The 115,343-nt window shown below is 64.7% G+C and carries 81 protein-coding genes (2 of these 81 running past the window's edge); 19 read left to right on the forward strand and 62 right to left on the reverse strand.

Annotated elements, in window-relative coordinates; genetic code table 11:
• Both ACQP2U_RS42660 and ACQP2U_RS42665 read right to left on the reverse strand, forming a co-directional pair.
• Nucleotides 1–867, reverse strand: the 5' portion of a protein-coding gene (locus ACQP2U_RS42660; RefSeq protein WP_433717087.1) for a hypothetical protein. It extends 66 nt beyond the left edge of the window; 867 of the gene's 933 nt are visible here — the first part of the coding sequence; the start codon lies at nucleotides 865–867; its stop codon lies beyond the left edge, outside the window.
• A gap of 264 nt (nucleotides 868–1,131) precedes the next feature.
• A complete protein-coding gene (locus tag ACQP2U_RS42665; RefSeq protein WP_433717089.1) occupies nucleotides 1,132–1,563 on the reverse strand; it encodes a hypothetical protein in 432 nt (143 codons plus the stop codon).
• 321 nt (nucleotides 1,564–1,884) lie between these two features.
• On the opposite strand from ACQP2U_RS42665, the gene ACQP2U_RS42670 reads away from it, so the two are divergent.
• Complete coding sequence (locus ACQP2U_RS42670) at nucleotides 1,885–2,463, forward strand: hypothetical protein (RefSeq protein ID WP_433717091.1); 579 nt, start codon at nucleotides 1,885–1,887, stop codon at nucleotides 2,461–2,463.
• A gap of 884 nt (nucleotides 2,464–3,347) precedes the next feature.
• On the opposite strand, the gene ACQP2U_RS42675 is transcribed toward ACQP2U_RS42670, so the two are convergent.
• From ACQP2U_RS42675 to ACQP2U_RS42725, 11 genes are all read right to left on the reverse strand, one after another.
• Nucleotides 3,348–3,809, reverse strand: a complete 462-nt coding sequence (locus tag ACQP2U_RS42675) for a hypothetical protein (protein ID WP_433717094.1) — start codon at nucleotides 3,807–3,809, stop codon at nucleotides 3,348–3,350.
• Between the two features lie 215 nt (nucleotides 3,810–4,024).
• The gene (locus tag ACQP2U_RS42680; protein ID WP_433717096.1) at nucleotides 4,025–5,923 is read right to left on the reverse strand and encodes a DNA cytosine methyltransferase; all 1,899 of its coding nucleotides are present in this window, start codon (nucleotides 5,921–5,923) and stop codon (nucleotides 4,025–4,027) included.
• A gap of 892 nt (nucleotides 5,924–6,815) precedes the next feature.
• Nucleotides 6,816–7,895 carry a helix-turn-helix transcriptional regulator gene (locus tag ACQP2U_RS42685; RefSeq protein ID WP_433717098.1) on the reverse strand — a complete coding sequence of 360 codons (1,080 nt, stop codon included), beginning with the start codon at nucleotides 7,893–7,895 and terminating at the stop codon, nucleotides 6,816–6,818.
• Nucleotides 7,896–7,927: 32 nt separating this feature from the next.
• Nucleotides 7,928–9,025, reverse strand: coding sequence for a glycosyltransferase family 4 protein (locus tag ACQP2U_RS42690; RefSeq protein ID WP_433717100.1), 1,098 nt, complete (start codon nucleotides 9,023–9,025; stop codon nucleotides 7,928–7,930).
• Nucleotides 9,018–9,971 carry a DNA-3-methyladenine glycosylase family protein gene (locus tag ACQP2U_RS42695; RefSeq protein ID WP_433717102.1) on the reverse strand — a complete coding sequence of 318 codons (954 nt, stop codon included), beginning with the start codon at nucleotides 9,969–9,971 and terminating at the stop codon, nucleotides 9,018–9,020. Before ACQP2U_RS42695 ends, ACQP2U_RS42690 begins: the two co-directional genes overlap by 8 nt.
• Nucleotides 9,968–10,909 carry a S66 peptidase family protein gene (locus ACQP2U_RS42700; RefSeq protein ID WP_433717104.1) on the reverse strand — a complete coding sequence of 314 codons (942 nt, stop codon included), beginning with the start codon at nucleotides 10,907–10,909 and terminating at the stop codon, nucleotides 9,968–9,970. The genes ACQP2U_RS42695 and ACQP2U_RS42700 overlap by 4 nt, the downstream gene beginning before the upstream one ends.
• The gene (locus ACQP2U_RS42705; RefSeq protein WP_433717106.1) at nucleotides 10,906–13,314 is read right to left on the reverse strand and encodes an SUMF1/EgtB/PvdO family nonheme iron enzyme; all 2,409 of its coding nucleotides are present in this window, start codon (nucleotides 13,312–13,314) and stop codon (nucleotides 10,906–10,908) included. Before ACQP2U_RS42705 ends, ACQP2U_RS42700 begins: the two co-directional genes overlap by 4 nt.
• Nucleotides 13,311–14,048 carry an SDR family NAD(P)-dependent oxidoreductase gene (locus tag ACQP2U_RS42710; RefSeq protein ID WP_433717108.1) on the reverse strand — a complete coding sequence of 246 codons (738 nt, stop codon included), beginning with the start codon at nucleotides 14,046–14,048 and terminating at the stop codon, nucleotides 13,311–13,313. The genes ACQP2U_RS42705 and ACQP2U_RS42710 overlap by 4 nt, the downstream gene beginning before the upstream one ends.
• Nucleotides 14,045–14,569, reverse strand: coding sequence for a hypothetical protein (locus ACQP2U_RS42715; protein WP_433717110.1), 525 nt, complete (start codon nucleotides 14,567–14,569; stop codon nucleotides 14,045–14,047). Before ACQP2U_RS42715 ends, ACQP2U_RS42710 begins: the two co-directional genes overlap by 4 nt.
• Nucleotides 14,570–14,574: 5 nt before the next feature.
• Complete coding sequence (locus ACQP2U_RS42720) at nucleotides 14,575–15,930, reverse strand: B12-binding domain-containing radical SAM protein (protein WP_433717112.1); 1,356 nt, start codon at nucleotides 15,928–15,930, stop codon at nucleotides 14,575–14,577.
• Nucleotides 15,927–17,009 (reverse strand): radical SAM protein, encoded by a 1,083-nt coding sequence (locus ACQP2U_RS42725; RefSeq protein ID WP_433717114.1) that lies wholly within the window; start codon nucleotides 17,007–17,009, stop codon nucleotides 15,927–15,929. Before ACQP2U_RS42725 ends, ACQP2U_RS42720 begins: the two co-directional genes overlap by 4 nt.
• 140 nt (nucleotides 17,010–17,149) lie before the next feature.
• On the opposite strand from ACQP2U_RS42725, the gene ACQP2U_RS42730 reads away from it, so the two are divergent.
• The gene (locus ACQP2U_RS42730; RefSeq protein WP_433717116.1) at nucleotides 17,150–17,542 is read left to right on the forward strand and encodes a hypothetical protein; all 393 of its coding nucleotides are present in this window, start codon (nucleotides 17,150–17,152) and stop codon (nucleotides 17,540–17,542) included.
• Between the two features lie 612 nt (nucleotides 17,543–18,154).
• On the opposite strand, the gene ACQP2U_RS42735 is transcribed toward ACQP2U_RS42730, so the two are convergent.
• The 23 genes from ACQP2U_RS42735 to ACQP2U_RS42845 form a co-directional block, all read right to left on the reverse strand.
• Nucleotides 18,155–18,694 carry a hypothetical protein gene (locus ACQP2U_RS42735; RefSeq protein ID WP_433717118.1) on the reverse strand — a complete coding sequence of 180 codons (540 nt, stop codon included), beginning with the start codon at nucleotides 18,692–18,694 and terminating at the stop codon, nucleotides 18,155–18,157.
• 201 nt (nucleotides 18,695–18,895) lie between these two features.
• A complete protein-coding gene (locus ACQP2U_RS42740; protein ID WP_433717120.1) occupies nucleotides 18,896–19,975 on the reverse strand; it encodes an alpha/beta hydrolase in 1,080 nt (359 codons plus the stop codon).
• A gap of 1 nt (nucleotide 19,976) precedes the next feature.
• Nucleotides 19,977–20,186, reverse strand: coding sequence for a hypothetical protein (locus ACQP2U_RS42745; RefSeq protein WP_433717122.1), 210 nt, complete (start codon nucleotides 20,184–20,186; stop codon nucleotides 19,977–19,979).
• 412 nt (nucleotides 20,187–20,598) lie between these two features.
• Entirely contained in the window at nucleotides 20,599–20,781 is a 183-nt protein-coding gene (locus ACQP2U_RS42750; RefSeq protein ID WP_433717124.1) for a hypothetical protein, read from the reverse strand.
• Nucleotides 20,778–21,032, reverse strand: coding sequence for a hypothetical protein (locus ACQP2U_RS42755; RefSeq protein WP_433717126.1), 255 nt, complete (start codon nucleotides 21,030–21,032; stop codon nucleotides 20,778–20,780). Before ACQP2U_RS42755 ends, ACQP2U_RS42750 begins: the two co-directional genes overlap by 4 nt.
• Nucleotides 21,032–21,604, reverse strand: coding sequence for a hypothetical protein (locus ACQP2U_RS42760; protein ID WP_433717128.1), 573 nt, complete (start codon nucleotides 21,602–21,604; stop codon nucleotides 21,032–21,034). The genes ACQP2U_RS42755 and ACQP2U_RS42760 overlap by 1 nt, the downstream gene beginning before the upstream one ends.
• 160 nt (nucleotides 21,605–21,764) lie before the next feature.
• The gene (locus ACQP2U_RS42765; protein ID WP_433717130.1) at nucleotides 21,765–23,579 is read right to left on the reverse strand and encodes an acyl-CoA dehydrogenase family protein; all 1,815 of its coding nucleotides are present in this window, start codon (nucleotides 23,577–23,579) and stop codon (nucleotides 21,765–21,767) included.
• 152 nt (nucleotides 23,580–23,731) lie between these two features.
• Entirely contained in the window at nucleotides 23,732–24,241 is a 510-nt protein-coding gene (locus ACQP2U_RS42770; RefSeq protein ID WP_433717132.1) for a hypothetical protein, read from the reverse strand.
• A complete protein-coding gene (locus ACQP2U_RS42775) occupies nucleotides 24,238–25,512 on the reverse strand; it encodes a cytochrome P450 (protein ID WP_433717415.1) in 1,275 nt (424 codons plus the stop codon). The genes ACQP2U_RS42770 and ACQP2U_RS42775 overlap by 4 nt, the downstream gene beginning before the upstream one ends.
• A gap of 15 nt (nucleotides 25,513–25,527) precedes the next feature.
• On the reverse strand, nucleotides 25,528–26,802 hold the full coding sequence (locus ACQP2U_RS42780) for a cytochrome P450 (RefSeq protein WP_433717134.1): 1,275 nt from the start codon (nucleotides 26,800–26,802) through the stop codon (nucleotides 25,528–25,530).
• Between the two features lie 146 nt (nucleotides 26,803–26,948).
• Nucleotides 26,949–27,413 carry a hypothetical protein gene (locus ACQP2U_RS42785; RefSeq protein WP_433717136.1) on the reverse strand — a complete coding sequence of 155 codons (465 nt, stop codon included), beginning with the start codon at nucleotides 27,411–27,413 and terminating at the stop codon, nucleotides 26,949–26,951.
• Nucleotides 27,410–27,796 (reverse strand): hypothetical protein, encoded by a 387-nt coding sequence (locus tag ACQP2U_RS42790; RefSeq protein WP_433717138.1) that lies wholly within the window; start codon nucleotides 27,794–27,796, stop codon nucleotides 27,410–27,412. The genes ACQP2U_RS42785 and ACQP2U_RS42790 overlap by 4 nt, the downstream gene beginning before the upstream one ends.
• Nucleotides 27,797–28,087: 291 nt before the next feature.
• Nucleotides 28,088–28,981 (reverse strand): phosphotransferase enzyme family protein, encoded by an 894-nt coding sequence (locus ACQP2U_RS42795; RefSeq protein ID WP_433717140.1) that lies wholly within the window; start codon nucleotides 28,979–28,981, stop codon nucleotides 28,088–28,090.
• On the reverse strand, nucleotides 28,978–30,204 hold the full coding sequence (locus ACQP2U_RS42800; protein WP_433717142.1) for a helix-turn-helix domain-containing protein: 1,227 nt from the start codon (nucleotides 30,202–30,204) through the stop codon (nucleotides 28,978–28,980). Before ACQP2U_RS42800 ends, ACQP2U_RS42795 begins: the two co-directional genes overlap by 4 nt.
• 207 nt (nucleotides 30,205–30,411) lie before the next feature.
• Nucleotides 30,412–30,630, reverse strand: coding sequence for a cold-shock protein (locus tag ACQP2U_RS42805; RefSeq protein ID WP_433717144.1), 219 nt, complete (start codon nucleotides 30,628–30,630; stop codon nucleotides 30,412–30,414).
• Nucleotides 30,631–30,725: 95 nt separating this feature from the next.
• Nucleotides 30,726–31,520, reverse strand: a complete 795-nt coding sequence (locus tag ACQP2U_RS42810) for a hypothetical protein (RefSeq protein ID WP_433717146.1) — start codon at nucleotides 31,518–31,520, stop codon at nucleotides 30,726–30,728.
• A 184-nt stretch (nucleotides 31,521–31,704) separates the two neighbouring features.
• Nucleotides 31,705–32,508: an SAM-dependent methyltransferase gene (locus tag ACQP2U_RS42815; RefSeq protein ID WP_433717148.1), complete on the reverse strand. Its 804-nt coding sequence runs from the start codon at nucleotides 32,506–32,508 to the stop codon at nucleotides 31,705–31,707.
• Between the two features lie 5 nt (nucleotides 32,509–32,513).
• The gene (locus tag ACQP2U_RS42820) at nucleotides 32,514–33,041 is read right to left on the reverse strand and encodes a hypothetical protein (RefSeq protein ID WP_433717150.1); all 528 of its coding nucleotides are present in this window, start codon (nucleotides 33,039–33,041) and stop codon (nucleotides 32,514–32,516) included.
• Between the two features lie 46 nt (nucleotides 33,042–33,087).
• A complete protein-coding gene (locus ACQP2U_RS42825; RefSeq protein ID WP_433717151.1) occupies nucleotides 33,088–33,642 on the reverse strand; it encodes a DNA-directed RNA polymerase subunit beta in 555 nt (184 codons plus the stop codon).
• Nucleotides 33,639–33,824: a hypothetical protein gene (locus ACQP2U_RS42830; protein WP_433717153.1), complete on the reverse strand. Its 186-nt coding sequence runs from the start codon at nucleotides 33,822–33,824 to the stop codon at nucleotides 33,639–33,641. Before ACQP2U_RS42830 ends, ACQP2U_RS42825 begins: the two co-directional genes overlap by 4 nt.
• Nucleotides 33,825–33,912: 88 nt before the next feature.
• Nucleotides 33,913–34,458 (reverse strand): hypothetical protein, encoded by a 546-nt coding sequence (locus ACQP2U_RS42835; protein WP_433717155.1) that lies wholly within the window; start codon nucleotides 34,456–34,458, stop codon nucleotides 33,913–33,915.
• A complete protein-coding gene (locus ACQP2U_RS42840) occupies nucleotides 34,455–34,643 on the reverse strand; it encodes a hypothetical protein (RefSeq protein ID WP_433717157.1) in 189 nt (62 codons plus the stop codon). Before ACQP2U_RS42840 ends, ACQP2U_RS42835 begins: the two co-directional genes overlap by 4 nt.
• A 122-nt stretch (nucleotides 34,644–34,765) precedes the next feature.
• Nucleotides 34,766–35,020 carry a hypothetical protein gene (locus tag ACQP2U_RS42845; RefSeq protein ID WP_433717159.1) on the reverse strand — a complete coding sequence of 85 codons (255 nt, stop codon included), beginning with the start codon at nucleotides 35,018–35,020 and terminating at the stop codon, nucleotides 34,766–34,768.
• Between the two features lie 300 nt (nucleotides 35,021–35,320).
• On the opposite strand from ACQP2U_RS42845, the gene ACQP2U_RS42850 reads away from it, so the two are divergent.
• From ACQP2U_RS42850 to ACQP2U_RS42875, 6 genes are all read left to right on the forward strand, one after another.
• The gene (locus ACQP2U_RS42850) at nucleotides 35,321–36,181 is read left to right on the forward strand and encodes a helix-turn-helix domain-containing protein (protein WP_433717161.1); all 861 of its coding nucleotides are present in this window, start codon (nucleotides 35,321–35,323) and stop codon (nucleotides 36,179–36,181) included.
• Nucleotides 36,178–36,540 carry a DUF397 domain-containing protein gene (locus tag ACQP2U_RS42855; protein ID WP_433717163.1) on the forward strand — a complete coding sequence of 121 codons (363 nt, stop codon included), beginning with the start codon at nucleotides 36,178–36,180 and terminating at the stop codon, nucleotides 36,538–36,540. The genes ACQP2U_RS42850 and ACQP2U_RS42855 overlap by 4 nt, the downstream gene beginning before the upstream one ends.
• A 56-nt stretch (nucleotides 36,541–36,596) precedes the next feature.
• Nucleotides 36,597–36,704 (forward strand): DUF397 domain-containing protein, encoded by a 108-nt coding sequence (locus ACQP2U_RS42860; RefSeq protein ID WP_433717165.1) that lies wholly within the window; start codon nucleotides 36,597–36,599, stop codon nucleotides 36,702–36,704.
• A gap of 663 nt (nucleotides 36,705–37,367) precedes the next feature.
• Nucleotides 37,368–37,859 carry a hypothetical protein gene (locus tag ACQP2U_RS42865; protein ID WP_433717167.1) on the forward strand — a complete coding sequence of 164 codons (492 nt, stop codon included), beginning with the start codon at nucleotides 37,368–37,370 and terminating at the stop codon, nucleotides 37,857–37,859.
• Nucleotides 37,860–38,240: 381 nt separating this feature from the next.
• A complete protein-coding gene (locus ACQP2U_RS42870) occupies nucleotides 38,241–41,069 on the forward strand; it encodes an NACHT domain-containing protein (protein WP_433717169.1) in 2,829 nt (942 codons plus the stop codon).
• A gap of 415 nt (nucleotides 41,070–41,484) precedes the next feature.
• The gene (locus ACQP2U_RS42875; protein ID WP_433717171.1) at nucleotides 41,485–42,369 is read left to right on the forward strand and encodes a hypothetical protein; all 885 of its coding nucleotides are present in this window, start codon (nucleotides 41,485–41,487) and stop codon (nucleotides 42,367–42,369) included.
• A gap of 218 nt (nucleotides 42,370–42,587) precedes the next feature.
• On the opposite strand, the gene ACQP2U_RS42880 is transcribed toward ACQP2U_RS42875, so the two are convergent.
• A complete protein-coding gene (locus ACQP2U_RS42880; protein ID WP_433717173.1) occupies nucleotides 42,588–43,556 on the reverse strand; it encodes an ATP-dependent DNA ligase in 969 nt (322 codons plus the stop codon).
• A gap of 459 nt (nucleotides 43,557–44,015) precedes the next feature.
• On the opposite strand from ACQP2U_RS42880, the gene ACQP2U_RS42885 reads away from it, so the two are divergent.
• A complete protein-coding gene (locus ACQP2U_RS42885; protein WP_433717175.1) occupies nucleotides 44,016–46,499 on the forward strand; it encodes a zinc dependent phospholipase C family protein in 2,484 nt (827 codons plus the stop codon).
• Nucleotides 46,460–47,737 carry a hypothetical protein gene (locus tag ACQP2U_RS42890; RefSeq protein ID WP_433717177.1) on the forward strand — a complete coding sequence of 426 codons (1,278 nt, stop codon included), beginning with the start codon at nucleotides 46,460–46,462 and terminating at the stop codon, nucleotides 47,735–47,737. The genes ACQP2U_RS42885 and ACQP2U_RS42890 overlap by 40 nt, the downstream gene beginning before the upstream one ends.
• Nucleotides 47,738–48,176: 439 nt before the next feature.
• Here the strand turns inward: ACQP2U_RS42890 and ACQP2U_RS42895 are convergent, their stop codons facing one another.
• The 6 genes from ACQP2U_RS42895 to ACQP2U_RS42920 form a co-directional block, all read right to left on the reverse strand.
• Entirely contained in the window at nucleotides 48,177–50,051 is a 1,875-nt protein-coding gene (locus ACQP2U_RS42895; protein WP_433717179.1) for a caspase, EACC1-associated type, read from the reverse strand.
• Nucleotides 50,035–50,472 (reverse strand): effector-associated constant component EACC1, encoded by a 438-nt coding sequence (locus ACQP2U_RS42900; RefSeq protein WP_433717181.1) that lies wholly within the window; start codon nucleotides 50,470–50,472, stop codon nucleotides 50,035–50,037. The genes ACQP2U_RS42895 and ACQP2U_RS42900 overlap by 17 nt, the downstream gene beginning before the upstream one ends.
• 869 nt (nucleotides 50,473–51,341) lie before the next feature.
• Nucleotides 51,342–51,983, reverse strand: coding sequence for a TetR/AcrR family transcriptional regulator (locus ACQP2U_RS42905; RefSeq protein ID WP_433717183.1), 642 nt, complete (start codon nucleotides 51,981–51,983; stop codon nucleotides 51,342–51,344).
• A gap of 223 nt (nucleotides 51,984–52,206) precedes the next feature.
• The gene (locus ACQP2U_RS42910) at nucleotides 52,207–53,163 is read right to left on the reverse strand and encodes an AEC family transporter (RefSeq protein WP_433717185.1); all 957 of its coding nucleotides are present in this window, start codon (nucleotides 53,161–53,163) and stop codon (nucleotides 52,207–52,209) included.
• 34 nt (nucleotides 53,164–53,197) lie between these two features.
• A complete protein-coding gene (gene asnB / locus ACQP2U_RS42915; RefSeq protein ID WP_433717187.1) occupies nucleotides 53,198–55,003 on the reverse strand; it encodes an asparagine synthase (glutamine-hydrolyzing) in 1,806 nt (601 codons plus the stop codon).
• 2 nt (nucleotides 55,004–55,005) lie between these two features.
• Nucleotides 55,006–55,920 (reverse strand): hypothetical protein, encoded by a 915-nt coding sequence (locus ACQP2U_RS42920; RefSeq protein ID WP_433717189.1) that lies wholly within the window; start codon nucleotides 55,918–55,920, stop codon nucleotides 55,006–55,008.
• Between the two features lie 3 nt (nucleotides 55,921–55,923).
• Here ACQP2U_RS42920 and ACQP2U_RS42925 point away from each other — a divergent pair, with 3 nt between their 5' ends.
• Entirely contained in the window at nucleotides 55,924–56,088 is a 165-nt protein-coding gene (locus ACQP2U_RS42925; RefSeq protein ID WP_433717191.1) for a hypothetical protein, read from the forward strand.
• A gap of 107 nt (nucleotides 56,089–56,195) precedes the next feature.
• A complete protein-coding gene (locus ACQP2U_RS42930; protein ID WP_433717193.1) occupies nucleotides 56,196–57,659 on the forward strand; it encodes a hypothetical protein in 1,464 nt (487 codons plus the stop codon).
• A gap of 45 nt (nucleotides 57,660–57,704) precedes the next feature.
• Here the strand turns inward: ACQP2U_RS42930 and ACQP2U_RS42935 are convergent, their stop codons facing one another.
• The 17 genes from ACQP2U_RS42935 to ACQP2U_RS43015 form a co-directional block, all read right to left on the reverse strand.
• Entirely contained in the window at nucleotides 57,705–60,308 is a 2,604-nt protein-coding gene (locus ACQP2U_RS42935; RefSeq protein ID WP_433717195.1) for a glycosyl hydrolase family 28-related protein, read from the reverse strand.
• A gap of 733 nt (nucleotides 60,309–61,041) precedes the next feature.
• A complete protein-coding gene (locus ACQP2U_RS42940; protein ID WP_433717197.1) occupies nucleotides 61,042–61,401 on the reverse strand; it encodes a hypothetical protein in 360 nt (119 codons plus the stop codon).
• A gap of 3 nt (nucleotides 61,402–61,404) precedes the next feature.
• On the reverse strand, nucleotides 61,405–61,944 hold the full coding sequence (locus ACQP2U_RS42945) for a hypothetical protein (RefSeq protein WP_433717199.1): 540 nt from the start codon (nucleotides 61,942–61,944) through the stop codon (nucleotides 61,405–61,407).
• A gap of 404 nt (nucleotides 61,945–62,348) precedes the next feature.
• On the reverse strand, nucleotides 62,349–63,512 hold the full coding sequence (gene ispG, locus ACQP2U_RS42950) for a flavodoxin-dependent (E)-4-hydroxy-3-methylbut-2-enyl-diphosphate synthase (protein ID WP_433717201.1): 1,164 nt from the start codon (nucleotides 63,510–63,512) through the stop codon (nucleotides 62,349–62,351).
• Nucleotides 63,509–65,365, reverse strand: coding sequence for a 1-deoxy-D-xylulose-5-phosphate synthase (locus ACQP2U_RS42955; protein WP_433717203.1), 1,857 nt, complete (start codon nucleotides 65,363–65,365; stop codon nucleotides 63,509–63,511). The genes ispG and ACQP2U_RS42955 overlap by 4 nt, the downstream gene beginning before the upstream one ends.
• Before the next feature lie 49 nt (nucleotides 65,366–65,414).
• Entirely contained in the window at nucleotides 65,415–66,383 is a 969-nt protein-coding gene (ispH, locus tag ACQP2U_RS42960; protein WP_433717205.1) for a 4-hydroxy-3-methylbut-2-enyl diphosphate reductase, read from the reverse strand.
• Complete coding sequence (locus tag ACQP2U_RS42965) at nucleotides 66,383–67,486, reverse strand: terpene synthase family protein (protein WP_433717207.1); 1,104 nt, start codon at nucleotides 67,484–67,486, stop codon at nucleotides 66,383–66,385. The genes ispH and ACQP2U_RS42965 overlap by 1 nt, the downstream gene beginning before the upstream one ends.
• A 29-nt stretch (nucleotides 67,487–67,515) precedes the next feature.
• Nucleotides 67,516–68,586, reverse strand: coding sequence for a polyprenyl synthetase family protein (locus ACQP2U_RS42970; protein ID WP_433717209.1), 1,071 nt, complete (start codon nucleotides 68,584–68,586; stop codon nucleotides 67,516–67,518).
• Nucleotides 68,583–69,911 carry an oxygenase MpaB family protein gene (locus ACQP2U_RS42975; protein WP_433717211.1) on the reverse strand — a complete coding sequence of 443 codons (1,329 nt, stop codon included), beginning with the start codon at nucleotides 69,909–69,911 and terminating at the stop codon, nucleotides 68,583–68,585. The genes ACQP2U_RS42970 and ACQP2U_RS42975 overlap by 4 nt, the downstream gene beginning before the upstream one ends.
• 15 nt (nucleotides 69,912–69,926) lie before the next feature.
• Nucleotides 69,927–71,414 carry an NAD(P)/FAD-dependent oxidoreductase gene (locus ACQP2U_RS42980; RefSeq protein ID WP_433717213.1) on the reverse strand — a complete coding sequence of 496 codons (1,488 nt, stop codon included), beginning with the start codon at nucleotides 71,412–71,414 and terminating at the stop codon, nucleotides 69,927–69,929.
• Nucleotides 71,415–71,434: 20 nt separating this feature from the next.
• Nucleotides 71,435–73,168, reverse strand: coding sequence for an enoyl-CoA hydratase-related protein (locus ACQP2U_RS42985; protein WP_433717215.1), 1,734 nt, complete (start codon nucleotides 73,166–73,168; stop codon nucleotides 71,435–71,437).
• Nucleotide 73,169: 1 nt separating this feature from the next.
• Nucleotides 73,170–73,457, reverse strand: coding sequence for a hypothetical protein (locus tag ACQP2U_RS42990; protein WP_433717217.1), 288 nt, complete (start codon nucleotides 73,455–73,457; stop codon nucleotides 73,170–73,172).
• A 287-nt stretch (nucleotides 73,458–73,744) separates the two neighbouring features.
• Nucleotides 73,745–73,984, reverse strand: a complete 240-nt coding sequence (locus tag ACQP2U_RS42995) for a hypothetical protein (RefSeq protein WP_433717219.1) — start codon at nucleotides 73,982–73,984, stop codon at nucleotides 73,745–73,747.
• 19 nt (nucleotides 73,985–74,003) lie between these two features.
• Nucleotides 74,004–74,468 carry a hypothetical protein gene (locus tag ACQP2U_RS43000; protein ID WP_433717221.1) on the reverse strand — a complete coding sequence of 155 codons (465 nt, stop codon included), beginning with the start codon at nucleotides 74,466–74,468 and terminating at the stop codon, nucleotides 74,004–74,006.
• Complete coding sequence (locus ACQP2U_RS43005) at nucleotides 74,465–75,877, reverse strand: MFS transporter (RefSeq protein ID WP_433717223.1); 1,413 nt, start codon at nucleotides 75,875–75,877, stop codon at nucleotides 74,465–74,467. Before ACQP2U_RS43005 ends, ACQP2U_RS43000 begins: the two co-directional genes overlap by 4 nt.
• Nucleotides 75,877–77,019: a nitric oxide synthase oxygenase gene (locus tag ACQP2U_RS43010; protein ID WP_433717225.1), complete on the reverse strand. Its 1,143-nt coding sequence runs from the start codon at nucleotides 77,017–77,019 to the stop codon at nucleotides 75,877–75,879. Before ACQP2U_RS43010 ends, ACQP2U_RS43005 begins: the two co-directional genes overlap by 1 nt.
• Nucleotides 77,006–77,245, reverse strand: a complete 240-nt coding sequence (locus tag ACQP2U_RS43015) for a hypothetical protein (RefSeq protein ID WP_433717227.1) — start codon at nucleotides 77,243–77,245, stop codon at nucleotides 77,006–77,008. The genes ACQP2U_RS43010 and ACQP2U_RS43015 overlap by 14 nt, the downstream gene beginning before the upstream one ends.
• Before the next feature lie 746 nt (nucleotides 77,246–77,991).
• Between ACQP2U_RS43015 and ACQP2U_RS43020 the strand changes: the two genes are divergently transcribed.
• From ACQP2U_RS43020 to ACQP2U_RS43050, 7 genes are all read left to right on the forward strand, one after another.
• Nucleotides 77,992–78,636 carry an MspA family porin gene (locus ACQP2U_RS43020; protein WP_433717229.1) on the forward strand — a complete coding sequence of 215 codons (645 nt, stop codon included), beginning with the start codon at nucleotides 77,992–77,994 and terminating at the stop codon, nucleotides 78,634–78,636.
• Between the two features lie 17 nt (nucleotides 78,637–78,653).
• Complete coding sequence (locus ACQP2U_RS43025) at nucleotides 78,654–79,040, forward strand: hypothetical protein (protein ID WP_433717231.1); 387 nt, start codon at nucleotides 78,654–78,656, stop codon at nucleotides 79,038–79,040.
• 94 nt (nucleotides 79,041–79,134) lie between these two features.
• Complete coding sequence (gene mycP, locus ACQP2U_RS43030; protein ID WP_433717233.1) at nucleotides 79,135–80,589, forward strand: type VII secretion-associated serine protease mycosin; 1,455 nt, start codon at nucleotides 79,135–79,137, stop codon at nucleotides 80,587–80,589.
• Nucleotides 80,590–81,038: 449 nt separating this feature from the next.
• Complete coding sequence (locus tag ACQP2U_RS43035; RefSeq protein ID WP_433717234.1) at nucleotides 81,039–81,806, forward strand: helix-turn-helix domain-containing protein; 768 nt, start codon at nucleotides 81,039–81,041, stop codon at nucleotides 81,804–81,806.
• A 393-nt stretch (nucleotides 81,807–82,199) separates the two neighbouring features.
• The gene (locus tag ACQP2U_RS43040) at nucleotides 82,200–82,952 is read left to right on the forward strand and encodes an HD domain-containing protein (protein WP_433717236.1); all 753 of its coding nucleotides are present in this window, start codon (nucleotides 82,200–82,202) and stop codon (nucleotides 82,950–82,952) included.
• A gap of 442 nt (nucleotides 82,953–83,394) precedes the next feature.
• Nucleotides 83,395–84,093 carry an HD domain-containing protein gene (locus ACQP2U_RS43045; protein ID WP_433717238.1) on the forward strand — a complete coding sequence of 233 codons (699 nt, stop codon included), beginning with the start codon at nucleotides 83,395–83,397 and terminating at the stop codon, nucleotides 84,091–84,093.
• Nucleotides 84,094–84,500: 407 nt separating this feature from the next.
• Nucleotides 84,501–85,226, forward strand: coding sequence for a helix-turn-helix domain-containing protein (locus ACQP2U_RS43050; RefSeq protein WP_433717240.1), 726 nt, complete (start codon nucleotides 84,501–84,503; stop codon nucleotides 85,224–85,226).
• A gap of 63 nt (nucleotides 85,227–85,289) precedes the next feature.
• Here the strand turns inward: ACQP2U_RS43050 and ACQP2U_RS43055 are convergent, their stop codons facing one another.
• Both ACQP2U_RS43055 and ACQP2U_RS43060 read right to left on the reverse strand, forming a co-directional pair.
• Nucleotides 85,290–88,058 carry a hypothetical protein gene (locus ACQP2U_RS43055; protein WP_433717242.1) on the reverse strand — a complete coding sequence of 923 codons (2,769 nt, stop codon included), beginning with the start codon at nucleotides 88,056–88,058 and terminating at the stop codon, nucleotides 85,290–85,292.
• A gap of 146 nt (nucleotides 88,059–88,204) precedes the next feature.
• Nucleotides 88,205–115,343 carry the 3' portion of a DEAD/DEAH box helicase family protein gene (locus ACQP2U_RS43060; protein WP_433717244.1) on the reverse strand. Its footprint extends 3,554 nt past the window's final position, so only the last 27,139 of its 30,693 coding nucleotides appear in the window; the start codon falls outside the window, past its right edge — the gene reads right to left on this strand; its stop codon occupies nucleotides 88,205–88,207.

The following is a 115,343-nucleotide window of genomic DNA, read 5'->3' on the forward strand; positions in this document are numbered from 1 at the left end:
GTCGTCGGCGTCGCGGTGCACGGGCGCGTCGCCGATCGCGGCGAGCAAAGCGTGCAGTCGCGGGTAGGGTGCGTCGCGGACGCGTTCGACGATGCCCGGTTTGCGCCACCACTCCAACGCCGCGGAGACGAGATTGATCCCGCCGCCGCGGAATCGCTGTGCAATGTCGGAGGCGATGGCGTGTGCGCCGGTGATGATCACCTCGGAGCCCTCGATGACGGTGTAGTCCAGCGTCAGTTCCTCACGGGGCACGGCCATGTGGATGCCCGGGGTGAGCCTGCCCTCGGCCAGGGCCGACCTCGAAGCGGCGCTGCCGCCGACCGAGCCCGCCATACGCCCTACCACGGGCAACGGCATCGATGCGCGGACCTCCGGGTACTGCATCACGGTGGCGTCGATCCAGCGTCCGGAGCCGGGCAGCCAGAGAACGCAGTGCCCGTTGAAGCTGTCGCCGTCCCAGGATGCGCCACCGCCGCCGTAGCGGGTCAGCTCGCCCCGGGTCCGGTGGGAGATGATCAGCTCGACCGCGGTAGGCCGAGCCTGGATTCCGATCAACTCGTAGGCGTTGGCCAATGTGAGCGCGGCCGAGACGCACATGTTGGCCTGGACGCCGGCGGAGTGATGCAGCCACAGCATCGGCGGCAGCATCTCCACCAGTTGATCCGGCGGAGCGGCGGCGAGCATATTCGCGATGAGCTGTGGTGGGATTCCCAACTGGCCCGGGTCGTACCCGTTGCGGCCAAGGCTCGGCTTTTTGACCGCCCGGCTGGCGGGTTTCGGTTTGCGCCCTTTCGATTTCGGCATCGGCGAATCGACCCCCTTCATCATTTGATCGGCTTCGACCAGTATCGCCGTGGCCACCGACACCGGCGGCTCAATCGTCGTCGCGGGCACCGCGATCGCGCAGATGCGGGCCTAAGACCCCGGCTACACAAGACGCCAACGGTTCGTCAAGAGTAGGGCGCTGACCGGCGGAGACTGTCTTGCCGACGGTAGTGGTAAGCCCTGTGGGTGCGCTTGAGAATGTCAGTGGTGGCAAGCCAGTACCGACATTTCTGCGACGTTTTGGGGGCATCGCGCGTCAGTCGCTAGACGGAACTCTTCACGCGATCGAACCCGCGCGGTTCAGAATCAGAAGCCCCACGGGCCGAGCGCGTCGAGGTCTACGTGAGTCCGGGGTGGTGGTCCGCCGGTGGGTCGAAGCCAGCGGACCGGGATCCGCAGCGGTCGCAGTTCTGGAAGCGCGACAGGCCAATCCGTATCGTCGACGATCTGGCCGCGCACGCGATACCGGCCGTAGGGCAGCCCCAGCGCGGCGACTTGCTCATCGGTGAGCTCTATCTCGGCCCGCGAACTCTCGGTAACTCGCAGCCCCTCGACCATCGGTGTATCGCCAGCGGTGTCGAGCGCGGTCACAGTCAGTCGGAACCGGCAGCCCGTCATCCACCACCACGACCACTCCGGCGTGCCAGGCTGGGCACGGTTCGGGTAGCGGCTCGTCGGCAGCCGGTACGGCACGAACACGAGGTACGTGCCCCCGATCTCTATATCGCGGACCCGCATACGCCCAGCATGTCCACCACCCTGGCACCCGCACAAGAGATACCGAGCCTCTGGTACACGGGTGGTCGATCAAGTGCTCGATGGGGGGTTCATTGGCATCAGCTTCGGCGGCCTCTATTTTCGCTGTGGACGACGGCCAGGCCGACACCGACACCGCGGCAGGAAGGGCTTCTTCTGACTTTCTGACGGCAAGCCACAGCTGAGATGTCGGTGGTGCGGCTCCGCCCGACAGAGCGCTGAACTGGGGTTTCGCGCCGAATCCTCTCCACCCGGAGTCGAATTCTTCGCTGGCCCTGCGGATTCGGGGATACGCTGCTGGTCATGGGGAATTTCGACGAATCGATCGACCGTGAGCGCGAGCGCGTGAGGCGAAGTGATCAGGCGGCTAGTTCGGCCCGCGCCGCTGAGGCCGAGGCGGACAGGCAAGCGGCAGCTCTGGTTCGTGAGGCTACCGAGAAGTTCTCAGGCCTGGCCGGTGGCCTGAGGCTGGTGGTGGTGCGACCGCGCAAGCTGTTCGATCGCGGTACGCGCATCATCGGCGAGGGCGACAATGCTGGGATCTATGTCGCTATCGACGAAATGCGCTGCTGGGCACTGCCCAGCACTCGCAAATACAGTCGGGTCGTGCTCACCGAGCGCGGCCAGCTGTTCACGGTGGGCGTGACGACCCGCATCCGCACTCGCACTCACACCGACGTTGTCGTTTCCGAAACCGATCTTCGCCCCACCGACATCCGGCACGAGTTCAAGAACTCCAGTGATATGTCCGGCCGCGCTGATACGTACGTCGCGGGTATGAACCATGCCCTGGCCCAGGCCTTCGTGGAATACGAACGTGCCGCTGAGCGCGGGACCGCGGGGCTGGCGCATGCATTCTCCGGACGACACGAAAACTGGTAGGTCGCGCGGCCTAGCCGTGTCCGGAAGTAGCGAGTGCCAGCAAGCCGCCTCTTGAGGAGTTCGCTGGCCTCGGACGAGTACGCAGACCGCAGGTTCGGGTGTGTTCGGTTCCCAGTTGCGAACTTCCCTGGAAGACTGCGCCTGCCGCGGTCTTCGACACCCGCCGATGCCAGCAGCGTTTCATCCTGGAGTTGCCGCTAGCCGAGTTTGTGCAGCATCCGGAAGTCGGTGTGCTGCCCAGGATTTCATTTGGTTCGTGAAAGCTGTTTGGCCACTGTCTATTCCAGGTTTCAGGATGCTTGCCCGCACACTGTTCCCAATGTGAAATGCTGACTGTCAACACTTTTGGGATCAGCGGGAGGACGACATGGTGCGTGTGGGTGAAACCCAGTGCCCACAATCAGATCCGGTATTCACTGTGGGCCGGTTTGTGGCGTTGGCAGCCCGGATCACAGCAGACCATCAACGGAGGGTGGGGCCGAGCGCGGCGGCGCGAACGTTGGTCGAGTGGCTCAGTATTGCGGCGGTTTCGGGTGCTGAAATCGCGCAGTTCCACCGCCAGCTCGATGCCGACTTGGCGGCGATCGTCGACTGTGGCCGAAGTGCGACCGCGGCCAGCTATCGGCGGATCCTGGACGAGATCACTGCGGCGCTGCCAGGGCGAGCGATCGATGTTTCCGCGCCCACAGCCCGCCAGCAGTGGCGACAGGGGCTTGCGTGGCAGCGATCTACCCTTCCCCAGCTCGCATGATCGGAGATTGAGACACCCAACACGGCCATCATCGAATTCGCCTGCCGGAAACCGCAATTCCCGCTGTAGATGCCGGTCGCGGCGAGCCCATCGCAACACCGATCGTCAATCTCATCGGCCGGTGGGTGACCAGTCAGGTCTGGTCCTGTGAGGTTCGGCGCCGGTCCCGGCGGGGGTCGAGGGCGACTCCGCCGCCACGGCGGCTGTTGAGTACGTCGACGACGTCGCGGGTGCGGTAGGTGCGCCGATTTGTCCCGCGGTCTTCGTGCTCACATCGCTCGTCCAACAGGTCGCGGTACTGTCGAACGGTTTTGCCGTCGACGCCGAGGCATTTCGCGATGGCGCCGAGGGTACGGAAACTGTCGGGATCATCCGGCATGGGGTGTGGCGCCGGCCGATGCTCGGCATCCCACCGGGAAGCGAACGCATCGAGTTCGTCCTCGTCGAATAGGTCGAACGGTGTGCCGGCCCCAACGCGTTCCTGGGCGTCCTTGGGTGTCGGGAACCCGGGCCGCGGCACCCAGAACCGACGCACCGACGCCGCGTTGCGTTGATTCTTCTCAGCCCATTCCGGCAGCGTTACCAGCTCGCCCACGGGCCCTATTCTTACCGATCCGCGGACGTCGCCTGCGACTTCGCCGGGTCGAATGGTTTTCGCTCGCTTCAATGAGGCGTTTTTCACTACGCTATCGATGGCCTTGCTCCTATCACGGGCGGGCTTGGGCGGCCGGTATGTCCGGCCGTCGCGCCCCTGCAGGCGCGACGGTGTACCGGCCGCCCGTCTATTGCTGTTGCGGGTCCAGCTCCCCGCTACACCGCTGCCGGGGAGGTTTCCGGGTAGGGGCATCCGATCGGCCAGCGCTCCAACTCGGTTCCGCTGATCGCTTCGACCAGCGCGTTGAGGATGACCTCGGCGGCCGGTGGGGTTACAGCGTTGCCGTACTGGCGGACCCGAACCTTATTGTTCTTGCCGAGCACCTCATATCCGGGCAGGAAGGCCATCGCGGTAGCGATCTCCTCCGGCTTGAGCATCCGGAACAAGACATCGAGGATATCGATGTCACTGGCGGACTGAACCAGCCCGTAGCGGTCGTGGGTGGGGATCGCGCCGACCGGCTGGCTTGCCGGGCGCGCGGTGCCATTGCCGTAGTAGGGCGTCAGCAAGGCCCTGAGCATCGCGTCCAGCAGTTCTGGGCCCGCCCCAGGCGGGAGGGTAACTCCGTGGTGATTGCCGCTGGCGGTGACCGTGGCCAACGACTCGGTAATGGCGCGGGCATCGCTTGCCCCGCCACGAAGCTCGGTCACGAACGGAGCAAATGCCAGTCCGGTCTCCTGGCGGGTCGTTTGCGTGCGCAGAGGCGCGCGCACCGGCACTGCGTCCTTTCCTTCGCGACCCTCCATAGGGATTACCAGCGGTGGTATGACCAGGCCGTGGTTGCTGCCATCGGCGACGATTGTCGCCAAGGGGTTGTGCATGCCGATCGTGCGCGCCCGGTCCGAGCGCAGCAGCGCCAAGAACGGAGCGGGAACGGGAACAGCGAGACCATCGCTCTCCCGCGTAGTACGCGTGGGCATCGGCGTCATGATGCGGCTGGCGGAGTCCCGCCACGTCCCGCCGGTCGGCGTGATCATCGGCTCGCCGATGGGCATCGCGTACCGCTGCAGCCCCGCCTCGATCCGCGCCATTGTTTTAGGCGCGAGTCCAGGCTGGCCCTTGTAGGTGCGCTCTCCGAGCGGTGTGCCCAGGTCGGTCCAGTCGATGCAGGCGGCGGCCGGGACCACTGGCGGCTCGACGACGGTGTTGCCGCAGTCGGTCTTCGGGCACACGTAGTAGTACTGGGCGCGGTAGCGGCCCATATCGTTGCCGGGCCGTTTGAAGACCTGGACCGCTTGGATCCGGCCGTGGGCGGGGCAGTACGCGACCGGACGCAGCCATTTGTCGAAGTCGGGATCGCGGGCCAGGGACTTGTGCCAATAGGCCACATACAGCCGGTCGCGTGACTGGGGGGCATGCGGAGTCAGCGCTGGTTGAGCATGTGCGGAGTTCAGCGCGATCACTTTGGTCTTGTAGCCGAGGTTGTGGAATCGTCTGAGCCAGCGATCCCATTGGTCCCATGCTCGGACGTTGATGACGTTTTCAACGACTCCGGCCAAAACGAGCTTGCCGCGTGCGATGACGCCCTCGAGGTAGGCCGGTACCTCGTCCATCAGGGCGCGGCTGCGTTGCTCGGCGTCGCGCTTTTCTTTCTCGGTTTCGTTATCGGCGAGTGGGTCGAACAGCTCGCCTTGAAGGCTGTGCTGGTAGGTGGCCTTCTTCCCCTTTGCGTTGCTCCAGTTAGGGCATTCTGGCGAGGCCCAGAAAATGGTGCAGATCGGCCATTTGTCGACCGGTGCGTCGCAGATGTCGCCGCGCCAGTGATCGGTCTCGGGGAAATTAAATTGATGGGTGTTGATGGCCTGTTTCCAGTGGTTCGCGGCACGATCCAGCCGAATCCCGGGCACCGCGTGCGCCCCTTGACTGCTGCCCCCCGCCCCGCAGAACCAGTCCATCAAGGTCAGTTCCTCATGCAACCCGATCCGGTTCTGGATCATGATCTTGAGGAATTCGAGGTCGACGAGTGTCTGAGCAGGCGCGTGAACGGACGCGAGCCGCGCCATCCGGTTCAGGTGGCTGACAGCGTCTGCCGGTTTGTAAGCAAATGAAGGCATGGGCAGTGACCCTTTCGATCTATCACGGGCGGAGGCAGTGAAGATGTCGGGTGTCCGGCCCAACCATCTTCTACACGATAGTCTACCCGCTTCTATCGGATAGTTCACCCTCTTTCCGTTGCGTGAACTGATCGCAACCGTCCCGCGCCTACGGGCAGATGCCATTGGCGGACAGGGCTTCTCGCAGTCAGTTGAGCCTCGAAGAGGAGACTGCTAGATGCCAGAATGTCCTGATAGGTGACCAAGACAGAATGCATGACGGCGTTACAACCCGTCCAGCTGTTCAACGTCGTTCGACGCCGGGGATCACGACGCCCTCGCACATTTGGCGTCAGGACCGGGAATCCTGGTCTCCCGGTCGCGCGTGCGGCCAAGCGCTCTGGTACCCATTCGCCCCAGGAAGATCCGCATCACGTGTGGCTGGATCCTGCACTGGCTGGTCATTGCTGTCATCGCGCGTGCGCGGCTTCATCGCGAAGGCCGAAAGGGCCAGCAGGACAACAACGACTATGACCGCGATGAGTCCACCGACAACCACTGACACACTCCCCATGATTCCGGCGGCCCTGGCCGCTCCCCGATTGAGCGCTCCAATACCGGATAACCCACTGGCACAAATCTTTTCATGCCTATGCCGCCTGAATCCAGTGGCATAGCCCACATAGTCGCACTCCCGCGAGATCAGCCGGAGTGTGCTGCGACACAGCCGTGACCGCACTGAACATCGAGATACCTAAAACGCCTGTACCGCAGCGGGTTTCAGCATCGATGCTAAGAACCATCCGCCGACGTTGGCTATGTCTGGACTGGCAAACGAGGCAGCGGCGCAGCGCTCGACCGGCTCTCAGCTCCGCCAGTGCCTCGGCGAGCGCCTTGCGACCGGCCAATGACTTCATGTCTTAGTTTCGCCGATGCCGTCAGGGGTCCGGCCGCGTGTCGCGCGGAGTCGTGAGTCGTCGTTGCGGAAGTCCGATCGGAATTGGGTCGGTGGGCTTGTGTGATCGTCATAGGCTTTGACGGCGTCAGCATGGTGGGTGCGGACGGCATTGCGCAGTTCAGCTGGTTCTTCGATGACAACGTCGCTGCCGAAACTGGCGACGAGAGGGATCAGCCAGTGCCATCGGTCGACATAGAGCACGATGCGGGTGGTGCCGTCGGGGTTGTGGTGGACTTCCGAGTCGGGTTTGAGTCCGAGACGCAGCATTTCCTCGCGGCTTCCTGGCATTACGTGGATTACCACCCGGTTTGGGCCGCGACCGAAGTCGTCAAGTGCCTGTCGCCACCATTTCTGTAGGTGGAATGTGTCTTCGGGGTAGGAGAATTTGAGATCTGTGGTGGTCAGCCGGTCGACGTTGTTCAGTTGGTAGCGCTGTGGTTCTTGGCGGGGTGGCGCGGCCACGAGCCACCATTCCCCGCCTTTCCACACCATGCCGTAGGGCTTGACGACCAGTTGCTGTCGTTCGTCGGTGTATTTGGCGCGCAAGGTGATCTGGATGGCGGTGCCGGTCAGCAGCGCGTCTCGTAGGGTCGCGAGGTGTCCGGAGCCCTCGTCGCGCCAGTACCAATCGATGGTGTCGAAGTAGATGCGTTGACTCAGGCGATGCAGAAACTTCGCGCGCGATGCGGTGACGTTGGATGTCGATGGTTCCTTGCCGTCGGTGGACTCGTCGTCGACGAGCGCGAGAGCCTGTGGGCTGCGTTCGAGCAGGCCGAGGATGTAGAGGCGCAATGCGTCGTCGCTGTCGACGATGAGCGAGTCCAGCGGCTGGTCGCTGCTGAGCCGGAAGCCTCCGTTGCGTCCAGTGACCGATTCGATAGGGATGCCGTGGGAGATCAGTTCTTCGATGTCGCGGTAGATGGTGCGAACGGTGACATTGAACCGGTTGGCCAGTGAGGTCGCCGAAACCCACTGGCGTGAGCGAAGTTGGTGCACGATCGCGGTGTGCCGAGCGTGACGGGAGTTCGGCGGCATGCGCTTCCTACGGAGGTCTGTGCGGTTGTTGGTCAGACCGAGTGGAGCGCGGCGCGGTGGTAGACGTCAAGCAGTCGTGCGCCGACCGGCGCAGCGCTGTAGCGGCGCAGCAGTGCTTGCACGGCGGCGGGGTCCGGCCGCGGAGTGTCGCATACCTCGACTATGCCTTTGGCCATGGCGTCCTCATCGTGGGGATCGGCGAATACGGCCAGGTCTGCGGTGACTTCTCTCAGCACGGGTAGGTCTGAGCACAGCAGTCGGCATCCTGCGGCGAGGGATTCTTGTGCTGGGATGCCGAATCCCTCGAACAAAGTTGGGAAGACGAACGCGCTCGCCGCAGTGTAGAGCGCGGCGAGTTGGTCATCGTCGATGTGGCCGAGCACGGTGATCTCAGGGTCCTGTGGTGAGGGCAGACCGCGTTCCCAGCCGCGGCGCCCGGCCAGCAACAGCCGCGGCGGGACGAGGTCGGGTGCCGCGGCCCGCGCGAGCCGGTAAGCCCGAGTGAGCCGGGGAATGTTCTTGCTGGGCATGTACACCCCGACACCGAATAAGAACGGTGTGTTCGGTGCGAGCTCGTGGGCCGGGCTGCGGAGTCGGTAGGCGAAGTCCCGGCAGACGAAATTGGGGACCACCTCGAGCGGTGTGTGGTCGAAGGTTCCGAGCGCGCCGATAATGTCGCTGCGGGATGTTTCCGAGACGGTGATCACCGCCCTGAGCATGGGGTCGTCGACCATGTGAAGCAGCCGAGGGTTCTGCACGTCGCGTACTTCACGGACCATCTGCTCGGGGAACAGGTACCGGCCGGCGTCGTGCAGGGTGAACACAGAAGGCCGATGGAGTCGGGCGGGCAAAGAGAACGGGTAGTGCACCAGGTCAGCGTCGAAATTGTCCACAACCCGGTGGAGGTGGTGTTCGCGGCGGTCCGGCACGGTCAGGACTCGCACGTCCCGCTCGGTGTTGGCGGCGGTGTAGGCGGGCGCATGGTTCTCGGTCAGCACGACAGCGAGATCGACTGAGGTCGGGGTGGCGGCGAGCGCTTCGGTGAGCAGGTGCATGTAGCGTTCGACGCCGGTTTGGATTGTGGCGCGCCAGTATCGGGCGTCGATGGCGACGCGCAGCGGCTCAGGCACGGGCCCCGGATTTCACCCCGACCTGGGTGCCGAGTTCGGCGACCCAGGTGTCGGTGTCGGTGGTGAGGTAGTCGAGGACTGTTTCGCCGAGCTCGCCCCACCGTTGGTCGATGAATTCGGCGACTCGTTCGGGTGCGGGGTTGGGGTTGTCGAGGTAGAGGCGACCAATGACATCGATGACGTAGGTGTCGACGTGGGCGGCGCCGCCGGTGCCAAATGACAGGTTGACCGCGAGGTTGGCGGTGTAGGGGCCGACGCCCTTGATGGTGAGCAGTTCGGGGATGACCTCGGCTGGGCCTCGGTCGCGCCACTCGTGCCAGCTGTATCCGGCCTCGGCGAGGGTGGAAGCGACCGCAGCCAAGCCCTTGGCACGGTAGCCGACCTTGCACTCACGCAACTGCTCGTCGCTGGCTGCGGCCAGCCGGGTGGGGGTCGGGAAGGCGTAAATGGTTGTGTCGTCGACGGTTTCGCTGGTCGGCTCGCCGAATGCCGTTCCGAGGTTGCGCATCATCGCGTAGATCCGGTTGAAGTTCGATTTCTGCGCGCATACCACTCCGCACAGCGCCTCGAAGATGTCGGGGTAGAGCTTGCCCCGTCCCAGACCTCGGTGGGCGACGGCCGCGGCGAGAACGGGGTCATCTTGGGTGAGAGCTTCAACCGCGTCGTAGGGATAGTCCAGTTGCAGGCAACGGGACAGCATCGTGCGGACGTCCGCAATGGTCTCGGCGGTCAAGTCTTGCCCGGTGAGGGTGGCGCGCAAAGTGGTTGGGCCGCTCTGGCGGATGCGGGTGGTGGTGATGGTGGCGTCGCCGGGCCCGGTGCGCATCGGGCGCACCAACTCGTCGCCGTCACGCACCCATGGATAGATCATGTAGGTTTGCAGAGCGTGAGCGAAGTCGACGTGCCGGTCGAGATCGAGGTCGATCGCGGTGGTTTCAGGGCTCATGTGGTCACCAGGTTCTCGAGGTAGCGCAGCACCGGCTGGGGGCTTGTGAGGTCGAGCTGGGCGGCCATGCCCAGCGGCAGCGGGAATTTTGTTGAGGTGTGGCCGAATTCGGCGTTGGTGACGACGGGGAAACTGCCTCCGACGCAGCGTAGGATCAGCTCGTCGTAGGAGGTGTCGGGGGCGTCCTCGCGGTCGCTGTCGACCGGGACGGCGACCAGCAGGCCCGCGATTCGGTCGAACACCCCCGCAAGACGCAGATGGGTCAGGGCCACGTCCACTTGGACCCAGGGCACGAACACCTCTTCCAGGATCAGCAGCGCCCCAGTGGTATCCGGCATCCATGGTGTGCCAACCAGCGCACGGATTGTGCCCAGGTGGCCCCCGACCACCGGCCCATCGAGGCAGACCCCTGATCCTCGTGCGACTCGCCAGCCGACACCGGGCACCTCGACGTCTTTGACCGGCCCGGACACGATGCGCCAGAACGCCTCCGCGGTGGCCTGGTTGATCGTGGGGCGGGAGAAATCGAACCCGGTCGGGCCGTGCAGGGTGGCCAGCCCGGTGCGGGCTGTGATTGCGTTGGCCAGAACCACGGGATCGGACAGGGCGGTGAACACCTTCGGGTGTACGGCGATGGTGTCGTAGTCGAGCAGGTCCAGCAGCTGCGCGGCGCCTTTGCCTCCGGTGGCCGGCACGATCAGTCCGATGCTCGGATCGGCGAACGCTGCCATGAGGTCGGCGGCGCGGTTGGCGGGATGTCCGGCGAGGTAGCCGGTGGCCGCCCGTGCGTGCGGGGCGACGGTGACCGGGTGGCCGCGGTCGGTGAAGTAGGCCACGACACGGTCCAGCTCGTCGGCGGGGATCGGTGAGGAGGTGGAGACGATCGCGACGCCGGTTTCGGGCGTTACCGCTGGGGGTCTGATCACGGGGCGGGTCATCGGTGGTTGTCTCCTGCTCGTGTCGTTGTGTCGTGATCGGTGATGTCGCGTACCACGCGCACGCCCACCAGGTGCCCGCACTTCTCGGCGGGCTCCATCGGTCGCACGGTGGTGCGCAGGAAATACGTATTGCAGGCCACGTCTCCACCCCGGTAGACCGGGTGGCCGCGGTAGGTGTCTGAACACCACTGCCACACATGCCCGGTCAGATCGTGCAGGCCGAACGGTGATGGCCCGTCATCTCCGTCGTCGATCGTAGACAGGGCGGAACCGCGCTCTAAGCATCGCGGCGGCCCCGGCAACGCTGGCCCCCAGGGGAACCAGCGTCCGTCGCCTCCGCGGGCGGCGTACTCCCATTCCGCCTCGCTCGGCAGCCGGCCACCGGCCCAGCTCGCATAGTGTTGCGCCCACTCGAACGGCAGCACAACCGGTTCGTCGGCCCGCTCATCGCAAGACACCCCGAAGCCGTTGTGGACGGTGAATCCGCCGCCCGCAGCAAGCGATCCGGCGCGGGCAGCGTCAACATCGAGATCAGTAAGGAGCAAGGCGAATTGGCGGCGGGTGGCCGGGGCGACGCTGATCCACAGCGGCGCGATATCGACGGCGCAGTGTCCGCGCTCCCCGACGGGCTCGATCCCGAAAATCGCCCGCACCACATCAGCGTCCTGATCGGGCAAACCGGGGGTGAAGCGGGCGCCAGGCACCCGAACCTCCCACGCGCCGTCGCGGTCGCGGCGTCGTCGAACAAGCGTCTCTGTCGATCTGCAGGCGATCGGGCGGGCGGCGAGATAGTTCGTCAAGACGGTGAGTAGGTCAGCCGGCGCGATCCCGTCGCGGGTGGCGGTCGGCCCGGTGAACCATGCCGTCTCACCGTCTGCGCCGTGTGACTCGGCCCACCCGATGTCGGCGAACCACTTTGCGAAGGCGTCATTTCGGCCGTTGGGCCGGTAGAAGGCGGTCATCCGCTCCACGCCGCGCCGGTGCGCCGCGTCGCGGACCAGGTCCAGCATTCGCTGGTGCGTACCGGCCCACAGCAGCCGACAGCTGGCCAGGAAGGAGTCGAGACACGCGCGGCCGTCGGTGTAGGCGAGTTCCGCTGCCCCGACGATCTCTGGCGCGAGCGCGGTCCCGTGGTAGCGCACCTCGAAGGCCAGCACGCTCCAGTCCGGTTTCATAGCTAACGCGAGCAGGTCCGCGGCGCTGCGGCGAGGACTGGTCATATTGAATTGGTTGCTGCGCTGATGCAGCTGGGCCAAGCGAGCAAGCACCTGCGGATCGTGGGGATCGGTCAGGCACACCACTTCCGGAATCAGTTCACCGGCGGCCTTGGCCGTGTAGAACACGGTCCGCGCGGCGTCCGACGCTGTCACCGGGCCAACTCCGCGGGGCGGCAGCTGGGCGAGCAGGTCACCAATCAACAGCGGCGGCCCGGCCACTGCGGGCACCCGCACATCCGGCCAGGCAGTGCGCACGCGCTCCTGCTGGGCCGGGTCGTCATCCACGAACACCGCTGTGTCCGCGCCGATTCCGTCGAAGAATGTCAGAATCTCCGGCACGCTGGCGGCCTTGTCGACATCGGGCGCAGCCCACAACCCGGCGAACCCGACGCCTGCTGCGTGCTGGTCCAGTGCCGCCTGCGCCGCCTCGAAGTCGTTGCGCGACAGGCCCGCTACCAGAATCCCGTCCGCGCGCCGCGCCGCGAGGACTCCGCGCCACACCTGGTGCGCCTTGGCGAGTAGCGGGTTGCCGCCGTCGAGGCCAGCCGAGCCATCCTCGGCGAGGGTGCCTGGCCACACCACACCATCCAGATCAGTGACTATGGCCTTCGGACCGGGAAACGCGCAGGCGGCGATCGCGTGCCAGTGCATCCACGCGAGATCCACTACCCGAGCCCACAACGCCACCGCCCGGGTATCGCGGCCGACTCCGCGCAGCGACCGAGCCACCCCTGGATAGTCTTCGGCGGCGATCAACGCATCCAGTGAGGCCACCCGATGCACCGCAATCACCCGCACCGGCGCTCCTGTCGTGGCGATGTTCTGGATGCTGGTGTTCGCTTTCTCGATCACCGCGTCGATCCGCTCGTCACCGCAGTACGGCAGCGTCTGCACCAGCAGGTCCGGATTCGAGGAAGCCACACCACCAATCGCGTCCAGCAGCGACGCGACCTCGCCCTCGTTCCCGGCATAGACCGCGGCGGCCTCGGGCAGCGCGGCAGTGACTAGCACGCTCGCCGAAATTCCTTCGTGTCCTGGCGGGGCGAGGCGATCGGCGATATCGGCTAGAAGTCGCTGCAGCGCAGTCAATTCCACGGATGCGGGCACGATCCGCAGCCGCATCCTCGCCTCGGATTCGGTAGGACCGGCCTCGATCGCGGCGAGCCATTCCAGATAGGTGGTCGTCATCGTTTTCCCCTCTGCGGGATGTCGGCGGCCAAACGCACGATCTGTCCGGAGGCGTACTGCCATGCCGCATCGCAAACGACATTTACTGCGGCCTCGGCGACCTCGTCCACGCCCAGGGCACGCCCCCAGGGCAGGCCACGGTAATAGCTCTCGGCATCGTGTTCGCCTTTGAGTGCGAGCACGCGCTCGGCCTGCGGTGAGGCGATCAACGACGGAGACAGGACATTTACCCGCACGCCGTGTTCGGCTTCCTCCTTGGCTAGAGTCAACGCGAACGCCTCCAACGCCGCCTTCGACGCGCTGTAGGGGCCGTTGCGCGGAGTGCATGTTGCGGCCGCCTGGGAGCTGATCACCAGCACCCTGGCCTTGCCCGCCCGCGCCGCCGGGCACACCGCCCGCCACACGGCGAGCAGCCCCACCGCGTTGATCGTGAACAGTTCCGCGCTCTCTGCAAGCGGTGTCTCGGCCAGTCGAGCTTTGCTCGACGATGCCCCGGCCGCATATACGAGCACATTCAGTGGCTGACCGAACGAATCGATTGCCCGCGCAAGCGATGTGGCGTCGCCGTCGCGGGCATCGAAACGCACCAACTCCATTCCCGCCGTCGTGCTGCGGTCAACGGGGGTAGTGGATGTGACCACCACGGAGTGCCCCCGGTCGCGCAGCAACAAGGCGATCTCAGCACCCAGCACGCCGCTGCCACCGACGACCAGGGCCGAACCCGGCGCGGTCATGATCCGCGCTCCAGATTCGCAGTATCAGAACTGGACACGGCCGATAGTGCCGTGTCGCCGCGTCGGTCGTCGACCACGGCCTCCCCCGACGTGCGGTTAGGAGCTGGGCTGTGACCGCTCGGCGCACCGTCTAGCATCGGTTCTGCTTCGGAGTCGGGGTGGTCGATGGTGAACATCTCCTGAAAGCGCATCTGCCGATCGGGGATTCCATACAGTGCGCCAACGCGACGTGCTGTATCGGCGGCGGCCTCGTCGCCCCGTGGAATTTGTATGACGCACCGCGGGAAGATCACGATCATCATCCTCTCGTCGACCAGGTGCGCGTAGAAGCCTTGCGGCAGAAGCACACTGGCCAACCGGAACGCGACATCGCTGGCCCGGTAGCTCGTTACCTGGAGTTCGAGCACGTTCACCGGGATGCGCCGATCGAGTAGGTGCGGATACCGACGCACGACGATCGCTGGCAACTCAAGCGGCAGGTTGTGGCCGGGCAGGCTTTCACGAAGGACGATTCCGCGCATCCCGCTCACCTGCCCGCGCCAGGAGCTTTGACCAGGCGGGTGTACGCACGGGCCCGCGCTACCATTTCCGTGCCGGTCCATGGCGTCTGGGAGTCGTAGTAGTCGAAGTTCGCCCAGGCCTCCAAGGTGGTGGGTGCGGCGAACCCGCGCTCGAGGGCCTGATCGAACAGTGGCGTGCCGGGGAATGGCCCGAACAGATGCACCCGGGTCTCCGGGCGCGGATCCAGGGCGCTGATCTGCTCGATCAGACTGTAGGTCTGCTCGATCTCATCGTCGGTTTCGTCCGGGAACCCGACGATGAACGTGTAGGCGCCCAGAATTCCGTGTGCGGCGATATCGGAGGCCACATCCAGCGCCTGCGCGCTGCTGATGTCCTTGCGCACCACCTCCCGCAACACTCGGTCGGAGCCGGACTCGATGCCCATCAATAGTCGGCGACACCCGCTGTCGGCGATCGCGGGCAACAGGTCGAGTTTCTGTTTCCGCGAGCGGAGTATGTCGTTCGGATTGATCGACGCAGCCCACGCCAGAGCTATGTTCCTTTCGGCTTTGAGGCGGCAGAACTCGGTGGCGCGGCCGATCTTGACGAACCAGTCCGCGTCGTAGAACTTCACCCCGCTGATGTCGTAGCGGTCCGCGAGATCGGCGAGGTCGTCGAGCATGGCACCGGCCTCCATCGCACTGTATTTGCGCTGGTAGGTCAGCTCGTAGCAGAACTGGCACTTGTACACGCAGCCTTGGGAGCTCACGTAGTTGAGGGTGCGCGGCGCGACGGTGGGATCGTCGCGGATGTAGTCGGCGACGGTGAGTAAGTGCCAGGGGTATCCGCCCAGGTTCCCTGTCTTCGGTGGGTTGGCGGGCCCTCGGATCGTGCGCGGCCCGTCGATCGCGAGCAGGCCAGGCACCGTCTCCCAACTCCGACCGTTCACCTCGGCATCGACGAACGCGGGCATCGAGGCCTGTCCCGGACCGATGAGCACCGCGTCGACCAGTTCGTGGCGGGCGGTCTGCTCGGCCAGCACGTTCACATGCGGGCCGCCGAACACCAGTGGCGGACAACCAGGGCGCTCCTGGGCCACGGCCGCCATGTCCAGGGCGTGGCGGATCTGCGCTCCGCCGGTCATGATGCTGATCCCGATGCAGCAAGCCCGGTCCAGGTGTTCGTCCAGGAATCCCGGCCACTCCTGGGCGGGTCGCTGGTTCCCGTCGAAGATCACCACATCGGCCAGTCCGTCGTCCAGCAACGGCTTAGCCAGGGTGAGCAGGGAAAACGGCATCCAGTGATACAGGTAGTCCTTCTCGTGCTCCACCTGCGGGTAGACCAGGATCACCAGCGGGCGCGAGCGAAGCAGCGCGGTCACGACGTCACCGCCACTACGGGAAGGGATCGGACGGGCCGGGCAGGTTCGGTCCCGGGTACGGCCGGGCGGAACTGCGCGGTCGCGTAAGTGTCCAGCGCCCGAGACAGCACGCTGTCCAACTGCTGGGGGTCGCAGAGGATCTGCTCCAGCGGGACCGAAATCTCTTCCCGTAGAAGGCAGAACTGCAGACGCCGGTCCGCTGTCAGGCGCAGTGCCATCAACGCGTCGTGACACGGATAGAAGCGGCAGTTCGTGCATACATCGCCGTACCAGGCACCGGCCCGGCTGTCCTTGAGCACGATCTCGAACCCAGAGGTCAAGGTCATCACCGTCATCGGATGCCCCAACCCGCCTTGGGAGCGCGACTCGACCGATACCGCCCGCGCACGCAAACCCGCGGCCACCTCGTGCAGCGGGACGTACAGGGAATCGATCGAGGCGCCGCCGCGGGTGATCTTCAAACGTTTCGCGAAGGACTCGGCGCCTGCGTCCAGGTCGCGGATCACGTCCAGCAGTTTGAGCGTGGTCACCCCGGCGTCCTCGCACCAGGACGCCAACGCCTCCACCTCGCCGTCGTTGACTCCGGCCATCACTACGGTGTTGATCTTCACCGGAACGCCCATCGAGACGCACTGGCGCATCGCCTCCTGCACCGCCGGAAGATCGTCTTTCCCGGTGATCTGGCGGTGCAACGCGGGATCGAGGGTGTCGATGCTCATGTTGAACTGGGTGACCCCCGCCTCGGCGAGCCCGCGGGCGCGCTCACCGATACGCGGGTGACGCGAGATCACCTCGACTTCAACGAATCCCGCTGTCCTCAACCGCGCGACGGCCTCCTCCAGCGGCTCCCACAACGCCGGGTCACCGCCGGTGAGCTTGATGCTGGTGATCCCGTGAGGCACGAGCGGAGAGGCGACGGCCAGAAGGTCGTGCACCGTGAGCTCCTCGCCGGCGCCGGTGGCCACCGCCTCACCCGAGGGTCGGCAGAAGAAGCACGCCCGCCCGCAGCGGGAGTTAACTGTGACACGGAACTGCGGCAAGCGGGCCGCGAAACCTTGACGTTCGGACATCGCATCCATAGCCGCAATCATGAGCCCACCTGCGATGAATTAACCAGTGTTCCAACCGAACTCGATGTCAGTGTTTTGACACGAACATCAGAGATACCCTGACATTCAATCTGTGCTGAGAGCAGCTCGAGCACTCTAGGCTCGTCCCCATGCTCAAAGGTGTGCTCATTGCCGAAAGCCTCCAGGTGGATGCGAGACTCGAAGACGTCCCGCTCACGATCACCGGGCTCTACCGTGTCGCGATCAACGACGCGACCAAAGACCAACCCCCCGTGTGGACCATCATCTACTTCGAAGCCCGCGAACAGGACACGGGCCTGCTCACCGAATTCTTTGCTGCGCAACTGGACACCCCGGGCTGGTATGCGGACATGCATACCGACGCCACGATGTTCGTTATCTTCCCGCACAAGGTTTTCGCCTACCCCCGCGGCGATAAGGACGGGCGTGCCGAAGCCATCGCGTACGCCCACACCGTCGGCGTACCCGAAACCCAATTCTGGAGCGAAGACGACACCACACCCGACCCCGCACTCAGCTAACGCACCGACCACCACCTCTACCGTCTGCAGGGCAGAATGCTGCGAGCAGGTGGTCTGCGCACAGCGGCCGGCGGCCCTCGGTGTTCGCTGTCCATTGAAAGACTTCCGAAAACGGTTTCTGTGCTGCATGTTTCGCCTACTCCTACGAGAAATTCCGCAGCCGGCGGCGGTCCCCGCTTCCCGCCGGGGGCCTACGTCGTGGCTGGATAATGAATCGATCAGTCGCTGAGGATCAGGATTGGTGGTCCGCCGGGAGAAACCCCGATATCTGATGACGCATGGCGGTCAGGTTCCGCTGGCCTTGCCGCATCCCAGGCCGACTTCGGCTGCGCCGAAGCGTACAAACTTACTGATCATTTGCTTACACTTCCTTTCATACTTACGCACCGCATTTCTTTCCTTGCGAAGCAATGCGATTCGAGCGGACAGCGCCGACGGCTGCCAGGAATTGAAGGCAGACGTTTTGCAAGACCAAGCCGATATGTGTGTCTGGTCCGTAGAAATCTTTGCCTCGCAGCAGAATTGTGCACACGCAGTGCCAATTCCGCGGTATCCGATCGCATGCCCCATGCATGTCGCTGACAACGCACCCACGCCGGTTGTTAACGAGCATCAATCACGCTGTAGGGCGGTTGGTGGAACGGTGAACCCGGCCAGCGTGCAGTAGTCCGGAGCCACTGTTGTGACTTGTGTTGTCAAGCCGAACAAGAGTTTTGTGGGAGCACTCTCAGCGCCCGGGAGTTCGACTTTGAGGTATCTGTCTAGGGCTTCGGTTTCGAAGGCGTCCCACATTCTTTCAAAGCTCGGGTTCACAGCGACGCATGTCCGCGCAATACTGCGGGTGCGTTCGCTTTCTCCGCGTTTGGATATGCCGGCTACCCACCAGGTAAGAAGGCCTTGTGCGGCGGTGTCCCAATCGAGGAATGATTCGCGGGCGGCTGGGTGGCAGAACGTCCACTGGATGACATTCACCCCAGATGTGAGCTCAGTAAAGGCGCTCTGCCAGCGTTTATTGAAGACGATGACATCCCAGTCCATTGTCAGGTTCGCAGCGGGGCCTGATACGTCGTCGATGAACACCGTGCTGGTGGCGGGCAGTGGTTTACCTGGGAACACAATCTCACTTTCTGTGATGCTGCTGGCCACCGGCACCGCATCAGACCACCTGTCCCCGTTTCTGTTCGGCGCGGCCTGGCGGTGTGGGCTTGTTCGGGTGGCTGGTCAATGGATCGGTGCTGGCGAATAGCGGTGGATGTCGGCTGTGACATCGGCGTGGATCGCGGCGCGGCGCGGACCGACCTGAACCCGCGCTGCCGTCGAAACACGTCCGCGTGCTCCGCGTCGAGCTGCTTCTCATGCACAGGCGGCAAGCGACCCACCATCAACTGGGGCCGTTGTCGCCCAATCGATCCACGCCGCGGTGCAGTTTTGAAACCGTGTGGCGTTCGGTGCAACGGTGACCGCGTGACCTGCCTTCGGCACTACCAAGGTTCGCAGCCGCGCTGCTGGCGCGAAATAAGGTCGTTCCGCTTCGGTGAGGCTCGAATTCGACGCACACACCGCCCGCGCGCACAGCAGGTCCAGTTCACCATTGACGATCAGGACGGGAACGTCGATATTGCTGGTCAGGGGCGGGATAGTGCTGGTGAGCCCGTCGCCCATTTCCACCGGGCTGAAGGTGTCGGCGACCTCGGCATCGTCGACACCGAGCACGACGGGGTCAGTGTCCGGACCTACGAAACTGGCTGCCCGGGTGCCTGGTCGGGTCGTCAGGTAACCCGGGTCGAGGCCGAGGTCGAAGAATCGTGGATCGGTGAAGGCCGGAACGAACGTGGCCACTGCCCGCAATGTCTCGAGTGGGTTCACCGAATGCGAAAACCCTTGCAGTAGAACACCATCGACATCGTGATAGGTGCTCGCAGCCATCGCGGCAACCCCAGCTCCTAGCGATACCCCACCGACGATGACCGTCCGGAATTCGGGATGCCCGGCGCTGCCGTTCCGTAGCGCGGTGACGATCTCGTGCACGCCCTGAGCCTGGAGGGTGGAGGTTACCGCCATGCTGGGTGGTCGCGTGCTGGTCCCGGTGCCAAGCAGATCCAGAGCGAGCGTCGCGTAGCCAGCGGCATTCAAAGCCCGCCGGAAGCTGTAGGTCTGCGGCTGCACCGGCCAATCCCAATACCTGGAGCTGGTTGCCGCACCGGAAAGCAGGATCACGATCGCGCCCGTCGAGCGGGATGGCTGACATAGCGTGCCACCCATCGCGCCCAGCGGCACCGGCCACGATGTGGCCTCGCAGCTCGCGGACTCGGAACGGGGTTGTTCGGCGTGGCCCACAGCCGGTACCGAACTCAACAGAACTGTGATCGCGGCTCCCACCACCAAGACGGCACGCCAGGCTCCGGCACAGAAGTTCACCGCCACGTTGGCCATGTCAGCCTCCTGTCCCGTCGTCGAGATCCTCGACACGACCGACCGGCAACCCGCACCAGCACGCGGCGAGGATCACAACGAGCCACCACACCGCCACCACGGCATCCACCACTGGCCATCGACGACCGTCGTTGCCGCGGTGCGCCTTTCGCGCAGAGGCGTCCGGTTCGGTCAGCCATTGCGGCATCGATGGCTGGGCGGGTGTGGACACCGTAAGTCCTCGTTTGGTGATGGACGAAAGACCGAAGTCAGTATCTGTGGGATCGAAATCCGGGGATCGGGGATTCCGATTGTCGTTGTCCATCAACACCATCCGTTTTCTGGCACCGGTGCGCTCGAGAGTTTGCCTCCGACATCGCGACCGATGGCGGTGAGCGTCCACACCCGCGCCGATTCCGAGTTCGTGCTCTCGTCGACGAGTTGCCGCGCCTGCAAAGAGGTGAGCCCTGGCACCACGGGCTGGCTGCGAGCCGAGCTGGTGGCGGCTGCGATTTCGGTCGTTGTACGGCCATGCTCGGCAGCGGTGAGGACCTCAATGAGCTGGACCTGAAGATCGCTGAGAACAACCTTGACGCAAGCTTCGCCGACGATCGATGCGGCGTTGGGGCGTACTGGAGTTCGCATCATTGCCGCCCCGACCGCTCGGTTTGCAGCGAAGTCGTCGGCAATTCCTCGTAAGCGCCGATATCGCCGTACCCACCGCTGCAATCCAGCCCTTGGACCCATTGCCCCATCGCTCGCACAGCTACGATCAGCACGGCACCCGCGAGCACCGCGCAGGCAGCGGTCAGTGCACGGGCGGTCACGTTTGTGTTCCTATGGTCTCGCGGCGCCACTGCAGACCCGTCTCGGTCAACGCGTAGGCGGTCTGTCGCGCGTCGTCGGCCGCAACTGCGACAGCGAAGTCGTTGCGGGCCATCCATTTCAGGGTCTTCACGATCCCACCGCGCACCCGGAAATCGTCACCTCCTGGCAGATCGATTGCCCGCAGCGGGCGACCAGCCTTGGCCAACGCTGACACCACTCGCTTCTGTGACGGGGTCGGATTCTGTGCCATCACCGATCTCGCGGCTCCGGCTCGGGGCCTTCGATCCAGGTGCGGCCGTTGACCAGCATGCGGTAATCGCGTTGCGTGGCAACGACTTGGCGGCGAGCCCGTGTGATCCACTGCTGGATGCGTGGGTCGTGCACGGCGCGTGTGTCGGGGCGCCACGCGCGCCGCCACTCCCAGTGTGCGCGGGCGATAGCGTCGATCGCGTGACCGATGCGGTAGTTGTACCAGCCTCCTGATGCCTGGTTGATGCGGTCGATGATGGTGATCCGGATCGGGTCGCAGATGTCGGCGATGCCGATCTCTGCCAGGACTTCCGATCCGGCGGAGTCGTGGTCGTATTCTCTGGTGTCGTCATAGTTCTCGCCGCCGACGACCACGCTGTCGGGGTTGACCCACTTGGTCACTGTGGTCAGCATGCGTGCGCCCAACAGGACGGTGCGGGCTGGATGCTGCTCGGGCACTCTGCCAGCCATCGCCGCGTGCAGTTCGATCACCGTCGGCAGTATCGGCGGCCTCGGCCGGTGCGGTTGTTGTTTGTCGGCGTCGTCGAAGTCGACGGCGGGGATCGGGTGCAAGACTGTCCTTTCTGGTTCAGTACGGTGCGATTCGAGACGTCTTGTTGCAGCGTCCATATGGGTGCTTGCTCCTTCCGAGCTGCGGGTGCGGTTGCGAGCGCCGTTGCTCACAGCCGCATCCATCAGCCACCAGCGCGGCCGCCGGGCCGACTGGCGGCGGTCATGGTGTGGTGGCGGTGATGAAGCTGTCGGGGGTCCAGCCGGTGAGTTCCTCGTAGGGTGCGAGGTAGTTGTCGCCGCTGAGCGGTGAGCCGGGGAGGTCGGGGACGTCGAGGGCTGCGCATAGGTCCGGTATGTGGGCGATGAGGAAGCGCTGGCGCGTGGCGAGTGCTTCCTCGATCGATGCGTTGTGCTCGCTCCAGCCCCGGACCGGGTGGGTGTTGTACCAGCCGCTGTGCAGGTAGTAGATGAGGCCGAGCGCGAAGGATTCACCGACGGTGATGAGGAGGTGTTTCGCGAGGGGGTCGGTGGTGGTGGATGCGGCGATGATCGGGGCGACCGCCATTGCCCGGTCCCCGGCGGCGACCGTCATTGCGATGGCCGCCGTGCCCGGGCCCACGACCGGCCCGGCCGCCGTGAGATCTCCGCGGCGCAGGCCCTCGGCGATGGCCCGCTCCCGATGGATGAGAAGTTCGACCGGCCATGGCAGATCGTCTGGTGTGCCTGGCAACTGCGGGGTGGCGTCGCCCGATAGCGCCTTTCCTGCTTTGATCTGCAGGACTTGTGTCTCCCCCTCCGCGACCATGGCCCCGAAAATGTTTTCGTGCCAGGCGCCCAGGCGGGCGAGCACGGTCGCGCCGTGTGAGGCGGTGCGCATCCGGCACATCAGCAGCACTCGTTCCGCGAGCTGTGTCATCGCGGTCTTGGCGAGCATCGACCACAACCCCATCGCAGGGTCGCTGTTGGTGGTCGCCGCGCGCATGTCGCGCAGCTGGCGGCCCAGGATGCTCGCGCTGTAGACCGCGGCCAGCCCGGTCGCGAGGTTGTCTTGTACCGCATCACGGTCGGCCATCACTGTGCCCGACCCTGGTCGGCGTTGCCGGGCGAAATTGTGTACGCCGTGCAGGGCGGCGCGAGCGCTGGCCACCGAAGCGTTCGCCAAGTCGAGACGACCATCTCCCAGTGCACTGATGGTTTGATGGAAGCGTTTGCGTGGGTCAGCGATGTCGCATTCGAATTGCCCGTCCTCGGTGAAGCGGGCCCAATCCCCTACCAGCACTGCGTCTTTCGGGACCCAGTAATTGCGGAACCGGATGATCGCGTGAGCCATCGGCGAAAAGTTTTTGTCCGGCAACGGCTCGATGTCCACTCCCTCAGCCAAGCCGTCAGCGGTCCGCAGGCGTATCAGGAAAGCGAAGACTCCCTGATCCTGGCCGTGTACGTAGAGGCGGGCGATGGCCACCACGATGTTCGGCACGTCGGGGTCGGCGAGATTCGGCATCGAGTACGCCGCGAGAAGGTCGGGGGTGTGCATCCAGCACCCGTTCGTCGCGGGATCCCAGATCGCCCGGTTGCGGTGGTCGGCGCCGTTGGTGCCTCCGAGCTCGGTCGAAGCAAACACCCCCACCGCGTCACCGGCGTCGAGATCGGTGAGGCACTGCTGTTGATACGGGGTGCCGGTTCCCAGTGTCAGAATCGCTTGTGTCACCAGGTCGATGTCCCCGGTAAGAAGTGGCAGCACGTGGGTCGCGCTGACGGCGGTCTCATCGCAGAACACACCCCGCAGCTGGGGGTCGGCAGCGAGTGCCCGCACCGGTATGCCGAGCTCCTTGATCGCCGAGCGCAGCTTGACCGGCCCGCGCGCTGCGTGCTCGTTATAGGTCAGGCCCGACACCGGGAGGTCCTCTACTGCCGTTACCGCGTCGCGGACCCGTGCCCGTTGCACGGTGTCCGGGCCGAACAGCGCGGTCCGCAACGCGGCGATGGCAGGTTCGTTGCCGACGTGGTCGCGTGTGGTGGTGAGATCGATGGTCATGTGGGTGCTCGCCTTCTCGCCAGGCGACGCGCCCTCGGCTGTAACCGCGGCGCGCCGCCGAATCATGTTGGGTTGCGACGCCTTTCGTGTGAGTTCGGATCCGGGGAATGTCATCGGTAGGCCGAAAACGTCGTGCCGCCGGGTCTGTGTGATCAGGGCCAGAGACCGACGGCTTGGAGGGCTGAGACCCCGTCGCGGGCGACTGCGCGGTGCCGGGTGATGGCACCGAGTACGGCGAAAGCCTCTGGGGGACGCCAGGATTCGCACACCCTGGCCAATACGTTCCAATCAGCGCGCCACCGTTCGGCGTGGTGCGCCACCATGGCACCGGCACGGACCCTCGTCGCCATGGCGGCACCGGGGTGGGGCCACCACCGGTGGTCGAACCGTGCGACGGGTGTGTCGATGACGTCACACAGCGTCAGCGTCAACACCACCGCCTGCTCCGGATTCCACACCCGGCACGCGGCAGCCAGCTGCTCGTCGAAGAACTCCAGATAGAAACACGGGTCGTCATCAAGAGCCTGCAGCTGCAGCGGAGTTGGGGTTCCGCTGCTGCGGTGGTGGTCGATGAACGAGCGCCAGTAGGTGTCGAGGAAACGGTGAGGGACCTCCATGCCATCGCGGTCGAGGGCTGGCGGGCGCAGTACGTCGATGGTCATCGGTGTCCTTCGATGGGCAGTGGCGGAGCGGGATTGAACACGACCGGGAATGCGGCCAGGGCGCGATGGAACGGTCCGGGACGCCAGATGAGTTGCTCTTTCGGGCGGGCCGGTACCAGGTCGGGTAGCGCGTCGAGCAGTCGTTCGATGGCGGTGTGCGCGATCATGCGTGCCAAAACTTGTGCCGATGGGAAACACGCGTGTGGGCCGGCGCCGAAGGCCAGATGCCAGTCGGCCTCGAAGAACTGGTCGGTGTTGTTGACGGTGGGATCGTTGTTGCAGGCGGCCATGCTGATGACGACAGGCTGATGCGCCGGGAGCCAGATGCCGTCGACCACGATGGGTTGCGGCGGGTAACTCAGGCAGAGGTTCGTTATCGGCGGGTCTTTCACCAAGATCTCGCCGATCGCATCCTTGATCGGGGTGCCGAACGACTCGCGGCTGGTGAGGAACCGGTCCTCGGTCACCATCAGCAGCACTGTGTTGGTGATCAGATTCACCATGGGCTCGATCCCCGCGGCGTAGAGGGTGACCAGCTGGTTGATGAGTTCCTCGTCGGACAACCTGGAGTGATGGGCGAGCAGCCGAGTGGTGATGTCGTCACCGGGGTGGGCCCGCTTGTCCGCGATGTGACCGCCCAGCGCTTGGACCAGTACCTGGTTGACTTTGTCGGTGTCGGTGGTGGAGTCGAACATCCTCGCCAGTGCCCAGGCGACATCGTTTCCGACGTCATCGGTGCAGCCCAGCATCGTGTTCATCACTGAGAAGCAGAGCGGCCGCGCGTAGTCGACGATGACATCGGCTTTTCCGGCGCGACAGAACTTATTGATCAACGGAGTGGTGGTGGCGATCACCTGATCGCGCAGGCGGTGCGGGTCGACGCCGTCGAGTCCACCGGTGTTGGCACCGCGATAGCGAGCATGCGCGAGGCCTGCGCTGCGTAATGCGTTGGGTCGCCACTCCAACATCGGCTTAACCGGGCTGTCGGCAGGAATGGTGTCCTGCCATCCGCGGGGGTCGGCGGGAAAGTGTTCGGGATCGGTGAGGATCCGCCTTGCGGTGTGGTAGCCGATCACCAGCGTCGCGGGGACGCCTGGCGCGAGTTCGACTGGTACCAGCGACCCGTACTTCTCCTTCCGCATCTCCCGGTAGGCGGCGTGCGGGTCTTTCGCGAACTCGGGGGTATGCAGCAGGATTCGGGGACCGACCTGTTCGATCGGTACCCAAGCTGCCCGCGCAGGGGCAGCAGCAGCCGGAGGGATGTTCTGCATCACGGCAGGGGTCTCCTATGGAAGCTCGAGCTGGGGGCAGGGGCGGAACCTGACCGGTAGCGCGACGACGGCGCTGAGGAAGGGGTTCGCCACCCGCTCCAGGCTCTCGGCGGGGACGGCCAGCTCGATATCGGGTAGTGCGTCCCACAGTTGAGCGAGGGCCTCGCGCGCGATCAGCGTCGCCAGCGACTCTGCCGGGCATCGTTGTGCTCCCGCACCGAACGACAGGTGCGCGCGGTTGCCGCGACCCGTGCGTTCCTTGCCCACCGCAGCGGGATCGCTGTTGCACGCCGCCAGGCCGACCAGTATCGGTTCGTGCTCGTGCACCGTGCCGCCGTCAAGGATCTGCATCTGGAGCGGGAAGCGCGCGAACGCGATCGCCAGCGGCGGATCGCTGTAGAGCACTTCCTCGATCGCTTCCTGCGGCGACAGTGCGCCACCGACAGCGTCGTCGCCGAACGGTTCGTCGGTCATCGCCCGCAGCACAGCGTTGGCGATCAGGTTCCACGTCGGCTCGGTGAACCGGTACAGCATCGCCAGCTGGCAGATGACCTCGTCGATCGATAGTCCCGACCGATGCTTCAGCAGCCACGACGTGACATCCACGCCTGGCGCGGCCCGCTTGGCCGAGATGGTGTCGCTCATCGCCTCTTCGAGCATGCGGTTGCCTATTTTCACCGACGCGGGATCAGTAGCTCGCAGCGTCATGATCGCGTTCAATGCGTGCTGTCCCGCCTCCGGTGACAGGCCCAGAACCTCATGAACCACTTCGACAACCAGCGGTCGCGCGAACTGGCCCAGCAGATCCGCTGAATCCCCGCCACAGAAGCGGTTGATCAGCGCGACCGCGACACGTTTGACCGTGTCCTCTAGAGCGAATTGATTGACCTCGGCAAGGGTTTCGCTGATGGCGAGCCGGTACCTCGCGCGTGTGGCTCCCGAGGTGTGTAGTGCGTCCGGGCGCGGGCCCAGGATCGGCAGGGCAGGGCAGCCGGGAGACACCTGCTGCGCCCAAGTCGTCGGATCAGTTGGATACCGCTCCTCGTGGGTGAGGATCTCCAGTGCATCGCGGTAACTGGTGACCAGGGTGGCTGGTGCCCCGATGTCCACTGGGACCAGAGACCCGAAGCGCTGCCGCATTTCCCGGTACGCGGCGGGCGGGTCGGCTGCGAATTCCGGCTCGTATATCGCGACCTGGGGCAAGGAGGTGTCGACAGGCAGTCCGTGGTTGGCAGCCGTGGTGATAGGCCATTCCGTCTGCTGCTGGGGCTCAGGGGGTGAGGCGGTCAAGCGTCATACTCCAAACGTTGATCATGGGGACAAGGCGCGCGTCTCCTGCGAAAGGCATGAGGGCGTCGGAGATCCCCGACTTGATTGAGGCGTGTCTGCCCTGTTGAAGCTGCGCGCGCTAGCACGGACCGGGTTATGTCGCCGCGTCAGGTATAGGCCGCTTCGACAGGCTGGCCAGCGAGCGCGGGGGTCGAGACACGATCGAGCCACTGGTCGTAGGCGAGGGTGGCGGCCAGAAAGTGATGGACGGTGGCGGGCTCAGCGTTGACCACCCAGTACACGATCCTGGCGGCGAGCAGCCCTGGCCTTGATTGCCCGAGGTCGAACGCATGTGCTGCGAGCTGGTCGAACCGTTTGGCGAAGCGGAAATCCGCTGCGGCAGCGGCGGTATGGATGTCCCGGGCCTGCTCGAGCCCCAGCAGTGCGGGCGGGGCAGCGCACCGCTGGATGATCTCGCCGTGATCGCGGTACATCAGCGTCAGATCACACACCAGGCTCAGCACTGGATGCGTCGATTGACCACCGGCGCCGAGCAGGGCGCCGCGAACAGCGGCTATCAGCTCACCTGCGTTGGGCCACCACTTGGCCGAGACTCTGTCGGTGCTGGTCATGAGGTCCCCGCGAGCGCCGAAACCGACTGTCCTGCAAGGTTTCCCAGCCGCACGGTCCTCGCAGACAGCGTGAGCGCGACAGTTTTCGTTGCGGAATTGCCAGGTGACAAGTGAGCCTGCGGGGCACCCTGAACTGGCTGTAGCGCTGATTGGTCGATGAATCCTGTCGCAGGGGCGTCGATCTCGACGCTATCGGTAGCACCGCCCGGCTGTTGCCCGGCGCGGGCATGAGCTTGCAGGCAGTTGCTGCCGTGGCCCGCGTGCACGCTCCGGATGAACTGCGCTTCGGCGTCGGTCAGGTTCTCCTGAGGTGGTGTCGCACAGGCTTGCGCCGCCAGCAGATCCCGCTTGTCCGCTGGGCACAGATACAGCGGTGAATTCATCGGACCTCCCTTGCTCAGGGCATAGGGCATCGCCGCGCAATGCCGTTCGACCGCACGGAGAACCGCGTCGAGGGCATCGCTCGGTGAGGGGTAAGTGAAATGTGTCCCGACTGGAATCCCGGAAATGCCTTATGCCATAAGCATTTTCAGCGCGGTTGACGCTGCTGCACAATAGGCCGACGAACCCTATCACTTGTCCAGTTGCTGGGCACGCAGGTCACCGCCGGAAAATGATTCCTGCCCCAGCGATAGCCAGGATGTTGGTCGCGCTCTTCGAGCGACACGCCCGATTCACAGGGAATGCCAGAGTGCGGGTGTGCTCGGGTGCCGCAAACTGCGGATGCGGTACTGCAATTGATCATCCGCGAGGAGGTCTCCGTGGGCTGCCCGGCGGATATAGCCGGTGAGGGTGTGCAGGTCACGCATCTGGAATAGAACCTCAGCTCCATCCCAGCCGCGGTAGTCGGCCAAGCTGAGGCCATAGGCGGCGAAGAACTCGGCGAGATCGTCTTCGCTGCTGCCGAATCGCAAGTCGTGGCAGCTGTTATTGAGGTCCAACTCCCTTGGGCCCCAACATGCCTCGTCCCAGTCACCGAGGATTACACGGTCGCCGTCCCACAAGCAGTTGCCTACGTAGGCGTCGGCGTGGATCAGGCCGTAGCCGAGGCGGGAGTCGAAGCGGCGGTAGCGGTCGAGTAGGTCGTGTGCGCGGGCGTTCAGCCAGTCGAGATCGTCGTGGGTCAGTGCCCGCTGGAATTCGGGGTTGGCCAGGGTCGCGGTGAATCCCTCTAGCGGCGGGTAGTCGGGCAGGTCGACCGGTGGCGCGGGTAGTGCGTGCAGCTGCGCCAGGATGGTGCCCAACGCCTTCATCGGTGGTTCACCTCGCGACTCTTGGGGGTAGTAGTGCCAGAAGGTGACGGTGGTGGTGCCGATGTCGATGGCCTCGTCGAGCAGCGGCTCGGTCACCGGCACCTGGTGAGCGGCGAGCCATCGCACCAGGGTCAGTGATGCTCGTGACCGCAGGCCCTTGTGTTCGTTGTGGCCGATGCGGACCACAGCCGACTCGCTCGGTAGCAGCCAGACGCTGTTGGAGTGAGCGCGAATCAGGTGCGCGCCAGCGGCGTTGAGCCCCGCAAGCTCGCAGGCGGCGATCAGTGTCTCGCGGCCTGCGAAGGGACCGGTCATCGCGGCACCAAGCTCTGGCGTGCGGCGTAGGCGGTGATGGTCTCGGCGAGGTTCTTCGCGACTGGGGCGTCGGCGTGGGGGTGGATCTGCAGGGCGGCGGTGACAGTACGCATCCCCTCCATGATGGGGCAGATGCGTTGCTCAGGGGGAAGTTCGAGCACGGGTGTGAGAATGTCGTCGGCTCCGTCGATGTCGCCGCCCGCTATGCGGGCCAGACCGACATCGATGCGGGCCAGGGCTTCATCGCCGTAGGAGCGTTGGTCCGCGGGCCCGGTTGCGTAGCCGGTGATCGCTTCCAACGCCCACTGTTCGGCGCGCCGATGATCACCGATGCGCCGCATCGCACTGCCCACATAGGAGGACAGCTTCGGTAGCGGGAAGGTCAGAGCGCCACCGAAAGCGTTCACCTCGTCGACGACGCCTGCCGTCTCTTCGGCGGCACGCACGGCGTTGTCTGCGGCGGTGTGGGCGAGGTCGGCGTCGCCGACGCGTGCGGCGCACCGCGCCTGCAATGCGTAGAGCCGGATCCGGTGGTCACCGGGTGGCGACAATCTGGTGGCGTGTTCGAGGATTTCGAGTGCGTGGTGGGGCTCGGGCGACCATTCGACTATCAACGCGCGTGTACCGGCGATCCATGCCTCAAGTCCGGGATGGCCGGCGTCCTTCGCCAGCGATTGCGCGGCGGCGACGTGCTGTAGGGCGGCTGCGGAGTTGCCTGCGAGATCGTCGGTGATCTCCCCGAGGAGCTGAACGGCGACGGCGCCGAGCAAGTAGAGATCACGCGCTCGTTCCGGGCGAGGGCCCAGCTGCAGAGACTGCTGGATCCGGTCGCGCACTCGAATCAGATCATTCAACAGCGGAATCGGTGGCTGGTGAACGTAATTCTGCGCAATCGAGGCCAGTTCGCGCGCCAATCGGTCGCGCGAGAGCCCGCTGACGGGTTCCTCGCGCGCCAACCGCGCCAGTGCGGTCGACTCGTGTGCGGCTGTGTCGAGGCGACGCTGCAAGGCCTCGGTTACTGCGAGCGCGAGTAGGGCTCCGTCGGCTTGAAGAACAGCATCCAGACTTGCCGCGAGGTCCTGCGGCGGGTGGCGCTCTCCGCGCTCGATAGCTGCAATATGGGTGGCTGCGTAGTTCGTGAGCGTGGCGAGTTGTTTGAGCGGAAGTCTGCGTTGTTCCCGCCGGTTCCTCAATTCGGCGCCGAACCCGCGTGCGCCGCTCACCTGGCTCCCCCGACCGCCCCAACCGAGCAACAGCCATCGGTGGCAGCGGGGCGGCGATGGAGGTCTCGGCACCGCCGCTGGTGCACTTGCTCTGTGATCGCACTAAAGTCGGCTGCGCCACAAGGGGACTGGAGGGCCGATGGCAGCATCGGCGACCCAGTGCGCAGCCAGGGGCTCGGGCGCGAATTGTGCATGACAGCCATGGGTTCAGTCGATGACTCGGACGTCTTGGGCAAGCAGACCTTTGTCTCCCATGCCGACTGCAAACTCGACGCGTTGCCCCGACTCGAGGTCCCCCCCATCACTTTGGATCGCCGTGTAGTGCACGTAGATATCTGGGCCGCCATCATCGACCTTGATGAACCCGAATCCTTGTTTGCTGAAGAAGATCACAGTGCCGGTTTGTGGCCTCGAAGATCTCGTCATCGAAACGTCCTATTGGTATCGAGTGCGTACTCTGTTCTGTGCCAAAGCCATTCGGCTCCGCCTCTGGTGGCACCCGAGGCTCGCGCTGGGATCTGTCAACCGTTGGGCTGTGAGCGTGGCCTCGGCGGTTGTGACGGTGTCGCCAGACATTGAGCGGCCACCCGCGGATAGAGCTCGCTCGAGATATCTGTGATCGGGCAGGTATCCGAGGCGCCGATATCTGACAGGATCGGCGGGCCGTCGAAGGCTCGACCGTGGTGGATAAGGACCGGGCCGAACCAGCGGTGGAGTCCGATTCCGCTCGGTGTGGATGTCCAGTCCGGACCGCTGTGTCGGCGACGGGTCCAGATGCGGTCGATGTGGGCTTGGTGGCTCCCCCACGGCAGCGACGGCTTGCCCGGATGCTCGCGGTCAGACGGGTTCAGGGACCGAGCCTGGAAAATGGTCGCGCGTTCGGTGAGCTGGTCGAGAACGCGGCAGGGGTCATCGACGGCCATCTTGGGGCCCGCGAGCTTGCTGAACACGGCATCACCGCGACGGAACGCCGACAGCGGGCAGCCCGCGCAGGCCGACGTTCGAATTCCCGGCAGCGCGTCACGGCAGGATTCGGTGAACGCGAGTAGCCCGTCGAGGGTCGTGCGATCGAAGATGTCGCCGCACTGTCCGTCGAAGGGGCGGCCAGCATCTCGGTAGAGCTGGCGAATCTGATGTGCCCAGAGTCGTTCGTGGGCGAGATCGCAGCTATCGAGGATCACCACAATGTCGATGCCGGTGTTCGATACTTCGGATTCGGCGACGAAGGCCGCGGAAAGGTCGCTGTCGAACACCTCGCGCGCGAGCTGCAGCATTCGTGCTGCGATATCGGTCACCGGCACGGTCTGACTGGTCATCAGCCGATCTCTCCAATTCATGAGTTAGGTTGGCGCACAGACAATTTCAGTTCATACGGACTCGGCGACTCTGTGGCCGCTCTTGCGACTTCGACGGTTCGCGGCGGATCCGAGTCGCTGCCGCTTATTTGCCACCGACAGCCGCGCGATGAGCGCATCCGCGGGCTGCGCTCATCGCGATGATTCATCCGACTTTCCCGACCACCGCATAACAGGCCTGCGACGGCGCATTGGCGGGCCGCCGAGGCACGCCGCTGACGTCCACGGCATGGGGGTGCCAATCGCGGGGCGGAACGATCCCAGGGTCGACGAGAGCACAGTCCGCTACCAGGTCCTCAACATCGGTATAGGTGCGTGGACGCAGCTGGATTCCGTGCGAGCCGTAGATCTCGGCGGCACGGACAGCCAGATCAGCGTCGCCACTGAGGTGGCTGATCACCACGTGCGATCCCGCCGCCAACGCGCCCACCAGCCCCTCGACGACCGCGGTGGGATCAGCGACGAGTTCGAGTACGAGCGACAGGGAAACCGCGACCGGCTCATCCAGATTGATCCTGGACTCAAGTTTGTTCAGGAGACTGCCGATGTCGGTGAAATCAGCCCACACAATGGATGCATGGGGGTTCTTGTGCAACATCACCCGCTGATTCGCCACGACGGTCGGATCGCTGTCGACATACACCGTCCGCGCATCAGAGACCGCGGCCGTCACAACCTCGTGCACGTTCGGCGGGCAGGAGTACCCGCAGCCCAGTTCGAGGAACTGACACACCCCCGCCTCGACGGCTGCATATCGGCTCGCCCGCAGCAAGAATGCGCGGGCTTCTGCGACAACCTTTGCGAATCCGGGACATTCGACCTGAAGGGCATCAGCCAACTTCGCGTCACACGCGTAGTTGTCCTTGCCGCCCAACATCCGATCCTGGACCCGGCTGCTGTGGGCTCGCGACTGATCCCCCACCCGCCAGGCGATGTCACCGGTCGGCATGCTGTTCACCTGCCCCTGGCGTTCACAGCACGTGAGGTGACCAGGCTCAGTACAGCCCCCCTATTCAGTGATGCCGACGTGGACGACCGCGGCGATCGCGGTCGAACGTGGCTGCCACTCCCTAACTGGTTGGCCCGATTGGATTCGAGGGCCTCGACCAGTTCTTCCCAGGCATCTGCGAGAGCAGGTAGTGCCAGATCGCTTTCACACTGGGTGGTTTCAGTGCGCAGCCAGCGCTGTGAGAACACCAGTGTTTTGACAACTCTGGTCACCAGCCCACCGACGCGTTCGATGTTGTAGCCGTGCCCGCTGGTCCAGAGGTTGACATCGGAGACGAACCTCGCGCACCGGGCATCGACATCTGGCTCGGTAGCCTCGTCGCCGTCCCATTGTTGATAGATCTGGGCCATCGCACGCGCGGCCGCCAGAACCGGATGATCATCGTGATCGTCATCTGGGTCGCGGGCCCACACCGCCACTGTCAATTGCGTCCAGCCCGGCAATACTGGCCGTATTTCGCTCATCACGGTCACTAGGGACTCCTAACCAAATGCGTCTTAAGGGGAAAGCTGTTGCTACTCAATGGCATTGCGGAATCGTGTGGTTGGGCGCGCGCCGCGCTGTCAAACCGCGTCTACAGACCGCGGGCGTCGGCCATGGCCCGCGCAGGGCGTCGACCGCGTTGAGCACGACCATCCCCGACGGCCGGTAGTCGCCCTCTGGTGCGCATGACCAGCACCGGAACCCGAGATCGCTGCGGCGCCGTTCGGGAGACGGCAACGTGATCTGCGCGCCGGACCGCGCCACTGACACATGGATCCGAAACAGACGCGCGGAAGTCGCTGTGTCGGTTGGGATGTCCGGGCGAATGAGGAATGTCCACCGCGACGAGCGTGGGTGGGAGATGATCGGGCCGAGACGCACCCCCAGGCGCAGCAAATGAATCTTGACTTGAGCGCCCAACTCGGCGGGCATCGTGACCGCTCCGAGTGAGTTGCTGGCGAGGACGATGATGCTCTTGAGTTCTGGTTGCATCCAGGCATCAATTCCACACCTTGCGCGGTAGTGCCTACACCAAGAACTCAGTGAGTCATCCGGGTTCGGCAGTATCGTGCTGACGTCGGCAATAGTCATGATGTGGTCCCCTCCAATCGCCCGCGCGAGTCTCCGCGAGGCACGTTGACGTCGGTGGCAGAGATCAGGCACTTCGCAACCAAGTCGGCGAGCACCGTGTCCGACATCTCGCCTCCGTCGCTGAGTTCGGCTTCTTTGCTTAGCTCCTCGGCGATCTCCGGCCTCAAGTCGGTGACGGTCATTGGCTTGCCTCATCTCCGATGTGGTTGGTGTGCAAAACGTTTCAAGAATCAGTGGCTGTGTTCACGACGATCGGCGGACCATCGGCGCTCACCGCACTCGTCTGAATGCACGGATTGCGTCGATCACCGCAGTTGGTGACGGCCGGTAGTCGCTGGTTGGCATACCGTCCAGCCAGCGAGGGCCCAAGTCCCTCGGATCAGGCAGCTGAATCTCTTCACCGTTGGACGGGATTCGGGCATCAACCGCACACAACATCGCGAAGATCGCGAAGTCCGAGACCAGTTCGTCGGCTCCAGGACTGGTCAGCAGCGTCCACCGCATTCGGCGATCGCTGCCCTTGCCCACAACTACTGGGCAGCAGCGCCCCAGTTTCTGACGCACAAGATTGCCGAGTTGCGGAGGCACCACGACCGCGCCAGCCGCGCCGATGCGCATGAAGATGCACGCACTTTCTGGCCGAACAAACGAGTCCAACCTGCACAAGTGCCGATAGTTATCGCTACGGCGAATAGCCAAGTCCACGCGCCGAATCTTCAGGCGACGCATCTCCGCACCCCCATGAGATACCGCGCTCCGGTCTCCAGGGAACAGGGCAGACTCGCGGCCCACCGTCACATCCCAGCTGATGGTCATGATTCCTCGAAAAGTCGGTGACACGGCAGCAGGTGCATCCCTGCTGATACCGCCGGGTCCAGCCGGACCACAGCCCGGCTGTGCCAGCGCGCCATGTCGATCAGAAAGGCTCGGGCAGCGGATTCTTCGGCGCGGAAGTGCAGCGGCGGCAGAGCCGGAAACTCGACGGTCACGTGTAGCTGCATGTCGGTGTGACCTTCCTTTCCGCGCACACTCAGTCGCCTAAACCGGCTGAGACGTAGGCGTGCGCGGCCAGATAGCGCCTGCACTCGGGCCATTCCCAAAGATCGGTCGGTCATCCTCTAGCTCACCCATGTCGCGGCTCCAGTCGTCCGAAGTCGGGGGACTTGGCCGCCAACGTGTTTGGCCCAATCGGGTGATCTCGTAGCAGCCCGGCGAAGATCAGATCCCGGCGAGTCAGATCGGCAATCGTTCGCCGGGTCATCCACTTCGCCAGACCCGCCGACGCTTCTATCTGCCGGTTGGTGAGCATTCCGCCGCAGCGCAGCGCCCTGAGAACGCGCGCCTGAGCGATAGAAAGACTGCCGTCGTTGTGCTGCATCAACGCACCTCGGGCTCGGAGTGCGTCGCTCTCGCTTGCCATGTTTGCCCCTTGGCGTCCAGATGCGCGGAGCGCCAACGCACTCCGCATCGGTGTGTGCCGGCCGCTCCTACCAGGGGTGATAGCCGACACATTCACACGATAAGTGACACTTTCTTTAAGCGTCAATATTTCTGCTGAAACTCGACAGAATCCAGATGTTAATTAACATGAGAGGTGGCTAGATGGGTGTGCGTTGAGCCTGTATCGTCTACTCGCGCATCCGCTCATCCCGACTGGAGAGGACATGCTGTGGCACCAATGTCACCGACCGTTGCGCGTTGGGAACTGTTCGAGCGGTTGCGGCGCAGGCAGACCGACCTTGGGTTGGTCGGCACCAACATCGCCAAGCAACTCGGGTACGCACCCAACTACTGGTACAAGATCGAACGCGACCGCATGGTGCTGCCCGAGGAGAAGCACCTGGCGCTGCTCGATCTGCTCGAAGTAGACGGCGACGAACGCGAGAAGCTGGTCGAGTTACGTGGGCTGGCCAAGGCCCGCGGCTGGTGGGACGAGTACGCCGGGCTATTCAATGCCGAACACACTCGGCTCTGGGGACTCGAGTACGGCGCCGAGGAGATTTCGTCGTTCGAATCGGTGCTCATCCCCGGTCTACTCCAGACGGAGGACTATGCCCGCAGTCTTATCGCTGGCGACCAGGTCATCGTCCGGCGACCCGAGGTACGACGGCGCGTCCAGGCCCGTATGAAACGGCAGGAGCGAATAGGCGGCGACAATCCAGTCCGGCTGAACGCCGTCATCTCCGAAGCTGCACTACACCAGCAGATCGGCGGCATCGACACCCTGCGCGATCAGTTGGAGCACCTGGTTAAGGTCATCACCACTTCCGACACGGTCGAGGTACTGGTCCTTCCGTTCAGTAGCTCCAGTGGTCCCGCTCTCGGTGGTGCCGCCTTCCACATTTTGGACTTCCCTGGCGATCAGGCTGCGCCATTGGGCTGGCATGAGTCAGCCGTGGTCGCTGAGGTCATCGAAGACCCCGCGACGATTGAAACCCTCACGGCGGCCTTCTCCTCCGCCGCACAGGCGTCGCTATCGCGCGAGGACTCTCTTGCACGCATTCGCGACGTCATCACACAGATAGGATCAACCTCATGAGCAGCACCAACACACCCCGCCGCGACTGGTTCAAGTCCTCGTTCTCGGCATCCTCGAACAACTGCGTAGAAGTAGCATTCGACGGCGATATGGTGCTCGTCCGCGACGACAAATACGACGGCCCCGCAGACCTGCAACCCACCATTGCCGTGCCCGTCACCGCCTGGGCGGCATTCCTCAAGGTGACCCTCGGCGCCGACATCCAGGCTGGCAGCATCGCTGTCCCCAGCATTGCTACGGACAGCCACGGCACTGTAGTCCGCGATGCTGTCGGCACCGCTTTGGAGTTCACCCCCGCCGAATGGACTGCTTTCGTCGCAGGTATTCGCGCCGGTGAGTTCATCCCGGCCTCAGTCTGACCTCATCCCGATGCAGGGCCTCACGCCGCGCTTCCAGCAAAGGAGATGAAGAAGAAATGACCGAGAACGTAAAGTGGCGCAAGTCCTCCCGCAGCAACGGGCAAGGTCAATGCGTCGAAGTCGCGTTCTTCGACAACGGCACCATCGGTTTCAGTCGACCCTAGTCTCTCGCGCAACAGCGCACACAAGTCTCACCGAGTCGAGTCCCGACTCGGTGAGATTTCTGCTTCTGCGCCCAACCAGCCCTACGCCAAGGAGCGATTCAGCGGCTCAACAACGGCTCAACAACAGAGCCAAGTTCCACTCCGAAACCCACTGGGGCGCAAAAGAACTCGTGATGGTTGGCGGCGACCCGATAACGGGTAGATCGTCATCTACGCATAAGCAATCTATTTCCCTCTGGTCCTTTGCTATCCGCGTCGGGCCGCGCAACCGCACGGCATCGCAGGGGTGGGGTGCCGCCAGATGAGTGGACCTCCTCCAGATCTTTGGCGGGGTCGGACTGTAAGATGCATTCGGGCTGTAGCGAGCCTCAACCGTGTCGGATGGACCGCCTACGCCGGACCCCGACGTAGCGGCCAAGGTCCCCCGCGGATCCCGCGAGCCAATCCCCGATGCCGAGTCAGTCGAGGCACAGGGCGTGGGACTGTTGCCGTGAGAGAGCCGACATGACTTCCTTTCCGGATCGCAAAGCGCGCATCCGCGCCTACATGAACCTGCACCCGGGCATGAGGTACGGCGAAGCCGCTCGCCGCCTTGACGCCGGAACCACAAGTGGCACATCAAAGTTCACCTCTGCCGTCACTCTCCACCGCCGGATCCCGAGGATGAACCCTGGCAATCTGCGGCGACTGCTGGTGCGTGCGCTCAGGGATCTCCATAACACACCGGACACCGCGCCGCCGGTGATCCGGCTCGCCTGCGGCATGGGTGCGTTCGTGGTCGCCGGACATGTCAGCGACCAACTGCGCAACCACGCGGTGCCACCGCGGGACAACTTCGTCACTGTCGGGCTCGCCTGCGCGCGAACTGTCGCCGACCTCGGTCTGATCGTCGGGCCATATCTTGCCCACAAACACGGGCCAGACACGCAGTGGATCGATGACAGCGCAAACGATCCCCGGCTCTTCCTGATCGGTGCTGACGCCGACAACGTCGCGCCCGGCATGGTGACCCTCGGCGTCAAAGCGCACACCGTGCTTGCGGGAATTGCCCACGACGAGGCCGCGCTGCCTGAGCATCGACGAGCCGCGACCAGTTCCATGCAGACTGCGGCACTGATCTGGAGCCACTACGGCGGCGACGGCGGCGGCTGGTGATCGCCGATCTTGCATGCAGTCTGGTATGAAGCCTCCCCAACCAGTCCTGCCATGGTCGTTCGCCGCGCCGAAAACATCACAAGCTAAGCGCATTTCGCCCGCCCGCGTCGACAACGTCGAACAGCCACAACACGGCCTGCAGTCGGTGAACGCAGCTGATCAACACCCGACACGCAAAATGGGCGAAACCTGTTGCAGCGCAACAACGTCGACGAGAACATTGCCCCACTGCCGTCGACTTGCTTGATCAACACAACACCCGCCAGAGGTCTCGTCCTGTTCCAGATGCCCAAACCGATATCGTCGCGGTTGGACCACCGAACCGAGATGAACAAAGCGGCGTCTGACAAAAACGCGCGAGACACCTGACATCATGGCTGCGTGCAACACGATTTGGCTCGTGTAGGGTCACACGGTTTCCAGGACCTGGCCGCAGCGTTGGCGATCACCGCGTTCGGTCCGCAGGTGCAGATCCTTGGTCCGGGACGCGATGGCGGCCGTGACATGTTCTGCAACGGCACCATCATCTGGTCAGGTGCCAAGGGTGAACCTGCCGAGGTGTGGGAGGGCTACACCGTCTTTCAGGCCAAGCACAAGCTACGGTTGGAGACCGAACCCGCAGACAACGCTCGGTGGCTGTGGGGTCAAGTACGCGCCGAGCTGAGTGCCTGGGCTGATCCCAAGTCCGGTCGCGACCCTGTACCGCACTACTTGGTGATCGTGACCAACGTGCCGTTGACACCGACACCAGGGTCTGGCGGGTTCGACTGGTTGAACGCGCAATTCGAGAAGTACATCAAGGCCCTCGCCGATGCCTCACGCGACGTAGATTCCGGAGCCGAACGCAAGGCGAAGCAGCGGCGCCTGAGCCGACTGCGCAAATGGCGCATCTGGGATGGCCACCAGGTCGACGGCTTGATCACCAAACATCAGGGTGTGCGCCGGACTTTCGGGGCGTTCCTGACGGTGCCTGATGTGTTCGCGCATCTGGCCGATTTCACCGACAAGCTCCCTATCCACGAGCTGGAGGGCGGGTTGCGCCGGCATGCCAGGGCTGCGTTGATTGGGGATCGGTCGATCTATTTCGACGAAGCGGGATCGGGAGACGGTGGCGGCACCCCAATCGACCAAGTCGCTATCGACTTGCCGATCACCCCGGGCCCGGATGGTAAGCGCCGCACCGTTTTCGGGCACATCCTTGATCGGGGCGAGCAAGTTCTCAAGCCCGTTCTGGGCTTGCACACTGGCCCGAGGCACGTGGTGGTTGCTGGTGGCCCGGGCAACGGTAAGACGACGATGTCGAAGTTCCTGGTACAGGCATACCGAGCGGCTTTGCTGGACGGAGCCTCCGACCTCGGGGCCGACCATCAGGCCGTGATCGCGGAAACAGCCCGAACTCTGCGCGGTCTCGGCCGTGACGGTTTGCCGAAATTCCGGCGATGGCCAATGCGCATCGATCTGGCCGAGTACGCCGACGAACAAGGGCTCAGTGAGGACTCGACCCTGTTGCGGTGGATCGCCCACAAGGTGTCGAAGCGGTCGAACGTGGGCGTCATTACCGCCAGCACCCTGGATTCGTGGATCAAGCAATGGCCGTGGTTTCTGGTTCTCGACGGTCTCGATGAGATCACCGATCCGCGCATCCGCAAGCGCCTGATTCAGCAGATCACCGAATTCGTCAGCGAAGCAGACGGCGACAACTGTGACCTGCTGGTCGTGGTCACCACCCGCCCCACTGGGTACGTCGAGAACATCTCACCGACCCAATTCGAGCGAATCGACCTGTCCCGCCTCGACATCGACGAAGCTGTCCGTTACGGAGTCCACGCGGCCCGGGTGCGACTCAAGGGCGATGACGAAAAGATCGAACGAATCGCCAAACAGCTGAGCCGTGCCGCGGACGACGACTCGCTTCGGCACCTGATGCAGACACCGCTGCAGGTGCTGATCATGACGATCATCGTCGAGGGCGCCGGCCGGATCGCTCCGGACCGCTACAGCCTGTTCTGGGGTTACTACGACACCGTGTTCAAACGCGAGCGACAGAAACAGACAACGCTCGCGCAGCTGCTACAGGACCACGCCTCCACCATTCTCACACTGCATCAGCGTGTCGGGTTCGAGTTGCAGGTCCGCAGCGAAAGCGAGAGTTCGACAGCGCTGATGCCGCCCGACGAGTTGCGCGAGGTCGCCTGGACGGTCCTGCACGACAACGGGTACCGGCCATCGGATGTCGACTCGGAGCTACTGGCCCGCATAGTGCTCGCCGCTACCCACCGGCTGGTGCTGCTCACACCGATATCCCGGGGACAAGACGGCCTCGGGTTCGACGTTCGATCGTTGCAAGAACTCATGGCGGCACGATTCCTGACCACCGGTCCGATCGAGCAGATCATCACACGCCTGAAAACAGCAGCACCGAACCCCCACTGGCGCAACACCTGGATCTTCGCGGCAGGGCACCTATTCGCTGACCCTCAACCCCACCAGCACGGAGAATTGACATCTCTGGTTGAACAAGTCGACCAGGACGCCGCCCATCGCCTCGGACGCATCTGCCCGATCGCGCCCGGGCTGGCCCTCGATCTGATCGACGACGGCATGACCCGCTCCCACCCACGATTCCACAATCGACTGCTCGCTGTGGCATTCGAGATCTTCCATGTTCCGCTGCTGGCTGACCCACTCTCAGTGGCACGGGTTCTCGTGCGCGCGGCTGCGGCCAGCGAACAAGTGCGCAGCACGATCGCTCAAGCGCTCAGAGATGGGCTCAGCGACGTTCCACTGACCCGGGACACGACCCAAGCAGTCCAAGACAAGATCACGATCGCCTGCCGTGAAGCTGGAGTTTCCCAACATGTTCGCGGCCTCGCTGTGGTGCGGGGCAGCGCCATCCGTAAGAAATTGCCAGTGACACGCGAGCAGGCTTGGCAGCAGTACCGCGAGATCCTGACCGAACTGTCAAGCTCATCACAACGCATTCACACGATTGAGCAGGTCGATAGTGCGTTCTGCGCCATCGGGGAGTCCGGCTCTATAGGCGTCGACGTCGGCCCAGTGATCGAGGCACTGTTCGATCGTGACACTGCCGAGCTTCTCGAGATGGCGTTGGAGAATCTCGTTGAGTATGAAGCGGAGCTGATGGAAACACTGCGGAACCTTGTGCTACCGATGATGCATCGCAGTCCGGTCGGTGAGCTGCTTCGATAGCTCCTCAAGAAGGCCAGGCATAGTCAGCGGCCATATCGGTCGGTGCCCGCCATGGTTCGGCCTGACGACTTCGCGTCGCCTCATGCGGTGGGTGGGCTGAAGGGTCAGCCACAGCCCACCCGGCGGGGCATCCCGTCTTGGCGGGACGGACCCCGACCCTAATCGATCTGATTCCTGTCGCATGGGGTGACCTGCGCGTTGGCGCGCCCAGATGTCCGGCGCGCATTCCGGTCACGCAGTACCTGCTTTCAGTTGATGACGGGAACGGCACGGCCGGGATCCCGTCGGCGTGGCACAACAGATCGAGAGGTTTCCGATTCCGCAACCACGTCGAAGTCTCCGTTGTGCCATTGCGCGGTGAGATGATCAAAGCTGAACTGCGCACTGCGCGAAGCGATTTCAGGGGGTATGTCTGATGACATCGATCGACCTGCCACGTCACAACCACGACTGGGCGGCCGAGGACTACCGCATCGTCGTCACCGGATGCTTGGTCGGGCTATCCGACGCTGAGGTCGCCAAGGGGGCAGGTCGAACTCTGGCCGCGGTGCAGGCGCGGGCCCACTTTCTCATCGAGCCCGACTCGTCGGACTCACGTGCGGCATGGTGGCGGCTCCGCGACGAGCTCGTCCTGAATCCCGACTACGACTGGGAATCGGTAGTGCGCGCCAAGCATGCCGCCGAGCAGCTGCCCTACTGGGACGAAGCCGCCGAGGAACATCTGCATAACGCTTGGGTCCGAACGCTTCCGGTCGAACGGGGTTGGCTGCGGCGGTCCAGGCGCGCGAGCGGGCCGAGGATGAGCGAACTGGAGGCCGAACTCGGCATCCACGAATTCGATATCGCCCGGCGGCTGCGCTATCGCGGATGGGCCATATCGCTGGCCGAAGTCATCGAACGGCTTGGCGTGACACCTGACGGCGCGCTCGCAGCCAAGGTTCGAGTTGCCAGCGACCGTGATGCTACGACCCTGCACGTACTGATCGTCACCGACGACTCTGGTGCTGTGCTGCACACGTCCGTGCATCCCACCCAAGCCACGGCCGAGACCGCGACCAACGCGCTGGCCGCCGAATTTGCCACCAACCCGTTGGCCATGTGGACGATCAGTGCTCGCAGCGTCGGCGACGGAGCTATCGGCCCGAAGCAACTGACTGGAACATTCGTCGGCACCGACACTGCCGTGCCGGACCCCGAAGCACCTACGGGCGTCATTGGGACGGAACGCCGAAGGAATAACCCGCTGGTGCCTCCACCGTTGCCGCAATCTCTACGCGACATGCATCGTCGACCGAAGTAGGTCGCGTCCAGGAAAGATCGCGCGGTTTTAGCTGGCTACTGGCCGCGATCTGGCAGTTTGAGTGGCGGATGCGCAATATTCGACGCTGCAGTATTCGGTGCCCTGGGGACGCCTTGTGCTGCAATCGCTCTTCCGCAGGCCCCGTTCGCGCTGTCATTCGAGAGTCATGCAGTCGCAGCGGTGGAGTGGTTGATTCGAGCGAGCAGGCTCCAAGGATTCTAGTGATCGGATTTTGGCACCGTGATCTCGACAGTGGAGCGGTCGAAGCGTTGGCCGCGCCACGTCGGATGGCGAAGACCGCCCGCAGTCAGCTCCTTGTACTGGACTTCGCCAATAACGTGTGGGGTCACCCACCGGGCCTCGGAAGCGATCGATCGCGGTGCCGGCACATCGAGGGGACAGTCGGCGATAACCAGCTCATCGAGTTGGCGTTGCAGCGCACGACGCGCGGCATCGCTGAAGCCGACGCCGACACCGCCGACGAGCATGAGCCGATCCGAATTGTCGTACGCGCCCAGCAGTAGTGAGCCGAACAGCCCGCGCAGGCCACTACTGCGGCTTGGGAGCCAGCCCACAACGATCACCTCGGCCGTTTTGAACAGCGAGATCTTCCGCCAGTATTTAGTGCGCCGACCCGGATAGTACAGGGAGCGAAGCGCTTTCACGACGACACCCTCAATTGCGTTGTCCTGGGCCGCCTGCAGCATCCGCGAGACCGGAACGCCCACGAAATGCGGTGGAACCATCAAGGCTGGTCCAGGTAAGTCCAGTGCCATCAGCTGTTCTCGGCGTTCCTGATAGGGACACCGCATCAGGTTGACGCCGTCTAGGCCCAGCAGGTCGAACAGATACAGCTGGGTGGGCACCTCGGCCACCAGGGCCGCGCTTGGCCGAATGACGTTCAGGCGACGTTGCACTCGCGTGAAGCGTGGCCTGCCAGCAGCGTCCGGTGCGACGATCTCCCCGTCGAGAATCATGTCTCTGCCCGCGGTAGAGGCAAGCAACGCGTGAGACAGTTCCGGAAACGCCGAGGTCAGGTTGTTTCCGTTGCGACTGATAATGCGGCACACTCCCCCGCCGAGTGCGGTGATCGCGCGGCAGCCGTCCCACTTCCATTCGACGGCGATGGTTGCATCGTCGTCGGGAACCGGCCCTGCGCTGGCCAGCATCGGCCTCGGCACTGACACACAACCAGCGTATATCCAGCTTTCCTGCGCTGTCGGAACTGAACTTGCTCAACCACATGGGTTTTTATGACTCACTGAGTATCTCCTCGCAGTCGAGTCCAGATTCAGTGGCGAATTTTCAGTTATCAGAAGGCAGCACTGCGCGATCCGGTAGCGGATTGATTGCCGGAAGCATGCGGATCGCCAACCTCGAGCTATTCTAATCGAAACTTCGTTCGATAGAAGCAGGTGGTGGCGGACGTGAGGTGAACCATCACGAGCGAGAAATGCTGCTACTTACAGTGCGTTCGATCTAGAGGCCAGAGCATTCCCAGCCGGTCCACTCACATCGACTGCGCCACAAGCATTCCCAAATAGCTCGCCGATGCCCCTTGCCGGATCTTCCGTGGCCGAGGAAGCTATTCGTTAGCAAACTCTTGCGACCGGGAGGGCCCTGCGATGCCGGGTTGGTACGTGCACATGGACGCCGCTCGACTGACGGCGGAGCGACTCCGCGCTGGAGAGGTACCTCCCGGTTTCGGCGTCGATCCCGCCGAGGCGCAGGAACTCGGCGAGTTGTGCCACACCTGGCGCAACTACCTGGCGCTGGGCGCCCTAGGACCCGACCTGTTCTACATGCTCCCCGACTTCGCGAATACCAACGGCTGCGTGATCCGACAGGTCATCCAATGGGCGCTCGATGTATGGAAGGAGATCGACGCGGAGTTCGTCAGCCGGTGGGAGAAATGGATCGAGCCCATCAGCACAAACGCCTCCCAGCTCGCCTCGCAACTGACAGGTGGGCTGTCCGCTCAGCTCGGCCAGATCCTGGACGAGCTCGCATCCGCGATCATGACGGCGTTCAAGGGGCTACTCGCCACGATGGGCGACTGGTTCGGCGTACTGACGTCCGGACCGCCGCAGGGCTATTCGGACGAGGCGTTCTACTGGAGCGACGTCTTCCACTACCGCAAGACCTACCAGTTCCCGTTCGTTCTCTACCGGCAGGCGCGTAAGGCACTTGCCGCAGCCGGCGACGACCATGATGCGCGTAAGGACGCCGAGGCACGGATCGCGTTCGCCGTCGGGTGGCTGACGCATTGCGCGACCGACGTGACCGGCCACCCGTTCACGAACGCGAAGTGCGGCGGCCCATACCGTGACCACTGGCAACGCCACCATCTGGTCGAGAACCACTTCGACTCGCAGAACTATGACGCCACCCATCCAGGACCGCTCTTCGGCGAGTACGGCACCAGCGCGCTGCACTTCTGGGTCGCCCTCCGGCATCGCGACGATGCGCCGTACGACGGTCGCGATGATGCCCCCGCCTACGACTACTTCACGGGGTTCCCGGCGTACGACAACGCCGACGGCCCTGCTCACGCGGCCGCTCGCGCGGTGTTCTTCGACCTGGACTCCGGTGAGCTGCCCGAGCACCTGACCGACGCGTTGCTCGACGCGATGGCGACCGTCCACCCGCACGGACCCAAGATCCTGACACAGGACCCGCAATACTCCGCCGACGATGAGCTGGGCGACCCTGACGGGCGGCCCAACGGGGACGCGATGGCCCAGATGTGGGCGACGGTGTATGGCTACCTGAAGATGACGTGCCGCGACGGACTCTCTCCTCGCATGCCCGCACCGCCGGACGTCTTTACCGACCACTCGTTCCCCACGCCACCAGGCGGTGGCGGGGGCGGTGTGGACGACGACCCGTCACGTGGCGCCGACCTGGACGACGACGACGGTTTCAGCCTCGTCGACCTGCTGCTGGCAATCTTCGCGTGGGCGGCCTACATCGCCGAGGTCGCGCTGTGGCTGGCCACGGTGCTGCCCGGCCTGATCCTCGATATCGCCACCTTCCCAGCGCGCGAGGTCATCTATTGGACGGTGGTTGTCCCAGCGTGGAATCTCTACATGCTGTCGCGCCGGGCGCTGGTCATGTCCGGCTTCCTGATGCCGAAGCCGGAGGAGATCGCCCTCGGGCTCACGCGGCTCGGAACCACGGGGGCGTTCGACATAGGTGCTGCGCTCGACGACCCGTTCGGGTTCGGAGGGTCGGCCTTCGTCCTCGACGAGCCGTCCGGCCGGCTGTCGGCCACGTCGTCGCACAACATCGATCCTGCGTACCCGCGCAACGTTGTCCGCGACCATCCGGGTGATGTGTCTGAGCCCGACCTCGTGGCGGCGCTCGGGCTGACGGCGAACCTGCGGTACGCCGGTGACGGTAACCAGGAGTTCAAGCCCAGTGAGTGGGTCGCGCCGTGGCAGTACCCACTGCGGAACCGGGCCGGGCAGGGGGTGCCGCAGGAGGGTCCGGCCACCCACGCCGGCCCCTATGTGGCCGGGGAGGACAGCACCGTTCTGCTCTCGGCCGTGCCCGGGAACGCTGACGCGCGCGACGAGCTAGAGAAGGCAGGGACCCCGGCCGAGACCTTTGCCGCGCTCACGAACCTGCTCGCCCAAGACCAGCACCTCGGCGCTCCGGTCGACTATTCGACATACCTGGTCATGTGCCTGTTGCGTGACCGCGACGAGGAAGACTTCCGCGTCCCGGACTTCAACCTGGACGCCGACCGCGGCTACGCCTGGAAGTGCTGGGACTGGAGTCGACACAACCTCCGCGACGCGGGTGACCTAGGGGCGCGCGGCGCGTGGGAGTGCGTCCCCGACTTCACCGCGACGCAGCAGTCGGATTTCAGCTATCCCCAGCCATGCACGCCACCGCAGCAGTTCCACGCCAAACACGACAACCCGCGGCAAGAAAGCGGCGGCGTACCCCTCGACTCGCAGTGGCACGACCCGCACCTCGACCTCGAGGTGCACTACCTCAGCCGCGCGGATGCGCCGCCCGAGCCTGACGGCGACGACCCTTGTCAGAAGCATCCCCGCAAGCCCGACCTGGAGACCGGGCTGGATTGGCAACGCCGCGTCGCAGCGGAGGGCGGGGGCGGATGAGGGGCCAGAATCGGGACCGAGAGCGTGGCCAGGACCCCGCCGTCGTCGTCGGCGCAGGCCCGGAGAAACCTGAGTGGCGCGACCCCGATCCTGGCTGGCAGCCCGAGCCCGGCAAGGCCGACGAGTGGCGAGGCATTGCCGCCGAGATCGGCCGCGAGCGGCGTCCGCCGCGCGAGCAGGTCTACCCGTACTTGTTGATCCGCGCGGTCGTCGGCGACCGTGGGATACGTCCGACCTGGCCGCCTGCCTCCTGCTGGGAGTCGCCGGACATCCTGCTGATCGACGCGTCGTATCCCGGCGAGTTCGACCCGTCGCATCTGGTGATCTCTCCGGTGGCGGGCCGCTCGTACCGTGTTTTCGTGCGGATATGGAACCTGGGACTCTTCCCAGCGTACGGCGTGCACGTCAAGGCCTGGGCGGTGAATCCCGGCTTCTTCGGAGCGTTCAACCAGAACGACCCCTACTACCAGCAGCACCTCATCGGCGGCCGCTGGGCCGAGCTCTCAGACCGGACTCGGCCGGACTGCACCGCCGTCATCGAGCTCGACCGACCGTGGAAGCCCGATCTGTCCGAAGTCGGCCACCACTGCCTGCTCGCCGAGGTCGGCTGCCCGCTCGACCAGGCCGGTGGACCGTTGCTCTCGAACTCGGATAGACATGTCGGTCAGCGCAACCTTGAGATCCTTACCGGCGCTACCAGTCCCATGACGCTGGTCGGGACCCTCGGAGGCCTGGTACCAGACGGGTTCACCCTTGAGGTGATACACGCTGGTCCGGTGATACTCAAGACCATGCAGGCGCTCACCGGCGGCCGGCTGGAGGGCCGCAAAGAGATCGCGATGGCCTCGCTTGAAGAGCTCCGGTACGGCGTCCTGACCAAGACCGGCCGCCACCTCCTGACGGCCTTCGCATCTGAAGGACGTTCGGTGCTCGTGTCCACCGAACGCCTCATGGAACTCGGCGGCACGCGGGTTCTGGATCATGCGGGCGGCGTACGGCGCTTCCTTGGTGAGATCGGTCCCACGGGCTGGGCTCGAATCGGCACGACAACCGATCGGCCGCTTGACGAGGCGCTGATAGAAGGCCTCGCGCGGCTTGTCGACGCCTCCTTGGACGTGAGTGCCCGTGAGTTGGCGGAGCGGCTGGGTGGCCGCGAGGACGCCCTCCACGCATTGCGCTTCGTGCTGACCGATCCCACCGGCGGGCTCGTGGGCGGCTACACCGTGATCGTGGGATAGCACCCAATTACTCTGGCCGCGCTATCCGCCGACGGCGCCGCCGAACGGTTCGTGATCGACTGTTTCTGGCTCACCAACAGCAGCACAACGCTTTTGCGCGACTCGACTCGCTCATCTCCGCAGATCTGCACCTCTGCGCTCATAGCAGCGTTCACGATGACAACCCGAATCAGAGCTGGCCACACGACGGCGGTGCCAAGCCCGTAACTTCAGCCCACAATCGAAAAAGTGTTCTCTAGGGTCTTTCGGGATCCGTCCTCGATGTAGCTGACCGTCTGGTTGGATTGGGTGCGAACGGTTATCCCGGGCATGTCCACGACGCACCGGCCACGGTTGTGTTCGGGGGAAGTGAGAGTCGTAGCGCACCGGCTGCGCCGACTCGGCGACACCCGCGTCGTCGAGAAGCGATGGTCTGACGAATTTGCCGATAATCGTCTTGCTACGTGGGATCGTTCATCCTGGCCAACGCTGCGGCGATCTGCCCGCGGAGCGCCGGCGCCGGATCGCTCGCGTAGTCATTGATCACCCGCTGGTACGCGGTGCGGGCCTCCTCGGAGCGGCCCAGCGCCCCGAGAGCGTCGCCTTGGTAGACCAGCGCCCTGGCCACCTGGTTTCGCAGTGCCGGCGCCGGATCGCTCGCGTAGTCATTGATCACCCGCTGGTACGCGGTGAGGGCCTCCTCGGAGCGGCCCAGCCCCCCGAGAGCGTCGCCTTGGTAGACCAGCGCCGCGGCCACCTGTTTCCGCAGTGCCGGCGCCGGGTCATCGGCGTAGTTGCGAATCACCGACTTGTATGCGGCGATTGCCTGATCGGACTGGCCCTTCTCCCAGTGCAAGCGGCCCACGCAGACCAGCGCCTGGGCGACAAGGTCGCGGAACGCCAGTGTCGGGGCGCGCATTGCCGGTGTTGCACCGAGCGAGTACTCGAAGATCACCCGCTGGTACGCGGTGATGGCCTCCTCGAAACGGCCCAGCACCCAGAGCGTGCCGCCTTGCTGGACCAACGCCGTGGCCACCTGCTTCTGCAGCGCCGGTGCCGGGTCATCGGCGTAGTCGCGGATCACCCGCTCGTACACATCCAATTCGTCGTCGAACCACAATGTCGCCGACATGCCCTGGCTGACCAGCGCCGTTGCGACCAGCTCGCGTAGCGCTGGCGCCGGGTCGCCGCTGTATTTGCTGATCATCCGCTCGTACGCTTCGACGGCGTCCTCGAACCGCCCCAGCGCCCCGAGAGCATTGCCTTCTTCGACGCGCGCCGTTGCGACGAGCTCGCGTAGCGCTGGCCCCGGGTCCTGGCAGTATTCGCTGATCATCCGCTCGTACGCGACGACGGCGTCCTCGAACCGCCCCAGCGCCCCGAGAGCATTGCCTTGTTTGACCAGCGCCTTGGCGGTGAACTCCCGCATCACTTCGTGCCCCGATACGGATGCGCGTGTGTAGAGGGGTATCTGTGCGACCCGCTCGTATTCTTCGATGGCCTCCTCGAAACGGCCCAGCCCGCCAAGTTGGTCGCCTCGCTTGACTAGCGCGATGACAACCTGATGCATTCGTGCCATGTCGATGGCGAGCTGACTGCGCTGCCGCTGTACCAATGCCAGTCCGGAGGCAGTGTCACCACCGCTCGATCGAGGTGCAGGACAGTTTCTCCCTTTGAGCTTTTCGCGCAGCAGCGGAAACACATCCGCCATCGATAGAAAACCGTCGGCAGAGGGCCGGCCCGAGCGGAGTACGTCGAGGAGAGCACTTGTGAATGCAGTACATCCGTCGTGACTCGTGGCGTCGGCGAACTTCGTTTTGGTGTCCGTTGCGGTAAGAACGTAGGTGCCGTCGATGACCGCGAGCTGTTCGAGGGCTTCGTCCTGATCACCGCCAGCAAGCGTGCCGCCACCGAATGCGCGACCGGCGTGGCAGCAGTCGAGGATGACCACCTTGACAGTAGCTCTCGACGCACGGATGCCGTCGCGAATATCCGAGTAGCGCTGCGTTGTGTTGCCCGGCCGACGTACGCGGGAGCAGGAATGGGTCAGGCCGAGATCTTCTCTACCAACGGCAACACCGTGCCCGGAGTAGTAAAACAGGAGAAGGTCTTCTGCTTCATCAATCGCGGGTTCCAAAGCGTCACTGAACGCTTCGGCACCGTCCGGGTCGACCACCACCGTCACGTGGCGTAACCCGGTCTGTCTGCGGAGGAAAGATGCGAACTCGGTCAGGTTCCGGGCGACGGTCGGCAATGACGCGAAGCCGGAATCCGTTCCGTAGGTGGATGTTCCGATCAGAACAGCTCGCGATCCCTCGCTATCGGGCAGCTTCACCGATTGTTCCCTGGGCGATCTCGAATGCCCGCCGCACGGCTGTCGTTGTCGCAACGTTCACACCATCGGCAACGACCTCTGCCTTCCCTGCCGGACCTTGGACGGTCAGTTTGAGCGTTGACTTGCGAGATTGCAGCCACGACTTCGTGCAGGTTGCGAGGGCGGCGATCAGCGCGGTGTTGTCCAAGACGAGGCGAATGACGTCCTCTGCCCCCATATGACCTGCCTGCGGCTCGCCAGGCACGAGGGATTTGCGAACCGTGCGTAGCTGGTCGTCGTCGATGACGACCGCATACAAGTCATGCAATGCGTCGACGTCATCGTCTGTGCCGGTGACGGAAATCTGGAACTCAGACATACGCGTCGCCTCTTGGAAGGTTCCCTGGATGGGTTGGTGCGGAAAGTCTATTTCGCGATCCACAGTCAAGCGTAGGCGTGGTGCAGTTGTTCGGCCACGTGCTCGGCACGGTGCGTAGTTCGCACAGCGGGACGCGGGTATGGGTGCGTCGAGAAGCGATCTTGGGCTCAACCGGTAGGAGCGTCACTTGTCGGTGCCAGTGAAACCCGGGACGGCGTCTAGCGGAAACGCTGGGCGCCTCGTGTCAGAAACCCGTGCCGGGAATCAATGTCGAAAAACGTCGAACTGTGGCGCGTAACGCATCCATTGGACCCTCGGCGCGCTCGCCACCAGCGACGATAAACCGATCAACTCGCTGCGACGAAGACACCGTCCATGACGCAAGCCCGCTGGTCCAGCCTGCGGTGACACGCCGAACCCAGGGGAAAGTTTGTTCGACATGTCGCTGCAGCTGGGAGAAACCATCACATGGTGGGCGGACAGTCACCGGCGCGGCGTTGCACCCGAGGCCCCGGCGGCTGTGCGCCGCACTGGCACCATAGCTGTCGTGCACCTTAGCCCGATCGACGACAGTCGGGTGGTCGCTTACAGCGTCGGCAGCAACCCACTCGGCGAATACCTCGCGATCGTTAGGCCGGACTACGGCCATCGGCCTAAACTGGCCGACCAACCAACGACCAGCGGTCAATATATTGGACACACTCCGACTCCGAGCGGACGCGGTGATGCCCCAGTATGGACGGAGTTGATCACGAGCGCCGGCATCGCGACATCAACGCTGCCCGCCCTAGGCGCCTCGAGTCCATTCGGTCGTCAGCCAGCAGACAAACACCCAGCTGGGGCAATGCCGAAGAAGCATTCCGGGCGAGATCACCTGAGCCGCATCGCTGAGCACATCCACATCGCGGCCAGCACAGCACCGGCGTTGAAGTTCAGCCCAGGCTTTGAGGCAGACGCGACGAAGAGTGCTGTTTCAGAATGAGGCTGATCGTGGCGATGAGAGTGTCGGTCGAGGCTTCCGGGTTCCACGCCCCGATGGAGACCGAGCCGTAGAGGTAGGTGAGGATCATCGCCGCTAGCGCCTCGGGCTCGTCGGGCTCGGTGTCCGGCTCTGAGCTTCGCGGGCCACGCGTTGCGGTTATCGCCTGGGCGAGCTTCGTGCGGAGTAGCGCGATGGAGTCGTGGACTACTGGTTCGCATCGGCTTTCAGCGGTCAGCTCCATATGTAGCCGCACCCATCGCAGGTCGGACAACACACGGGCCAACGCGTTCGCGGGGTCACCAAGTTCGTTCCATGAGTAGATCTGCGCATATTGGTCGACATGGTCGGCGACCTCACCTACCCATTCGGTGAGTACCGCGATGCCGAGCAGGAGTTTTTCTGGGAAATGTGTGTGCACCCCGCCGTGGGTAACATCAGCTCGTTCTGCGACCGCGTTGATGGTCGCGGCGGTATATCCGTGCTCGGCGATCAGTGCTCGCGCGGCAACGAGCAGCCGCTGTCGGGTCATCTCCATCGTCTGTGCGCGAGTCGGCCGAGTTGGTTTGGATGGCCCTGCGTTCAACGCACTCATCTCGCCGATCAATTTCCTTCTGTTTCGATAGTGTTCACCATGACGTGTCATCGGAGTACCGAATGTCGGCGACTCGTCACCAAATGACCGGCTTGGTGAGGGCAACCCGGGAATGTTTGATGCCAAGGCACAGTCCACGCTCCGCACCCACCGGTCGCTGGTCAGCAGTGACCGAAACGCCCTCTGGCGAGGCCGCGGAGAGGTTGGTGGAACTGTGGGCGATTCAGCTGATCAGCAGCTGCCAAATCGGCAGCAGGCATAGCGACAAGAGGGTGGATTTGAGGACTGCCGAGGCGGCCAGATCGACGTCGGTGTCGTAGGTTTGGGCGAAGGTGAACAGGTTCTGTGGGGCCGGCATGGCAGCGATCAGGATCAGGTAGCCGCGCCAGGGGTCCGGTATTCCGGTGATCTGCAGCGCGCCCCACATCAGCAGCGGGAACCCGATGCATTTGAACGCGACGAGGCTGTTCTCGTCGGTGCTGGCTCCGCGCCAGCGCAGGCCTGTGCCGCCGACGTAGAGACCGAGCGCGAACAAAGCGACCGGGGACGCGGCGTCGCCGACGAACGACAGTGACGTCAACATCAGGCCTGGTATCGGGACGTGCAGCGCGTTGAGCACGACACCGGTCAGGCATGCCAGCACAACCGGTGTGGTCAGCGACCGCCACACCCCACGGGTGATTCGCTGCCCCGGTGAGCGGTCGAGGTCGTCATCGTTCGGGGCCGCTTCCATGATGGTGATCACGACGACCGTCAACACCAGCACCTGGAACAACAAGATCGGGAAGATCGGTGCAGCGTCGCCGAACACCAACACCAGCACCGGAATCGCGAAGTAGGCGGTGTTGACCTGAACGCCGGCCATGATCCGCAACGCAACACCCCGAATGCTGGTGTGGTGCACCAGCCGTGACCAGATCCCTATCGCAGCCGCCGCGACCAGCGCGGTGATCGCGTACACCGTCAGCGATGCGGGATCGAACAGCTGCCGCAGGTCGCTGACGTAGAGTTTGCCGAGCAGGTAGGCAGGGATGGCGAGGCGGAACGCGAACTCTGACAGCACCCGCGAATCGCTGGCGGCGATGATCTTGCGGCGGGCGAAGTAGGCGCCGGCGGTGAATATCAGCACGATCGGGGTGACCGGGCCTAGGACCTCGCCGACCACAGCGACTGCGCTCACTCGTGTTGCCCCCTGCCACGAGTTCGGTTTTTGGTCACAGGTGCAGGCCTCCGATGTCCAGCCACAGCTCGAGGATCAGGATCGACCACAGCAGGTTGGCGGTTCCTGCGGTGGGAGTGTGCGAGCCCTGCTGGGTGAACAGGGCTTTCACCACGACCGGGTCGAACAGGCCGCTGGTGTGGGTCAGCGGGAGCACGATATCGCCGACCATGTCGTAGAGCGGTTGGCCGGGCACCATCATGGCGTGCACGGGCAGGGTGAAGGGTTGTTTGGGGCGGTCGATGATCCGTTGCGGGATTACCGTTTTCGCGGCGGCCGCGACCGGCGCTTTGCCGATGCCGTCCGCGAGTTTCAGGTGTGCGGGCAGTTGATGCGCGAACGCGACGATGTCCGGTTGCAGGAATGGGATGCGGGCCTCGACTCCGTGGGCCATGCTCAGGTGGTCGACGCGGCGCAGGATGTAGTACGGGAACCGCTCGATCTGGTCGTAGCGCAGCAGCATCTCCAGCTTGCCGAGCGCGCTGGTTTGTGCCCTGGAGGCGAGGTCTTCGGCAATCTTGTCGCTGAACATTCCTCCTGCCGCGGTGAGTGTCGCGCGGTAGTCGGGGCTGTAGAGGCGTGTGAGGGTGCTGGTCGCGGCGGCGGCCAAACTCGTCTGGTAGCGGTGATGCCAATCTGGTGTGTGGTCGGTGGCTGCGGTGTGGAAGCGGGTGTATCCGGCGAAGAGTTCATCGGCGCCGTCGCCGGTGATGGCGACCTTGAACCCGGCGTCACGGATCGCGCCGAAAAGTCCGTAGGTCGACAGGCTGTGCGGGGCGTTGTTGGGTTGATCGAGGTGGGCCACGAATTGGTTGATCAACGTCGGGAACTGTGCGGGATCGAGTTCGACCTGGGTGTGGTTGGCACCGCAGTGGTCTGCGACCTCGCAGGCATAAGCGCGCTCGTCTGCGGGCCAGTCGCCGGTGTAGGCGACGTTGAATGTCGGGACCTGGCCGATCAGCTCGGCGGCGACGCCGGTGAGGTAGCTCGAGTCCAATCCGCCAGAGGTAATGACGCACACCGGGACATCTGCACGCAGCATTCGGTCCATTTCGGTGCGCATCAGCTGGTGTAGCCGGGTTCCGGCGGTGGCCACGTTCATGCCATCGACATCGAATGCTGGTGCCGCGGGCTGGGTTTGGCGTTCGCGGAGCTGCCCGGCGGCGGTGAAGCTGATTTGGGCTCCCGGCGGGAGAGTTTCCACGGTCGTGAACATCGTGGTCGGCCCCCACACTGCTCGCCCGCCGAGGTAGCGGTCGACCGCGAGTGTGTCCAGGTCGGCGGGGAAGTCTGGGAACTGTTGCAGGGCATGTAGTTCGGAGGCGAACCGGATCCCGCGTCCATCGCGGGTGCGGTAGTAGTACAGCGATTTCATGCCCGCATGGTCGACGAACAGTTTCAATGTCGGTGCGCCGTAGCGGGAATCGACGACGGCGATGGCGAACATTCCAGCCAGATACGAGGTGAAGTCATCGCCGTAACGTTCGTACAGTGGCAGCAGGATGTCGCCGTCGCAGTCGCCTTCGAAGTGGTAGCGGCCGTGCACACGGAGTTGGCGTCGCAGTTCGTTGTGGTTGTAGATCATGCCGTTGTAGACACACCACAGGTGCTCACCGAGCTGGAAGGGTTGGGTGCCGCCGTCGATGCCCTGTACGGTCAGGCGGGCGTTGCCCAACGCCCACCCGGCCCCAAGATGCACCGTTTGCGCGTCAGGGCCGCCGTGGCGCTGCGCGGCGGCGACCGACAACATGGTGGTGCGGTCGATCGGGTCGCCGCCGAGGTACCCGTGGATGCGGCACATGCTCACACCACCCCCACCGTCGCGGTGGGCAGGGTGGTCGATTGCTGGAGGTGGGGGCAGTATCGCTTCATTGTTTCGGTGACGATCTGTGCCTGCCGCAGCATGCCGGTGACCTGCTCGGGTGTCGGTCGGGTGCCGTGCCCGTCCATGACGCCGTTGCCGGTCTTGAGATACACCGGCGCGGCCGCGGTGACGATGTCGGGGACATCGAGGGTGCGGATGAATCCGCCCGAGGACTTGGGGTTGTCGACATGGATGTCCAGCGGCACCGTCACCGCCTGCCGCAGCGAGGCGATCGCCGGGATCGGCAGGTCCCGCACAGGGTTGATGCTGTCGGCGCCGAGGTTGGACAACAGCTGCATCGACGCCGGATTGCCGTGCCCGCAGTGCGCCGAGACTTTCAGGTGGACTTGGGCGGGTAACTCACCGAGCGAGCGCAAGGTGCCCAGCACCCGCAGCAGTCCCTCGTCGTAGATGACGAACCCGCGCACACCCAGTTCCAGCCCGCGCAGAAGATCAGCCAACGCCTTTTCCAGTTGGTCTTGTCCGCGCAGCCTGTTGCCGTTGCGGGCACCTTCGGGTGTGCGCACGCTCGCGCCGATGTCGTAGGTGGCGCGAGGACCGATCGACATCAACACCTGCACACCGTGCTCACGTCCCAACCGCACATACCGCTCGATGTCGGCGTCGGGATGGCAGAACATGCCAAGGGTTTCGGTGATCCGGTTGATCGTGATCCCCTTTGCCGCTGCCCCTTCCAGCAAAGTCTGCGCTGCGGTGGCTGAGTTGACCGTGGGCACCTCGATGCGCCACTGGCTCCCATCCTGGAAACAACCCGTATCGGCGGGCTGAGCGGGTTCGCCTTTGAATACGCCTGCGGTCACCAGCAGTGCGCGAGCTTTTGTATATGACGTCATGATTTGCCTTCCCACAACACCAAGTGGTGTGCCGAGCGTCCCCGCGCCGATCACGTCGAAGACGAGGCACCCGAAGCCCTGCTGACCGTCGTACAGCGGGCGTCACTGAACGCGGATGGTGTTGTGTCACAACATCTGTGGCGGGTCCGCCAGGCCTCGGGTGCCTGATCAGCCTCGCGCAGATCAGGTGCGCAGCAAATCGCGCAACGCTTGCGTTGTGGTGGCGTAACCTCGGCGTGTCGATCCAACAGCCACTTCAAGGCGAGGACACGGGGATGATCATCGGGCGCTCGTGGACCGGGCAAACCGCCACCGACCTGCAAACCGCGCTGCGGTTGTCCAACAGGGCATTCAGCGCGCTGCTGGAAGTGGAACAGACCACCGTGGCACGGTGGCGCGCGAACCCCGGGTCGGTGCCCAAAGCAAAGAGCCAGCACCTGTTGGACGATGCCCTGCAAAAGGCGGACAAACCGGCGCAACAACGCTTCGCCCAACTACTCACCAGCCGCGAACTCGACCCACCGGATCCGACGTCCGGCCGCGGCAGCCCCGGTGCGACTGAAATCGACCGCGCCCGTGCAGAACCCGACCAGATGCACAGCAGTTGCACAAAGCGGCAATCAACGGTCGACAATTTCCTCGACCGGCATTGGACCGCCGAGTCCGCCTTGCGCGCGATCGGTGCTGTCGCCGAGTCTGATCACATGCAGCGACGTCAATTCCTGACCCTGTTGGGCGCCGAGCTCAGTGCACCAGCCCATCAATGGCTGCTGGCCCACCCGATGGGCGACCTCACCAGCCTGACCGGGACCCGCGTACAGATCAGCACCGTCGATGAGATCGACACGATCACCGCCAGTCTGCGTCGCATGGACGACCAACTCGGCGGCGGCACACTGCTGACCATGGTGGGTACACATCTGCGCAACCCGCTGCACCTACTGCGCCACGGCACCTACACCGACTCGGTGGGACGGCGCTTGTACAGCAGTGCTGCAGAGCTGCTTCGCCTGGGCGGCTGGTTGGCCTTCGACAGCGGACAGCATGCCCTCGCGCAACGCTATTGGCTGGCCGCACTACGCGCCGCCCATACTGCGGGCGACAATGCACTCGCCGCGAACACTCTCGGGTTCATGTCCTGCCAAGCCAAAGACCTCAATCAACGCCGGGAAGCCACACTGCTCGCCGAATCCGCGCGCGCCGGGTACCGCGGCACCAGCCCCCGCGTAAATGCGATCCTGCACCTGCGGGCCGCCGAGGCGTACGCCACCGAAGGATCGGCAACCGAAACCCGTCGCGCCCTAGATGCCGCGTTTACCAGCTTGGACACCAATCCTGCTGCAGCGGAACCAGATTGGTCATACTGGATCAGCCAAACTCAAGCACATGCCCAAGCGGGGTTCTGCTTTACACGGCTCGCGCAGCCCTCCAGCGCCCGACACCACCTGCAGCAGGCGCTGCGCCTGCAAGACCCCACCAACACCCGAGAAACAGCGCTGCGCTACACGCTGCTGGCCAACACCCATTTGCAGGAGCCGGACCTCGACCTCGACCAGGCCCTCGACTACGCGGGGCGCGCGGTCGATATCCTCGCTGACGAAGTCACCTCAGTTCGGTGCGTCGAGCATCTTGTTGCCATCGCCCAAACCTGCGCTGAACATCGCGGTCGCCCCGCGGTGCGCGACCTAACCGACCGAGTCCGCAGCCTCCGTTCGCTGACCGCCGCACGCACCGAATAAGCCACCTGGACATGCCCTCGAAGCACAGTGCAGAACCGCAACCACTCATGGAGATGGCGCTATGACATTAGCGGCGCGAAGCTTTGTTAATAACGTGTTGAAGTCGGCAACGAGTTCGGCAATGTTGGTCGCCGTCGAGTCGGGCTGGCCGGCCGCCTGTTGGGGAAGCGGCTCCAGAAAATCATGGTCTACACCCCAGCATTCCCAGAGTTGGTCCCCGTCAGGAACAGTAGCGCCGGAAGTGGTTAACCACTTTTCCGGTTCTTTTGCGTCCACTTGTGCGGTGAGGGTCGCCCGATAGACGTAGCCGTTTGGTTTGCTCGGAGTGATGACGGATCCAGCATGATAGGCCGCTTCGGGCGTCCATTTCGAGGCCTTCCCGAACGCGTATGGGATGCCTCCTCGCGTGCCTACTCGCCACGCCCATGGTCCTGTCGGACCAGGATTGAGAATGAGATCGCCGACCGAGTAAAACCCTACAGATCCTGCGAGCCTCTTCGGTCCATTGTGTGCGACGGCGATGCGGCGCTCCTGCAGCCCATCTCCTACCCATATTTCGGGGAAGCACTGCGCACCATGCCGAGGATAGGTCCCGTCGTCAACGTACGAGCAGGCCGTGTGTGGCGGATTGTTCCACCACGCAAGCTGCCACCTGCCATCCTTGACGGGAGTAAGTTCCAGCCAACTCTTTGGATCGACGCCTCGTCCCCACCCGAATACTCCGCGGAAACTCGAACCCGGCCATCCGCCAACGCCGACCGAAGAAGGTTCGGCTTCCTTGAAATTCGTAGAGACGCATTTCCACTGCACACCACCATCGGGAGTTAGATCACCGAGTGTTGTAGACCATACTGGTTCATAATCGAGATCTGATCGGCCTTCATGCACACATTCATACTTACAGCCGTTAGGAGCTGTGGGCCGCGTGACTTCTCCGACTAGATAGTTCCTTCCGGCATACCACCCGTCGAGGGCGCCATAATTGTTGATCACGTGGAAAGGTTTGGTCGAACCGTGTGTTGAAATGAATCTGGCGCGGGAGTCACTAGTGATATCTTCGATCATTACCCCGACGACGACAATACTCGGGCCAATGAACTTGGACGGAGTATTGGCCTCACCGTAGCAGCCCACGTATGTAGATGCCCCGACCGTGCGTTCGGACCTGTAGTTGAACCGGGCGTTCGACTCCGAAAGGCACTGAAAGAAGGAGATTCCCAAAGTGCTTTCGTCCAGAAATCCGCAGTCGCCGTTCGACGTGGCATTACATCTGATCAGGGCTCCGGCATTCGCCTTGTCGCCCAGGATATGGTAGCCGTGCGTGCCATTGCCGGTAGACTTGCAATCCTCGAACAAGAACCCGTCGCAATTCACTGAGAACTTAGGAAGGTCATCCACCGCTTTCACGTATATGCCCTTCCGGGGGAACCCATCTATCCATACCCGGTTCAGCCGCGCGCCATAGCATCCGACATAGATGCCATCGGCATTCGGGTTTTTGATGGTCTCATATGCGCCGGAAATGAGTACGTCGCGGATGGTGCAGTAATCAGCCGAGCTTGCGCCCGCTGCCGGTCCGGTCGTATCACCGAGAAGTGCGATGGCAGCGCAGATTTCCTCACCATCGACTATCAGCGGGCCTTTGTTCTCCGTCGGATAACGGACGACGTCGAGGTCCGGATCGGCGATGATCACGCTCGCGTCTGCGCTGTCACCCGCCCCGAACACCGTCAGCGCTCGATTCAGCAGGAGGGGTCTCGTTATCCGGTAGCGGCCGGGGGGAAGATACACCGAAGAACCAGAGCGGCCACGCTCCTGGCGTTTTCCGACGAAATCGCATGACGCGACGTCGATTGCCGCTTGGATAGCGTCGGTGTCATCGGCTTTTCCATCACCCGCAGCTCCGAAATGCCGCACACTGTAGAATCCCTGGATGGTATTATCGAGCGCAAGCGAGGCAAGCTCGAACGATGCAGGCGATGCTTGGAAACCTGTCCCACATTGAGCGTGGACGTAGAGAAATAGGCCGGGATCTGGCAGGTTCGTGTCGATTGTTTCGTTGAAGAGCAGCCTGCCCGACGCTTTGTCGACAAGTCGAGCATATATGAACTTTGAGTTCGGTGGCGCATAGATCGTCGCCTCGTATAGAGATTGTGTATTGCGCCGCGCCCGTTGCGTGCCGCTCGATCCGTCGAGGCGCGTCTTCGACGAGGTGGATCCAGAGCCGCGGGTAATGAAGTACCAATAGCCGACGGGTTCCGACTCGTCGAACCCGAAACCAATTGTGTTCGGTTCATGGCGGGGGTTGACGGCGCAGATATCGGTTGGGCGTGCCGAGAGGCCGCAGAACGCCCGGCCGCCAATAGGGTTGGCGCCCAACCCGAATAGTGCGCGCAAGCAGAATCCGCCGCTCCGCGGTTGTGTTCCGCGCCAGCAAATTGTATGGGTGCTTACGATACCCGCGACAATGTTCTTTTTTCCTTGGCTCACCCATTTTGTTCGCCGAGTTTGCGACAACGGGTCTTTCGCAGTCTGGCCGGGATGCGACACGACGCCTGTACTTGAAAAGTGCCATCCGTTTGCATCGCCCGGGACCGCGCCGTCGACTGGGCGCCACAAGGCGCTTGGTTCATCAGAGATGTCGAACACAATGCCTCCTCGGTGTTGGATAACATCGACTAGACACGCTCGGCCAGCAGTCTCTTGCCAGTTCTCAGTTTTTACAGGGTAGCTCAGCTTGTCATGAGAATCGCCCTCATGCGCTGCGCTTGCGAAGGATATGCCGATCCGCCGCCCCGGTCCGTAGGTCCGGCAACCGATCGGTGTGTGGCCTGCGGGCATGCGGACTTCTGCATCTGCCCCGTTTGAGTTCGGCACCGATTACGTGCAAGTGGTGGTGTTAGGCCACTCAATATCCGACGAACTCGCCCTATGCGCCACCGCGCACCGTGCCGAATACACAGCGTCGACAATAGGTTTCGGGAAAGACTTCTCGACACGGCTGGGCATGAAGCGAGCGCTTGGCTTTGGTCAGCGAGGCCGTTCCTTCTTATTGGTCTCGACACCAATGACCGAGCCGAACCTGTCAGGTCACTTCAACGCGAAACATCACGGTGTTGCTCATAGCAATGCGCTCTCGTCATGTGTGGCGGTGCATCGGACGACAGCTAGCCAAGACGACAGACTTCCCTGCGTTGACAAAGAAGGGCGAAATGCCGATTGTCGAATTCCAGTTCCGCCAGGAGGCGTTCGCACGGTTGGTTGCAGCGTGATGTCGTCAGGGATGCGGCCGTTGTGGTGCGCGAGTGAGCGGTTCGCGGACAGGCGGCCATCACGGATCACCATTCCGCGGAAGGGGGGGTCCGGCCCGCCCGATCCGCGATCACCATCGGATGTCGAGCTCCGTCGCCAACGTCCTGAGCCGCTGTGCGTCTTCCACTGTCGCTGGCTCCCAGAGATCCGTCGTAGGAAGCAACATGGACTCCTTCCGCCGCTCACGGTCGATCTCGATGTCGAATGTAATGCGGCACAACAGATCCCCGGCCTGGGTCACCGCCATCTCTATCAACTCACCCGGCAGGACCTTCGACAGTTGAACGCCCAACGCACGCTGCCACAGCGGCGTGTCGGCCCCGAATCTCACCCGCGTAGGTGGCCAGATCCGCATCGGCCATACCAGGACCCGCACTGGCGGCACCACCGGGCGCACACCCCGGTACTCCACTGCTCTCTTGGCGGTCACGGTTCACCCCGTGCCTGTAGGAAGTTCGACCGTGGTCACGGCTGCTTCGACTGCTGCCCACTCCACTCTGCCCGGTCGCGGATCCTTCCGAAATTCCCCGTGGATACGCTGGCCTCCCTTGGGGGTGGCCTCCACCGAGTATGTTTGCGCTTTCAGATAGCCGCGGCCGTGGCGGCTCAGCCCCTCGGCATCAGTGCAGTGTGCGGTTAGATGCAGATCGGCGCCTGGGCATTGCTGTCCATCTGTGAATACCAGTGTGCACTCGCCGGTGTGCGCTCGGGAGACCAGAATCCTCGATGTCGACGGTGTCAGCCGGGTCCGGCCGAGACCAGCGACGACCAAAGCCATGCCATCGAGGAGCCCATGAACGGCCGTCACCGGCTGTGCCTGGGCATCGAGTACGGCGATGTTGCCCAGGGTTCCACCCATTTCGTGCACCGCCAGCAACCCTGCCTGCAAGTCTTCACGCGCAGGAAAATCGACTAGGGCGACCGGAAGCTCCGCCGCAGACGCCGCGGCCACCATCCCGAGCACGAACGCCACCGACCCGCGATAATTCGCCACAGCACCGCGCCCCAACCCATTGGGCAGCAACCGATCCAGTGGCGCGATCGTCGGCAAACGCCCCCTCGGCATCCAACCATCGGCCTCCGCACGGGTGGCGAGACGCCTCTGCACCACAGATCTGGCCTGGACTGGCGAGAGACCCACGAAGTCGGCGTGCTCGACCCGGATCATGTTCGAGTTCTCCGTCGACCCGCCACACGATTATCGCACATACGTTCGACTCTAGCGCGAAGCGAGCGGCAATGACACAGTAGGGCTATCGATTGGCTAACTCGATGTGGCTGAAGCCGTACGGCAAGTGATACCTGGAGATTGGTGACAGACAGGTCACCCAGGCTCGGATAGGGTGCGAGGGCGATGGTGTCCTCAAGTAGAGACCGTTAGCTCACAGTGACGACGGGTTCATCCGCGCCTTCGGTCTCGCCCATTTCCTCGGCGATGCGCATGGCCTCTTCGATCAAGGTCTCCACGATCTGCGCCTCCGGCACGGTCTTGATGACCTGCCCCTTCACGAAGATCTGGCCCTTGCCGTTGCCCGAGGCGACACCGAGGTCGGCCTCGCGCGCCTCACCCGGACCGTTCACCACACAGCCCATCACCGCGACGCGCAGCGGCACCGCCATACCCTCCAGACCTGCGCTCACCTCATTGGCCAAGGTGTACACATCGACCTGGGCGCGGCCGCAAGACGGACAGGAGACGATCTCGAGCTTGCGCGGGCGCAGGTTCAGCGACTGCAGGATCTGCCCGCCGACCTTGACCTCCTCGGCCGGCGGCGCGGATAGCGACACCCGAATCGTGTCACCGATGCCCTCGGACAGCAGCGCACCGAATGCGACAGCGGACTTGATGGTGCCCTGGAACGCCGGACCGGCCTCCGTCACACCCAGATGCAGCGGGTAATCCGACTGTGCGGCCAATTGGCGGTAGGCCTCGACCATAACCACCGGATCGTTGTGCTTGACCGAGATCTTGATATCGCCGAAACCGTGCTCCTCGAACAGGCTCGCCTCCCACAGCGCCGATTCGACCAGCGCCTCCGGGGTCGCCTTGCCGTACTTCTCCAACATCCGCTTATCCAGCGAACCGGCATTCACGCCGATGCGAATCGGGATGCCAGCCGCACCAGCGGCCTTGGCCACTTCGCCGACCCGACCGTCGAATTCCTTGATATTGCCCGGGTTTACGCGCACCGCGGCACAACCCGCATCGATGGCGGCGAAGATATAACGCGGCTGAAAATGGATATCCGCGATCACCGGGATCTGGCTCTTGCGCGCGATGGTCGCCAATGCGTCGGCGTCCTCCTGGCGCGGGCAGGCGACGCGCACGATATCGCAGCCCGAGGCCGTCAGTTCGGCGATCTGCTGCAGGGTGGCGTTGACGTCATGGGTCTTGGTGGTGGTCATCGATTGGACCGGTATCGGGTATTCGCTGCCCACTCCGACCTTGCCGACCATCAATTGGCGGGTCTTGCGGCGGGGGCGCAGTGTCCGCAGCGGGGTGGTGGGGGCAGGGAGTTGTACGGGCGCATGGGTGGTCATGGCGCGCTCCAGGTGACGGCGGGCGGTGTAGTCGCGGGGGCGTGATCGGGCAGCGCATCCAATAGCGTGCGGCAGTCGTCGATGATGCCGGTGCTGGTGAGCCCACAGTGGTTCAGCAACTCGGCCCGACTCGCGTGCGGGAGATACCCAGCGGGTACGCCGAGGGTTCGGATCGCGACCGGAGAGTGAGGGGATCGTTCGGTGACGGCGTGCACGATGCGGGCGCCGATGCCGCCATCGACGTAGCCGTCCTCAACGGTCACGGTGGCGCGGTGGCGGGCGACGAGCCCGACCAGCGACGGGTTGACCGGTGTCACCCAGCGCGGATCGACGACGGTGACTCCGGTTCCTCGTGCGGTGAGGTCGGCGGCAGCGGCGAGGCATGGTGCGGCCATGGCCCCGACCGCGACGATCAGAATGTCGAGGGGCAGGCGTGGGCTGCGGAAGAGGATATCGATCCCGTCGATCTGAGCGATCGCGGGAATATCCTGTTCCACAGGGGCTTTCGGGAAGCGCAGAGCGGTCGGGCCGTGAACCTCGACTGCCTCACGAAGCAGTGCGCGCAGGCGTTCGGGGTCGCGCGGGCAGGCGATCCGCATTCCGGGGACGCTACTGAGCAGCACCAGGTCCCACAGGCCGTGATGGCTCGGTCCATCGGGACCGGTGATCCCGGCGCGGTCGAGCACCAATGTGATCGCCGCCTGGTGTAATCCGACGTCGTAGAGGACTTGGTCGAGCGCACGCGGCAAGAATGTCGAGTACATCGCAACGACGGGATGCAGGCCGCTGCTGGCGATGCCCGCAGCGGCCGCAACCGTGTGCTGCTCGGCGATCCCGGAATCGAAGACCCGGTTCGGATGCGCGGCCGACAAGGTGCCCAGTCCAGTCGGCAACCGCATCCCCGCTGTCGCGGCGACGATTCGCGGATAGCGCTCGGAGAGGGCCGTGAGCTCTCCTTCGAACACATCCGTCCACGTTGGTGTCGGGGGTGCGGTCGGTTGGCCGGTGGCCGGGTCGATCGGTCCGCAGGCGTGCATCCGGTCCGCGGCGTCGGTCTCGGCTGGACCGTACCCTTTGCCTTTTTTCGTGATTGCATGGACCAGGGTCGGTCTCTGCGAGTTCTGTGCGCGTTTCAGCGCGGTGGTGACCGCGTCGATGTCGTGGCCGTCGACAGGCCCTACATACTCGAATCCCAGCGCTTCGAACAAGTTTCCGGCTCCGGAGGTCCCGTCACGGAGCTGCGCGAGATGGGTGGCGATCCCACCGACGGTCGGGTCGTAGCTTCGGCCGTTATCGTTCACGACCACGATCAACGGCAGTGCGTCGGCCCCGAGGATGTTGAGACCTTCCCACGCGACGCCGCCGGTGAGTGCGCCGTCACCGATGACGACGACGACCCGGCGGTCGGTGTCGCCGAGTAGGTGAAAACCGCGGGCGAGGCCATGGCCTCGGGCGATACTCACCGAGGCGTGCGAGGACTCCAGCCAGTCGTGCTCGGACTCGGCGCGGCTGGGATATCCCGACAGCCCTCCACGCCTGCGCAGCGTGTGGAACTGTCCGGCGCGGCCTGTGAGCATCTTATGCGCGTACGCCTGATGTCCTGTGTCGAAAATGATCGGATCCTTCGGGGAGTTGAAGACCCGGTGCAGGGCAATGGTCAGCTCGACCATGCCAAGCGACGCGCCGAGGTGTCCTCCGGTCACAGCGACGGTGCGGATGAGGTGCGCGCGGATTGCGTCGGCTAGCGCACGCAACTGTGCAGAGTCGAGTCGCGCGATATCCTCTGGCACCGAGAGAGAATCCAGCACAACAGGTTTCACGTGTGCGGACCCGGTGGCGTGTGTGGCGGTCATGATGACGCCCCTGGGTGGCCGACGAACGCGGCGTCAAGTGTGGGTGCGGTCATGTCGACTGTCCTTGCCGCTGTGCCGGTAGTTGCCTGGGTGGGGCGAATCGCATGGTCTCGGTGGTGGTCTCGCGTTCGAGCACCTGCACCGGTCCGCGGGCTCGCAGCACGTCAACGACCTGATCGACGAGCTCGGGCGGGGTGGATGCACCCGCGGTCACACCGATAGTCGTGGCATGGGCAAGCATGTCAGGTTTCAGGTCCGCGGCACTGTCGATGAGGTAGGCGGGAGTGCCGGCGCGGAGGGAGAGTTCGACCAGGCGCTGGGAGTTCGACGAGTTGGCCGAGCCGAGGACAAGCAGGATGTCGGCGTCGCCGATGACGGCACGCACGGCGTTCTGCCGGTTGGTGGTGGCATAGCAGATGTCTTCCGACGCTGGCGTTTTCAGCTCCGGGTAGCGGGCCCGCAGAGCGTCGATCACTTCGGTGGTCTCGTCGACGGCTAACGTCGTTTGCGTCAGCACCGACACCGGCTTGTCAGCGGGCAGATCGAGGGTGGCGACATCCTGCGCTGTCTGCACGAGCACCGTGGCGTCGGGCGCCACTCCGAGTGTGCCCTCGGCCTCCTCATGCCCTGCATGACCGACCAGAACTATCGCATCCCCAGCACGAGCGAATCGCTCAGCTTCATGATGAACCTTGCGGACCAAGGGGCACGTGGCATCGATGACCGCCAGACCGCGACGGTCGGCTTCTGCTCGCACCGCAGGTGAAACCCCGTGTGCGGAGAACACAACCGTGGCACCGTCGCCTGGTGGGATGTCGTCGAGCTCGTCGACGAAAATCGCTCCGCGCCTGGCGAGTTCAGCGACAACGTGGAGGTTGTGCACGATCTGCTTGCGGACGTACACCGGGCCAGTGGCGTGCTCGAGGGCGCGTTCGACGGTCTTGATGGCCCGCTCCACCCCTGCGCAGTAACTTCGTGGCGAGGCCAGCAGCACCGTGACGGTAGGGTTCTGGTTCATCACCGACTCCCCTTCTCAGCCAATTCCTGCCACCACCAGGCGATTTCAGGATGTGGCGGTGGAGTAAGGTTGTCGCGGTCCCACAGGATGGGGGTCTGGGACAACGTCACCTTGGGTGCCGTGCCCGCGGTGCTGGTGCCGGTGAACTCCCGGTAGCGAGAGGTGGTGGCGGCCCAGTGGATGCCTGCGGGTATCCAGGCGGGCAGGTCGGCGGCGAGCCGTGCGACGGCCGGGCGGGGATCGGCGCGCAGCTGCTGCTGGAGATGCCATGCCACGGAAACGATCCGCTCGTACAGCTGCCAGGCTTTGATCAAAGCGGCTGCGGTGTCGAGGCCGTGCGCGGCGGCAAGCACGGTGATCAGATTCGTTTTCGCCGTTCCCGCGTCGCGCTCTTTAGCGGCGCTGCCCACGTCGTTGATGATGGTGCAGGCCCACATCACCGCCTCGATGAATGCCCGCACCGGTGGGTCGTCGAGCTCGCTGATCGGCAGCTCGCAACCCATCGTGGCTGCAGTGAACGCAACCAGTGTGGCGGCACCACATTTCGCCCACCGCATGCCTAAATAAGTCCCGAGATCCGGTGTCGCGCCGTGCTGGAGTGCGGTGTACCAGAGTTGACCCTCCAGCCAGGCCGCGACCTCGCCGCGGAACCAGACCATCTCGGCGGCGGTCAGCACGGTCTCGAGCTCCCGGCGTAGGTCGCGCAGGCTTGCCGCCCACTCATCGCCCGGCCGCAGCGGCGCGTCAGATCCGGTGTACATCACGCGTTGGAGTGCACCGACGTGGGCGACCATCTGTTTCAGGTCGGGGTGATCGTCCCAGAAGTCGTCCACCAACGCACCCCAGTAAAACCATTTCGTGGCTGCGATAATCGTGGATTCGGGAGCGTGTGGCAGTGCCGCGGCGATGCCGTCCGCACAGCCCATACGCTGTGCGACAAGGCGGTGGTCGAGGCACCACTGGACCGCCTGTCCGTCGATTGCCCACGTGTCGAAAGGATGGGATCGCAGCGGAAACGGGCAGTACACCGCGATCTCGTGCCGCATCGTCGGGAGTGTCTGTAGGTCGGCGGAGGATATGTCGATGGGCTGGGCTGCGGTCATTTGCTGCTGCTCCGGAGGTTGGGATGTCTTTAGGTGTTGCGCTCGACAACGCGGCGGGCGATCGCGGTGAGCTGGTCGCGACCATGGGCGGTGGGATGGGCTCGATCCAAATGCGTGAGCGCGGAGGCGATCTGCTCGTTGGCGTAGTCGCGTACCCAACCCCTGGCACCGGTCTTCTCGATGAGTTCGGCGGCACGCTGAACTTGGGCGTCGGAAAGCGGGTCGTCTGCGTCGTAGATCGCGGCCAGCTCCGCCGAGGCCGGAGTGCCAGCCTGCAGGGCTACCACAACGGGCAGGCTCTTCTTGCGTCGCCAAATGTCGGACAGCACAGGCTTGCCCGTGGCGTCGGAGCCCCAGATGCCCAGGAGGTCGTCGATGCCTTGAAATGCCATCCCGAGATCGCGCCCGAATCGTCCGAGGGCATCGACACGGTCCTCGGTGCTGCCACCGTAGACGGCTCCCAGAACACAGGCGCATTTCAGCAATGCGGCGGTCTTACCCTCTATCATTGTCAGGACCTCGTTGACGGACACAAAGCGAAACGTCTCGAGTGTGACGTCGGCTTGCTCGCCTTCTATCAACTGTTGACCGGCGGCGGTCAGCACCTCCAGCCCGTCGAGGGCATGCTGAGGCGAACTACGCAGCAGCGCTTGGATGGAGGCAACAAGCAAGCTGTCACCGGCAAGAATGGCCGCGGGCGAACCGTACGCTGCCCAGACGGCAAGTTGATGTCTGCGCAGGTCGTCACCGTCGATGATGTCGTCGTGGATCAGGCTCGCGTTGTGCATCAACTCCGTCGCCACCGCGGCGGGTACTGCGGCCAAAGCATCGCCGCCGACCGCCTCCGCGCAAGCCAGCACGAGTGCGGACCGTATGCCCTTGCCCCAGGAGCCCTCGCCCTCACGTTCGCCGCCGTCCAGTTCCGCCCATCCGAGGTGATAGGCCACGATCCGACCGATACGTTGCGGTAGCGCGTCGATGGCGGTACGCAACTTGGGCGCGACCACAGCTCTGGCTGCCCCGAGCATGTCATCGACCACTTCCATCCGGTGCGCGTCGTTTGTGGGTGTGGAGGAGCGTCGGCTCTCGATGGTGGTCATGCAAGATTCCTCGATGCGGATGGTGAAAGTGGTTGCACGGCAATGCGCTTCCCATCGCCTGGGGAGTGCCCGGTCTTTTGCGGGGACGTGGTGGTGGCGAGGCGATCGTGGCGGCCGTAGTGGGCGTCGCCGTGATGCTCGGTCATCATTCGCTGTGAGGCCGCGATCCAGCGGCGTCTGCCAGCGTTCTCAGCGAGGCGAGTCGCGCCTGGCAGCATCCGCCGCACAAACTCCAGGCAGCTGACCGTCATCGCCATCGCATCAACGGCGCGCTGGAGCATTGTGTTATCGGGCAGCGCGAGGTAGTCCGCGGCCTCAGTGCCTAGGATGCGGCGGGCATAGGCGCACAGCACAGCGGTGGCGACGCGTCGCGCGGCCCGGTGTGGCAGGTCATCGCCTGCGCCGACAGTCATTGGTCCGATCGCCTGCACCAGCGCCCGCGCCAATCGTTGGCTGTCCTCATCGGGATGGCCGAACTCGTAGGTGCCCTGCAGCCACAGCAGCCGCGCGCAGTCGCGCTCGCTGGTTGCCAGAATGTCAGCATCGACGCCCATCAGCCAGCCGATATAGCGAAAGCAATGGTGAACGGCGTCTTTCTCGCGACGGCTGAATTGCATACCCAGAGCCTCCGAGCCCGACAGGATCGCGAGCGTGAAAAGGAGGGCAGTCCCGCAGAGCTGCGACTGGTTAATGGGGTGGTCCCACCCGTCCCAGTCCCAATCCGCTCTGCGGGCCATCCCCGCGCGGACCAGGGCGTGCATCAACCGCACCCGCAGCGTGGCCTGGAACCCCGGCGCGAACCGCTCCAAACCGCCCGGCGCCGTCGCCGCGGAGACGAACCAGTCCGTCGTCTCGGCGATTCGCCGATCCACCATCCGATCCAGATCACCCGTCGCGACCAACGGTTTAACAACACGATGGGCGAGATAGCCGCCCATCAACGCACCCGCGGACAGTGCCGCGAGACCAATCAGGCCGGTACGTCCGATCACTTGGGCCGCGAGGTCTAGCTGAGCACGGTCCACCCAGACCGGGAGAGCATCAATATGGGCGAAAAATGCGGCGAGTTCCTCCGGCGGGTCCCCGACCGCGTCAATGCCGTGCGCCACTGCCACCTCGAACATGGCGCGGCCCTCACCTGGACGACGCTTCTTGAACATCGCGACGACATCATCGGCGAGCGGATCGCCCCGGTGGGGTGCGCTGCGCACGTACGCCTCACGCTGCTCAGCGCTGACCACGCAGGCCTTCGCTGCGGCACCGCGCGGTATGAGCGTGAACGGAAAAGCGTTGGGTAGATTCGGGTTTCGCTGTCGGCGCGGCATCGTCAGGTTCCTCTCTCAGCCGATGCCGAGCAGGGCCGGGGCGAGGATAGTCGGCCGGAACAGCGCTGTCGGTGAAGCGGTGAGGCTCATGACGGAGGTGAACGCGGCGGCGACGTGAGGGTCCTGAGTCGCCTTGTCGAGTACTCGGTCGAGGTACCAGTGCTGCATGTGGGTCATTGCCCCCGACGGCGCGCCGAGAGTCGCAGGGAACCGGGCGTCTTCTCCGATGCTCATCAGCCAGGCATCCCGCGTCACCGCGGCGATGGCCTTGCGGGCAGCGCGCGCAGCCGCGTGATCGATGCCGTGGTGGCGTGCGACCGTGACGCCCAGCGCTTGAGCGCCACGGACAGCGTTCGTCATGCCCTGTCCGTAGACCGGGTTGACCACGTCCGCGGCGTCACCGACTCTGACCAACCCGTCTGGCCCGCCGCGGTATTTCCTTCGCACGCTCGGTCCAGCCGCGAACCACCTGGCGGCACTGGCTGGTTCGGCTCGCCGCAACGTGTCGCGCAGGATCGGATCTCGCATCTGTTCGAGCATTTCGTCGAAACCCTCGTCACCGCGCCCAGGTTGGGCGTTGCGCATCCCGCCGAGGCTCACGATCCAACGCTCCCCCTCTACCGGCAATATCGAGCCAGTGCGCGGCTGCCCCGGAGCGGCTTGCAGATACAGCGCTCGGAATCCGAGATCTACCGGCGGACGGTGGTATAGCCGTGAAATGTAAGCGCAACCGGCGTCCACACGCTGCTCGGCAACCGGTGGGCATCCCAGCTGCTTGAGCCACTCGGTCAGCTTCGACTTGCGCCCCGACGCATCGACAACCATCTGAGCGGGCAGGTCCTCGACAGTGCCGTCATCGCGGTTGCGGATCCGCACACCATTCACGGCGCTGGAATCGCCAAGCAGCCCAACAACGTCGACGCCCTGCATGATCTGTATTGACGGTTTGGCGAACCCCCCGGAGCGCACGAGATCTTCGTCGATCACCCGGGACCGCACGACATGATCGAGTAGGCCTCGGGTGCAGGACATGAACCTGGTTGGGCGGTCGTGGGTAGCCATGTACCCAAATGCGTTGAGCCAGCGCAGATCCGCGCCCATCACCACCTCCACCGCGCCTGCAGCTGTCAGCTCGGCCCTTATGCCTCGCAGCAGCGCTTCCAGGGCTCGCAGGCCGCCCTCAAGAAACAGATGCGCATGATGGGCCTGCGGGACACCAGCGCGGGGCACTGGTTGATCGGGGTACCGATCGCGTTCGACGACCACCGTGTTGCAGAATTCGGACAGCACGTGCGCGGCCAGCAAGCCGGCGAGCCCGCCGCCGATCACCACCGCCGTACCCCGCCCCGCCGCCCTGGTCGGGGCCGCACTGGACACGGCGTTGCGTCGGACAGGGGAGGTGATGGTGGAAGCTGGATCCGCACCGGCGGTGCCTCGCGAAAGGTCGCTCGTGGGCGCGGGTCGTGTTATCCGGTTGAGTACTTTGTGTGTTGTTTCGGTCATCTGTTTTCCGCCGATCGGGGCTAGTGCGCGGCCAGTGCTGGTGTGGGTGTGGTAATCGCGCGGGGTTTGGGTGGGGTCGACTTGCCCAGGAACGCACCGCGTTTGGCGGTGAAATCGTGGTGGTCGTGGAATAGGTCGCGCGACATCGCGCCGAGTTCGGCGTACTCGTAGGCCTGGATCGGTTTGAGTGCCATGTCCGTGGCGAGCTGCTCATGTTTGGCCTGCACTGTCGCGGTCCATCGGTCGAGTTCGGCGTACCGCGCGGCAAGGTCACCGAGCCAGGTGTCGAATCCGGTGTCGGGTCCGACATGGTCGAGGTAGCCGATCTTCAGTGCCGTGGCGGTGTCGATGGGTGCGCACTCGCGCAGGAGTTGTTCAGCGGTGTCGGCACCGACGCGGCAAGGCAGGGTGTAGGTGTGCAGTTCCGAGCCCGACAGCCCCATCGTCTGGTAGTGCGGGTCCAGCACTGCCCGCCGGGTTGCTGCGACGATGTCGCAGCTCAGTGGCATCAGTGCACCGCCAGCACCGCCAGCACCGGCGGAGCCGGTGATCGCGCCGATCGTCAGCAGGCCGTCGGGGTTCTGGCCGCTCGCGCGGCCGCACAACAGCAGCTCCCGGCAGAGATCATTGATCGCTGTGATGTTGTTCCACGCTTCGCGTGCAGGGTGCTCGTCGATGTGGATCCGACCCAGATGCAGGCCGTTGGAGAACATCGCGTCGCGGCGGCCGCGCAGGATCAGCACGCGAATGTCCTCGCGGGCAGCGGCACGGACGGCGCGAGTCAGCCTGCGGCACAGGCCAGTTGACATGGCACCGTTGTAAGCCGAGAACGTCAGCTCACCTATCGCCCCCGATCTGCGATAGTTGATATCGGCGAAGCCACCGCCGACAGTGGTCGGCAGTGCGCCAACGGGGTATCCGGCGCGCAGCAACGCAGCGGCGGCTGGCGCTTTGCAGGACCACTCCTCGTCGATGACTGCACGTAGATGCCCGATCCAGATGCTTTCTGCTGTCCCGCAGGCGATTTCCACCGCATGATGGCAGCGCCCAAGGACGGTACCGGATTCGGCGTCGACCTCGCGGCGGCCGAGGTGGGCGTCGTAGAGGTACACCGGAAAGTCGCCGATCGTTGATCGCACACCGGGTGAGCCGTCGGAGGCGTTGACGCGGCGCACGATGTGCTCAGCGGTATCGGACCAGTCGAAGGCGCGGTCGGCTTGACGCATCCGAGGGCGGGTGCGTGCATGCGCGACCGGCCGGTACATCAGCGCCTGGTCGATCGGCGCGAACGCCGGGTCGGCCGCGTTGTCGGCGGCCTCCAGGATGAGTTGGATCGCCGCGTCGCTCACGACGGAGTTGTAGACATCAGACTTGCGGCCTTGCGGGAGCACGAAAGCTCTTGTTCCCCATACTGGACCGGCGTCGAGGACTTCGGTGGCAGACACTGCGGTGACGCCCCAGATCGGGTCGTCCTCGGTGATCGCCCAGTCCAGGCTGCTGGGACCACGGTCGCCTACCGGGCCGGGATGGATCACCACGACCCTATGGCGGTTGTACACGGCTGCGGGGATGTAGGCGGTCAGGTAGGGGCAGATGATCAGATCGCTGTCGTTGGCGGCGACAGTATTTTCGATGTCGGTACTGCTGGCGACCACGACGGTGCGCACAGTTCGCCCGGTTCGTTCCAGCGCGAGCCGGGCGCGGCGGGTCAGCCCGTTCTCACCGCTGGCCAGTAGCAAGATCTGCTGTGTCACGTCATTCCCCTGCCCTCACCTGCTGCGCTGCAACGGATTCCGCTGTCCTGCACGTGGCGTCTTGTGGTCGCGGGATCGCGGCAAGGGCGGCACGGCGAGTGGTTGATAGCAGCCGCACAGGCACCGAGATTGGTGCTGCGGCCACCAGCCCGATGCGCACGCAGACCGTGCGCATCGAATACGGGCCCGCCCACTGCGGTGTTTCGCCGGGCAGAGGCGCGATCAGCACGATCACGCCGTTCACCAACAGCACTGAGGCGACGGCGAGCATGAAATATGGAAGGGTCACGTGCCGCTCCTGTTGGTCAGCGCATGTCGAGAAAGTCGTGAAGTAGGAGGCGGTGGGCTGTCCCGTCACAGGCGCCTTGTGACGGACCAACCTGCCGATGCGCGCCTGAGCACACAGCGGCGAGATCAACTCACCAGTTCTGGTGCTCGATGTAGTCGTCGTTCGAGGCGCCAATTGATCGGGGTATTGATGGCGTTCAATGACCGCCACCGTCCGGAAACCCCGTTGCTGGGTCCGGCAAGTCGTTGCGGCGCGGCAAGCCGACCGCATCGGTGGGTGGAAACGATTTAGTAAGTTGTGCAGGTGTTCAGGGGAGCACTGCAGTCGTCGGAGTAAGGGTCTGGCTGAAGAGGCTGGTTACCCCAAGGAACGTCGTTCTGGTGTTTCAGGTCACCGGGATCGTCACTGTGGATGATGATCCTGCCGTTGCCCATGTCCTCATACCACTCATCAGCTTGAGCTGTTGCGGCTCCTAGCAGCCCGCTGGCTAGCGCGACCAGTGTCAGGTAGGTAAGTTTCTTGGTCACTTCATCTCCTTTCTCAAGGTCAGTTCTGGTTCGCCTGCTGGGCATCGGGCCCCCAGTCCGGCGGCAGCTGCCCGAACGGATCGACAGGCCCGGCGGGCCATGGGTCGGCATGGGGGAATGTGCCTTCGGGGAACGAGCACCCGTCATGGCACGGATTGTCGGCATCGGCGAGAGCGACGCCGCTGCCGGCTCCGGCCAAGGCGGACAGAGTGATCGCCACAGCGAATGTGGCCTTCCTGATCATTTGATGGATCTCCTTTCGATCGCCGCTACCGCGGTGGTAGTACGGCCCAGCCGCTGTCGGACGGCGGCAGGTCGGTGTGGTGGCTTGGGTCAGAGCAAGGGGGCTGCGGATCGCGCTCACCGCCTGCTCCATGCGGTCGAGCTGCGCCGTACAGCGTCGGATGCTGTACGGCGGCAACAACTTCCAGAAGCCGATTGCGGCTGCGGTGTGGCGTTTGCGCGCCTGCGTGGGGCGGCTCACGGCTCGGCGTCCTCACGCGCGGGGCGCGCTGCTGAGGCGCCAAGAGCGGGGAGTGCGAGGGAACCGGCGGCGGAGATCACGGCGACCGCCGCGAGGACAGCGAAGAGCCGGTGGAACGCGGACAAGTAGTCGCTGGCCGAAATCATCGCCGCGGACACCGCGATTCCGATAACGCCGCCGACCTGGCGGGCGGTGAGGTTCATGGCCATCCCGGCGGCGGAGTCGCGGGTGGGCACTGTCGTTGCGGTGAGTACCGATAGCGCGGTGATCGCGACGCCGACGCCTGAGCCCAGCAGCAGCGCGACCACCGCCCACAATCCGAGGGAGGCCACCGCGTCGAAGCAGGTGGCGATCAGGGCGAATCCTGTTGCCTGCCAGAGCATTCCGGCTGTGGCATACCAGCGTGCATTGTGGGCGGTGATGTGGCGGCCCGCGGCCGCGGCCGCGATCATCGCAGCTGTCCCGGCTGCGCCGATGCACGCTGCGGCCTGCATCAGCGTCAGCTGCCACACCTCGGTCAGGAATGCGGGCACCGCCAGCAAGTAGGCGAACATGCCGTGGCCGAGGCCTGCGGAGACGACATTGGTGAGCGCGAAACCGGTGTGTCTCCACAGTCGTACATGCAGCGCGGGACGGGGGTGCCGGTTGCTGCGTACCAGAACAGCTGCGACGCTGATGATCCCGGCGACGAGCAGGGTCAGCGTCAACGGGGAACTCGCACCCCAGCGGTGAGCTTGGGTGATCGCGGCGACGGTGGCACCGATGCCGCCCGCCAGCGCCACCACTCCGAACACATCGGGTATGCCGTCATGGCGTGGCACAGAGGGCGGCAGCACCAGCAGTCCGAGGACCAGCAGCAGCGCGCACAGGGGGACGTTGACCGCGAATGCCGAGCGCCACCCCCACCAATCCACCAGGACAGCCCCCACCGCAGGACCGATGGCACCGGCCAGCGCGCCTGTGGCTGCCCATGCCCCGACGGCAGCGGCAGTGCGTTGCGGTGTGACGACCGCGAGCATCGCCCCCAATGCGGCGGGCAACAACGCGGCGCCCGCGACGCCTTGGATGGCCCGGGCGGTGATGAGCCAGCTCATCGACGGGGCGATCGCGCACAGCAGCGATGCCAGCCCGAACACCGCGACTCCGACCAGCAGGATCTGTTTGTGCCCCACGGAATCGGCTACCCGTCCCGCTGCGGCCAGGGTTGCGGCGAACGCGATCCCATAGGCGTTGACGACCCAGGTCAGCGTCGACGCCGAGCCGGGGAAGTCGTGGGCTATCGAGGTGAACGCGAGGTTGACCAGCGCGAGGTCCAGAAACGAAATGAAGGTCGCAGTGCAGGCGATCACCAGCGCCCCCGACCGGGTCGCTGGTGAGGCCAGTCCGCGGTGTTCGACGGTTGTGGCCATCACGGCCTCCCCACTGGCAACAGCGCACTGCTGGTGCCGACTTGGCCGATGTGGGTGTGCCGCGACGCGTCGGGTAGGTGCTGGCGCGTGAAGCAGGGTCGGCGGTCGGCCTCGGTGTTGTCGGCGCGGCGCCAGGTGGGTGTCGCGGCCGCGGAGACGGCTGGGTTGCTCCCTGCCCTGTCGTCGGGTCGGCTGGCGGTTTCCTTGGCTTCGAGATGGCGCAGGACCTGGTGAGTGATGCTGCGGTGGTCGGCGATGCGGACGCCGGCGGCGGAAAAGCTGTGCCGGACAGCGTGATTAAGCTCGATCAGGACTCGCTCTCGCCATGCCGTGCGGTTGCTGGAGGTGTCCAGGCCCAACTGGTCGGCTACTGCGGGTCCTACCGCGTATCTCGTCGCGTCGCCCAGGTTGCGCGCGCCGATGTCGTCGCTGAGATGCCAGCTGCTGAACGGTGCGACGCCGTAGAGCAGTCCTCCGATTTCCAGCGGCATCTCCGACACGGCGGGCACCGCATGCCAGCGCAACCCCAGCCGCGCGAACTGTGGATAGTTCGGGTGGACAAGCTCGACTTCCAGGACCAGCTCTGGGGGGATCTGGAACCATGCCAGTTCATCAGGGGTGCTGATCAGTAGCGGCAGAATGTCGAATCGGCTGCCACTGCCCTGCCAGCCCAGCGATTGCAGGGTTTCGGTGAGTTCCAACCGGGCAGGGTCCCCGATGACATCCTCGCCGCGCCGGTAGCCGGCGTAGCAGATCAGTTGGGGGTTGTGGATCCGCCACCCCGCCCCGTCCTGCCGTTGGTGTGGGCCCACGGTGACGGTCGGTTTGAGGCGGCCACCATTGGTAGCAACCTGCAGATGGGTGAAGCAGGCGTCGGCGAGATCGGCTGCGCGGCGGGATTCGCGGGCGTCGATGACTTGCACTGCCCGCCAGAACGCTTGCCCGACATGGTGGCGGTGATCGCGCCACGCGATGCGCGCTCCGGCTTCGAGTTCCTCGATGGTGTGCGTGTAGGTGCCGGTTCTTTCCAGCTGTGACAGCGCCTCGCGGCGTCGACTGGCGCTGGCCGCTAGCTCGGGTAGGCCGAAGAACTGCTCACAGCGCTTCAATCGCAACGCCATGTCCTGATCAGTGACGCTCATCGGTCTGGCCTCCGGTCCTGTTCTCGGCGGCGGCGCAGACGGCACGGTGCTTCAGGTAGGCGAGTTGGCCGGTGTAGCCGTCTGCTGGCTGCGGCGGGGGCGGGCCGTCAGCGCGCAGCGCCGCTGCTCGCGCGGGGTTTCTGGTCGCCGCGGCTTCGGCCCAGTGCAACTCCTGGTAGTAGGCCTGTTGGGCGGTGAGGCGATCGAAGTTGATGCGCTGGCTCATCGGGGGTGTCGCTTTCTGTCAGCGGTTTCCGCGCGGACGAGTTCGACGAAGACAGCGGTGGTGGCCAGTGGCGGGCGGGGTTGGCCGCACCTGTGGTCGTGGCTGCGATCAGCCGCGCACCGCTGGCACATGGGCGCATCCGGCCAAGTCGTTGTCCACGCGCCCAGCCGGGCGATTGAACTCATCCGGGTCAGCGGTGACCGCGGTGAGCGAGCACGGCGATATTCGACCGTTTCCACGGCAGAGCCACACCTCCCCGCATGAAAAAGAGCAGCGCGGATTATTGATCCGCAGGAATGTCTTCTGGTGCCGCCCCGGGCCCTGCAACTAATTCAGGAACATTCGAATGTCCGCGTTAGCGAAATTGGCTTGTCCCCCATGGTGAGCATCGGAACTGAAAACAGCATTGCTTGCACGTCTTGCGGATGTCAATTCCAATTCCCTGCACATTGAGTGCAGAAAGTCGACGGATACCGCACGTCTTGTGCGGTATCGCCCGCTACTCCAACACCGGCTGTGAGCTGGGGCGATGCCGGACCGCACCGCATGTGCGTGTCGATCGGAAATGCCGCACAAATTGTGCGGCCGTCATGATTATTCGGTCGAGATAAATTCTCCCGAATCCCGCTCTCACATTGTGCTGAGCCCGGTTTCCATGTTTGACTGCCTTCCGGCGCGGACTAACTGAAATCGACCGCGCCGCGCTCACTGGTGTGTGCGCATGAAACGTTTGAGGGGAAAACCTGATGAAGCTCAACAATTTCTTGGCGTCGGCAACATTGGCGACCGTGGGTTGCCTGAGTCTGCCGACCGTGGCCGCCCACGCCGAAGTCGCATTTTTCGCACCACATGAGCAGAAGATCACCACCGCTGATGGCTGGGATTTGGTTCTGCGTCTGGACAACGAATCCTGGAACCGTGTGGACACACTCAACATGACCGGCACCAGCCGCGAGGGATTCGGGGATCTGCGCGCGACGGTCACCGTTGGCGGCAAGGGCTCGAGCCTCAAGGGTGCGCAGGTTCAGGTGGGCTACATCATCGGCTGCTTCGCGGACTTGAACTCCATCACCACTGGATCCTCGGCCAGCCTCAGCCCGCGGGTCGGTATCGAACCGGGATTCCCGCTTCCGCTCGTGCCCCGGGGCGACCTAGGCGGGTCACTCGGCCCGACCGTTTCGGTGGGGATATCCCCCGGCCAGATCAAGGCCTACCCACTGGCCCAGAAGAATCTCGAAGCGACCGATGGAGTCTTGCAGCTGCGCCAGACCCACATGAATATCGACGGCTGCCTCGGCCCGACCCAAGTTCAGGCGTTCGCCTCGGTGACCATCGTGTCGAAGGAAGCCAGCGACACAGTGTCGGTGTACGGCGACCGCTTCCCCATCTAGCCGCTCGGAGGCAGATCATGACCAATCGCCATATCGGGCTGGTGATAGCGACCGCCGTCACGCTCACCGGAATCGCCGTTGCGACGGTATACGCGAGCCCAGGTGATCAGGGTTCGGTTCCGGTGCCGGGAATCAAGGACCTGCCCACCGCGCCCGGCGGTGCGGCATCGTTGCCGACAGCCCCGACCGTCGTTCCGACATCGGGTAGCGGTGGCACACCGACCACCGTCCCGACGACGACCGCGCCCCCGACGCGGGTAACGCCGACGGCGGCCGATGGGCCACCAGTGCTGGGATCAGCCACTTCGACGACGAAGCGGCGTCCTGGATCCGGCGGTGTGCTGCCGAGTCTGGCGCAGGAGCCGGGCGGATCCCAAGTGCCGCAGGCACCGTGGGCTCCATAGGTCGTCGCCGGGCCCACGACGACAGCGGTGTTGTCCTGGGCCCGTTGACGCGCGACAAGATCAGCAATCGTGCATCGCGTGCCATACTGCTGCCGTGCGTGGAAATGACATGGGGGACAACCCCGCACGTTCGACTCGCCGCGGTGCGGGTGTGCGAATCTCGCGGGTGATGCTGGCCACCGCCGTAGCCGCCACTGCGGCGGTGGTCGGGCTGCCGGGCGCCGCTTCGGCGGGTGGGCCCGCGCCGATCGATCCTGCGCGACTGCCTGCCGACGGTAATCCGGCACCACCAGACAAGACCGAGGCTGCCAATGCGTGCACCATCGCGGTCTCCACGACCTCGCCGGCGATCCCGCCCGCGCAGGCGTATCTGAATCTGCCTGCGGCATGGCAGTTCAGCCGCGGCGAGGGCCAGACGGTTGCGGTGATCGACACCGGTGTGTCCCGCCATCCCCGGCTGCCTGATCTGATCGCTGGAGGCGACTACGTCGCTACCAGTGACGGCACCGACGACTGCGACGTGCACGGCACGGCGGTCGCTGGGTTGATCGCGGCTCATCCGTCAGCGAGTGACGGGTTCTCCGGGATCGCGCCAGCAGCGCGCATCATCGCGATCCGGCAGACCAGCGCCAATTGGCGCAAGCAGGGCGCTACCGACCAAGACCCCAACAATCCGAAGAATTCCGCCGGATACGGAACGGTCACCACTCTTGCGTCGGCGGTACGTCACGCCGCGGACATGGGGGCCACGGTCATCAACATCTCCGAAACTGCGTGTGGGCCAGCCGGATCAGTCAACGATGGCTCCCTTGGTGCGGCCGTACAGTACGCCGCGCTGGTCAAGGACGTTGTCGTCGTAGCAGCGGCAGGCAATAACGACTCCGAGAACTGCAAAGCGGGCAATCCCGGCGTCGATCCGATTCATCCGAACGCTGATCTTTGGTCAACGGTCACCACTGCGGTCACTCCGGCATGGTATGACCGCTATGTGCTCGCGGTCGGCTCGATCGACCTCGACGGTGCGCCGTCGAAGTTCACGGTGCCCGGACCATGGGTAGGGGTCGCCGCCCCTGGTGAGCAGATCATCTCTCTGGATCCGCACTCCGGCGGCCTGGCCAGCGGCAAGGTCGTCTCACAAGGTCAGGGATCCTTCGCGGGCACCTCGTTCGCGTCACCGTATGTGGCCGGGTTGGCGGCGCTGGTGCGGGCACGATTCCCGCAGTTGTCCGCCGCAGAGGTCATCCAGCGGATCAAGGCGACCGCCCATACCCCAGCTGAGGGATGGAACCCCTGGATCGGGCACGGATCGATCGACCCGATCGCCGCATTGACCCACGAGGTCGCTACCGACACCGTCGTGGAGAACAAGCCGCTGCCCACCGACGGACACGTGCAACTGCCGGTGCCGGTCCCACCGCCACCACCGGACAACTCCGCACGCACGGTGGCACTGGTCGGCTCGGGCATCGTCGGGGTACTGCTGATCCTCGGATTCGCCGCGTCGTTTCCACTCACTCGGCTGATGCGCGACCGCGCCGACGACATCTGAACGCTGGTCACGCTCCCCGCCACCGGGAAATTCGGTCAGATGCCACACGTTGTATGTGCTCATCGGGCCGTCACCCCCGATGGTCGCGCCGGAGATCACGCTGCGCCGCCGCGCCGTGTTGTTGCGTTGAAAGTGCTGGTGGTGAAGGTACTTCCGATGTTCTGTTCCGCTAGTGCGGGGTTGCCAGGCCCACGCTGCCCCTCCCTGAGCGCCCCGATGTGAGGCCTTCGGATTGCTCCCAAACGATCTATCTTTCTGATATCCGGGCAGATAGTGTGCGAGTCAACCTTTAGGGGTTACCGCCAGATAGCGCGGGGGGGCTGACCAGAAGGACCACGGCGAGGGGCCGAGGTCCACCCTGGTACTGCCGTGGGGGGCCGTACGCCACTCAACTCGCGATGAGTTGTACCCGAAATCGGCTGGCGGATGGCAGGTTAGGAGGAGGTAACGTGGTTTACGCAGGCGATACCCTGCTATCGAGGTACATGAAAGACCGCCGCGAGAAGGCCGGCTTAACGATTCCACAACTAGCCGCGGTGATGGAAACCATGACCGAGGGCGTCTCGCAATCATCGATCGAGAAGTACGAGAACGGCTCACGCAAACCGACTGACAAGGCCCTGGCGGCCTGGTTCGACGGTGTGGGGGTGAACTACTGGTACCGCGATAAGATCAGGGAATTGCTGAGCCCGGAACTGTTCCAGCACGAATACGGTGAGATACCCGAACAGCCCATCCCCGAGGATATCGAAGTCCTCAACAGCCTCGGCATTCCCGCAGCGTTCCTCAGCGATCCGATGTGGGGACTGCTCGCAGCCAATGATCAGTTCTTGACAATGTTCCCCGGCCTGGAGCCCGGGATGAACGTCGCGCTGTGGATGTTGACAAGTCCGGTGGCCAGGTTACAGATCGTCAACTGGGACCTGCGCACCCACATGCTGATCGCAGGTATCAAGGGCATCGCACCAGGAATAGTGCCAGACGCGGAGATCGAAGATTTTTGCGCCCAAGGCTCCAAAATGCGCGAATTCCAGACGTTCTGGGACGAAGATCCCACCACTGAGCAACTTCTCAATTCCGATGTCATTCTTCGCGATCAGCCGCATGCGCGCGGCGGAAGATATATCAGCCGAACAGGAAGATGGTTCCATCCCAGACGAAGGAACCTGCTCTACACGCTGTCCTACACAGAAACCCCGTCCCCGTTCCCTGCGTAAATGCAGAGCATCGAGTTCGGCCATTTTCAAAACCGCCCGGTCGCGTTGATGCGCTCGATGTGCCCACGCCCGCACCTGATGTGCGGGCGTCGGCACGCTCTCGCACATGCAGTGCGGGATTCACGTGCTGCCCGCACATCAGGTGCGGGCAGCACGGTGTTTTCCGCACTGCATGTGCGGTGTCAGGCGGGTTGACGCCAGTCAGCTTCGGGCTGAATGCTTGTCGGCGATAGCTTCAGATGTCGCGTGCCGGGATCAGAGGTAACCCTCTGATCCCGGCACGTGTCGGGTATCGGTGCTGCTACCTGTTCATCTTCTCGGAGCATCGTAAGCAGGATTTGAAACGGTCTCATTTAATTACGCGGGGCAAAATGGGGGCCGACAGGAGGCATTATGGTGGGGCCAGCGGATTGCGACTGGGAGTGGGCGGACAAAACCGGGGGGAAGCTGTCGGCCGAACAGCAGCGACAATGGCGGCGACTCTATGTCAAAGAAATACCCGCGGGGATGGCAGACCAGATATTGGACAAGCTCGGATTTCATGGTGATGGCCACCTGGACTTTGATGCCCTGACACTGCCGCGAACACAGCTCACCCGGGCAGCCGAGGATGCCGCCGTGAAAAATTTGTCGGATTCCGTCCTCGCGCACAGTTACCGCTGCTATTACTTCGCGTTGGTTCTCGCTGGGCAGGCCGGAGTGGAATTCGATAACGAACTGGCCTATGCGGCCTGTCTGTTGCATGACCTGAATCTCGAAAGCCCCCGCGCCGGAACGTGCTTCGCGGTCGGGGGCGCCCGCAGGGCCAGGCAAATCGCGCTCGACGCCGGAGAGTCCCTCGAACGCGCTGAACAGCTGGCGGCCGGTATCGCCGGGCACATGAACTTGGGGGTCGCCCACGACCTCGCCGATGCGGGCGGGTTCATCGCCGCGGGCGCGATGGTCGATGTATTCGGTGTCGGACTACGACGATTCAACCGGGCTTGGGTCCAAGAACTGATGCAGCGCCACCCACGCCTGCGGTTCACAGAACTGGCTGTCGCGGCGATGCTGGCCGAATCGGCGGTCAACCCCGATGGTCGGGTCGCGTTCATCGTGCATCGCGGCGCCACCGATGTCGTTCGCAGCGCCCGGTTCCAGGAGTAGCTGCCGCCGTCTAAATGACCCCGATGCACTGCTGCCGGAACCGCCGCGACCGAGAGACCGGGCGGCACGGGAGCGCCGGCGTCTCGTTTTGTCCTCGGGAGGTGGGGTCAGCTGCCAGCAATACCGCGAACTCGTCACAATCCATGCGTGTCTTGACGGTCGGAATTACTCATCTTCATTTGGCACCGCACTTGATGTGCGGGTTGGTGACTTTTTTCGCACTGTATGTGCGGGCATTCGTGTTTGTCCGCACATACAGTGTCGGCCGGAGGCCGGTTGTCGCACCGTCAGTGCGTTGAGCTGCGGAAATTCCTACACAAAGTGCGGCACGGAACCTATTGCGCCACTCACTACGCGCAGAAAGTATTGATGCACAGCATTTCCTCGGGATGGATCGACAATTCTGCGGCCCGAGACATTGTGCGTTGATGAGTGGAGTTGTATGGGTGCGCCGATCGGATTCGATTGGGATTGGGCCAGCTCGACCGGCGGCCTGATCTCGCGGCGGCAATGTCTTCAGCTCATCGCCGTCCTGCTCACCCAGATGCCTGGACTGGTCAGCGGCGAACTCGAAGTAGTCGGCGGCGTGCACGGCACCGGTCGTCTCGACGGCGCCGCCTTGGTGACCCCGTCGACGTCTGTTGCTGTCGCGGCCGAACGCATCGCCCGCGAGCAACTGAGCCCGTGGCTGCTCGAACACAGCTTCCGCTGCTATTTCTTCGGCAAAGCGCTGGCGGGCGTCGACGGGGCCGTCGTCGATGACGAACTCGCGTTTGTTGCGGCGATGCTGCACGACATCGAGTTGGAGCGGCCGGTGCGCGGCCGGTGCTTCGCTGTGCGCGGAGCGGAAGACGCCGAGAAGTTCCTGTCAGAGCTGGGCGAGCCCAGCGAGCGGGTCACCCTGGTGCGTGACGGGATCGCTCAACACATCACCCCGGGCCTGGACGGCGACATCGGTGATGTGGCCGTGTTCCTGAGCCAGGCCGCCAGCGTGGACCTGTTCGGTGCCCGCGTGCAGGACCTCGACCCTGGCTGGATCACTTCCCTGCTCGCTGAGCATCCCCGCCTCGATTTCAAACGCGAAGTCATCCGGGTTTTGCGCGAGGAGGTGGCGCGAACCCGGACGGACGGATGGCGCTGATCCACAAGCTCATGTGGGAGCAGCTGGTTATCAGCGCCCCCTTCACCGAATAAGCCCAACCCAGAATCCGCCGCTACGAAAGGAAGCTCATGACCCCCCTCTCCCCGTGATTCAGCCAGGCGGCTGAGGAGGTCCTCCTCGCCCCTATCGGTAGCACGGCAGGTCTTTCACGAATTTCACAACAGCGCAGCGTGATCCGCACGAGGGGCGATCTCCTGCGCCAGGCACAACAAAGACACCGCGGGGATTCGACCGCGGCGCAGAACCCGGCGCGCGCCGCGCCGCAGGTTCGGAAACGGGAGCAGCAGATGGCGGGTGAGAGCGTTCAACGAGTTCGTTCCAGCGACGGAACGAACACCAAAGCAGAATTGGCCACGGCCCCTCAGCCGGGTCAGCACTATCCTGCCGTGCGGGACCTGTGTGCGCCGATCGGGCAAATCCTGCGGGACTACCGCGAAGAGCTCGGGATCACTCAGGAGTCCCTGGCCCGCCGGGCGAAGTTGTCGAAGTCGATGATCACCAAAATCGAACGGTCGGATCGTCCCGTGAACTCCGCGACCATCGCCAAACTCGCCCCGATACTGGAGCTGTCCGAATCCAGCCACCAGCGGCTGCTGTGGCTTGTCGACCCGCATCTGCGTCGTGTGTGCCTGCCCGCTGCGGCCCGGCGAACACCGACTCGCCGCGAACTCAGTGTGCTGCAAGCCAATCAACACCCCGCTGCCTTCATCGAGCCCGGTCTGGCAGTCATCATCGCCGCCAACCCAGCCTTCATCCGCGCCTTCCCCGGCTTGCGTGTCGGCGACAGCATGGTCGAATGGCAGCTTCTCAACCCCTGGGCCAAAGGTGTCCTCGCCGCCTGGAAGCTCGAGACGCACCTGTCGGTGCGGGCGTGCCGGGAAGCGTTGACCGGGTTCGTTCCCAACAGCCGCATCGAAGCCATCAAGGCTCGCCTTCGTGAAGCCTCCGAATTCGACGAGATGTGGAATAGTCGCGTCCCGAAAGACTATGTGTCCCGGGAGATCCTGCAACTGCGCGACCCCCACGATGACGCCAACACCGTGCGCGAGACCTATGTTCGCGTCTCCACCGACGACAGCCCATGGCAGCACTACGCGCTCTCTCCCGCCTGAACCCTCCCCAGCCACCCGCCGGGCTCCTGCAACAGTCGTTTCCATCGAATCGTCAGGGGATGTTCACATGCTGACATCGATAACGGTAGTGGAGTCCGCGCCGGGGTCATCGGTAGGCGTGAGCGGGGACTGCGGCGTAGCGGCGGGATTGGGTGCGACTTGCACGGATTGGGTTTGCGCGGCGGCGAACAGTCCCGGGTCCAGAGCTGCTGGGCTCGGTTCACGGGTGGTCAGCCAGACGTCGCCGGTGTCGGGATTGACAATGATGTCCCAGGCGTCGCATTCGGTGTCGTCACCGACAATGACCTCCGGGACTTCACCGGCCAGCATCGCGGCCACCCCGATTTCGAGGATCGAGGCTTCCTCGTCGGTGAGTACCGAGGTGGCGCGCACCGGATCCAGGACTTCATTGGCGAGGGTACGCAGGTGACTGTCCGCGGAGACGCTCCTGGTCGCTGAGTGCTGCTGATCGGCGACGATTTGTGCCATCGCTCGCACCAGGTCCCTGATCTCGGGTCGAGTCAGGGTCCTTGCGACGCGGGTCGACGGGTGCGGAGCCAGATCCGGAGCCGCGACGAATCTGCCGTCTGACAGAACCGCGGGGCCGACGGTGACCAGGCGATCTCGCAGCCACTGCTGGCAGACCGCTGCGCTAACGACCGCAGCCCATGGCCCCGCGGCCCCGCCGGGGTTCTCACCGTTGCTCAATCCGGCGACAACCCGAACGAGGCGGCGTTGCTCTCGGGCGGTGAGCAGATCGGAATCTTGCGCGGTCCGCAACACCGTGCCAGCGAGCTGGTCGAATTCGGCCGAGTTCGGCAAGTCAGCGGCGATCCACGCCATCTTTTCCAAGCAGGCACCCATGTGCTCGCGCTCAGTTAAAACCTGATACGTCGTCTCGGACTTGAACACATATTTGTCTCCGACACTGAAGGCCTCACGCGGCGGATACGGTGCCAGCCCGACAGCGTCGGTGAACCGTCGCGCGGGGTCACCGGCGGCGAGCTGCATTGCCACCCGCGTCGCGCTATACCAATGAGCGGTCTCGGCGGTAGCGATGGAGCAGTCGAGCAGCCAATTCTCGAAGGCACTGGCATCTTCGATATAGCGCCATGGATCATCGTCGATGAGATCGATGCCGCGCCCAGCTGCGATCGCGGCGACAAGCCGATCACCACGAGCCGCCTCACCAGCGGAAAAGTCGCCACTTTCCGATCGCAATGTGCTCACGATCTCGCGGGCGAGCTGATCAAGCCGGTACGCCCACACGCTGTACTCACTCGTGCGGGATCCGTCAGCGGAGGGGGCGGGAATCTGGCGGACATGATGGAGCAGCGTTCCCACAGCGGTACGCAGCAACGGGCGAGACAGTGCGGGCCGACGACTATCGGGAATCGGCGCCACACCAGGAAGGTCGAGGAACTGCCCAGGCCGCGCGAACTGCAATACCCAATCACTACCGCGCCGATGCTGGGTGCTGTCGTACCAAGCGTCGAACACCTTGGCGTCGCGGGCTCGTTCCCACAGGTAGCGGGTTTCACCGCCGTCGAGTAGCGCTTGCAGCACCGCCGCGATCCGTGCCGCTTCCTGCACGCTGTCCGCGGAGCCGCGCAGGCTGTGTGTGCGGCGTTCGGCGGCGGCATGGAGCTGATAGGCGGCGATCCTCAACGCCGGTGGCAGCGGTTGAAGCGGATGCAGTGCGCGGTGGGCGGTGGCGTGGAACGACAGGTCCGCCAGCGCGTTGATCACACCATCGCGCGAGAGCCCGCCGATCATCATGTTCGCTTCCGGACTTTGCTGCCAGGAGGCGAACACCCCGGGATCAGTGACGGTCGACCACGCCGCTGGCGGCCGGTTGTGGTCGACGCGGACTGCGTTGAGCACAGGCACCGCTCGCGCTTTCTCGTCGGCGTCGAGGACATCAGTGCCGACGACCGTGTACAGCAGGTGTTCGACATGACGATCAACGCTGTCCCAGAAGGCGACGCGAACAGGCAGGGGGGCGTCTTGTCCGGGCTGGTTGGCCAGTTTCTGTTCGAGCATCCCCACACTCGCCGCCAGCTCCCACCGGTTCATCGGTGTCGTGGGTGTGGCCGATGGCACGATCCGTGCGTTGCGGGCGCTGTACCAGTCCTCGCAGGCCGCGTCGCTGCCGATCAACGTCACCGGTTGCACGAGACGCCCGGAGGTGTCGAGAAGTCGTTCGTTCTTGTACAGGGCAGCAAGGACGCGGGTGGCGCGATGAGCGTCCCCAGCGGACAGGCCAGCGGGGCGGTACCGGGCCAGGACGACAGCGAGATCGTAGGCTTGGGCTTCGCCCTCGCGCAGCCATTGCTCGTCGGCCCCTGGTTCGGGTCCGGTCGCGACATGCTCAGCGAGATCGGTGAACATTCGCTCGAATTGGTCTCTGGTCACGCTGGAGGACCACTCGGAGTACCCGTAGATCGGGACCCGTTGCAGCAATTCGGCGTCGGCGAAGTTTGGGAGTAGCCAGTTCTCCGGCAGGTATGTGTCCCGGGGTCGGCCGTACCACTGGTCGAACAGATCCGCGCGCTGGATGCGTGCCCAGAGGCAGTGCTCGTGACCGCCACCGAGCAGATCAGGGATGACCGTTCGGGCGCGGGAGAGTTCATCAGCGGTGAACACACCACTGGCGGACATTTCGGTGAGGATCCGGTCGGCGAGTGCGCGAGCGTCCACGTCAGTTCCTGGGGCAACCGAGCGCTGCTGGCCTACCCACAGTTCAGCGACCATGTACTCCAGCTGGTGGATGGAGTCGATGATCGGCTGCCGGGTCAGGCCGGTGTCCAGTTCCGCTACAGCGTCGGGCATTGACATCTGCTCCCTATGTCACGATCTGAGGGTTTGGCGCCGCACAGGTGCCCATGTCGCTGACGCTACGACCTGAATCGGGTGGTAGGAGGCTCAGGCCACACAGGCGGTGTGGAATGGGGGTCTCAACCAGGCCGGCACAACGATCACAGTCCACTGACTGGTCCAGCAACGGCGTCAACGGTCGTTTCAGCGGCCAATTCCGGTGCGCTGATGCCGGATTCGCATCGGGCTGATCGTGGCTGCTGTCGGTGTGCGGGCGAACTCGCGGTGGCCGCGGCCAGCCCCGCCTGGTCACGTACCAGTGCGGCGGTGTCCGCATCAACGATGTGGTGGTCGTCGGAGTCCGTGGCGGCCGAGGTGGTGTCGAGGGTGCTGAGCAGGACAACGGTCGGTGTGTGCAGTGTTTCGGGCAGGGTCTCGGTTGCCGTGCACGCGGGCGGGGCGCAGTGTCCTGCGGTGGCCGCTGAAATCCCCGGTGGCGCAAGCTCTTTCTGGTTGTCAGGGTCGGCACCGGTGTCCGGTGAGATCAAACCTGCGGAGATCATCGCTTGCTGCTGCAGGGTGTGCTCGTCCTCGACTGCGGTGTGCAGCCGGTCGATCTCCGCGCGCAGCTGCTCGAGTTCTTCCCGCTTCTCGCGAAGCTTCTGCTGGGGCGTCGGTGGTGCTGGATCGGCGCCGTTCGCGGTAGGCGCGCTGCGCCGAGGCGGTGTGACGTCGTTGGGATCTTTCGATCTTGCTGCTTTGGGATCTTTCATGGATGCGGCCGCTCTGGTCTGTTGCTCTTTCTCCAGACGCCTCACCTCCGCGGCGACCCTTGCCTTGTCTTGGTTGGCGATGATCAGCTCACCGAGCAGGGTTTCTTCACGTTCCTTCGATCGCGCGAGCACGCGATAGTGGTTCTCACCGGTCTGTTCGGCGGCCAGCAAGTCTCTCTCTTCGGAGTCGCTGGCGATGAATCGGTCGATCGTGGCGAGGTCCCCGTCGAGCTTGGATAGGACCCGTTCCAGCGCCATCACCAGGCTGCGGCCGTCCGTCGGCACTCCGGTCCACGGATCCCACCACGGGCAGCGATCCCCCTGAGGTACCTGCCAACCGAAACTCAGACGCACACTCCCCCCGGCGGTCGACTCGACCTGCACGGGCAGTGCTCCGAGGACACCGACCTCGATCGGACCTGCAGCGAGGTCGTCGTGAGTTACCTGCTGCAGCCGCGCCCGCAACGCTGCTCCAGCCTCCGCGCGGTCTCGGAACTCGTGGCCATCGACAGCCATCACGAACTTCTTGCCGTTGGTGGGTTGACGACGGCCCACAGCCGCCCGCATCAACGCTGCGGTCGGCACCGCAGCGGCCAGGTATCGCTCGCGGCTGCCGAGTAGTAAGGAACTCTTCGCTGCGTCTTCGTCGTGTATGCGTGCCAAACTTTCGTAATGCCCCCGCGCGGCGGTCGCTTTCGAGCGCTGCTCGATGGCGGGATCACCGGAGGCCGCGCCGTTGAGCGTAGCCAACGTGAGAGTTTCCTCGCCAAGGTCGTCGATTTCACGCAGTTTGCAGCCACGCTTCTTCAGCTGCTCAGTGAAGAATGCCTTCCGCAGCAGAGTGGTGAGCCGGAACTCGTCGAACGTGCCTGCGGTGATGTAGAAGAACCGGCGCACTTCGTTCGGCGTGCCAGGCACATCGGGGTAGTTGAGATTGCCTTGGCGTTTCATGCGGCCCACTGCCTGGGTGAGAGCAGCGGGGGTCCAGGAAAAGCTCACGTGATGCACCGAGTAGAAGCGGTCCTGGACATTGAGGCCAGTGCCCATCATCTTGTCGCTGCCGATGAGGAACAGAACCTCCCCGTTACGGCATTGAGCATAAAGCCGTTGCTTTTGTGCATCGGTCCGGGCTTCGTGGATGAATCTGATCTTCTCCCGCGGCACACCAGCCCAACGGCCGTCCGCGCCTGAGACGAGCTGTCCCCGGACGTACTCGTAGAGGTTGACCGGTATCTGGGCACCCGACCCCGGTGTGCCGTCGTTGAGGAACACCCCGTGAAAGGCGCCGGGCAGAGGCTGGGGAGTGAGGTCCTTGGCCGAGACCGGATAGACGATGTCCTTGGTCTCGTGGTAGAGGGTGAGAAGGTTCTCGATCAACATCGGCAGCTTGCTGCCGTCCGCGAGGTCGCCGCCGACCAGACGCATGTCGGTGCTGGCGCGCAAGCCTTCGCCGAGTGCCTTGAGAGTGCCCCCTTGTTGGTTGATCCAGGGTTGATGAACCAATGACTGGATGTAGGTGAGTTGGCCTTCCGCGGCTTCGATGACGATCCGCTCGCCGGGCTGCCCGTCATCGCCGATTCGGATGGTGGGCAGGGGCAGGTTGAGGTCGGACTCGGTTTGGACATCGACGAAGCGGCGATACATCGTCATCAGCTCGGCCACATTCAGGAACCGCGCCAGCCGCGGCTTCATGATGTAGCCCTCGCCGCGAGGTCCGGGCTCCAGCGCGGTCTTGACCTCGGCGTAGTTCGCCGCGAATACGTCGAAGGTGTCCAGACCCATTTCTTCGAGCAGCTCGGGAGCCAAGTACCGCGCCTGTATATAGGTCTCGGTGATGGAGTTGGTGACTGGTGTCGCCGTCGCGAAGCTCACGATCCGACCGGTGCGGCTGGTCCGGCGCACGTAGTCGATCAGCATGTGCGCCTTGGTGGCACGCGCCGAGCCGATGATCGCGGCACCAGGGATCGCCGACGGAGTGAGCAGGTTCTTGATGTCCTCGTGTGGTTCGTCGTAGAAGATGTAGTCGATGCCGAGGTCTTCGAACGACACTGCTTCGTCGACGTTGGTGGCGATACGCTGCCTGAGCCGCTGTTCTGCGGTATCTATCGCGTTGCCCACTCGGCGCAACGTGTCGGCGTCCATCTTGAAGTTCTTGGCGGCCACGAGCTGTGCACGAATGCCGGAAAGCTCACGGTTGATGTAGGCCTCTTGGGCCTCCTTACGCAAGGGGAGCCGGTTCAATGCTCCGTGGGTCACAACCACCGCGTCCCAGTCCCCGCCAGCGACGCGAGCCATGAACTTCGCTCGACGCACCCCCAAGTCGGTGGAGTTGATCGCGAGCAGTTTCGCGTTCGGGTACAGGCGGCGGAAGTCGATGACCCACTCTCTGAGCCGGTTCTTCGGGACGGCGATCAGTGGTTTTTTGGCCAGGCCAGTGCGCCGCAGTTCCATGGCCGCGGCGGCGAAAACCGCGGTCTTGCCTGCTCCTGTGCAGTGGTCGACAAGTGTCTGTTCAGCGAGGATGCGCCGGATCGTGGAATTCTGATGCGGGCGCATCGTCCAGTCGCTGACCAGGCCGGGCAGCACCAGCGGGCCATCAGGATGGCCGGTCTCGACCAGACAGTTGATCTTGTCGTTGAAGATCCTCGCGAGCCGCTCGCGGCGCTGCGGGTCTTTCCATACCCATCCGTCGAAGGCTTGCGCCAAGCGGCGCGCCTTCTCACGCGCTGCTGTGGTGGCCTCACGGTCTTCGACGATGTTGCCTGACGGCAAAGTGTGGGTGACCCGAATAGCGGAGTCGGTTTTGGTCAGCAGTGCCCTGAACAGGTCTTGGGCCGATCGCGCGGAAGTGCCCCACGTGGTCGTGGCCAGCAGCCCGGTCTCGGCGCCCTGAATGTCCCAGACCGTGCCCCCGGCGTGTTCGACGGTCGCTTCGGCGAACCCGAGTTCGTGGAGGAACGCGGCGTATACCTCGGGTGGAACCCATGTCGCGCCGACACGCAACCGGATGTCTCGGTAGTCCAGGTCGACCGGCTGCACCGCTTCGAGGGCGGCGACGTTGACCTGATAGGTGCGATCACGGTCGGCGGCCGCGCGTGCGGCGATTAGTTTCGCCCGCACATTGCCTGACAGGTACAAGTGGCGGGGAATCCATGTGCCGGGTGAACCTGGGGAGCGGTAGGCCAGGCCAGCCTGTTCCATCTTTACTGCCGCTTCGAGCTTGCTTGTCTTCAACAGGCTCGTCACGCGGTCGATGTCGAGTTCGCCGTCGGTGTCCAAAGCGATGGCGACCGCGGCCTCGATGGAATCGGCGTGGGTGGGTAGTTCACGGCGTTCGAGGATGCGGTCATGCAGCACCTGCTGCTCAGCGGCTTGACCGGTGCGCTCGTCGTAGGATTCGAGCCCGAACAGCAGCGCCGCGCTGGGGTCGTCTTCGATGTAGCTGAAGGCGGTGGGAACTTTCCATGCGTCGGGGATCGGGCGGATCCCGTCGCGTTTGGCGCGAGCGCGGGCTTCCTTGGGGGTGTAGATGCGATGCTGGCCGGGCTTGTTCACCGGCGGATAGGTCGCCCGGTAGGCGCGGAACGCCTCGCGCAGTGTGGTGCGCAGTGCCGCCAGTTCGGGGGTCTCCCCCATCACCGTGGTGGCCGTTTCGGCGGCGTAGAGCTCGTTGGTTTGGTTCTTGATCTGGATCAGGGCGACGAGCTGGTCGCGGTGATCGGGATGAATGTTCAGGGCGACCGGTTCACCGTTTTCGATGATGGTCGGGTTGCCGTCGCGGTCGAGATCGAGGATGCCATCTGCGAGCGGTTCCGCGTCTTCGTCTGCCTCGTCCTCGATGGCAAGGACGGGGTCGGTGATCCGGGCGACCGCGTTCCAGACTTCCTGCATGATGTCGAGGTCTGCGTCGGCGGTGACGGTCAGCTCGTGCCTGAATCTTGCTGGGGCGACATGCATTCGACCCACCACCTGCTCGGGGTGGGCAACGAAGTAGGAACTCAGCCACTGCGGCTGCTCGTGTCCGGGCAGCACGACCTGTTCGGAGGCCAGCCATGAGTTGTCGGCCGCGGGCTCCTCGGCTTCGTCGCGGCGGCGCAGAAATAGTATGTCGCTGACGACATCGGTGCCTGCGGTGGCGCGATGGACTCGGGCGGGTAGTCGCACGGCGCCGATCAGGTCGCCGTAGCGGTGGATGGCCTTGCGGGCGGCGGAGTCCTCGTTGTCGAGGGTGTGGCGGGTGGTGATGAGTGCGACTATTCCTCCGGGCTGGACTCCGCGCGTCGCTGTGATGATGGCGAGGTTGTGCAGGGCGTGTTTGCGTTGCGGGTTGTCGTCTTTGCTGTAGTAGTTCACATCGACCCAGGGCACGTTGCCGATCGCGAGGGCGAAGCGACCGGTTTTGACGCGATATTCCTCGATGCCCTTGGCGACGATGGTGGCGTCGGGGAACCGGTAGTCGGCGATCGCCGCGCTGGTCGGTTCGTTCTCGACACCGACGGCGGTGGTCGGGATTGTGGTGCTGGTCGGGGCAGCCGCGATGAATGTGCCGCTGCCGCAACCAGGTTCGTAGAACTCGCCGCCGTCGAACCCCAGCGCCAGTACACCCGCCCACATGATTTTCACTAGGGCGGGATCGGTGTAGTAGGAGGTGCGGATGCTGTCGCTGGCCGCCTGCCATTGTTTGTCGGTGAGCAGCTGCCGTATCTGGGTGCGTTCAGTGGCGAGCTTGTGCCACTGTTGTCTGGCGCGCTCGAATTGGGCGACCGAATCGTATGCCGCGCGGGTGGGTTCGTCGACGAAGATCGCCGACAGTGCACCCCATCCGAGGAATTGACCTAGTTCGTCGCGTTCGGTGGCGGTGGCGGGGCGCTTCTGGTGTTGTAGTCGCCGTAGTGCGCGCAACGCGGCGATATTGCGCTGTGCGCGTTCGTCAGCAGTGAGCGGCAGGGCCTGTTCGGGGTCTGTCGGTGAGTGGTCGGCTACATTTCCCGATCCTCGGTTCCTGGCTCTTGCGGTAGATAGATCATCTCCGTGTACACGAGTTCTTGTGCTTGAGCGTGTGTCGCGGACCGCATCTTCGTCTGTTCGATCGGCGAGTACTGGCCCAGCAGCTGATCGGTCAGCGCCCCGATCTGCTCGCGGATCCTCAGATCCAGGCTGTAGAAGTAGGTTTCTGGATCCTCCAGCTCGCTCAGCGCCTGCGGTCGATAGGTCCGCCAGTACTTCCACGCGAGGCGACCGTGCTTGCCGATCTGCATCGAGATTCCTTCCGGTGTCATCGTGACCATCATGGCCGTCGTGCACCTGCGTCAATGACCCGACACGTGCAGAAGAGTTCGCGGCGTCCAAGACGGCTGTGGCGGTGGTTGTGCCCGTCGCCTCGCTGAGGCGCGATTGGTTGAGGTCGTCGCCGGTGTCGGGTTCGGCTGCGATCGGCTGCATGAGGGGGTATCGCGGTGCCATCGGCAGCTGGTTCCACACCTCATCGACGATGCGGCTGATCAGTTCCGGAAGACGGCTGTCGGATTTGTCGTATACCTGCAGGACGAGTTCGAAAGTGCTGCGGTCACCGTCCTTTTCGGCTGTGTCCAGCCGCTTGTACAGATAGTCGGTGACGAACTCATCGACGATCTTGTCGCTGTCGGCGAATCGGGCATAACCGTTGGTCGCGGCGACCTGTGCAAGCCAAGGATCACGAGTTGCCGCGCTGACGGTCTGGCTGAGCAGCTCGTCCAGGGTAGCCGCAGGTGCTGGTGCAGAGAGGTTTTCGGTGTCGGCATCGGGTGTGGTGTCGCTATCGTCGTCGATGACGGGCGCTTGCTCGTGCGGCTCCTCGGCCGAATCCCGGGCTGCTGATTCAGTGGTGACTTCGTCACCGGTGCTGGTGTGCGCTGTGGCGATGTCGGATGCGGGCTGTTCGACCGCCCCAGCTGATAAGTCGCCGAAGACTCGATACAGGTCCGGATCGCGCAGTTCAGCTAGACGGACCAGTGGTGAGTCCGCCGCGACGGCGGCGGTGAGGTCCTCGATGGTTGTGGAGGCCGCCGGAGCCGTGCGGACGGATTCGCCGCTGTCCGGATGCAGGTTGCGCAGCGCTTGGTCGAGGTCGGTGAGGCTGAACCCTCGCCGTGGGTCGCGGTCGCCGAGGCGTTTGATCTCAGCTTCGTCGGGGTCGTAGAGGTAGTGGCCGTCTCGGTGGATCCACACTGCTCGGATCCGGATCGAATCGTCGCCAGGTGTGTAGAAGACAACCGGCATCCTCGGGGCGGGTCGGTCCAGGCCGTGTCGCCACTGGAACCGCATCCGCCAGCCCTCGCGATGGGCGGTAGCGACCAACTCGGTCAGCTCCGACGGATAGACCACGTCATAGGGTTCAGGCAGCGTTGGTGGCGGGGTCGGTGGGGAGATCGCCGATCGCTCGGCCATGGGTTCGTCGACTGTCGCGCTCGCCGTGGCGCCGTTGTCGAGGGCGTCGAGATCGACGATCGTCGGGTCGGGGCTACGCGCGATGTGCGGGCGGTCGTAGGTGTCGTGCTCGCCCGGTGAAGGGATGGTCGCGCGAGCGCGGGCGGTGTCGTACGCCTGGAATTCCAGTTGCTCGGCAGCGGCGGTGAGTACATGCCTGCGGCGGCGGTGCTCCCCCGTGTCATCAGGCGTGGTGGCCAACGCTGTGCGGGCAGCGGCGGCAAGCGTGGTCATCTGGTCCACGGTCAGCTCATACCGCCGCCAGTGGTCGTGCCAATCCGGGGCAGCAACATTCTCACCGGTGATCGGCGAGACAGGAAGCGGGAGTGCGCGTAGCTCGCGCACCCGCGCCAAGGTCAGGGTTACCGTCCGCCGGGCCTGCGTTGGGAGGATTGGGCCGTGCGCGGTGTCTCTGGAACGGAAGTACCAGTCGGTCCAAGAGGCCACCCGCAGAGCACCGTGAGGTTGGTCGGGCCGCGAGTCATCCGGATACGTCTGGGCGTAGGGTGCGCCGCCATCGGTGCATTGCACCCACCAGTGCCGGCGGCCGTCGTCGCCGAGACGGGCACGTACGTGGGCGACTTGCGTCCCGGCGGCGTCGTGGATCCAGCCGTATCCAGCTGACAGGTCCAGTCCAACCAGCCGATAACCGCCGCGCAACACGACGCCCTCCCGGCTCTGCGCCGCGGCCAGTTGGGCGTGGTGACGCGCAACGCGATCCTCCTGCTGTACCAGGCGTATCGGCGATCCATCGCGGTGGGTCAACTCGCTGAACGACCACGACCGCGTCCCGGATGGCGATCGGACCAGCGCAACAGCGGCGCCGTTCTCCGGGGTGTGCAGTGCAACGACGATCCCCTCACCGTCGGGCGTCACGACCTCGGAGTCCTCCGCCAGCACGGCGCCTGTCTGGGCTTCGGTCGGCAGAGTTGTCAGGGCATCCCGGGCACGCTGCTGGCGGTCTGCCGGAATCCCGAGCGTCGCCAGGGTGTCGGTGAATTCCTCGAGCCACTGCGGGTTCGGCGGCGCCTGGTGTGCGAGCTGCTGGGTCGCCTCGTTGATGGCTTGGTCGAGTTCGCGGCCGATCGGTACGCCCTTGGTGCTCAAGGCTTCCAGCAGGAGTGCGCGAGTGTGCGCCACCCGCCGGGCGCGAGTCAGGTTCGTCTCGGCGGCCACGGCGTCGGCGTTGTGTGCTGATTCCTCGCCCGGTTCTCGGCTGGCCTGCACGGCATAGATGCGTAGGACGTTTGCCTCGGCGACCGCGATATCGACCGTGTCGATGTCGCTGCGGGCGATCCGGCCGCTGATGTGGCAGGCCTGCTGATGCTCGACGGTGGCGCGGTGCTGGTCGCTGAAATGGGCGAGCAGATCCTGGGCGGGATCGAAGGACTGCAGGACCCGCAACACCGACACCAGATCGGGTGTCCCGTAATCGATGTCGCCGCCCGACCCGCCTGGCGACCCCAATGGTTCGGTGGGCCAGGTGAGGACGTGCTGCCACTGCTCGTCGTCGCCGCGACCGCGCATTACAAGGGTCACCGAATCGTCATCGTCGCTGAGAATCTCGATCTGGCAGCTGCAGGCGAGGGCGGCGGCGGCGATCTGTTTGACCGGGAACGTCAGCCCCGCCAACTCGCGGCGGTGCTCATAGATATCTGGCGTCGGACGCGGTGAGTAACCCCTGTCGGTCCCTGCTCTGGCTGCCGCTTCCTGATCGGCTTCGATGGCGGCGGCATCGGTGCGCAGATGGTGGCGGATCCGCGCCATCACCGCGCCGATGGTGTCGTCGCCTGACCTGGTCACTTCGATCAGATCCGGGCCATCCTGGTGATGCACCTCGACTCGACGGCCGGTGAACTGTGGGATGAGCCGGTAGCGGTGCCCACCGGCATCGACGCCGAGGATCGGTGTGCCGTCCTCAGCGTGACCGACGACGCCGACGAAACGCTCATGGATGTCTGACAAGCCCATCGGCTCGAGATGGACGTCGGCGCGGCCTGAACTTTGAATGTCGACCGCACGCAATATGATCCGATGCCTCAACTCGGCGCGTACGACAGCGGACTCTTCTGATGCGGCCAGGATGTTTCGTCGCGTCTGACGCCGGCGCTCATCGGTGACACCGAGATCATCGGTGGCGGCCAGATCGGTGAGGGCCTGCTCGGCGGCGGTGGCGGCGTAGTCCCAGTACGTCCACGGTGGGGCCGCGGACGCGAAACCGGCCATGACGGGGTCCGCGGCGGCGGCCACCGCCAGCGCCTCGACCTCGGGGGCGGTTTCGGCGAGCATCTGCAATAGCTGCTGATAGGACCGGAACTGCGGATCCCCAGGCCACAGCGGGTCGGTTCGCTGGGCGGCGGTGACCATCATGCGGGCGTGACCGAAATCGAGGACATCGAAGGCTTCGATCGCCTCACGACGGAAAGCGCTGCCCTGGGCTTCTCGGTGGACGCGGCGATCCTCGGCCTGCGCGGGCGTGCAGTCGAGCACGTCGGCGCGACGCACCCGAAGGTAGGTCGACACCACCGCCGCGACCGCGTCGACACCATGTTTGGTGCGCAAATCCTGGAAGTGTTCGCCTTCGACAGCCAGGTAGCGGCTGACATCAGGTAGATGCCGGTATCGGTGGGCGTGGTCTTCGATGGTGCAGCGGATCCAGGCCAGGTCGAGCTCGTCGAATCGCGCGGCTGCGGCGAGGTCGGCAACAACGTCGGCCCATTGCTCGGTGTCGACGCGTGCCCGCCAGTCCGCAGCGACGTGCACATCACCGGCCAACTCGGTGAGGATGTTGGTGACCAGCCCGCTGTAGCGGTCGTTGTCGCTGCTGTGCGGGACATCTGTCAGGGTATTCCCTGCCGGGCCGACCCATGTTTGCCCACTCAAACCCGCAGTCCCCAGAGGTTGGAATCCGCGGTGGCGGAGCAGGTTGTGCAGCCACTGCGGGCTGATCTGATCCAGCGCGGTGGAGGCGGCGTCGGTCATCACCCGTCCTGGTGACCAGTCGCTGAACGCAGACAGGACGAACTCCAGGGTGGCCGGTGCGACGACGGCGCGGCACAGATCGGCGGGATCATGCTCGGAATGAGCCCGCCGCCCCGGGGGTGGTGGCGGGGGGCTCGGCTCCTCGGTCGCGGCGGCTAGGTGGGCAGGACCGTCGACGGACGCTGCCACCCCTGCCAGGTCCGGGTCGGCGGGCGCGTCTTCCGGCTGCCCGTTGGCGGGGATCCGATCTCCGGTGGCCGCAGGATCGGCTGGCGGGTCTGCAGGCGCGGCGGTGGCTTCGTGCGGGGGCTCGGCATCGGGTGCGGGTTCGTGATCTTTGCTGCCTTCGGGTACCTCATCGGCTCGCGGTGGGTGGTCGTGGTCGACGGGTGCGGTGGCGGTGAATTCGTCGAGTGCTGTGATGGCCGCTGCCCGACGGGATTGCGGGAGTAGATCAGTGACGATGTCGATGTAGCGGTCTCGCTGCCACGATAACCTTCCGCTGTCGTGCACCAGTGCGGTGACGACGTCGTCGATGACTCGACCCGCTTCGTGGGTGAGTGCGGTGACGGGCCCGGTTGGGGTGTTTTCCTGCACAGCACGGAGCAGGGCGTGGCGGATAGTGGCGGCGCGGTGCACGCGGGCGAGTTCGGCTTCGGCGTGCTCAAGCTCGGGCCGGGCGCTGTGGTCGTCGCCGCTGACGGCGAGTTCGGCGGCCCACCGCAGCACATTGGCCTGCCAGAGCGCGATCTCGTAGGGGTCGCGTCGCTCGCTGTCGGCAACCTGGCTGCGCGCGTAGTGGCATTGGTATTCGGCGAGCTGCTGCTTGGCGCGGAAGTGGGCGGCCAGGTTGTGGCTGGTGTCGGTCGCCTGAATGACCCGCAACACGCCGACCAGGTCTGGTGCCGCAAAATTGCGGCTGATACCGACGATGGTGTACCCGGACACCGGCCGGGCGGAACCGCCGAGGGCATCGACGGGCCAGCCGAGGTTGAACTCCCACTGGTAGGCGTCGAGTTCGGCTTGCAGGTGCAGCTGTACCGTGTCGAGGGAGCCAGCCAGCCGGGTGGGCCGCCATCCGCACGCGGCCGCGGCGGCGGCGATCTCGCGCGCTGGGTACGGCAGCCCCGCGAGGTCGCGGCGATGCTCCAACGCGGCCGGGGCGGGCCGCGGACTGTAGGCGACGGTTTCCCCGGTCCGGTGGGCGGCTTCGAGTTCGGCCTGCTCGGCGGCGACGGCACGCGCGTCGCGGCGCAGCATCTCCCCCAGCTCGCCCAAACTCATCAAAGGCTTGGACCCCACCGCGACAGGTTCCTGGCCTGCGCGGCGCAGCAGGACCCGGCCGACGCGGCGGCCTTGGCGTTCACCGACCAGCCAGTACTGCTGTCCGCCCGCGTAGAGGTCAACAACGGGGGTGTCGGTGTCGCGGACGCCAGCGAACCACTCGAACCGCGGATCTAGCTCGATCGGTGCGGACAACTCGCCGCCGTACCTGCCCGTCTGGTGACGCGTCCACGCCCGGTGCGCGATCTGAGCAGCCAAGTGGCCGTGCACGACCGCGTCGTCACGCGCGAGGTCGGCCAATGCGCCGGTCACCTCGTCCAAGGCCGGCGGAGGGTCGCTGGCATATCGGGTGAGTGCCTGCGCGGCGGCAGTGGCCGCGAACACCGGGTAGGTCCACTCGTCGGCGGTGACCGCGAACCGGGACAGCTCCGGGTCGGCGGCGGCCGCGTCCACCAGGGCCGCGGCGGGCTCGATCCGGTCGATGAGTTCCCGTAGATCGGCGAATGTGCGGCCATCCGCCGAGGTCCAGGCCTGGTCGTGGCGTTCGCCCGAGTCCACCATCGAGCGCGCAAGGTCGAAACTCCCGGTGTTCAGGCAACTGATGGCCTTAGCCCAGCATTTCGCGGCTTGCCGATGTCTCTCGGCCGCATCGCGGTCGCGCGCAACAGGTGCCGGGGGCTGCGGCGAAGTCTCGACGTCCTGTCCGGCCAGGACAGCGTCGTAGGCGTTTTGCTGCTGTACGGTCGGGGTGAACTTCTCCCCTTGGGGAACTCGTGGCAGGCCGCTGTCGGCGGGTTGGGGTTGTCGATGATCATCGGCGTCGGGTGCTGTCGCTGTGGTGGTGTTGTCGCTGGCCACCGTGGCGGGGCGCTCGTTGGCAGCCACGTCGTCGAAGAGGGTGGGTTCGTGCTGCGGCACGGCGGAACCCGAACGCGCAGCAGGGTTGCTGGTCGTGGGTTGCGGTGCAGGCGCAACCTTCTCGGGTGCTGGAACCGCCGGGCGCCGTACTTCAGCCAGGATGCTATCGATCCGGGAGCCCTTTTCACGCTTGCCATCTGGTGAGGTGAATGTCCAGGATCGGCTGATGTCGTAGGTGAGTGACCCGCGCTTGACGTTCCAGGTCATGTGCCAGCGACGGTATCCGCGTGCGGTGTCGCCTCTGACGACCATGGTGAAAGTGCGGGACCATCCCGTGTCGCGCACTGGCTCGACCTTGATGCGGTAGCCGTTGGCGCGGGCCGCGGTGATGATCTCTTGGGCTTTCGGCGGTGGTTGCCTTTGGAGCAACCGCTCCCTCAGGGCATACCCCTGCTCGAGGGCGACACCGCCGGCGTGCTGGCGCAGCAGATCGATTGCCTCACCTGGACTGTCGGCGGCGCCGATGCTCTCACCGGCCTGCCACTGCGGCGATGTGTCATCGACCTCGGCCCGATGTAGTTGGTAGCGGCGCCGGTCCGCGGTGTCGACGTCGATGATCAGGTAACGGGTGCCCGACAATTCGAGGCGGTGACGGTGCTCGTTGGCGCCGTCGGGTGCGGCAGGATCTTGGCCGTGATAGCGCTCGTAGGGCGCGAGCAGCGCCACTGTGACCGGGTCGGCGTTGCGGACTGGGTTGAGCAGTCGCAGTGGCATGGCGTCGTTGGCGATGCGGGCTTGCCGCCAGTGGTCTTCACGCAGCGCCGCCCGGTGGGTGCGGGCGCGCAGATCGCGGTGCACGGCCGACATGACCTGATCAGGTGTGGTCGGCCAACCCAGGTGACGGGACACGGTTTTCGGCCATCGGGGATCATCGACAGGGTTGGTGGCCGCGAACAGGGTGACGCGTCCATCCTCGGCGCCCGGGAGGGTTAGGACATACCGGCGTCCGCCCGCGCGCACGCCGCACAGGAACTGCAGCCCCGGCCCGGGGTACGGGTCAGTGACCGCGATCAGGCCCTCGAACTGCTCATAGGCGTCGATCAGCCCCAGATCCGTCCACCCGGTCGCGCGATCGAGGAATTGGCGCATCCGCTTGTAGGTGACGCCATGGTGACCGGCCCAGTTCGGGTCGAGCAGTTCGGCATCGTCGATGCAGGCTCTGGCCTGGTCCAGGCTGTCGGGACCGAGGAGTCCGGCCACCTCGGCCCGCAGTCGTGCCGCGTGCCCGACGTGGTCGGCGCGGCGTTGGGCGGCCTGCTCGGCGGTGCAGTCGACGACTTCGCTGCGGTGCGCGTCGATGTAGTCGCGGACGGCTTGCAGCTGTGCGTCACGCCGGTCGTAGCCTTCGGCCTGCGGCAAATACGTTTGGGCGAGCTGACTGGGGATTGATTGCTCGGCGATGACGCCAGCGCGGTAGTAGCCGTGGGCGTGATCTTCGATCGCGCAGCGGATGATTGCCAGGTCCTGCGGGGTGAGGATGCTGTCGTGGCTACTCCATGCGCGGGCGGCGGCCAAGCGCTGCGCGTCGATCTCTGGGGACGGCGGCGCTGGAACTGGTTGCGCCGGGACGGGATTCGGTGCTGCCTTGTCCTTGCCCGCTGTGGTTGGGCTGGTGAGCCTGGCCGGTGGAGTGGACTGGACGGTGAACTGCACCTTCGACCTGGTGAGGGCCTCGGAGAGCTGCTTCACCCGCCGGGTGCGGGTGTCGAATTTCCATGGACGCGGCAGATACCAGGCGTTGATATTTCTGGAGTGCTTGAACTTCGCGGCGAACAGTATGTCGTCCAGCCATGTCTGCTGCCACCGACGTACCCCGTGAACCAGCGTTCCTGCCTGGCTGTGCTCGATGATGATCGAATTCGTCTCCGCGGCGGCCGGTTCGGGATGGCTGGGCCGCGCCGGAGCCGCATCGCTGCTCGGATCCTGAACCGTGACGGCCAGATCGGAAGAGCTGTCGATCTGGCCAGCAGAGTCGTCGGTGTCCGGCTCGACTACGGCGCCGTCGGCGGTGGATGTGACGGTGGTGTTGGCGGAGGTTTCGGAATCTGTTGTCGCTGAGCCGGTTTCCGCGCTATCCGCCGGTGTGGGGGTCGGCTGATCCGGTGTGGTGAGTTCGCGCTCTGCAGTGGACTGGTCTGTCCCACTGGTGTTTTCGCGGGGCGCGGCGGCAGCCTCGATGAGGGGTGCGGCGACTGCGGATACCACGTCAGTGTCCGGGGAGGATGTGTGGGCCAGATAGGTGCGGATCAGCGACACGATCTTCCACGTGGGGACATATTCGCTGGCCTGTGGAAGTGGATGCGGGAACTGGGGATCCGCGACCGCGGTGACATGGGTGTTGCCGAGGATTCTGAACCTGTGGCCGCCGAGTTCGAGGAGCAGGCCTGCGAACTCCCCCTTCTCGTATTCGATGACCCGCTCCCCCGCGGACAGGTCCATCGTGTCGCTGATCAGCTCGCGCCAATCAGTGGCGTCAAAGCGCTTCGCCATGCCTGTGGCGAAGTATGTTTCACCGACCTCGGGCATCGCGTGCCAAACGTAGGCGGCGGCTTTGCAGATCAACTCGTCCCGGGCGGCGGGGTCCTGCTCGACCGCCCGGGCGATGTCGGCGAGCGCAGCTCCCGAATTCCCCGCCGAATCGGGGTCCTGCAAGGCGGTTAGTCCAGCGGAGAGAAGTTGGTTCGCGGCGGGACCGGCGAAGTTCTCGTACAGGCGTGGGTCGCGGTGGCGGGCCAGTTGGGTCAGTGGATTGTCTACCTCGGCCGCCGCCAGCATCGCGTACAGCAACGCGGCGTGTTGTTCCTCACGCAGCAGTGCCTGCCTATCGCGCTCGCCGATCGCACCAGCGAGGATCGGGTCCGCCACGTCACCCGATGCTTGCTCCCCCACACCGGACGTGGCCTCTGGGGTGGCGGTGGTGGGGCTGTATTCGTCGAGGACGGACACAGCTGCGTCGGGGTCGAAACCGGGTAGGCCGGAAAGCATTCGGGCGAGTTCGCGGCGTTGAGGTGTCGGCCCACTCCATTGGCCGCGCACTGCGGCCTGGGCCGCGGCATCGATGACATCCTGAACTCGCCCAACGGTGTCGGTATCCAGAGCCCGCCAGCGCGAGTTCCATCCGGCACTGCTAGCCGCCTGGCTGCGGAGCGCGGCGGTCTGCGCGAGCTGCTCCTGAGCGGCTTGCGACTGCGCGAGCATCTGCTCCAGTCGCGAGCGGTCCTCCGGTCTCGACTCCAGTGTGAGTTGAGCGTGCAGACGGGTGATCCGCGCCCGAAGATGTTGCCGCTGTAGGTAATTCAGCGGCCAATGCCTCAACCCCTCCCTGCGGGCACCGTCGAGGAAAATCAGTGCCACCTGCTCGTTGTGCATCAGGTCCGAGACACTGACGGCGGCGGGCGTGGCGCCATCGTGATGACCGGTTCCCGCCTCGTCGGCGGCTGCGGCGCTGTGCGGGGTCTGGTCGTGGGCATCGATGGCGGCGGCGGTGGGCTGCAGCTCGCCGGTCATGTCTGGGCGCACCGGTGCGGCGAGGTGATCGCGCACCGTGGCGACGGTCTCGACGAGGTTGAATGCGGTGGTGCCAGCGGGCAATTGGGCGTCGGCGACGACGAGTCGCTCGGTGTGGTCGATCTCGACCTGCTGCTTGCGGTAGCGCCCTTTGTCGGCGCGCCGCATCTCGACGCGGTATCCGACATCGGCGAGGGCGGTGGTGGCGCGCTCGATCCACCACGTGCACACCGATTCCCATTCCGGCTCGGTCGCGGAGTAGGACTGATTCGTGCGCGGGTCGGTGCGGACCATCTTGGACAATCCGAGCCACGCGTCGGGGTCATTGCGGTCGCTCGTCGCGGCGAGGGCCTGGTGAGCTTCCGCCATAGCGCGCTCGAATGCCGCGGTGTCGGACTCCGCATCGTCGGCGGTGGCGGCGTGATCGCTGTCTTCGTCGGCGGCAGCGACCACCACTGCCGTGATCGGTTCACCGGTCGTGGCGCTGTCGGGGCTGGGTAGGTGCGCCGGGATCAGGGATGCGGCGATCTGCCGCAGCGCGTCGGTGTCGCTGGTGGTGAGCCCAGCGGTGTCGAGCAGTGATTCGAGGTGCGCCCATTGGGGGTGGTAGTCGCCGCTGGGTCGGGTGCTCGCGTACAGCACGGCGTGCATCGCGTGCAGGAGCTCATCGACGTGCTGATCGGTGAGAGCGCCGAAGATACCCGCCCCGTTGCCGATGGTCTGCTGGATGTGTGGGGTCACCGCGTCACGGACGGTGGTGAACAGGCGCAGCCTCTCGATCTCGGCGAGAGTGTGGCCGCGGCGATGTTGCAGGTCACTGGCCCGCCGCATCGCGTCGCGGTCGTGGCGATCCGCAGGCAGGATCTGGGCGTCGAGGAGCCGGAGTTCGGCTTCGCGCCAAGAGATTTCGGTGGTATCGGCTCCGAGCAGCACGGTCGGGGTCAATCCCTGGGCGGCGAGCATGGTGTCGTGAGCGAAATCTGCGGCGGCACGCAGTTGGTCGAGGGTTGACGGGTTGCCACTGTCACCGGTGGCTGGTGTGCGGATCTGCTCGAGCACCTGTGCGGGCAGCAGACCGCGCCCTGCGGCCGGGTCGGTGTCGTCGAGGAGTCGGCTGCGAGCCTCAACAGCCACATATATCGGACGCTGGCCATCGGCGAGAACCCGCCATGGCATGTCGAACTGGCGCAGCCCCGCCTCGCTGCTCTGCGCTACGCGAAGCAGGTGTTCGGGATCGCCTGTGCTGGAAACGTTTTCAACGTGTTCGGTGTCGAATCCGTAGGCGCGGGCGGCGGCCGCGATGGGTGACCATGCCGGGATTTCGGCGGTGGCCAGTTCAGTGCGGCGGGCCCGATAGGTGTCGCCGTATGCGCGCATAAAGGTGCCCAGCGGCATATCTCGGCCCGATGCCATGGCGGTGCGGATCCGGGAGTAGCCGAGGCGGTCGAGTTCGTCGGCGAGATCGAGTACCGCGTCGACTTGGTGATCGAGGTTCGCGCGGGTTGTCTCGGCGCGAGCGATGATCTGCTCATCCAGCTCGGCGAGCTCGCGGGCTTGCGCTTCGACACCGCCACCGCGGGCCCAGGCGGTGTTGGTCAACGCATCGCGCGCGAATTCCAAAGCCGTCCGATCGGCGGGGTCCAGGCTCGCGTCCTGGGCGGCCCGCAACGAACGCGCCAGCATCGTCTTGCCCTTGCCGGTGTTGGGCGTGCTGGTCAGCCCAGGAATCTGCCATCTATCGCTGCCCGCGCGCCGCGTGGTGTGGTCGTCGGCCGGCTGATCCATGGTTGCGCGAGTGGCGGCGCTGCGGTGGGTGACAGCCGCGATGACCGTGTCGACATCGACCTCGGGTAGCGCCAACGTGGTCAGCGCGAAACGCAGGTCTTCGACCGGGTTTCGGCCGTCGTGAGCCGCCATCGCCGCCTGATCGACAGCGACGGTGAGGATCTCGGTGTCGGTCGCGTCCAGGCCCGACCAGATCGCGCCGAGGCCCTGATCGAGCGCCTCACGCACGGCTAGTGCACGCCCGTAGGCGGCGCGGGCGGATTCGGCTGCGGAAAGCTGGGTCTGCAGGCTCGTCTCGTCGTCGGACCCGGCGACCAGCGCCAGTTCGCGGGTGATGCGGGTGGTGACCGCCGTCCAGTAGCTGTGGTGTCGAACGTCGCGGTCACCGGCGGTGGTGAGGTTTTCGTTGAACCGGTCGGCGTGGGCGACCAGCTCCTCTAACACCGCATCCCACAGCCGCGGATACAGTGGCCCGTCCGCCGATGTCGCTGCGACCGTTTCGATTCCGACAACATCGGCGATCACCGAGGCAATTTCGCTGACGGTGTCGGGCAGCGGCTCAGGCCAGGTGCTGGCAACGGCCAGCGCTTCGAGGTCCGCGCGGGTGATCGTGACCGGCTCCACGCCGCCGGGCAGCGGCTGACCCCACCGACCCAGTTGCAGTTGATCATCAACGGCCTTGATCGAGCACGACTGCCACTGCGGTCGCCACACCAGCAACTGTTCAGGCATCGAGCTCGATAGCTGTGAATCCAGGAGCCGGTCCACTGCGGTCGAGGTCGGGTTGCCGAGCACTGAACGCAGGTGTGCAGCACCAAGTGTCGTGGAGGCGAGTGCGTACAACAGCAGCTTCTGATCGTCGGTAACGACACCGACAGATTCAGGTGACGCCCCCGCCGATGTCGACTGCGGCAGGGCGTCGACATCAGCTACTGCTGCCGTCACCGTGACGTTTTCCGGCGATGTGGCGGGTTCCTCGGTCTCCGCTCGTGTAGTCGCGGAATTCCCCGTGTCGGGTGCCGGAGTCTCAGCGGCTGCTGTGGCAAGTTCGGGCTGTCCGAGCAGGATGGCTTGCTGCTCGGGCGAGATCCGTCCCGCAGCTGTGGCCTCGGTGATGCGTTGGGGCTTGTAGACGGGTCGGGCGCGTCCAGTCCACGATCCGTAGCGGCCTCCGAACAGCCACCATGCGACTTCGCCGGTGATCTGCTCGGGGCATCCCTCCACCTTCCACAGTTCGTTGAATGGCCCGTCGTGCACTTCGATGGAGAGACCGAGTGCGTCGCGAGCCGAGAGGATCTGTTCCTCAACCGACATGCGCAGCCAGGGCTCGGGCGCGCCGGGCTGCATGGCAGGGCCGGGGTCGAGCACGGTCAGCCGTGCGTCCATCCCGGCGTTCACGATGTGGACGGTGGGCCCATTCGGCAGATCCGCCACCTCGGCCACCATCGCCGGGCCCGGAAACCTGCCGCCATACCCGCCGCCCAAAGAGTCCGCGTTCACGTAACCGCGCACGGTGAGGGGCGCACCGTCGGGGTCGACACCGCTGACCTCGCCGTAGGTGCCATCAGCGACATGCGACAACAGCACACTCGCCGGTTGACCGTCCTCTCCGCGGCGCACGACGTGCTTGGGAACACTGGCGGCGACTTTGCGCAGCAGGCGCTGTTCAGCACTCAATTCCGCGGCGGGGATGACGCTATCGGTCGCGGCCGCGGCGGTCGGATCTGTGCCGGTCTCGACAGCAGCTGTGTGTGGGCTGTTGGCGGGATCAGTCGGCACCGGTGAAGAATCCGGTGATGTGGCCTGCTGGCGGTCGCCAGGGATCGGGCGTTGGAAGCGGATAGCGGCCTTGGCTTCCTCGATCAGCTCGGGGCGGAAAACCGGCTTGGCTCGCCCCTCCCAGGAGTTGTAGCTGCCGCCGAACAGCCATCGAGCGACTTCGCTGGTTGTCTGGTGGGGGCAGCCTTCCACCTCCCAGAGACCACCGTTGCTTCCGTCGAGCACCTTCACCGACAAGCCGAGATGCCATCGCGCGGACAGAATCTGGTTTTCGACCGGCTCACGTAGCCCCATCAGCGCCGACGACTGCGGCTTGCCCTCTGGCGGGGTAAGCACCGTAATCCGGCCGTCCAACGGGGTTTGCACCTTGTAGGTGACCGGCCCGTCCGGCAGTTCCCCCAGATCGGCGACCATGACCATCGCGTCACCGGGGCCAGGATTGAAGCGAAATGTCTTGATGATGTAGCCGGTGACGGTCACTGATTGACCGTGGAAGTTGACGCCGTTGACTTTGCCGTAGACACCGTTGGCGACATGTGACAGCAGCACATGCATGCCGTCACCCCACATCACGAGGTCTTTGGGGGTGCGAGCGTTGACTTCCATCGCCAAACGCAGCTCAGGGGTGAGCGGCACCTCCCCGAAGGCGGTCTGGACAACCTCCGCAGTGGACTCGCCGGTCGCGGTGCTCCGGTGGGGTTTCACCGTGAGGGTGTCGACAGCTTTTTCGACGGTGCCGCGTTGGGGTGGGCGTTTCATGTGGCTGGCTCGGGCGTTGGCGTTGTCGAAGACCCATTCGCCGTTCACCTGCTGCCAGCTGATCTCGTAGTGGCGGGTTCCGCGGTTGGTGTCCGCGTCGAGCACCAAGTAGGTGTCGCCGTTGGCTTCCAGGATCGGCCCGGTGACGTTCCACCCTTTACTGTGGGCTTCCGCCGCCACCACGACCGCTGGTGCGGCCAAATCCAGCAGGCCTGCGGTGCGCAGCACGAACTCCACGGCAGCGAGGTCGTGCACCTGGCGACGTTGTGGCATGGCGGGGATCCACCAGCGCGACAGGTCCGGCCGGTAGGTGTAGCCGCCGGACTGGTTCGGTTCGAACGGCAGCTCGAACTCCCATTCCGGCTCCTTCGAAGCGTTGGCCAAACTCAGACGCAGATAGAACACGAACTCCGTGGAGGAGCTCCAGCCCATGTTCGTGGTCCAGTCACCTCCGGATGTCAACGCCGCGAGCGCGGCAGCCTGCGCTGGGACAACGCCGTGATGCGCGAGCTGAGCGTGCGCTGCGGCCTCGGCGCGCTCATGCAGGACACCCCAGATCAGCGGCCACACTTGCGCGGCATGCGTAGGGTGCGCCCGTGTGGGATCGGGGATGTCGATGGCCACCTGATCGTCGGCCGGGTCCTCTGTCCACAGGTGGTAGTCGCCGGTGTCGGTGAAGTCGAGATAGAAGGTGCCATCGACGGTGAATACTGTGATCCGCCCGCCCGAGCCTGCCGACTTCCACATCTCGATATCGCGTACGTCTTCGTACAGGGCGTAGACGAAGGGAAGCTCGGTCCACGACTCGGACATGGTGTCGAGCTCGGCTCTCGCAGGTGTGGGCGCAAATGCCTCCCACACGGCGGCCGCGACGTGTCGGGCCACTTCGTGACCGGAGGCGAGGTCGTCGTGCTGGAACACTCTCCACGCCAGGCGCCGGTCCATCGGTGTCAGGTCACCGCTGGCGAGCAGTTGTTCTTCGATGATCGCCGATGTCTGGTTGAGCGCGAGGGGTCCGGCGAAGCCGCGATAAAGATCGAGGTTGCCAGTGGCGGCCAAGACAGTGAGATGACTGTTACTGGCTATGCGGCTGGTCACCGCGGCCGCTACTCGTTGGCAGGCTGCTGCGTCGACAGACGAGTCGAGTTCGGTGCCCTGCTCGATGGTGGGTGATGGATGGCCTGCACCTGGTAGGTTCGCGTCGACCTGTGCCTGAGCGACGGCATCGGCGGACTGATCGGCTTGTTCGGTGCGGTGAGCCCGGTAGGCGTTCACATAGTCGTGCAGGTATTCACCGAGCGTGGGCTCCTGCTCGCGGACTTTCGCCACCCGAATGTGGTCATAGCCCAAGTTCTCGAGCGTTGCGGCGAGGTCGGCGACAGCCTGGATCTGGGCGTCGAGTTCCTCGCGAGCTGCCCCCGTCAGGGTTTGTCTGTCCTCAGCCTGTTTGCGGCCCTGCCCCGTGGGCCCGCCATAGCTGGCCCATGAGGGAGCGTTGAGTGCGGCGATTGCCATCTCGAGTGCCAGTTTGTCGTTGTGTTCGACGACGGTGTTGGCGGCTTGATCCAGCGCCCGCCCCAATGCGCCCTTGCCGTTGCCGAGTGCCTTGAACTTCACCGGCGGGATCGACCATCGCGCCGCAGTGCTCAGTGGCGTCGGTGCGAGGCTGTCGGTGGCGTCGCCGGCTGGCGGGTCCGCTACGACGCTGACTGCGGCTTGCCTGCCGTCGTTCTCCTCCTGTGCCGGTGGCTGGCTCGATGATGCTGCCGGGACATGGGTGACCGGTGCACTGGTTTGCACGCCCGGCAGATCGAACAACGTCTCTGGCTGATCTGCTGGCGAGGCTTCCACTTCCACGGCTGGATCGTTTGTGTGGTGTGGGGTACTGGTCTGGGGTTCGAGGAGGCCTGTCGGCGAACTCTGAGGTTCAGCGGGAACCTTCCTCGAGGCCATCGCGTGTTGGCGATCGTGCTCGGCGTCGCTGCGGGTGGCGGTGTCCACCGTGTGGTGGGTGAGCCAGATGTGCTGGGAAACGCTGTCGGCCAGGGCGTCACGCAGCGCCCGATTGTCGATGATGCTCGCCGCTGCCGCCGCAATGTGTGGCTCGGCTTCTTCGCTGACGCCGTTGAGCACGGTGATCAGGCGTTGGGCCATCACCGCGTCGGCGCGGGTGCGGGCGGCGGCGTCATACTTGTCGAATCGGCCGGGGTGTTCGCCAGGCAGTTTGATCATCGCCTGATCGGTGACCGCGGCCGCGACGATCGCCTCGATCAGGTCGTCGCTCTCGGCGGGCACTCGCACGATCTCTTCGGCCAGTTCCGCGCGGACCTGATCGAGCGACGGTTTGGTGCGCACCCACGCGGGATTGCGGCTCGGGTAGTGGCGCCGACTGCGCGACTGGTTGATGTCGTAGATGAACCGGAAGCCATTGCCGTCGTTGTGCTGCGCCCACAGCAGGGACAGTTCGCGTGTGTGGTCGCGGGCCTGCGCTCGAAGCGTCAGCCGGTACTGGCGCTGATTCGTCCTGGTAGTGATCTGTTCGCCGTGGAGTTGCCAGCCTCCGGAGATGGCCAGCTGGCTGATCTCGTCAACGTCGTCGCCCCCGTCAGGTGTGTCCGGCATCTCGGGATGCACGATGTGTCGCCATAGCCGCTCGAACCGATACACGCTGCCAGGCACGAGGTCAGCGTCGAGTTGGACCGTGCTGTCGGTGGGTTGGTCCGAGATGGTCGGCGGGTCGAACAGCGCCGCGATGAACGCCTCAGTGTCGGCGAGTTCAGAACCCAGCCGTGCCATCGAAATCTGGCCTCTGGGCTCGCCGTGGGCGAGTTCCGCGCGGATACGCCGACACCTCGCATCCAGATAGGTCCGCGCCCGGTCGTTCAGGGCCTCCGGCCGCGTGGTGTGGTCGGCTTCTGGGTTGACCAGTCTCTCCCGCACGCCCTGCTCAGCATTCAGGAGGTTCTCGATGCTCGACGGCACCTGCCCGATCGTGCGCACGCTGCTGCTGTGGTAGCTCAATTCAGACGTGTTGTCGTGATGGTGTGTCCGCCACCGTGTTTCGGCGACGATCCGCCCGAGGTCAGCACGCAGCAATTTGTCATCGAACACGACGTGGCAGGCCCGACGCGTCCGTTCGTCACGGGATGTGACGGCGGTGTCCAGGCTCGCCACCAAGCCGTTGGTCACCACGCGTTCCGCGCGGGCGGCCACGACATCGGCGAACAGACTTGGCGGGTAATCCAGAAGGTGGCTCAGCAACCGATCCTGCATCGCCGCGGCGACCGCGGCATCGACAACCGAACCGACGCCAGGCGCACGTTCGAGGAGCGGCTCCTGCGGTTTGCCCAGCCATTGGCGGACTGCGCCGAGGTTCGCTCGTCCCCAGGAGACACGATCGGTGTTGGCGTACCAGATGTAGGAGGACTGCTCCTCGCGGTAGCTGAACACGCCATCGGGGTGGTCTTGAACCCAGGGCAGGATGTATTCGCGGTGCCCGGAACTCGGGTGGCCGTAGAGCCGCAGTTCGTAGCGGCTTCCCGCAGTGTCGGCGAACACCTCGACTCGCCAGCCCGCATCGTGTGCGTCCCGCGCGATCTCAGCGAAGCTGTCGAGCTGATCGACCAGTTCGGGCAGCGGCGGGATCGGCCGCTCTACGAACCGACGCCACAGCCCTTCGAACAGAAACTCCGCCGTGGCGGCGGTGTTGGCGGGCTGCAGGGTCGGGCCAGGGTTTTCGGCTATCGGTGCCGGCGGTGGATCAGTCTCGCTGCGCAGCACCCTCGGCGCTGGGATGACAGCCGCGGAGGTGTTCGGCTCGGCAGCGTGGGTCGCATCGGATGTCTCGACCGGGATATGGGGTATGCCGTGATCCACGGCGTCGGTGTGCTCATCGCCGCGCTCAGCGACCACGTCGATAGTGGCGGGCGGCGCTGACTGTTCGAGGTGTTCGCTGGCTTCGCGTTCTGTGGAGCGGGTCGGCCCCGCGGCGGCGAGGCCATCGATGTCCAGGATTTCCCGTAGCACTGTGCGGCGGGCCGCGGTCTCGCTGTAGCCAGCCAGGCGCTCGCGTTGGGTCTGTGGGATCGATGTGGCGAAGCGGGTCAGTTCGTCGCGAGTGATGCTGACCAGTTCGAAGTGGGCTGGTAGCGGCGGTGAGATGGCGCAGGGTGTGAGCGCGATCGTTTCCCCTTCGGGGTCGATCCTCCACCGGAGCTCAAAGTCGTCCCACTCTGGCCGAAGGCGATCGGCCTCGCGGTCCAGCCCACCCGAGGACGGGAGCAGGAACAGGCGGTTGGCACCGTAGATGGGGTCGGCGAACACGTCGGTCACAGCCCACTCGTCGCTGACCGCCCACAGAAGCAGCCGCTGATCCGCAGTCAATTCAGCGCCCTCGACCGAGGTATTCGGCTGGGCAGCGCCAGCATCGGTGATGATGCGTTGGACGCTGTTCAGGCTCAGGTGCCCCGGGATGACTCGGATCGGGTTCGCCGCGGAACCGATTCGGCTGGCGCGGGACTCAGCAGGGCTGTAGACAGCACCTAGCGGGCTGTCCTCCCACACCAGGCGCAGGAATTCCCGCTCACCAGAGTCTTGGTGACGCCGCAACACCACCACGTTGGGTTCGGCGTGGTCGCGCCCCCATCCGCCGTCGGAAGCAATGTCCACGATCCGTGCCGCGCCGGTCGGGGTGCGCGAGAGGATCTGCGGGGGTGGCGCGGGGGTGGGTGGGAAGTGATCGTCGGTGACCTGCCGTAGTTGTATGGTCTCCCGGTCGTGTGGCTGCACGCGGGCGGCGTCGAACAGCAGCCGCCGAGCCTGCTGCCCCTCCCCCGCCACCAGCGCGGCTTGGGCTTGCTCCTTGAGCTCGTCGGCGGTGGCCTCACGGGCCGCCACGCGGGCCTGGACCTGTTCGGGACTGCAGCCGAGGACCTCGCTACGGTGTGAGGCGACCTGCGCGGCCATCGCCTCCCATGCCGCACGCCGCCGTTCCTTCCCGGCGGCGAGCTCACCCAGATGGGTTTCAGTGGTGTAGCGGACCGCACCAGCTTCCCCGCCACTACCCGGGATCCGCTCGTATTTGTGTGCGTGATCCTCAGCCGCGCAACGGATCTGCGCCAGCTCGGTCTCGCTGAGATCAGCACCGATCCAGCAGCGGTCGATGATCGCGGCACGCAGCTGACGCAGCGCAAGCGTGTTCGCGAGGATCTCCTCGACGACACTCCTGTATTGAGGGTGCGGCGGTTCGGGATCGGAGCGTGTCGCGATCTGCCGCAGTACCTCGATGATCGCGGTGTCGACGTGCTGGGCGACGCGGTCTCCGAAGCGGTCGTAGCTGTCGGCGCGCCGCGATGGTGTGCCAGCGACAACGGTGGCGACCACCTCGTCAAGGACCGGCCCCGCACTGTCGCGAACGCGGCTGGCGGGCTGGCTGACCGCGCCCGTGATTACGTCGAGGTCAGGAGGCAAAGTGGTGGCCCTGAACCCGTCACTGTCGAACACCCACTGCTCGCCGACCTGCCGCCACCGCAGTTCGATGTCCTCGACACCCGAGCTGGTCTGTCCGCAAATGCACAGAACGAAAGCGACGCCCCAAGGCTTGGAGGTGTGTCCCCGGTCCTGTTCCCTGTCCGGTGGGTTGGGGACGAATTGACTGCTGACGTGCCAGTTGTTGGCGCGGGCGATGTCGGCCAGAGTGCGGGCGGCGATGAGATCGGTGGGGATCAGCGCTGGCAACGGAGCCAGCAGCGGCCCCCAGACCTGCTCGTGCTGAAACTCGACGTCGGCGGTCGGGTTGGTGATCGACGGTTCGGGTGGGGTGGGTGAGGGTGTATCGGAGGTGGCGTCGGCCGTCGTCGCGGTGGCGGCAGAGTCAGAGGGCAGTTCGGGCGGGCTGGGCGTTTCCGAGTCCGACGGCGTTGAACTCGGCGGGGCTGGCTGAGCTGTGGTGGAGGCTGCGGTGAACTCGTTGACAAGCTCGTCGACGATCTGGCCATCGAGGGTGAGCAGCGCGGGCATCGCCGATTGCTCGGCGAGTCGCTCGAACATCGCGGTGACGTCGGCGAGGGTGATTCCCGGTTCGAACTCTCCACCTGGGCGTGTGACTCCGGAGCGCCACCGGTCGTAGTTGTAGCGGTCGGTGCCCGGATGCAACAACCACGTCAACGTGATCGTGTGATCAGGGTTGTCCGGAGGTGCCAGGATCAGTTCATAGGTGGGCAGGCCGTCGTGGGTCCCGCGGTCGGGGGTCGCAGTCCACCCGATCGCCCTGGCCGCAGTGGCCTTGTCGGTCGCGGCCGGTGGCGCGGCGATGATCGGCTCGTCGACCTCCACCACCAGTTCGTCGCTGATATCGGTGGCGGCCTCGACTCGCTCGACGTCGCCGTCAACGTTGAGGTCGGCGGTGGGGGGCGTGACCGGTTCGAGGGTCCTGATCAGGCTGGCGACATCAACTAGACGTGGATGCTTCTGTCGTCCTTGCGGAGTAACCAGCGTGGAGCGTTCTGGGCGGAAGATGTACTTCTGCCCGACCAGTTCCCAGCGCAGCTCGGCCAGATACACCCCGTCGCGGGTGTGCACCTGCAACGCCAGGAGGTAGAGGTTGCTGTCGAGCTGGCGGGCGCTGGGGTCGAGCACAATCCAGCCGGCCTCCGCCGCGCCGCTGGCCAGCTCAACACCCTTACGAGGTGGTGTCGGAAGTTGCTGTTCACCGGTTTCGGTGGCTGTAGTGGCTGCCGTGGCGGCGAGTATCTGGGGGGTGGGCTGTTCGATCAGACACGCCACCACACCCGGCTGAGGGGTGAACTCTTCGACACGGCCGTCGGCCGCCTGCCAGCGACCCCATGATCGACGCGGGTCGAACCGGTACCCGCCGATGGTCAAATCCACCCAGCACAGGTGCAGCTCCCACGTACCGGTGTCATCGCTGCCTTGCAAGTCCAGGTCGTAGGTTGGGCCGGTGTCGGTGTGGATGGTGTAGGCGGGGCGAACCTGCCAGCGGACTGCGGCGTGTCCGGCGAGGTCGCGAATATGCTTCGGCGGCCCAACT

It is taken from the genome of Nocardia sp. CA-084685 (assembly GCF_050955785.1).
Classification (GTDB): Bacteria; Actinomycetota; Actinomycetes; order Mycobacteriales; family Mycobacteriaceae; genus Nocardia.

Coding starts and splice junctions, on each gene's coding strand:
- ACQP2U_RS42665 (WP_433717089.1), bottom strand. CDS start 1,563: ATGCGGGTCCGCGATATAGAGATCGGGGGCACGTACCTCGTGTTCGTG.
- ACQP2U_RS42670 (WP_433717091.1), top strand. CDS start 1,885: ATGGGGAATTTCGACGAATCGATCGACCGTGAGCGCGAGCGCGTGAGG.
- ACQP2U_RS42680 (WP_433717096.1), bottom strand. CDS start 5,923: ATGCCTTCATTTGCTTACAAACCGGCAGACGCTGTCAGCCACCTGAAC.
- ACQP2U_RS42685 (WP_433717098.1), bottom strand. CDS start 7,895: ATGCCGCCGAACTCCCGTCACGCTCGGCACACCGCGATCGTGCACCAA.
- ACQP2U_RS42695 (WP_433717102.1), bottom strand. CDS start 9,971: ATGAGCCCTGAAACCACCGCGATCGACCTCGATCTCGACCGGCACGTC.
- ACQP2U_RS42700 (WP_433717104.1), bottom strand. CDS start 10,909: ATGACCCGCCCCGTGATCAGACCCCCAGCGGTAACGCCCGAAACCGGC.
- ACQP2U_RS42705 (WP_433717106.1), bottom strand. CDS start 13,314: ATGACGACCACCTATCTGGAATGGCTCGCCGCGATCGAGGCCGGTCCT.
- ACQP2U_RS42710 (WP_433717108.1), bottom strand. CDS start 14,048: ATGACCGCGCCGGGTTCGGCCCTGGTCGTCGGTGGCAGCGGCGTGCTG.
- ACQP2U_RS42715 (WP_433717110.1), bottom strand. CDS start 14,569: ATGCGCGGAATCGTCCTTCGTGAAAGCCTGCCCGGCCACAACCTGCCG.
- ACQP2U_RS42725 (WP_433717114.1), bottom strand. CDS start 17,009: ATGGATGCGATGTCCGAACGTCAAGGTTTCGCGGCCCGCTTGCCGCAG.
- ACQP2U_RS42730 (WP_433717116.1), top strand. CDS start 17,150: ATGCTCAAAGGTGTGCTCATTGCCGAAAGCCTCCAGGTGGATGCGAGA.
- ACQP2U_RS42740 (WP_433717120.1), bottom strand. CDS start 19,975: ATGGCCAACGTGGCGGTGAACTTCTGTGCCGGAGCCTGGCGTGCCGTC.
- ACQP2U_RS42755 (WP_433717126.1), bottom strand. CDS start 21,032: ATGGCACAGAATCCGACCCCGTCACAGAAGCGAGTGGTGTCAGCGTTG.
- ACQP2U_RS42765 (WP_433717130.1), bottom strand. CDS start 23,579: ATGACCATCGATCTCACCACCACACGCGACCACGTCGGCAACGAACCT.
- ACQP2U_RS42770 (WP_433717132.1), bottom strand. CDS start 24,241: ATGACCATCGACGTACTGCGCCCGCCAGCCCTCGACCGCGATGGCATG.
- ACQP2U_RS42775 (WP_433717415.1), bottom strand. CDS start 25,512: ATGCAGAACATCCCTCCGGCTGCTGCTGCCCCTGCGCGGGCAGCTTGG.
- ACQP2U_RS42785 (WP_433717136.1), bottom strand. CDS start 27,413: ATGACCAGCACCGACAGAGTCTCGGCCAAGTGGTGGCCCAACGCAGGT.
- ACQP2U_RS42790 (WP_433717138.1), bottom strand. CDS start 27,796: ATGAATTCACCGCTGTATCTGTGCCCAGCGGACAAGCGGGATCTGCTG.
- ACQP2U_RS42795 (WP_433717140.1), bottom strand. CDS start 28,981: ATGACCGGTCCCTTCGCAGGCCGCGAGACACTGATCGCCGCCTGCGAG.
- ACQP2U_RS42805 (WP_433717144.1), bottom strand. CDS start 30,630: ATGACGAGATCTTCGAGGCCACAAACCGGCACTGTGATCTTCTTCAGC.
- ACQP2U_RS42810 (WP_433717146.1), bottom strand. CDS start 31,520: ATGACCAGTCAGACCGTGCCGGTGACCGATATCGCAGCACGAATGCTG.
- ACQP2U_RS42815 (WP_433717148.1), bottom strand. CDS start 32,508: ATGCCGACCGGTGACATCGCCTGGCGGGTGGGGGATCAGTCGCGAGCC.
- ACQP2U_RS42825 (WP_433717151.1), bottom strand. CDS start 33,642: ATGACTATTGCCGACGTCAGCACGATACTGCCGAACCCGGATGACTCA.
- ACQP2U_RS42830 (WP_433717153.1), bottom strand. CDS start 33,824: ATGACCGTCACCGACTTGAGGCCGGAGATCGCCGAGGAGCTAAGCAAA.
- ACQP2U_RS42835 (WP_433717155.1), bottom strand. CDS start 34,458: ATGACCATCAGCTGGGATGTGACGGTGGGCCGCGAGTCTGCCCTGTTC.
- ACQP2U_RS42840 (WP_433717157.1), bottom strand. CDS start 34,643: ATGCAGCTACACGTGACCGTCGAGTTTCCGGCTCTGCCGCCGCTGCAC.
- ACQP2U_RS42845 (WP_433717159.1), bottom strand. CDS start 35,020: ATGCAGCACAACGACGGCAGTCTTTCTATCGCTCAGGCGCGCGTTCTC.
- ACQP2U_RS42850 (WP_433717161.1), top strand. CDS start 35,321: ATGTCACCGACCGTTGCGCGTTGGGAACTGTTCGAGCGGTTGCGGCGC.
- ACQP2U_RS42855 (WP_433717163.1), top strand. CDS start 36,178: ATGAGCAGCACCAACACACCCCGCCGCGACTGGTTCAAGTCCTCGTTC.
- ACQP2U_RS42860 (WP_433717165.1), top strand. CDS start 36,597: ATGACCGAGAACGTAAAGTGGCGCAAGTCCTCCCGCAGCAACGGGCAA.
- ACQP2U_RS42865 (WP_433717167.1), top strand. CDS start 37,368: ATGAACCCTGGCAATCTGCGGCGACTGCTGGTGCGTGCGCTCAGGGAT.
- ACQP2U_RS42875 (WP_433717171.1), top strand. CDS start 41,485: ATGACATCGATCGACCTGCCACGTCACAACCACGACTGGGCGGCCGAG.
- ACQP2U_RS42885 (WP_433717175.1), top strand. CDS start 44,016: ATGGACGCCGCTCGACTGACGGCGGAGCGACTCCGCGCTGGAGAGGTA.
- ACQP2U_RS42905 (WP_433717183.1), bottom strand. CDS start 51,983: ATGAGTGCGTTGAACGCAGGGCCATCCAAACCAACTCGGCCGACTCGC.
- asnB (WP_433717187.1), bottom strand. CDS start 55,003: ATGTGCCGCATCCACGGGTACCTCGGCGGCGACCCGATCGACCGCACC.
- ACQP2U_RS42920 (WP_433717189.1), bottom strand. CDS start 55,920: ATGACGTCATATACAAAAGCTCGCGCACTGCTGGTGACCGCAGGCGTA.
- ACQP2U_RS42930 (WP_433717193.1), top strand. CDS start 56,196: ATGATCATCGGGCGCTCGTGGACCGGGCAAACCGCCACCGACCTGCAA.
- ispG (WP_433717201.1), bottom strand. CDS start 63,512: ATGACCACCCATGCGCCCGTACAACTCCCTGCCCCCACCACCCCGCTG.
- ACQP2U_RS42955 (WP_433717203.1), bottom strand. CDS start 65,365: ATGACCGCCACACACGCCACCGGGTCCGCACACGTGAAACCTGTTGTG.
- ispH (WP_433717205.1), bottom strand. CDS start 66,383: ATGAACCAGAACCCTACCGTCACGGTGCTGCTGGCCTCGCCACGAAGT.
- ACQP2U_RS42965 (WP_433717207.1), bottom strand. CDS start 67,486: ATGACCGCAGCCCAGCCCATCGACATATCCTCCGCCGACCTACAGACA.
- ACQP2U_RS42970 (WP_433717209.1), bottom strand. CDS start 68,586: ATGACCACCATCGAGAGCCGACGCTCCTCCACACCCACAAACGACGCG.
- ACQP2U_RS42975 (WP_433717211.1), bottom strand. CDS start 69,911: ATGCCGCGCCGACAGCGAAACCCGAATCTACCCAACGCTTTTCCGTTC.
- ACQP2U_RS42980 (WP_433717213.1), bottom strand. CDS start 71,414: ATGACCGAAACAACACACAAAGTACTCAACCGGATAACACGACCCGCG.
- ACQP2U_RS43005 (WP_433717223.1), bottom strand. CDS start 75,877: ATGGCCACAACCGTCGAACACCGCGGACTGGCCTCACCAGCGACCCGG.
- ACQP2U_RS43010 (WP_433717225.1), bottom strand. CDS start 77,019: ATGAGCGTCACTGATCAGGACATGGCGTTGCGATTGAAGCGCTGTGAG.
- ACQP2U_RS43015 (WP_433717227.1), bottom strand. CDS start 77,245: ATGAGCCAGCGCATCAACTTCGATCGCCTCACCGCCCAACAGGCCTAC.
- ACQP2U_RS43020 (WP_433717229.1), top strand. CDS start 77,992: ATGAAGCTCAACAATTTCTTGGCGTCGGCAACATTGGCGACCGTGGGT.
- ACQP2U_RS43025 (WP_433717231.1), top strand. CDS start 78,654: ATGACCAATCGCCATATCGGGCTGGTGATAGCGACCGCCGTCACGCTC.
- ACQP2U_RS43040 (WP_433717236.1), top strand. CDS start 82,200: ATGGTGGGGCCAGCGGATTGCGACTGGGAGTGGGCGGACAAAACCGGG.
- ACQP2U_RS43045 (WP_433717238.1), top strand. CDS start 83,395: ATGGGTGCGCCGATCGGATTCGATTGGGATTGGGCCAGCTCGACCGGC.
- ACQP2U_RS43055 (WP_433717242.1), bottom strand. CDS start 88,058: ATGCCCGACGCTGTAGCGGAACTGGACACCGGCCTGACCCGGCAGCCG.